This window comes from Aminobacter sp. HY435, from assembly GCF_027568395.1.
Taxonomy (GTDB): Bacteria; Pseudomonadota; Alphaproteobacteria; order Rhizobiales; family Rhizobiaceae; genus Aminobacter.
Map to the genome: position 1 here is coordinate 170,251 of NZ_JANKZL010000009.1, position 107,136 is coordinate 277,386.

Sequence of the window (107,136 nt, forward strand, 5' to 3'; positions counted from 1 at the left end):
AAAGGCCGTGAAAACAGCGGCCGATACGTTCCGTCCCAACCCGGATTTCGACTGTGCCAAGGCGATCACCCAGCTCGGCACCGGTGAGGCGCTCGTCTCCACGCTTGAAGCCAAGGGCGTGCCGTCGATGGTTCAGCGAACCTTGGTCCGCCCGCCGGCATCCAGGCTTGGACCGGTCACTCCGCAAGAGCGCCAGAAGCTGATCAACGAAAGCCCCGTCGCTGGACAATACGACAAGGCGGTCGACCGGGAATCGGCGTTTGAAATGCTGCAGAAAAAGGCAGCGCAGGCTCAACAGGCGCAACAGGAAGCCCAGCAGGCCAATACCGGCGGTGGCGGCGGCTGGACGATACCTGGATTCGGCAACGACAGCGGGTCGCAGACCTCAGGAAAGAGCGCCCCGCGACCGCGCGCCTCCAACCGCCAGTCGGTCTCGGAAGCGGCCATCAAGTCGGTGGTTCGGTCGGTCGGGTCGTCGCTCGGGCGTGAGCTGGTGCGCGGTATCCTCGGCAGCCTGAAGAAGGGCTTCTGAGGGGGCTTTTCAGTCCGCGGAATCAAGAACGGCGCGTCGAGGGACGCGCCGTTTTTTTGTTGTCGGAACGCTGCCTTGTCAGGCGGTGCCGAGGCTGCTGGTGACCAGGATCGGCGTCTTGCTCGGAACGCGATCGTAGAGATCGATGATGTCCTGGTTCATCAGGCGCACGCAGCCCGAAGAAACCGACTTGCCGATGGTCCACCATTCCGGCGATCCGTGGACGCGATAGAGCGTGTCCTCGTTGTTCTTGAAGATGTACAGCGCACGCGCCCCAAGCGGGTTGTTGAGGCCCGGCTGCATGCCGCCATTGCGGACGCTGTACTTCTCGAGTTCGGGCTGGCGGCCGATCATCTCGTCCGGCGGCGTCCACTTCGGCCACTTGCGCTTCCACTGGATGACGGCGCGGCCCGACCAGGCAAACCCAGCGCGGCCAAGGCCGACGCCATAGCGGATCGCTTCACCATTTTCCCTGACGAGGTAGAGGAAGTGGGTCGACGTATCGACGACCAGCGTTCCCGGGCGCTCGCCCGTTGGATCGGCAACGATCTGCCGCCGGAACTGTGCCGGAACCTTCTTGATCGGAATGCCGGGAACTTCGTAGCCCTCGTCGAGGACCGAAGCGTACATGCTGGCATAATCCTGGCCGAAGCCGGGGTCGACGCTGACCGGCGGCGGGGTGAGGCCGGGAGGCGCGTCGATGATGCGCGACCCTCCGCCGACAGTGCTGCAGGCCGACAATGCGGCGGTTGCAGCGCCAGCAGCTGCGAGGTTCAGGAATCCGCGACGGCTAAGGTGGCGGGACGAATCTATGGGAATGGGCATGATGGCGGGTCTAGATTTCCAATTCGAAATAAATGGTGAATGCGAAGGTAAAGGCGTTGGCCCCTGTAACGCTGCGATGGATAGGCCGTTCCAAATCAGGCCTGAGGGAGGATAAAGCATGGCGAAGCTGTGACGGGCCAATCACTGTTGCGTCAGGGGCACAGTGCCGTAGGGGGAGGGTCAGCCGTGGACGAGCAGACCTTCGAGTGAAGGCAGGATCAGCGCCGGCGGCAGATCCTTGTATTCGTCCGGTTGTCCGCTGCGATTGATCCAGACGGTACGGCAGCCGAACCTTGTGGCGCCCGCGATGTCCCAGCGGTTGGACGACTGGAACGAGATTGCGTCCGGGTAGAGCCGCCAGCTGCTGGCGACGAGGTCGTAGACCGATTGGTCGGTCTTGAAGCGGCGGACGCTGTCGACGGAGAATATCTCGTCGACGATGAGGTCGAGGCCGGCGGAACGGACCGCCGCCTCCAGCATCGCCGGCGAGCCGTTCGACAGGATGGCGAGCCGTGCGCCGTTGTCCTTGAGTCCGCGCAGCACGGCAGGTACTTCGGGATAGCAGTCGAGCCGCCAGTAGGCGTCGAGCAGCTTGCTGCGCATGGCCGGATCGGCGGACGGCACCTTCAGGAACGCGAAATCCAGCGCCTGCTCGGTGAGCTGCCAGAAGTCGACATAGGCGCCCATCAATGTCCGGACCCAGGAATATTCGAGCTGCTTGGCGCGCCAGATCTCCGACAGCAGCTGACCTTCGGGTCCGATATCCGCAGCATGGCGGCGCACGGCGGCATGGACGTCGAAGAGAGTGCCGTAGGCATCGAATATGTAGGCGGAGTGGCGCATGATCGTTGTTTTCCAACGGCTTGCGGCATAGTGCAAGCAGAACTGCCGGCTGGCTCCAACATTTCGCGGTCGTGCCGGTTGACGCAGCCACGGCAAAGCCTTTCCATGGCGCATCAATGGAGATGACGGAGCCCTTCCCATGACGCTCGCGGCGGCAGCACAATCTGCGACCTGGACCTATGTCGACGGCGATTGGTACGAGGGCAATGTCGCTCTCATTGGACCGCGCAGCCACGCCATGTGGCTGGCCTCGACCGTATTCGATGGCGCGCGATGGTTCGAAGGGGTTGCGCCGGACCTCGAGGCGCATTCGCGCCGGGTGAATGCGTCGGCCATTGCGCTTGGCCTCAAGCCGACGATGAGCCCGGAGCATATCGTGGGGCTGACCTGGGACGGTCTCAAGAAATTCGACGGCAAGACGGCGGTCTATATCCGCCCGATGTATTGGGCCGAGCATGGCGGTTACATGGGCGTTCCCGCCGATCCCGCCTCGACGCGCTTCTGCCTGTGCCTGTACGAATCGCCGATGCTTCCGCCGACCGGGTTTTCGATCGGCCTGTCGCCGTTCCGCAGGCCGAGCCTCGAGACGATGCCGACGAACGCCAAGGCAGGCTGTCTCTATCCGAACAACGGTCGCGCCATCCTCGAAGCCAAGATGCGCGGCTTTGACAATGCGCTGGTCCTGGACATGCTCGGCAATGTCGCCGAGACCGGGTCGTCGAACATTTTCCTCGCCAAGAACGGCCAAGTCTACACACCTGCCGCCAACGGGACGTTCCTGTCGGGAATCACGCGCAGCCGTACCGTGTCGCTGCTTGCCGAGGCCGGGATGACCGTCATCGAAAAGACCTTGTCGGTGCGCGAATTCCTCGAAGCCGATGAAATTTTCACCACAGGCAACCATTCCAAGGTGGTGCCCGTTACCCGTATCGAAGAGCGAATTCTCCAGCCCGGACCCGTAGCAAAAAAGTCGCGCGAGCTATATTGGGAGTGGGCGCATTCGGCGGCCCAGGCCTGAGTGCAGCAACGGAAGAAACGCGTCTCTTATTTGTTGTCACACGCTGACAACTACCTATCTGTAGACGGCATAGTCATGCCGCGAATTGCCAGCAAGGGAGTATGATCCATGGCTTTTGAATTGCCCGAATTGCCCTACGCCTATGAGGCGCTGCAGCCCTTCATGTCGAAGGAGACGCTCGAGTTCCACCACGACAAGCATCACAAGGCATACGTCGACAACGGCAACAAGCTGGCTGTCGAAGCCGGCATGGAAAACCTGTCGCTGGAAGAAGTCGTCAAGCAGTCGTTTGGCAAGCATGCCGGCCTCTTCAACAACGCTGCCCAGCACTACAACCACGTCCATTTCTGGAAGTGGATGAAGCAGGGCGGCGGCGGCAACAAGCTGCCTGCAGCCCTGCAGAAGGCGATCGATTCCGATCTCGGCGGCTACGACAAGTTCAAGGCCGACTTCATCGCCGCCGGCACCACCCAGTTCGGCTCGGGCTGGGCCTGGCTCTCCGTCAAGAACGGCAAGCTCGAGATTTCGAAGACGCCGAACGGCGAAAACCCGCTGGTGCACGGCGCGACCCCGATCCTTGGCGTCGACGTCTGGGAGCATTCATACTATATCGACTATCGCAACGCCCGCCCAAAATACCTCGAAGCGTTCGTCGACAGCCTGATCAACTGGGATTATGTGCTCGAGCGTTACGAAAACGCTTGAGGCATTCGCCTGGTACACTTCGCATGTACTTGTGGAAGTGAGCGAAAACCCCGGCTCGGCCGGGGTTTTTTGTTTCGAATGGAGCAGTACCAAGGAAGCGCCGAACTCACGCAAGCGTGAAGAGAATTTCGGGACGAATTCGGCCAGTTTGGCCGTTGCCCCCAAGGCAGCTGTTGCAATCCGGAGAGGAACCTATGAAGAAACTCGTGTTTGCCGTTACGGCGCTGGCGCTCATTAGCACCACAGCGTTCGCCGACGTCATCGCCGACCGCCAGGCGGTCATGAAGGCAAACGCCAAGGAAGTTGGCGTACTCGTCAAGATGGTCAAGGGCGAGAACCCGTTCGACGCCGCGGCCGTCCTGGCTGCGTTGACCGCGCTCAACGACAATGTCCAGAAAATCGATGTCGCGGCGTCCTTCCCCGCCGGAAGCGACAAGGGCGACACCACCGCTTCGCCGAAGATCTGGGAAGACCCGGCCACGTTCCAGGCCGAGGTCGACAAGTTCAAGAAGGTCACGGCCGATGCTGTCGCAGCGCCGGCACAAGACCTCGACGCGCTGAAGGCTCAGGTCGGCACCATCGGCCAGACCTGCGCCAGCTGTCACGAGACCTTCAGGGTCAAGAAGGGCTAACCCCTTTCGAATGGCCGCATTCAAGAAAATAGTCGTTGCGGCTCTGGTGCTTGGTGGCGCTGGGGCCGTCGCGTTGTGGTGGCTGACGATGCCACAGCGCCTCAGCGAGGCCGAAATAGCCGCGCTGGGCACTGGCGACGCAACGCGCGGCCAGCGCATCTTCGACGCCGGCGGCTGCGCTTCCTGTCATGCCCAACCCAAGGCCGAAGGCGATGCGCGGCTGCAACTGGCTGGAGGTGTCGAGCTCAAGACACCGTTCGGCACCTTCGTAGCGCCCAACATCTCATCCGACCCGACAGATGGGATAGGGGCGTGGTCGCTGGCCGATTTTGCCAATGCGATGAAGAATGGCGCTTCTCCAGCGGGGGAGCACCTCTATCCTGCCTTCCCCTATGCCTCCTACGCCAGGATGCAGCCGCAGGATGTCGCCGACCTTTATGCCTTCATGAAGACGCTGCCGCCTGTTGTGGGCCGCGCGAAGGAGCATTCATTGAGCTTTCCGTTCAATGTCCGTCGCGGCATTGGCCTGTGGAAGCTGGTGCATCTGAGCGACCAGCCGGTCGTTGCCTTTGCCGAGGGCACGCCTGAAAAGGTGCTGCAGGGGCGCAATCTGGTTGAAGGCGCAGGCCATTGCGGCGAATGCCATACGCCACGCGGCTTCGATGGCGGCGCGCTCACCGGCCAGTGGCTGGCCGGGGCAGTCGCTGCCGAAGGCGAGGGCGTGGTCCCGAACATTTCGCCCGAGGGCAAGGGTATCGCCGGCTGGTCCGAAGGCGACATCGTCGGCTATCTCGAAACCGGCTTCACGCCGGAGTTCGATTCGGTCGGTGGCACCATGGCCGAAGTGCAAAAGAACATGGCGCGGCTGACCGCCGCGGACCGCGAAGCAATTGCGGCCTATCTGAAGGTTATCCCCGGGCACCCCAACGGGTTCCCCGCGCAGGCGGCCAAGCCTGGCGGTTGAAGGCTGCCGGCGGCTGAACTGCCGCCGGCTCGCCTTGATCGCTACGCCCGCCCGACGACCTTCAGGGCAAAAGCATAGTTGAAGGCTACCTCCTCCAGGCGGGAGAACCGGCCCGAAGCGCCTGCGTGTCCCGAATCCATGTTGATCTTGAACAGCACCGGGCTGTTGCCCGTCTTGCGTTCACGCAGGCGCGCTGCCCATTTCGCCGGCTCCCAGTAGGTGACGCGCGGGTCGGTCAGGCCAGCAACCGCGAGAATCGGCGGGTAGTCGAGTGCGGCAACATTGTCGTATGGCGAGTAGGCGGCGATGGTCTTGTAGTCGTCTTCCGAAGCGATGGGATTGCCCCATTCGGGCCATTCCGGCGGTGTCAGCGGCAAGGTGTCGTCGAGCATCGTGGTCAGCACGTCGACGAACGGAACTTCCGCGATGATGCCGGCGAAGGCTTCGGGAGCCATGTTGGCTATGGCGCCCATCAGCATGCCGCCGGCCGAACCGCCTTGCGCGACGATGTTTTCGTGCGAGGTGTAGCGCTCGGCGACCAGGTGGTGCGCGCAGGCGATGAAGTCGGTGAAGGTGTTTTGCTTGGCCGCGCGCTTGCCGTCGTCGTACCAGGCGTAGCCCTTGTCCTTGCCGCCGCGGATATGGGCGATGGCATAGACGAAGCCGCGGTCGACCAGCGACAGGCAATTGGTGTTGAAAGATGCCGGGATGGTCATGCCATACGAGCCATAACCATAGAGCAGGCAAGGCGCGGTGCCGTCGAGCGGGGTATCGCGGTGGTACAGGAGCGAGATCGGCACCAGTTCGCCATCGGGGGCAGGGGCCATCAGGCGGCGGGTGACGTAGTCGTCAGCGTTGTGGCCTGACGGCACTTCCTGCGTCTTGAGCAGGGTGCGTTCGCGCGTGCGCATGTTGTAGTCGAACAACTGCGACGGCGTGGTCATCGAAGAGTAGCTGAAGCGCATGACGTCGGTGTCGTATTCATACGATCCCGACAGTCCGAGCGAGAACGCCTCCTCGGGGAAGGTGATGTGATGTTCGGCGCCGGTGGCGCGTTCGTGCACGACGATGCGCGGCAGGCCTTCCTTGCGTTCGAGCCGCACCATGAAATCCTTGAAGCCGATGACCGACAGGATCAGACGGCCGGGCTCATGGGCGACGAGTTCCTGCCAGTTGGCGCGCACCGGATTGCTCGCCAGCGCGGTCATGATCTTGAAGTCCTTGGCGCCGTCGGCATTGGTCAGGACGAAGAAGATGTCGCCGCCTTCCTCGAGATCGTATTGCAGCCCGGTTTCCCTGACCGCGACGAGCCTGGGCTCGGCCAGCGGGTCGGTCGCCGGGAAAATGCGGTATTCCGACGTTTCGTGATCGCTGATCGAGACGATGATCCAGTCGTTGTTACGCGTGCCGCCGACATTCATGAAGAAACCCGGGTCGGTCTCCTCGTAGATCAGGCGGTCGGCCGCGGGGGCCGTGCCGAGCGCGTGATAAAACACCTTCGAGGGACGGTGGTTGGGGTCGAGCCGCGTGTAGAAGAAGCCGGCATTTGCGGCATCCCATACGCCTGAGCCGCCGGTGTCACCAACGACGTCGGCAAGCTCGTCACCGGTCGAAAGGTCGCGGACGCGCAGCGTGTAGAATTCCGAACCCTTGTCGTCGAAGCCCCAGATCAGGTGCTGGTGATTGGACGAATGGTCGAGGCCGCCGAGGCGGAAATAGGCGTGGCCGTCGGCCTCCTTGTCACCATCGAGGATGATTTCTTCGGGGCCGCCCGCGCTCGGGATGCGGAAATAGCGCGGCTGCTCGCCGCCCTTCTTGAACGAGGAGCCGTAAGCGAAGGGGCCATCCTTCATCGGAACCGAGGAATCGTCTTCCTTGATGCGGCCCTTCATTTCACCAAACAGCGTCTTGCGCAGTTCGGACGTGTCGGCCATCAGCTCGGACTGATAGCCGTTTTCAGCTTCGAGATGGCTGCGGATGGCAGGATCAAGCAGGCTTGGATCCCTGAACACTTCTTGCCAGTTGTCGGCGCGCAGCCAGGCATATTCATCGACCCGGGTGATGCCGTGCCGGGTGTCGTAAACGGGCCGGCGCTCCGTCGAGGGCGCAGCAATGTCGGCGAAGATGGCGGGTCTGGTCATTGGGTCTCGCATGGGCTGAATCTTGAACGCCGAATGAACACGCCGATCAGGGCGGGTTCAAGGGCCGAGTTGCATAAGTTCGTCATCCTGCAGACTGACCGTTCCCGGAGAGGAAAGATGACACAGTTCTCAACGTTGGCAGCCGCGCTCGCGATATCGTCGACCGGCGTGTTTTCCGCCGTTCAATCCCACGCCAGCGCTTTTGTCGGATGGCAGGTCGCCAACGTGCCTTGGGGCGATACGCTGAACATTCGCAAGTATCCTTCCAATGGTTCGCAGAAGCAGGCGGCCTATCCGAATGGCACTGTGCTGCAGATGACCGGCAAATGTACCGGAGGCGTCGATCTGTTCGACATCGAACATCAGCCCGAGTGGAAGCAGGAGCGGCGTGTCCGCTATCGCTGGTGCCAGGTCTGGCATGACCCGGCCCAGAACGGCCACTTCGTCACCGGATGGGTCTACGGCAAGTACATCACGCCGTATTGATCGCCGTTTTGGCGTTGCAAACCCTGCGTCAGCGAGAGTCGTTGACAAGGTCGGTTCTGGCTTGCCCCTCGGCGGCGCGGCGTCTATGCCCTTGTCAAACAACGTGAGCACGCAAAGAGGGCCCGCCGCTGACCTTCCTCATTCTCATGCTGCCGTTCGCCGGAGCTTTGCTGGCTCCTCTCCTGGTTCGCATGATGAAACACAATGCCGGGTGGCTGCTGGCAGCTATTCCGCTGGCCGTCTTTCTGCATTTCGCCGGAATGATCGCATCCGTCAGCACTGGAAACGCGGTTTCCGGTGGGTTTGACTGGGCGCCTAGTCTTGGCCTGCACTATCAGTGGTTTCTCGACGGTCTGTCGCTGACTTTTGCCCTTCTCATTTCCGGCATCGGCACGCTTATCGTCGTCTATTCGGGCGGATACCTGAAGGGACATCCCCATCAGGGACGTTTTTTCTCGTTCATTCTGCTGTTCATGGGCGCGATGCTGGGGCTGGTTGTCTCGGACTCTTTCCTGATGCTGTTTGTCTATTGGGAGCTGACCTCGATCACCTCGTTCCTGCTGATCGGGTTCGACCATTCGCGCGAGGCTTCCCGTCGCGCGGCGTTGCAGGCCTTGCTGGTGACCGGGATAGGCGGGCTGTCACTGCTCGCCGGGCTGCTGGTGATTTCCCAGGCGACCGGCATCGACCACCTCTCGACGCTGCTCGGCGCGGGCGATGTCTTGCGCCAGAGCCCGCTCTACCTCGCGGCGCTTTTGCTCGTGCTGGGCGGCGCCTTCACCAAGTCGGCGCAGTTCCCGTTTCATTTCTGGCTGCCCAACGCCATGGAGGCGCCGACGCCGGTTTCCGCCTACCTGCACTCGGCGACCATGGTGAAGGCCGGCGTCTACCTGGTGATGCGGCTCAATCCGGCGATGGGCGACACCGTGGCGTGGGAGACGATCCTGCCTCTGTTTGGCGGCGCGACGCTGGCCGTCGGAGCGCTTCTGGCCATTCGCCAGACCGACCTCAAGCAGATGCTCGCCTACACGACTGTTGCCTCGCTCGGGCTGCTGGTGATGCTGACGGGGCTCGGCTCGGACAAGGCGGTCGAAGCGGCGGTGCTCTATCTGGTGGCGCACTCGTTGTTCAAGGGCGCGCTGTTCATGGTCGCCGGCCTGATCGACCATGAGAGTGGCACCCGCGACATCACCATGCTCAGCGGTTTGCGCAAGGCGATGCCGGTCACCTTTGCGGCAGCGATGCTCGCGGCGTGCTCGATGGGCGGATTGCCGTTGTTCTTCGGCTTCCTGGCCAAGGAGGAAATCTATGCCGCGCTCGGCTCGCCGCATGGCTGGCAGGCGCTTTTGCTGTTGGTCGCAATCTGCGCCAATGCACTGATGTTCGCCATCGGCTTTTCCGTGGCGCTGAGGCCGTTTGTCGGCGTAGCGACAAAGACACCGAAGGCCGCGCATGAAGGCCCACTCTCCCTATGGCTCGGGCCGGCGATCCTCGGCGCAGCAGGGCTCGTTGCGGCGCTGGCCTATCCGGTGACCCACCTGTACTTCTCTTCGCCCGCGGCGAGTGCAGTCGCCGGCAAGCCGGTCGATGTGCACATCCCGGTGATCCCCCATGTCAGCCTGCCGCTGCTGCTCTCGGCGCTGACCGTGGCGCTCGGCATCGCCGCGTATCTTGGCCTCGACCGGCTGCGGGGCATGATGGCCAACGTGCTGGGCGCCATCGGCTGGGGGCCGGACAAGGGTTTCGACCAGGTCTTGCGCGGCCTGCTGCGCTTTTCGACCGGGCTGACGCGGATCATCCATTGCGGCCGGCTCGACGTCTACATGACCGTAACGTTCATCGCTCTGGCGGTGTCGCTGCTGCTGCCGATGGCGCTGTTCGGCGAGTTGCCGTCGATGCCTGCGGTGCCTGACTTCCGGTTCTATGAATGGGCCGTGCTGGCGATCGCCGTGATTGGCGTTGTGGCCGTGGTGCGGGCCCGCAGCCGCCTGGCGGCAATCGTGTCGCTGGGCATCCAGGGCTTTGCAGTCGCCTTGCTTTACATGCTGTTCGGCGCGCCCGACCTGTCGTTCACCCAGTTCATGGTCGAAACGCTTTCGGTGGTGATCCTGGCGCTGGTGATGACGCGCCTGCGGCTAGCCCCCACCGATCACCGGCCGCTGGTTCAGAAGCTGCTTGACGCCACGGTTGCCAGCGCCTGCGGCGTTGCCTTGGCGCTGCTGCTGCTCAAGGTGACCCAGATGCCGTTCGACGATCGGCTGTCGCAGTTCTTCAATACATATTCCAAGACCATCGCGCATGGCCGCAACGTCGTGAATGTCATCATCGTCGATTTCCGCGGTCTCGACACGCTTGGCGAAATCGCCGTGGTGATGATCACCGGCCTCGCCATCCTGGCGCTGGTTCGCATACGTCCGAAGAATCCGGTGTCCGGCGCAAAAGTCGCGGAGGAGGCGTAGCATGCAGACGCTGATATTCCGGACCGCTGCTCCTTTGCTGACCGGGCTGATGCTGTTGTTTTCGGTGTTCGTGCTGCTGCGCGGGCACAACGAGCCCGGCGGCGGCTTTACCGGCGGGCTGATCGCGGCCTCGGCCTTTGCCATCCTCGGCATAGCGTTTGGCGTGCCGGCGGTGCGGCGGGCGCTCTATTTCCATCCGATGGCGATCTCCGGCTTCGGCCTTTTCATCGCGGCGCTCGCCGGCCTGCCGTCGCTCGATCTTGGGATGCCCTTCCTGACCGGCCTGTGGGCTGCGCCGAGCCTGTTTGGCATGACTGTCGATCTGTCGACCGTCATGGTCTTCGATGTCGGCGTCTATCTCGTCGTGGTGGGATCCATCACCTCGATCGCGCTCGCGCTTGAAGACAGGGAGCACGATTGATGGAACCTGCCTTTGCCGTACTTGTTGGCCTGTTCTTTGCCGGCGGCATATACCTGATGCTGTCGCGCCACATCATCCGCATCCTGCTTGGCGTCGTGTTGTTCGGCAATGCGGTCAACCTGCTGATCTTTACCAATGGCCGCATCCTCAGGGAGGTCCCGCCGGTCATCGGCGAGGGGTTGGACATGCCCGTCGGGCTGGTCGCCAACCCGCTGCCGCAGGCGCTGATCCTGACGGCGATCGTCATTTCGTTTTCGTTCTTCGCCTTCCTGCTGGTTCTCGCCTATCGCGCCTATCAGGAGATCGGCACGGACGACACCGACGGCATGCGCATCGCCGAACCCGTCGACGACGGCCTGCCGCCGATGGGGTACTGACGATGGCGGCGACTGATGTGATGGTCGACAAGACGGCGGCCATGATTGCCGCCCCGGTTACGGCAGCGGACTGGCTGGTGATCGCGCCGGTGCTGCTGCCGATCATGTTCGGCGCGCTGCTGGTGATGATCCGGCACAGCATCCGCTGGCACGCCCTGATCGCACTGGGTGTGCTGGCGGCGATGATAGGGGCAAACGTCCTGCTGCTGATGCGAGTGCTGGAGGTCGGCCCCGTCTCAATGACGATGGGAAGCTGGCTGCCGCCTTTCGGCATCTCGTTCACCGTCGATGCGCTTGGCGCCGCGTTTTCGCTGACCGCTTCTGTCGTGGCGCTGCTATGCTGCGCGTCGTCGGTTCGCGATATCGATGCCGCCGGCCGGAGATATGGCTTCTATCCGTTCCTGCTGTTGATGATGGCCGGCGTCAGCGGTGCATTCCTGACCGGCGACATGTTCAATCTGTATGTCTGGTTCGAGGTCTTCCTGATCTCGTCCTTCGGCCTGCTGATCCTGGGATCAGAGAAGCCGCAGATCGACGGCGCGACCAAATATGCCGTTCTCAATCTTGTCGGCACGACGCTGTTCCTGATTGCCACGGGCTACCTCTATGGCACCTTCGGCACGCTCAACATGGCCGACCTCGCCGTGAAGGCCGGGCAGATGGGTGAAGTTGCCCCGCTGATGACATTGGCGTCGCTGTATTTGCTGGCGTTTGGCATGAAGGCCGCGGCGTTCCCGGTCAATTTCTGGTTGCCGGCCTCCTATCACACGCCGCCGGTCATCACCGGTGCGCTGTTCGGCGGACTGCTGACCAAGGTTGGCGTCTATGCCCTGTTGCGCACGCTGGTGATGATCTTCGCTGTCGAACGGGCGGTGCTTTCGGGTGTGATCGGCTGGGTGGCGGTGGCGACGATGCTGGTCGGCGCGCTCGGCGCGCTGGCGCAATCCGACATCCGCCGCATATCGGGTTTCCTGGTCATTTCAGGCGTCGGTATCATGCTGGCCGGCATTGCGCTGGGCAGCGTCGGCGGACTGTCCGGGGCGATCTTCTATGCGTTGCATTCAATGCTGGCGTTGTCGGCCCTTTATCTGCTGGGCGGGCTGATGCGCCAGAAGGGCGGCAGTTTCTCGCTGCATACACTCTCGGGGCTGTATCTTGCCAGCCCGCTGATGACTGCGCTTGCCTTCATCATCGCGCTTGCCGTCGCCGGTCTGCCGCTCGGCTCCGGCCTGTGGCCGAAGGTCATGCTGGTGCGGGCGTCGCTCGAAGCCGGCGCCTGGCCGCTGGCGCTGGCGATCCTGGCGAGCGGTTTTCTCGCGACCATCGCGCTGGGCCGGGTGTTCATCCTCGCGTTCTGGCGCAACGGCATAGCGGGCCAGCCGAGGCTCGAAGCAGGCAAGGTTTCGTTGACCGGGTATGGAGCGGTCTCGGTTTTGGTCATTGCGATCCTGGCGATGGGATTGGCGCCCGAGCCGTTCATCCGCGTTACGACCGCGGCGGCAACCGGATTGCTCGACAGCTCGGCCTATGTGCATGCGGTGTTTCCTGCGGGAGGCGTGCAATGATTCCGTTTCGCAACGAACTGCTGCTGACCCTGGTGTGGGTCGCGATCTCGGGTAGCTACACGCTGCCGAACATCGTTTTCGGCTTCGCCATAGGCTGGGTGGTGCTGTTCATCGTGCGCGACCAGCTGCAGTCGGCCAGGGTGGTGATCCGCCCCTGGGCGACGTTTCTCCTGGCGTTGCTGTTCGTCAAGGAACTCGTGCTGTCATCGGTCCGGGTTGCTCGCCTTGTTCTGTCCCCACGCCTGGACATCAAGCCTGGCATCTTTGCCTATCCGCTGCGGGTGGAGCGCGATTTCGAGATCACCTTGCTCGCCAACCTGATCACGCTGACGCCGGGAACACTGTCGGTCGATGTTTCCGATGACCGGCGCACGCTGTTTGTGCATGGCATGGATTGCTCCGATCCGGATCAGGCACGCGCGGACATTCGCCAGGGCTTCGAGAGGATGATCATGGAGGCGTTCCGATGATGTCTGGGGCCGCGTTCCTGAACATGAGCGCGATATTCGCGCTTGGCTTACTTAGTGTTTCCTTTCTTCTTGTCGTCTATCGCGTGCTGAAAGGACCGACATTGCCTGATCGCATACTGGCGCTCGACATGCTCGTCGCCGTTGCCATCGGATTTATCGCCGTGCTTGGCATCAAGTCCGGCTTCACGCTCTATGTCGACGTCGCCATAGCACTTGGCCTTGTCGGGTTCCTCGCAACGGTCGCATTCGCGCGCTTTGTCTTGAGCGGCGGTGTCGATGCGAAGAATGACGAGGCTGAGGAGGAGAGGCCGTGATGGGAGATATTGGGTCATACCTCGCAGGTATATTGATTGTGGTTGGGGCGTTGTTTGCTCTGACCGCATCAATTGGGATCATACGCCTTCCGGATGTGTATACGCGCATGCATGCGGCGTCGAAGGCCGGAACGCTGGGTTCCTGCCTGATGCTGATTGGACTAGCGGTCTACATTGGCGAAGCGGCGACGACCGTTCGCGCGCTGGCTGGCGTGTTGTTCTTTTTGTTGACGGCCCCAATTGCGGCTCATTTGCTTGCAAAAGCCGCATATTCGGCGGGTTATCGGATGTGGCAGGGCTCCGTCAGCGACGATCTTGCTGAAACAGTTCAAGCGTCAAAGAAGAACCGCCAGGCCGAGCCATAACGTTCGCAATGCCCTTCCGGGACAACTATTGACGTTGTGTGACTTGATCTCAATCAAAGGCCAGGGCGTATCAAAAAGGTTCATTTGTTAGAGAAATGAAGAGATGATTGTTCTTGGTTTCGCAAAGAATAGTGAATTGACTTGATAACGCTCTGGGGTCATTAAAGTGACTAAGCGCGAGTCGTAATGGCAGTTTACGATACAAGAACGCGTCGTATCCCGGTCGCAGCATCGGGCAAAAAACATCCAGTCACATTGGGGCCTGAAACATATGGATACTTCCGAAACACCTCACGCAAATAGCGATGCGCTGATCGAGCTGACCGCCGATGTGGTTGCAGCTTATGTCAGCAACAATCCGGTTCCGGTTGGAGAGCTTCCCGCACTGATCGCCGACGTCCACGCCGCCCTCGGCCGCGTCGGCAATGTCTCCGAAGCGCCCCCCGCCGACAAGCAGAAGCCGGCCGTCAATCCCAAGCGGTCGGTGCATGACGACTTCATCATCTGTCTCGAAGATGGGAAGAAGTTCAAATCACTCAAGCGTCACCTGATGACCCACTACAACATGACCCCCGATCAGTATCGGGAGAAGTGGGGCCTCGACGCCAGCTATCCGATGGTGGCGCCGAACTATGCTGCGGCACGTTCCCAACTCGCCAAGAAGATGGGTCTCGGCCGCAAGCGCAAGGGCAAGTAAGCCTTTGAGCGATAGTCAGCTAGCGGCGTCCTCGGACGCCGTTTTGCTTTTCGGCTGACGCCGGCGAGGCCGCAGCGCCAGGCGCGCGGGCTCGTCCGGGAATACGCCCCTTAAGCGGTCGCGCACCTGCTTCAGCGCGATGTGGCGATTGAGGTCATAGCTCCAGTGGCGGTTAATGCCGCGCAATCGCTCACGCTCGATGGCCCGTTCCAGACGCTTGAGCAAGGCCATGGTTGCTTCGGAACCGCAGCCCAAGGCGTCGTCGAGTTCGATGCCGCAGCACAGTTGCAAGGCAGCTCTTTGCCGGGCATCTGTGAGTTCGGCGCGTTTTTCTTGTCTGAATGCAGCAATTTCCCTCGATAGATCCCGCATCGCTTCCCTGCATGGCCACTGTCTGATCGGGCGATCTTGAGGCCGGATTGGAGGGTGGGGATAAACAGCGATCGAATTTCTTTGCGGTGAAATAATTATTCCAATGATTACAGCGACTTGAGCTCGCAGCGTTTGCTGGGGTGTTCATTTTTTGTTCACACCCTTCGCGCTCACCGATATAAGAACTTATTCCTATTTATGGAGGGGTGAGTTTGGTGGGATCTAGCTCGGCACTATTGACGCGGCGGCAGTACGAGGCCCGCGAAGCAGCCGCGACGGACGATCAGCCGGCGTCCGACCTTGTCGCAGCGAAGCGGCGAGACGAAGTCGTCGAGCGATGCGACGCCATGATCGACCTGATGGCCGCGCTGTTTGGCGTGCCTGGCAAGGAACTGCGCCGCGTCGGGCGCACGAGCAATGACATCAGCCGCCTTCGCCAGATATCGATGTATGTCGCCCATGTCGTCTTTCGCTTCAGCATGGCCGAGGTGGGGCGTGGCTTCGGCCGTGACCGCACGACAGTTCTCTATGCCTGCCATACTGTCGAAGACCTGCGCGACGACGCCGAGTTCGATCGCATCGTGGCGCTGGCCGAGCGCGTGGTGATTGCCGCCTTTCGTGACCGGATGGAGCGCTGATATGGCGGGCGACGAGAAGGAACGCGCTCGCGCGCTGAGGCTTCTGGCAAAAGGTGGAGCCGATGTGAGCCCGGCCGCTGTCGCAGGCAAGCTGGTGCTCGCCAACGACAGGGGCGAACGAGTTGCCGTGGGCGCCGACCTCGTGGCGGCGATCGCGAAGGAAGGCCTTGTGGCCAGGTGCGGCGCCAAATTGCAATTGACCGCCACCGGCCACGCCAAGGTCCGGCGCGATAGTGGCCAGGACGACCCGTTCCAGGCCCAGCACCGGGAGATCGGGGCGATCGTGATTGACCTTGAGCAGGGAATGCATGTGGCGTCAGTGAACCTGTCGGAATCGCCGCTGGGCCAACTGGCAAGACGCAAGACCAAGGCCGGCGCGACCTATCTGAGCGCCCGAGAATTCAATGCGGGAGAGCGCCTTCGCTCGGACTATGCACGCGGTCAGATCATGCCCCGCCTGGGCGCCAACTGGGTGGCCAGCATTGCCTCGGGAAAACGCGGCGGTGGAAGCGGCGGGGCCGTGGAACTGACCGATGCAGCGCTCGCAGCCCGGCAGCGGGTAGACAACGCGATCGACGCCGTGGGACCGGAACTGGCAGGCGTCCTGATCGATGTGTGCTGCTTCCTCAAGGGGCTGGAGCTTGTCGAAGCGGAACGCGGCTGGCCGATGCGCTCGGCAAAGGTCGTGCTGAAATCGGCGCTTGGCGTTCTCGCCCGCCACTACGAGCCGGCTGGCGGGCCAAAAACCGCCCGCAGGTTCGTTCATTGGGGGGCCGACGACTACCGGCCGAAGCTGGGATGAGCCGTTAGCTCTACGCCAGTTGGCGCGAGGCAGCCTCGGCGTCGCGCTTGATGCGCTTCACCATCGAACGCAGGCCGTTGGCGCGTTGCGGCGAAAGATGCTCGTTGAGACCCAGCTCCCTGAGGGTTGCTTCGACGTCTATGCCGACAATCGCGCTCGCGCGATGGCCGGAAAACAGTGCCAGCATGATCGCGACAAGGCCGCGCACGATGTGCGCGTCGGAGTAGCCGTCGAAGCGGATGACGGGATCGGCGCCTTCGCCGACATGGGTGATCAGCCAGACCTGGCTGACGCAGCCCTGGACCTTGTTGGCGTCGGTCTGTGCGCTCTCCGGGAACGCAGGTAGCGCCTCGCCAAGGTCAATCACGTAGCGGTAGCGGTCCTCCCACTCTTCAAGGAAGGAGAAGTCGTCGCGGATGGTATCGATCGAGGTCGTCATTGTGGCTTGGATATAGTGCCCGGACGGCTGGCCGTCACGAAAAAAGAAGTCGCGGCGCGAGAACAGTTCGGGATCCTTGCGTCGCACTGCCGAGGTGTGGCGCGGCGGAGGATCGGCTCAGTTGGCGGGAGCAGGGGCGGGCGTGGGGATGGGAGCGGTCTCCAGAGCCGGCATGTCGTCCGATGCCGGCACGCTGCCGGTCTGCGTTGCCGTATCCGGCTGGCCGAACTGCTGGTCCAGTACCTCATAGGCAAAGCGAGCGCTTTCGCGCGCCCTTTCGCCGATCGTCTGCATCGCGGCCTTGCCGGTCTCGCAGACCTCGGGCTTGCGTTCGCAAATGCCGGCGATGTCGCCGACGGCCTCGCGCGCGGCAAACAGGGCCTGCAGCGGGCTGACGCGGCTCTCGCCGTCGGGACCGGTTCCCAAGGGCAGCAGAAGCAGGACGAGCGAGAACCAGAACGCGGTTCTAATGAGAAAGCCCATAGGTAGCCTCGTGTGGTCTGACGAACAGATTGACGACTGCCCATCTCTCAGGTGCCTGGCCGACAATCGCATCAACCAGCAAGGAGCCGTTGCCGCAACAGGTGGCATTTTGCCCTGCCGTTTCACCAATTCGTAACGGATGGACTTTTGGCCAAGACCGCTATTTGCAGGCAATCTTGCACGTGACTCGTAAGCAATTGATTTAGATTGCGAAAGCACAGGGCATTCGACGGCTTGCGCGTTTGCCGGTGATTCTGAAGCGCAAGTCGGCAAATAACCCTCCATTTACCATGGCGAGAACTGTTCTCGATTGTTGGCCTTGCCGCACCAATATTCGCCTTGTGACTGGGTTCGGATCGGCTGGCCCTTATTCCTTCATTAAAGGCTCGGTGCGAGGTTGGACCTCAATCTTGCAAGAGCCGCCCAGCGGTCCACGAAAGAGTGCGTAGCGTTGAGTTTTGTCATGACCAGATACGGCGAGTTTTCCGGCGCGATGGCCGGCGGCTGCGACCGGTTGGTCCATCCCTCGGTTTCCGATGCCGAACGCCCGCGCCAGCGGCGCCTCGTCGGCCTGCTTCTTGCCGCGCCGTTTCTCCTGGCTGGCGCTGGCGTGGTTCTGGTATCCGCCAATCTCGGCGCGGCTTCCACCTTTGCCGTGATTTTCGCCGCATTCAGCCTGAGCTGGCTCGCAGCGTTGCTGATCGCGGCATCCGGCAAAGCGCCGCTCGTCGCAAGTTCGGCGCTTGTCGCCGGCGCTGGCGCGATCGCCGCCATCGTTGCCGCGGCAGGTGGACTGACATCTCCGGCAGCGCTTTTGCTCGCCGCATTGCCGTTTGAGGCCTATTGGGTCTGGCGCACGCGTTCGGCGATTCTCGCCGGCGCAGCGGCTGCCATCGTTGCGCTGCTGCTTCAGCCAATTCTCGGCTCGCTGCCCTTTGCCGCCGGTGCCGCGGCCTCGGCATGGCAATGGCTTCTGCCGCTCGCATGGGCGGCCGCCGTCGCCGCCCGCGCCCTGAAGTTTGCCGGGCAGTCAGAATCCGAAAACATCAACGTTCCTGCGGGCGCGCTTGAAGATCTGCTTGAGGCGGTCGTGCTGCGCATTGCCCGCAATGGCGACGTTGTCGACGTGTCCGAACAGTCGCGCTCGATGCTGCGGCTCCAGCCCGAGTTCCTGCTCGGCACGGCATTCTTCGACCGCATCCATGTTGCCGATCGGGTCGGCTATCTCTGCGCGCTTGCCGACATGCGCGATGGGGCGAGCTTGCGCCATGCCGAGCTCCGGCTACGCCTGCCGAGGCAGAGCGAAGGCGAGGCCGGCGACAACTTCCATCCTTTCGCGCTCGAATTCATGAGGGCGGAAGGCCAGTCGTTCGTGGCGCTTGTGCGCGACAATGCAACGGTTGCGGACCTGCGCCAGGAACTCGCGAAGGCCGCCGATGCGGTCAAGGGCGCAGAACTGGCGAAGAGCAATTTCCTGGCGGCTGTCAGCCATGAGCTCCGCACGCCGCTGAACGCCATCATCGGCTTCTCCGACATGCTGCTGCACGAGATGTTCGGCCCGTTTGCCGAGCCGCGACAGAAGGAATATGTAGGCATCGTCCGCGAGTCGGGCCAGCATCTGCTCGACGTCGTGAACTCGATCCTCGACGTCTCCAAGATCGAATCGGGCTGCTACGCCATCAATCCGGAGCCGTTCAGGTTCCGCGAGGCGGTCGACATGTGCGCTTCCATGATGGCGCTGCAAGCGGAGGCGAAGGCGCACAAGGTTTCGGTCGAGATCGCCGCGGGCGTCGGCGAGGTCAAGGCGGACCGTCGCGCAGTGCAGCAGATCCTGATCAACCTGCTTTCCAACGCGGTCAAGTTCACTCCTGATGGCGGCAGGGTCGACGTTGGCGCAAAGCGCCTCGGCTCGCGCCTGCACTTCTGGGTGTCCGACACTGGCATCGGCGTTGCCGAAGAGGATTTGTCTCGTCTGGGCACGCCCTTCATGCAGGTGCAGAACGACTACACCCGCCGTTTTGAAGGCACGGGCCTAGGACTGTCGCTGGTCAAGGGATTGGTCGCGTTGCACGACGGCACGATGTCGATCGAAAGCGCGCCGGGCGAGGGCACGACAGTTACCATCAGCCTGCCGGTCGAAGGGCCGGCGCTGCGCCCCGAGCCGACGAGAGGCGAGTTGATGCGCCTGCCGGCGGGCAAGGCCAAGGAGGTGCGCGATGGCTCGCTCCGCAAGGCAGGCTAAGCAGGTCATTGAAGAACGCAGCCGTTTCCAGGACGGCGCAGTCGCGCTTGGCGGAATGATCGCGCGCAATCCGGTTCTGGTCGGCGGTTCGACGGCCTTCCTCGTGGCGCTGTTCTACGTCTCGGCCAATGCGTTGTGGTATCAGCCATACGCCCACAAGAGCGCGTTCTTCCAGACGCGGGAGGCTGTCGAGTTTCCCGACATGGACGTGAACGAGCCAGAGACGACGATCAAGATCGAGCGGCCGCAGGCGGAGGTCGTTCCGCCGCAGGGCGATCCTGAGATCGAGCAGGTGCAGAGCATCCTGAGAGATCTCAACTTCTACACCGGCGCGGTCGACGGGCTGGACGGTCCCAACACGCGCGGCGCCATCGAGGCCTATCAGCGCAAGGTCGGTCTGATCCCGACAGGCGAAGTCGACGAAGCCTTGCTCGAGCAACTGGGCGCGGCTGAGACGACGGCCGGGATTGCGCCACGGCCGACGCCGCGCGCGCAGGCCTTGGCCGCCCCGCAAGCGCGGCCCGAGGCAGCGCCGACGCCGATGCCGGCACGCGTGGCGACAGCACCCGCCGTCGACATGTCGGCCAGGATCATGAAGATCCAGGCCGGGCTGAAGGCGTTCGGAAACGATGGCATCGAGATCGACGGTGTTATTGGCGCGCGGACGAAATCGGCGATCCGGGAATTCCAGGCGCTGTTCGGCCTGCCCGAGACTGGCGAGCCCGATGCGGCCGTCCATGCCAAGATGCGCGAGATCGGCCTCACCAACTGAACCTTGGCTTACGGCAATTGGCCTGTGCGGAGCGGACAGCTATAGAGACCTGATTGAAACTGCGGTCAGGTCAGGCAGATGCGCGTTACCACGGATTTCTGGGTCTCTGCCCTGCTGCGCAGGGTGTTCGGCGAGGGTGGCTTCGGCGCGATCCTGAGCAAGGGGGCGTCTGAGGCCGGCGCTGTATTCGTGCTGACCCGGGACCGCTTCGGCAGCACCGACCTCTACGGGCCGGCGCCACAGACGAGCTACGACACCGCCAAACCCGACGAGCGCCAGTTCAGCCTGCTGGAAAGCGGCGTCGACGGCGAGACGGTCGACAAGCGACTCGAGCGTGAACGACGGTTCGACCCCGACATATGGGTGGTTGAAATCGAGCCGGGCAAAACCGAGATCAAGGAATTGCTGGCGCTGTCGGCGTCTTGAAGGCGCCGATCAACCGGCGTTGAGCCGGGCGCCGTTGGCGCGGATCCGTGCCCCGACCGATGCCGCTTTCCAGTCCCTGACCCGGTCGAGCGCGACATCGCGATGCAGGACGCGATAGCGCTCAAGGAACAGCCTGATCGATTCGGCATGGGCAAACTGGCCTGGGAACGTCGCCGAGGTTAGCAGGAACGCCTGCTCTTCTGGCAGGTCCAGCGCTCTAAGGGCATCTATCAGCGACGAATAGCCCGACTTCTCGGTGATGGCGCGCGCCGTCGGGAAGTCGATGTCGAGCGCGTCGGCGAGAGCGGTCTGGAAGAACGTGTTGTTGCCGGTCAGGGCGGTTGTCTTCAGGCGTTGATAGGCGCCGGCACGCGGCGTCGCTTCACCGGCGGGGAGAGCAGGGCTGCTCGGCGCGTTGGGAGCCATCATCGAACGCAGCCTGCGGCGGATGTTGTCGGCCAGTTCGCCCGGTGCGAGACCGCTGTCGGCGATCGTGCCCGGAACTGCCTCCGGGGCTGCCGGCATGGCGACGGATGGTGAGAGCTGGGCGTCGCCATCGGGATGAACCAGGCGCGGGCGTTCAAGGATTCGGATCAAGTCCGCGATCGCCGGATTGAGGTTGGGCCGGCGCAAGATCGCGCGTGCGTGCGGCAGGCCGTGGCGACCGATCAGGGCAATGAGGGCGACATCGGACAGCACCGGCGAGCGGATGAGCAGCGGGGCCGCGATATCGACGCTCTCGTCGCAGAGACGGCGAACGAGGCCGAGCGGCGCGTACTCGCTCTCCGACAACGCAGCCGCCACGAAGCGGCGCGCCTCGACAGACACATTGTCGAACAGCGGTAAGGTGAGGTCTTCGAGCTGGGTGATCTCGCGGCGCGAAGGACGCGGCAGGGCGCAAAAGGCGGACACCGCCGCCCGGAAAAGCCGCTCGGGCTTTCCGGTTTCGCGCCTGATTGCGATTTGCCTGAAGTCCGATGCTGACACGGTACGCCTGACACTACTCGATACTGCTGCGGAGACGATCCGGCACTGCAACTGCGTACCGGAGCTCCGAAGATGAACATAAACTTAGCCGCGATTTGTTAGCGGACTGTTAACTCTCTGCTGGCCTTATCAAGACGGAGGCGTTGCGTGCTTACTCCGGTCAAACCGAGAGGGAAATCGCATACCATGGGCAGCGTAGTGTCATTCATGCCGCGCCGGGCGAGCGCCCGCAGGTCGCCACGCACAGCGGAAACGCCGGCATCCATCATCATATTTCCGGGCGTGCGTTACGAACGCCCCAGCGCGCAGACAGGCGGCCGCGAACGCGCCGACGTCCCACGGCGCAACGAGCCGTTGCCCAAGCATTGATGCCCCGCAGGGGGCTTATTGCGTGTCGCAGTTGATGCCGTCGAGGAAGCGCGAGATCGTCGGCCGCCAGCTGTCGTCGGGGACAAACGCACGGACGACCACGATGCCTTCGTCGATCGGCGTTTCGACGAAGATCGACTTTTCGAACTCTGTCGGCAGTTCCTTGCGCAGTTCGATCATTTGCGCCGGGGTCAAGACGACGAAATCGAGATTGCCGTCGGTCGCGGTGCGATCGTTGAAGCTGTAGATGTTCTGCCCGCTGCGGTCATAGACCGACGCCGACCAGTAGGGAACCTTGCCGGCATTGTCGATGCGGACGACACCGTCCGCCAGATCGAAGCGGCAGGCTGCATCGTAGAAGGATGGGTCGAGCGACTTGACCACTGGCGCGCCGCCGACGTCCTGGTCCAGACGCACCACCTTGTTGGGGCCGGCGACCATGGCGAGGCGCGACCAGGCGTCGCGTTCGGAGAAGTTGGGCACTAGCAGCAGTATGACGATGTGGGCGATGCCCAGACCGACAAGGGCAATCGCCAGGGCATGAAACAGCCTACGCATTGCACTGGCCCCTGACGATGCGCGGCATCTGGATGTCCGACAGGCCGGTGCTGCTGGCAATCGGCGTGTCGTAGAGCGTCAGCACCAGGTTCATCTCGCCCACGCCGGATACGGCCAGCCAGTTGCCCGGCACGGCCTGTGCGCCGACGGCAATTTCGATGGTGTTGTCGGGCTGCCGCAGGACTTCGAGCGAGTGCAGGGCGGGGTCGCGGCGCGTCGCCGGCTTGAGGGCGTTCTGCGCCTTGTCGGAGGCGTAGAGCGTCCAGAATCTTGCGACGGGAAGCGAACCGTCGATGAGATAGGTGCATTCGCGCCGGAGATTGGCGCCGTCGGCATCGCGCTCGGCGACGAAGGCGAGGCCCTCGGCGCGGCCAAGCGCGAGAATGCCATCGCGCGCAACGCGGGCCTTGGAATAGGGGTCGGCTTCAGGGGTCCCGATATCAGGAAATGCCGTCCACGAGCCAACTGAAACGGCGCCAATGCCTTCCTGCCTGTCAAGCACCATCCGAACGCTCGCGGCACCACCGCCGATGGCGATGGCAAGCGCGAGACCGATGAGGAGCGATTGTTTCAGCATGACCTGCCGCACGATGGAGCTGACGGAGGAATATCCTGCCAATCAAGACGAACGCAAGCCAGCGAAGCTTGCTGCAGGCGGCGACGCGCTGGCTGGAATGCCGTTGCCAAGATCACAGCGCCGATAGCGTCTTGGGCTCGGCGGGCGGTTCTATCGCCGGTGCGTTGTGGAACACATCGGCAATTTCGCGCAGCGTGCGGGTGGTGGTGCTTGAGAGCACTGGCGGGCGGTCGGGCGCATCTGCGGCGGCCTGCTCGGCACCGTTTTTCGCGGCCTCTTCCGCCTTGGCGATGGCCGCCGGGTCGACGAACGGGTTCTGGATGCCGGGGATCGGCTTCAGGTCGATATTCTGGTGCGCGTAGGCCATGAAGCGCTGCCACACCATCGCCGGCAGCGAACCGCCAGTCATGTTGTTGGTGGTCGAGAAGTCGTCGTTTCCGAGCCAGACGGCGGCGGTGTAGTTGCCGGTGTAGCCGATGTACCAGGCGTCGCGATAGGACTGGGTGGTGCCGGTCTTGCCCGCGGAGCGGACATTGGCGAGCGCGGCCCTACGCGCCGTGCCGACCTCGGGGATCTGCACCATGATCGAATTCATCGAGGCCACCGCCTGCTCGGACAGGACGCGATGCGGCGGCGGCGCGTCTCGGGTGTAATCGTAGACGATCTTGCCCGAATGCGTTGTCAACTGGGTGATGCCGTGACGGGTGCCAACAATGCCGTCTTGAGCCAGCACGCTGTAGCCGGTAGCCTGGTCCATGACGGTGAGCCCGGAGGTCCCGAGCACCATGGTCTTGTGCGAGCTGACCGGCGATTCCACGCCCATCGCCTCGGCCATCGCCTTGATCGGCGGGATCGACAGATGGTCCTTGGCGAGGCGCACCGGAACCGTGTTGATCGACTTGATCAGCGCCGTCGACAGGGTCATCCGGCCGGAATAGCCGCGGGTATAGTTCTTCGGCGACCATGCGCCCCAGCTGATCGGCCCATCGGAGATGACCGATTCCGGGGTGAAGCCGTGTTCCATCGCCGTGGCGTAGACATAGGGCTTGAAGGACGAGCCGGTCTGGCGCTGGGCGCGGGTCGCGCGGTTGAACTGGCTGGCGCCGTAGTCGCGGCCGCCGACGATGGCCCGCACCGCACCGTTGGTCTCGATGACGACGACCGCGCCTTCGCTGACGTGATACTCCTTGCCGAACTGGCGAAGGTGGAACTCGACCGACTCCTCGGCCGCGTTCTGGATGTTCATGTCTATGGTGGTGCGTGCGACCAGCGAATGGACGCCGGACTTGGCGGCGATCTTCTTGACCTCGTCGAACGCCCAATCGAGGAAGTAGTCCGGGCTCTTGCGGTCGCCGCGGTCGACGATGTCGGCCGGATGCAGGCGCGCCGAAAGCACCTGGCCCTCGGTCATGAAGCCCGCCTGCACCAGATTGGTGAGCACCACGTTGGCGCGGGCGCGGGCGGCCGGCAGGTTGATGTGAGGAGCGTATTTGGTCGGCGCCTTGAACAGGCCCGCGAGCATCGCCGCCTCGGGCAGGTTGAGATCCTTGACCTGCTTGCCGAAGTAGAAGTCCGCCGCCGCCGCGATGCCGAACGTGCCGCCCCCCATGTAGGCGCGATCGAGGTAGAGCTGCAGGATTTCCTTCTTGGAGAGATTGGATTCCAGCCACAGGGACAGGAAGGCTTCCTTGACCTTGCGCTCGACGGTGCGCTCGTTGGTGAGGAACAGATTCTTGGCGAGCTGCTGGGTCAGGCTCGAGCCGCCCTGGACGACCGAGTTGGCGCGCATGTTTTCCGACATGGCGCGGATCAGGCCGAGGAAATCGATACCGTAGTGCTCGAAGAAGCGACGGTCCTCCGTCGCCAGAACTGCCTTGATGACGTGATCCGGCATTTCGTCGACTGGTACGGAATCGCGCTGGATAATGCCGCGCTGCCCGATCTCGTTGCCATAGCGGTCGAGGAAGGTGACGGCGAAGTCATCCTGATTGCGCCAGTCGCCGCCGGTTTCCTGGAACGCAGGCATCGCCAGCGCAAGCATGACCACGGAGCCTCCCGCAGCCATGGTGAAACCTTCGCTCAGGATTTCGATGACACCACGCCGCCAGCCTTTGACGCGGAAGCGGCGAAAGAAGATCGTGGCGTTTTCCCAGAACTCCTGGGCCTTGAAACGCAGCTCGTAAAGAGTCGAGTCGAGCCATGCATCGATCGCCAGAAGTCCGGCGGCCAAACGGCCTCTTTTCTTACGGGGTTCGACTGGGCTTTCCATTCGCAATGGGTCCGGCGCGTGACTGCAGCTTATACCAAAACACTTATGCTGGCGAATTCCGGGTGCGCGTCCCCGGCCCAAGGCCGACTTGTCCCCGATTTTCGCGGTCGCCACAAGGGGGCGGACGACGTGTCCCGGGTAAATGGAAAATCACGACGAAATAGGAATTTATTCTTGACACCGTTACGGCGGCGGTGTAGTGTCTCGATATCGTCGAAGAATTGCGACCGCAGGGCACGGCCCGCCGCCGCATTTGGGCGAAACTCCTTACAAATCCACAGTCGAGGTGGTCGTTGGTGGCGCAGGCTGAAGAACGCTGGCGTGCGGTGCGTGCGCTTTACGAAGGCGCGCCGGCGGATGCGGGCACGCTGTCCCGGGTGAGCGGCTGGAAGGAAGCAACGATACGCAGGCGCATCGAACGGCATGGCTGGATAGCCGGGACCGATGGGGTTGTCGATGAACGGCTCGTCCGGCTGGCCGACTCGCTCGTTGGCCAGGTCGAGACCCTGCGCGCGGAAAGTGCAGGCGCGCTCGACAAGGCGCAGATCGAGATGGTCGGCCTCGTCGTAAGGACGGTGGAAAAGATCACGGAACTGATGCGGGGCGGGGAGGTAGCGAAAGTGAGCCAGACGAACCGAGATGCAGAAATGGCCGATGTGCTTGCAAGGATCGATCGACGCATCGTCGAACTCGCACGGAGCTACGCCCGGGTGCTGGGCACGGCAGAACATAACCGATCGTGAAGGACGCCTGATCGCCGGGGAATGGTTGCAAAGCGCGCGCATCGAACAATATCTGCTTGAGGCGCGGCCGGCGACCTGGCTGGTGATAGGAGGACGTGGCGCGGGCAAGACGCGGCTGGGCGCCGAGTGGGTGAATTCGCTGGTGAGGGGCTTTTCACCTTTCGCCGACAGGGCGCATTCGCCGATTGCCCTGGTCGGTGAAACGTTGGCCGATGTACGCGAGGTGATGATCGACGGCCCCTCGGGGATCGTCACCATTTCGCGCCACGACCGGCCACGCTTTGAAGCGAGCCGCCGCAGGCTGGTGTGGAACAGCGGGGCCGTGGCGCAGATTTTCTCATCCGAGGATCCCGAAAGCCTGCGCGGGCCGCAATTCCAGGCAGCGTGGTGCGACGAACTGGCGAAATGGAAACATGCCGAAAGCTGTTTCGACATGCTGCAGTTTGGCCTGCGGCTGGGCGACAGGCCCCGCCAGCTCATCACCACCACGCCTCGTCCATTGCCGATACTCAAGCGACTTCTCGCCGATCCCGCGGTCATGGTGACGCGCATGCGTTCGGACGACAACAGCGCCAACCTGGCGCCAGGGTTTCTCAACGCCGTTCGCAATCGCTACGGCCGCACTGTACTGGGTCGCCAGGAACTGGACGGCGAACTGGTCGAGGATCGCGAGGACGCGCTGTGGTCGCGCGACATGCTTGCGGCCGCGACTGTCGCCGAAGCTGCGGATCTGCGCCGGATCGTTGTCGCTGTCGATCCGCCTGCCGGTTCGCGCAAGACATCCGACGCCTGCGGCATCGTTGCCGTCGGGCTGGATGGCGCGGGCAGGGCCGTGGTGTTGGCCGACGCCACCGTTCGTGCGGCAAGACCGCAGGATTGGGCCGGTGCGGCTGTCAGGCTGTTTCATCGGCTCGCGGCCGACAGCATCGTTGCCGAGGTCAACCAGGGCGGCGACATGGTGACGGCGGTCATCCGAACGGTCGATGCCGCGGTGCCGGTCAAGCCTGTGCGCGCACGGCGTTCCAAGTGGCTTCGCGCCGAACCCGTGGCGGCGCTCTATCAACAGGGCAAGGTCGTGCATGCCGGTAACTTTCCGGAACTTGAAGACGAGATGTGCGACTTTGGCGCGAACGGACTGTCGAACGGCCGTTCTCCCGACCGCGTCGACGCGCTGGTCTGGGCCGTGACCGAATTGATGCCGGACTGGTCGACCGAACCGCGAATCCGCGATTTTCTCTGAACAGGATACGATATGGCTGTGAATTGGCCCTGGTTCCGCTGGACCGGGAGGGGAAGCACCGTGCCCGAGCGCAAGAGCGATGGCGCTATCGGCTTTGTCGCGCTGCATGCCCAGGGCGAAGCGCGCTGGACCCGACGGGACTATGCCGCGCTGGCGCGCGAGGGGTTCATGCGCAATCCGATCGTGCATCGCTCGGTGCGGCTGATCTCGGAGACGGCCGCGGCGATACCCTGGCTGCTCTACGACGGCGTGACCGAACTCGCCGAGCATCCCCTCTTGAAATTGCTCGACCGGCCGAACGAGCGGCAGGCGGGCGCCGGTTTCATGGAAGCGCTCTACGGGCATCTGCTGCTGTCGGGTAACGCCTATGTCGAACTGGTGTCCGCCCAGGGTGGCGCTCGCGAGATGCACTTGCTGCGGCCCGACCGGGTGACGATTGCGAGCGACGGGTCTGGGTGGCCCGTTGCGCTGGACCATCGCGAAGGCGCGCAGCGCCGTCATATCGAACTCGGCCTGTCCGGCAACGGCGGGGCGGCGCACCTGGCACTGTTTCATCCTCTTGACGATCACTACGGCTTTGCGCCGCTGGAGGCGGCGCTGATCGCGCTCGATACGCACAATGCGGCCGGACGCTGGAACAAGGCGTTGCTCGACAATTCGGCGAGGCCTTCGGGTGCCCTGGTTTATGCGCCCAAGGACGGGGGCAATCTGAGCGACGAGCAGTTCGACCGGCTCAAGGCCGAGCTGGAGGAAGGCTATTCCGGCTCGACCCGCGCCGGACGGCCCCTGCTGCTCGAAGGCGGGCTGGACTGGAAGGCGATGGGCCTGACGCCGAAGGACATGGACTTCATCGAGGCCAAGCACTCGGCGAGTCGGGACATCGCGCTGGCTTTCGGAGTTCCGCCGATGCTGCTCGGCATTCCCGGGGACAACACCTATTCCAACTACCAAGAAGCGAACCGGGCCTTCTATCGCCTGACCGTTCTGCCCCTGGTGGCGCGGACAGCGAAGGAGCTGTCGGCCTGGCTGACGCCGGCGTTCGGCGACGGCCTGCGGCTCTGGTACGACGCCGACCAGGTCGAGGGCCTGGCCGGAGAGCGCGATGCGCTGTGGACCAGGCTCGGAGCGGCTTCGTTCCTGAGCGAAGACGAGAAGCGCGAGGCGGTCGGCTATCCGCCGCACCGCTGAACAATTCCACGATGGGACCAAAACCATGACGGACATGTCCGATCCGGGCTGGCTCTGGCTGGCCAAGGGCGGGGGAGCCATCGCCGGATCGGCGATCTCACTCGCCTATATCCTGCCGCATGGCCGCCGCGAGGCCGCGGTGCGCTTTGCCGTCGGCGTCGTCTGCGGCCTGGTGTTCGGGGGCACGGTCGGCCTCAAGATATCGGTCGAACTCGGCATCGAACGGCTGATCAGCCCGGCCGAGATGACGATGATGGGAGCCGCAGCCGCCAGCCTCTGCGCCTGGTGGGGGCTCGGCTTCGTCATGCGGGCGCTGGAAGGCAATCGCCTCGGCCGATGGATCCTGGAAAAGAAGAACGGGAAGGGCGCCTAGGATGAGCCAAGCGGCTGCTGCGTACTGCGAGCGCAAGTTCGTCGACCTGGTTCTCGACGAGGTTGCCGGGGACGGCTCCTTCTCAGGCTACGCCAGCCTGTTCGGGCAGCTCGATCTCGGCAAGGATATCGTCGAGCGCGGGGCATTTGCCAAGTCGCTGCGAACGCGGGGCGCGGCAGGCATCCGCATGCTTTTCCAGCATGATCCCAACCAGCCGATCGGCCGTTGGGCCGAGCTCAAGGAGGACGCGCGCGGCCTGTTCGTGCGCGGCAGGCTGGCCAAGGATGTAGGCCGTGCCCGAGACGTGCACAACCTGCTGCGCGGCGGCGCGCTGGATGGCCTGTCGATCGGCTTTCGCGCGGTGAGAGCGCGGAAGGATCACGCAACCGGCGTGCGCCATATCCTGGAAGCCGACCTTTGGGAGATTTCCATCGTCACGTTCCCGATGCTGCCGCAAGCGCGTATCGACACGGTCAAGGGGCGCGGGCGATTGCCCACGACCCGGCAATTCGAAGGCTGGCTTACGCGGGATGCGGGGCTGACCAGAACCGACGCCCGGACGGTAATCGCCGAGGGCTTTTCCAGCCTTGTGCGCAAGCGGGACGCCGCATGGGGAACGCAAGCCGGCCTTGCCGAATGCATCCGCGAGGCCACACGCATGATCAAGCAAAAAGGAAGCAGCGCATGACCACATTGCACGCGCCGCGCCCGCCTGAAACCAAGGCGGCCGGCGACACGCTCGACCTGAAGGATGCCTTCGGCGAGTTCATGACCACTTTCGAAGCCTTCAAGGACAGCAACGACGAGCGGCTGGCGCAGCTTGAGGGCAGGTTCGGCGCCGACGTGGTGACCTCGGAGCAGGTCGATCGCATCTCCCGCGCCCTCGATGAGCAGAAACGCCTCCTCGACGGCCTGTCGCTGAAGCGGGTGCGCCCGACGCTTGGACGCGACGGAGCGCGGACCGGACCGAGCGAGCACAAGGACGCGTTCGACGTCTACATGCGCAGCGGCGACGACCGGCAGCTGCGCGCCCTCGATACGAAGGCGATGTCGTACGGTTCCGGCCAGGACGGCGGCTACCTGGTGCCGAGCGAAACCGAGACCGAGATTGGCCGCCGCCTGTCGGTATTCTCGCCGATCCGCTCGATCGCGTCCGTCCGGCAGGTTTCGGCGGCCGTGCTGAAGAAGCCGTTCACGGTCACCGGCCCGGCCGTCGGCTGGGTTGCCGAAACCGCCACCCGGCCGCAGACGGCGTCGCCTGTCCTGGCCGAACTGCAGTTTCCGACCATGGAGCTCTACGCTATGCCAGCGGCGACGGCATCGCTTCTCGAAGACAGCGTCGTCGACCTCGACCAGTGGATCGCCTCCGAGGTCGAAGCCGCGTTTGCCGAGCAGGAGGGAATGGCCTTCGTCAACGGCAGCGGCGTCAACAAACCCAAGGGCTTTCTCGACTACAACAAGGTTGCCGAAGCGAGTTGGGCCTGGGGCGATATCGGCTACCTCGTGACGGGCGTTTCGGGGGCACTGCCAGCGTCGAGCCCGTCGGATATCCTGGTGGACACCGTGTATGCGTTGAAGGCCGGATACCGGCAGAACGCCAACTGGGTCATGAACCGCAAGACCCAGGCGACGATCCGCAAGCTCAAGGACGCTGACGGCAACTATCTGTGGCAGCCGCCTTCGGCACTTGGCCAGCGCGCGATGCTGATGGGCTTCCCGCTGGTCGAGGCCGAGGACATGCCCGACGGGGCCGCCAACTCGACGCCGATCGCCTTCGGCGACTTCGCACGCGGCTATCTGGTCGTCGACCGGACGGGCGTGCGGGTGCTGCGCGACCCGTATTCGGCCAAGCCTTACGTGCTGTTCTACACGACCAAGCGCGTCGGCGGCGGCGTTCAGGACTTCAGCGCCATCAAGCTGCTCAAATACGGCACGGCCTGAGCCACGCGGCGATCTCGCCAGTTGGCATGTGCCGTGGCGGCTCCGGTCCCTCCCAGCTGGGGCCGCCATTTCATCCCAGATACAGAGGTCATCAATGACGTTGATCAGGACAGTCGCGCCTGCGGTCGAGCCGGTGACGCTTGTCGACGCCAAGGCGCACCTGCGCGTCACGCACAGCAGCGAGGACGCGTTGATAGGCGGCCTTGTCGTGGCTGCGCGCGAGGACGTAGAACGCTGCACCGGTGTGGCATTGATCGACCAGAGCTGGCGCCTGGTGCTGGATCGCTGGCCGACCGACAACCGCGTTGCCTTGCTGCGGCATCCCGTGCGTGAAGTGCTTTCGGTGACCACGTATGACAGTGAGGGTTCCGCGTCGCTCGTCGATCCGCAGCACTATCTGTTCGACAGCCTGTCGCGACCGGCGCGGCTGCATTTCGACAGGACGCCGGACCGGCTGCGCACGATGAAAGGCATAGAGGTCGACTTCCGCGCCGGCTTCGGCGAGGCGGGCACCGATGTTCCCGATCTGCTGAAGCGCGCGGTGCTGCTGCTTGTCGCGCACTGGTACGAGTTCCGGACAAGTTTCGGGCCGGCGGATCAGCCGGTGTCGTATCCGGCCGCCTACGACCGCCTGCTTTCAGGCTACAGGGCGATGAGGCTGTGATGCGCGTGAGTTTCATCGACCCAGGCGCGCTGCGCAGCGAATTCGCCCTCGAGCAGTGCGTGACCACGCCGGATGATTTCGGCGCGCAGAGCGAGAGCTGGGTCGAGGTGGCGACGCTGTTTGCCCATGTCGAGCCGATTGCCGCGCAAAGCATTTTCGGCGCCGGACAGACGATTGAGACTGCAACCCACCGCGTCACCACACGGTGGCGGACAGGGCTTGCGAGCGGGATGCGGCTCAGGCGGAACCTGCGGGTGCTGGACATCATTACTGTCCACGACCCAGATGAAACCCGCCGCTATCTCGTGTGCGGCGTGAAGGAGGTCGGCGCTTGAACGTGACCATGAGACTGACGCGCGACGGAATGTTGCGCGCGCTGCGCTGGCGAGCGCACGAACTGGCAGAGGACGCCGAACAAGGCTACCTTGGCGAGGCGTCGAGCGAACGCCGGGCGGCTTCCTCCGCCATGCGCGACGGGGCAGAAGCAGGGAGGAAACCGAGCGATGACCGCCCCGGCAGCTGAATTGCAAAAGGCGGTGTTTGCGGCGCTGTGTGGCGATCCGTCGCTCGTTGCGATGCTTGGCGGGCCAAAGATACATGACCAGGCGCCGGCCAATGTTGTCTTTCCCTATCTGACCTTCGGCAGAACCAGCGTCTACGACTGGAGCACCGACACCGAAAGCGGGACCGAGCAGCTGTTTTCGATCCATGTCTGGTCGAAGGCACAAGGCAAGCGCGAAACGCTGGAGATCATGGAAGCCGTTCGCGTGCTGCTCGACGACGCCAGGCTCGATCTCGGCTCCCAGCATCTGGTCAGCATGCGGCTGGAGTTTTCCGAAGCGCGCTTCGACGACCGGCTGACCGTCCATCATGGCGTGCTGCGCTTTCGTGCGGTGACCGAACCGGTGGCCTGACGGCCGCGCCACGAGATTTTCTCAAGCAAATCCAGGAGACCATGAATGGTCGCACAGAAGGGCAAGGACCTTCTGCTCAAGATCGATAGCAACGGTCTGGGCAGCTTTGTGACGGTCGCGGGCCTGCGCTCCAAGCGCATCGCCTTCAACAGCGAGACGGTCGACGTCACAGACGCGGATTCGGTCGGACGCTGGCGCGAACTGCTCGCCGGCAGCGGCATCCAGCGCGCCTCCATAAGCGGGTCCGGCATCTTCAAGGACCAGTCGTCGGATGCGCGTATCCGGACATGCTTCTTTGGCGGCGACATCGTCCGCTGGCAGCTCGCGGTTCCGGACTTCGGCATTGTCGAGGCGCCATTCCAGATCACGGCGCTGGAATACACCGGCAATCACGATGGCGAGATGACGTTCGAGGTGGCGCTGGAATCCGCCGGCGTCGTCGGCTTCTCGGTGACGCCATGAGCGCCAATCGCCGCCGCGGCGAGGTTGCCGCCGAACTGGACGGCAAGCATTACCGTCTATGCCTGACACTCGGCGCTCTGGCCGAGCTCGAGGCAAGCTATGCCGCAGACGATCTCTCGGCACTTGTCGAAAGGTTTTCGAGCGGACGGCTTGCCGCTTCCGACATGATCAGGATCATCGGCGCCGGTTTGCGCGGGGCCGGGCAGGACCTGCCGGACCAGGCTGTGGCCGCGATGCAGGCGCAAGGTGGAGTGGCGGGGTTTGCCGCCATCGTTTCGGATTTGCTGACGGTGACCTTTGGCGCGGTGCCGGCGACCGGGGACGCACAAAACCCTTAGACGCCGCGGCGGGCAATGGCGCGGAGTTTCCCTGGGACCATGCCATGGCCGCGGGGTTCGGCCTGCTGCGGCTGTCGCCCGCCTCGTTCTGGGCGATGACGCCACGCGAACTGGAGCGCGCGATGAGCGTGCTTTCGCAGGGGCGAGGGAACGCGCCGCTGCGCGTACAACTGGAGACATTGATGGCAGCCTTTCCGGACAATCGGGAGCCAAATCATGGCTGAAGGGGTCAAGATCGAGATTTCCGCCGATACAGCTCCGTTCCAGAATGCGCTGAAGTCCCTCGAGCGACTGTCGGACAGTTTCGGCGCCCAGCTGACCGGGGCGATGAAAAGTGCGGTGGTCAGCGGCCGCGAGCTAGACGACGTGCTCAGGCGGATCGGATTGAACCTTGCCGGCATGGCGCTCGAGCAGGGGCTGAAGCCTCTGCAGTCGCTGGCGGGATCGATGTTCTCGGGACTGCTCAACGGGCTGCAGAACATCCTGCCTTTCGCCAAGGGCGGAGTGACGGGGGGCGTTGTGCCATTCGCCTCGGGCGGTGTCGTCTCTTCGCCAACCTATTTTCCTGCTGGCAGGAACATCGGCCTGATGGGCGAGGCGGGAGCGGAAGCGATCCTGCCGCTGCGTCGATCCGCCGACGGCAGTCTCGGCGTTTTGGCGCCGGGAGGCGGCGGGGCGGTGAATGTCGTCTTCAACGTTACTGCCCAGGACGCGGCTTCGTTCCGCAAGTCCGAGGCGCAGATAACAGGCATGCTGGCGCGCGCGGTGTCGCGCGGCGCACGAACATTCTGAAGGGGGAGCCATGTCGGAATTGGCAAGTTTCCACGACGAGGTCTTTCCGCTGGCGGTGTCGTTTGGCGCGACAGGCGGGCCGGAGCGCCGCAACGAGATCGTGTCCCTGATCTCGGGCCGCGAAAAGCGCAACTTGCGCCTGTCGCAGTCGCGTCATCACTACGACGCGGGCACCGGGGTCAAGTCACTTGACGATCTGCACGACGTGCTGTCGTTTTTCGAGGCGCGCCGGGGGACGCTGCACGCCTTCAGGTTTCGCGATCCCTTCGACATGAAGTCGTGCCGGCCCGGAGGCGCACCAACACCGCTCGACCAGCCGTTGGGGACCGGAGACGGCATCAAGACGCGATTTGCCCTGACCAAGACCTATGGTGCTGGGGCGGACGCCTACCTGCGCCCGATCACCAAGCCGATCACCGCCAGCATCCGCATTGCAGTGGCCGGCGTGGAGCGGCTTTCGCCAGCCGACTTCTCATTCGACGAAGCGACCGGCGAGGTGGTCCTTGCCGGAGGTGCGCCTGGTGCCGGGGCGCTGGTCACGGCCGGTTTCGAATTTCACGTGCCGGTACGGTTCGACATCGAGCGCCTGTCCCTGAGCATGACCGGGTTCAAGGCAGGGCAGATACCATCGATCCCCCTGGTGGAGGTGCTGCCATGACGCTGCCGCCAGCATTGGCCGATCACCTCGGCCAGGCCGTGACCAGTGTTTGCCATTGCTGGCGCTTGACCAGGACGGATGGCCAGGTCAGCGGATATACCGACCATGACCGTACGATCACGCTCGAAGGCCTGGCTTTCCTGCCGGAAACCGGGCTCAGCGCCAGCGAGGCGCGCAGTTCGCTCGGCCTTGCCGTCGATACTGTCGATGTCGAGGGCGCGCTGAGTGCCGACAGCATTCGCGACGTCGACATCGCAGAGGGGCTGTACGACAACGCAACGGTTGAGACCTTTCTGGTCAACTGGCGGTCGCCGGAGCAATTTGTACTGCTGCGGACGGCGACCATTGGCAAGATCACGCGCAGCGACCAGCGGTTCGTAGCCGAACTCGAAAGCCCGTCGCATGCGCTGGATCAGCCGCGCGGCCGCTATGTAGTCCGCGCCTGCGATGCCGAGCTCGGCGACCAGCGCTGCGGCGTGGCGCTGGACACACCGCAATTGTCAGGCAGCGGAACAGTGACGGCCTACCTGTTGCCAGACATGGTCAAGGTGACAGGCTTGAACGCATTTGCGCCGGCGTGGTTTGCACATGGTACGCTGACCTGGACTGCCGGCGCGCGCGCCGGGCGCAGCGAAAGGCTCGTCGATCACCGCCGCGAGGGATCATATGCGATCCTCGCATTGGCGGCGCGCGATGGTCCAGCCGTCGCCGCTGGCGACACTTTTGTCGTTCGCGCCGGTTGCGACAAGGCGTTTGCCACCTGCAAGGCAAAGTTTGGCAACGCTTTGAACTTTCGCGGATTTCCCCATCTCCCCGGCAATGACGCAGGTTATTCGTATGTGGCGGAAGGCGGCGTTTTCGACGGACGGCCGATCGTGCCGTGAAGGGCGTGTCGCCAGTACGACCTGCCGCGTCGGCAGTGGTGCGCGAAGCGATGGAGTGGGTTGGCACCCCCTATCGCCACCAAGGCTGCCGAAAGCGGCTTGCCTGCGACTGTCTCGGACTGGTGCTCGGCATTTGGCGCGAGCTCTACGGTTCGGACTTGCCGTCTCCGGGGCCATATGCACCGGACTGGGCCGAAGCGACGGGCGAGGAGCGCCTGCTGGACGGGCTGGGCGGCCAACTGGTGGCCAAACCAGCGGCGGACATGGCGCCTGGCGACGTGATCGTCTTTCGCTGGCGGCCACATCTGCCGGCAAAGCACGCAGGCATACTGACGGACGGCGATTCTTTCGTGCATGCCTATCAGGGGAATGGCGTGACGCTGACGCACCTGGTTCCGCAGTGGCGGCGGCGCATCGCTGCGGCCTTCGCATTCCCTGACATTCCACAAAACCGCTGATGCCGGAGACCGCCCATGGCGACGATATTGCTGCAGGCTGCGGGCGCGTTTCTGGGCGGTATGCTCGGCCCGATAGGGACGGCGATCGGGACAGCGGCAGGGGCACTGGCCGGCTATGTCGTCGACCGTGCGCTGATCGACAGTACCAGGCGTATCGAGGGGCCGCGCCTGACTGGCGCACGGCCTTTCACTGCCGAGGAAGGGGCGCCGTTGCCGCGCATCTATGGTACGGCGCGCGTCGGCGGCACTTTGATCTGGGCGACGCGGTTTCAGGAAACGAGCCACACCAGCCGCCAGGGCAAGCTCGGCCCAAAGGTGACCGAATACGCATATTATGCAAATGTCGCCTTTGCTCTTTGTGAAGCCGAGATCGGCGGCATTCGCCGCGTCTGGGCCGATGGGCGCGAGGTCGATCTCGAGACCGTTGAACTGCGCGTTCATCGCGGTGGCGAGAACCAGCCGGTCGACCCGCTGATTGCGGCCAAGCAGGGCGCAGGCAACGCACCAGCCTATCGTGGCGTCGCCTATGTGGTGATCGAAAATCTCGACATCGCTGCCTATGGCAACCGCATTCCGCAGATGCAGTTCGAGGTGATGCGGCCCGTCGGCGCGCTGCATGGCAAGATCCGGGCGGTCTCGCTGATCCCCGGCGCCACCGAATACGGCCTCTCGACAAGCCTGGTCCGCCGCCAGATACGACCGGGCGAGAGCGAGGCGATCAACCGTCATGTGCTGTTTGCGGGCACCGATATCGCGGCCTCGCTCGACGAGCTGCAGGCGATGTGTCCCAATCTGGAGAACATCGCTCTGGTCGTGGCCTGGTTCGGCACGGATCTGCGGGCAGGCGATTGCCGTCTCAAGCCTGGCGTGACCAGTGCTTCGACCGGTGGGCTGTCGAGCCCCTGGCAGGTGTCCGGCGTGGCCCGGTCCAGCGCGATGGTCGTTTCGACACATGATGGCGGACCGGCCTATGGCGGCACGGCGTCCGACCGATCGGTGAAGGAAGCAATCGCCGAGATCAAGGCGCGCGGCCTGAAGGTGACGCTTTATCCTTTCGTCATGATGGACATAGCCGAAGAGAACGGCCTGCCCGACCCCTATGGCCAACCTACCCAGCCGGGCTATCCCTGGCGTGGGCGCATCACCTGCGCGCCGGCGCCATCGCTCGCCGGCACGGCCGATCGCACGACGGCGGCGCGCAGCCAGGTGGCGGCATTCTGCGGGACGGCGCTCAGGACGCAGTTTGCCGGCACGGGCGACACGGTCATCTTTTCAGGAGGCCCCGCAGATTGGGGCTACAGACGCTTCATCCTGCACTATGCCCACCTCGCCAATGCGGCGGGCGGCGTCGATGCTTTCATGCTCGGGTCGGAACTGCGCGGCCTGACGACGCTGCGCGACGCCGCCAACGCCTTTCCGTTCGTCGAGCAACTGTGCGCGCTCGCCGCCGATGCACGTGCAACGCTGGGACCGGGCTGCCGCATCACATACGGCGCAGACTGGAGCGAATACTTCGGCCATCACCCTGACGATGGCAGCGACGACGTCTACTTCCACCTCGACGACCTATGGGCGCATCCGGCTATCGATGCGATCGGCATCGACAACTACATGCCGCTCTCCGACTGGCGGGACAGCGACTACGCCGGCGGCAATCCGGACGGCTTTGCCGGTCCCTACGATATCCGGGGATTGAAGGCCTCCGTCGCCGGCGGCGAGGGGTTCGACTGGTACTATGCCGACTTCGAGGCGAGGGCCGGGCGTATGCGCAGCCCGATTGCCGACAGCTCCTACGGAAAGCCTTGGGTGTTTCGCTACAAGGACCTGGTCGGTTGGTGGAGCAATCCGCATTTCAACCGGCCTGCCGGCGTGCAGGACGCAACTCCCACTGCCTGGGTTCCCGCCAGCAAGCCGGTCTGGTTCACCGAAATGGGCTGCCCCGCCGTCGACAAGGGGCCGAACCAGCCGAACGTGTTCCCTGACACGAAGTCGGCTGAGGATGCCGTGCCCCATTTTTCCAACGGGGGACGCTCGGATATGGCGCAATGTCGGCTGCTGGAAGCTCATGCCGATTATTGGGATCCGACGTCGCCAGGGTTCGACGCGGCACATAATCCTGTCTCCGTTGTCTATGGCGGGCGCATGGTCGATGTCGCGCGGAGCTATGTCTGGGCTTGGGATGCGCGGCCATATCCGGCGTTTCCACTGCTGTCCAAGACATGGTCGGACAATCCCGGCTGGCACCGCGGGCATTGGTTGAACGGTCGCTTCAGCGGCGTTGCAGTCGCGGACCTCATCAACGCTATCCTGACCGACCATGGGCTACCTCGGGGCGAGGTGGCTGGCGTCGAGGGAACGGTCAGCGGCTATGTCATTGCCGATCCTTCTTCCGCCCGTGCGGCCATCGAGCCGCTGATTGACCTGTTTGGACTTTGCGCTGCCCAGCAAGCTGAGGGGCTTGTCTTCAGGAAGGCGACAGCCTCGGCGCATCAGTCCCTCGAACTGGACGAGTTGGCTGTCGAGGGCGAAGGCCCTGCCGTAGAAACCGTTCGGATGCCCGACCATGAGCTGCCGGGCGAGGTGGTTATCGGCTTTCGCGATCCCCATGCCGACTACCAGGCCGCCGCGGTCAAAAGCGTGCGGATGGATGCAGCCAGCAAGCGCCAGCATGGCATTTCTTTCCCCGGCATGCTCGATGCCGGCCAGGCGCGAATGTTGGCGGACGACTGGATGCGGCGGACCTGGCAGGAACGCGAGCGCGTGACCTTTGCCCTTGCCGAGCCGCGGGCCGACGTCATGCCCGGCGCCATCGTCAAGCTTCCGGCTACCGGCAGCGGCTCCGAGTTCATCGTCGCCGAGGTCGAGCAGGGGGTGTTGCGCAAGGTTGTCGCGCGCCAGACGGCACGGATGTTGCCAACGCCTTGGCAATCGACCAATCCTGGCATCGAGCCGACAATTTCCATTGTCGCCGGACAGCCGCATGTCGTGTTCCTCGATCTGCCGATGATGGGCGGCGCGGTCCCGAACGAACAATTCCGCGTCGCGGCGACCCAGAAGCCCTGGCGCAGCCAGGCGCTGTACGTTTCGCCCGAGGACACCGGCTTTGCCTTGCGTGGCACGATCCGGCGCCGCGCTGACATGGGCGTGCTCGTCGCGGCGCTTGGACCTTCGGTCGAGGGACGGATCGATCGCGCCAGCGAGGTAACCGTACGGCTTTACGAGGGCGATCTCGCAAGTGTGAGCCGGATGCAGCTGCTGAACGGCGCCAATCTCGCTGCCATCCGCTCGGTCGCGGGCGCGTGGGAGATTCTCCAGTTTGAAAGTGCGACGGAGATTTCACCCGACATCTGGCAATTGAGGAACCTTCTGCGCGGGCAATTCGGCACGGGCGACGCGATGGCGGCTGGGGCAGGAATAGGCGCGGATTTCGTGGTGCTCGATCAGGCTGCGGTGCCATCCGGCATATTGGCGGCTGAGGCTGGACTTCAGCTCAACTGGCGGGTCGGACCGCTAAGCTCTGACTTTTCAAGCGCCAACTTTGCCGCGCATCAGGAAATCGGCGGAATGCGAGCGCTGACGCCTCTCTCGCCTGTTCATCTGCATGCGGCAAGGACTGTCGCGGGAGACCTCTCGCTGTCATGGATCAGACGCGGGCGCATCGACGCGGACAGCTGGGAGGCGAGCGAAATTCCGCTCGGCGAGGGTCGTGAAGAGTACCGCGTCGATATCGCTTCCACTGGCGGCGCGATCGTGCGCACGGCGACGGTTTCCACGCCTGCCTGGGCCTATGCGGCTGCCGAAATGGCCGCCGACTTCGTGACGCCTCCCACCGAAATCATGGCCACCGTTCGTCAGCTCAGCCTCGCTGCGGGATGGGGACTGCCGGCAACGCTGCGCGTCGCGCTTGTTTGACCACCGTGTTTTCTGACCAAAGGGGAATGATCATGACAAGTTTGAAACCTTGGTACATGTCGCGCACCATCTGGGCGTCGATTGTGACGATGGTTCTCGGCATGGCCGGGCTTGCCGGCATGCCGGTCGGCGGTGTCGACAGCGGGGCCTTGACTGACACGATATTGCAGGCGGTGACAGCCTTGTCCGGTCTTGTCGCCATCTTCGGTCGCCTAAGTGCCAGCGAACGGATCGGCAGCAAGTAGCGCCCTTGCATGCCGGGCAATTACATGAACTCATTGTTCATTCCACGTTCAGCACTGTTGTATTAGATATCCCGGCATGAAAACGCTTCGCTCCATTTTCCGGCCTGCCATGACCGCGCTTTGCGCTGTCGGCCTGTTTGCGGTGTCGGCGCAGGTCTCGTCTGCGCGGGCTGAAGGGTCGGGCGCGTATGTTGTGGCGGCGGCGGATTGCTATTCGATCGGGCAGCAGGTGGCCGACCAGCATGGCGGCACCCTGGCGCGCGCTTCCGAATCCAGTCAGGGCGGACAGTCGGTCTGCGTCATCGTGGTTTTGGTCCCGGGCAAGGACGGCCAGCGCCCGCGCCGTGTCGAGGTCGTGGTTCCAGCCAGTTAGCGCGGATTTCGCCGCCGGGCGGAATCGCCTATATCTGCTCAATCTTTCACGGGTCGCCGGACAACATGCGAATACTCGTCGTCGAAGATGACAAGGATCTGAACCGCCAGATTTCCGAGGCGCTGACCGATGCCGGCTACGTCGTCGACAAGGCGTTCGACGGCGAGGAAGGCCACTATCTCGGCGATTCCGAACCCTATGATGCGGTGGTGCTGGACATTGGCCTGCCGCAGATGGATGGCATCAGCGTGGTCGAGCGCTGGCGCCGCGAAGGCCGGAAGATGCCGGTGCTGATGCTGACGGCACGCGACCGCTGGAGCGACAAGGTCGCCGGTATCGACGCGGGCGCAGACGACTACGTGACCAAGCCTTTCCACATCGAAGAAGTGCTGGCGCGGGTGCGGGCCCTGATCCGCCGCGCCGCTGGGCACGCCTCGTCGGAACTGTCCTGCGGCCCTGTGCGGCTGGACACCAAGGCGTCGAAGGCTGATGTCAACGGCGTGCCGCTGAAGCTTACCTCGCACGAGTTCCGCCTGCTCGCCTATCTCATGCACCACATGGGCGAGGTGGTCTCCCGCACCGAATTGGTCGAGCATCTCTACGATCAGGATTTCGACCGCGATTCCAACACCATCGAGGTGTTCGTCGGGCGCCTTCGCAAGAAGATGGGCATCGACATGATCGAAACCGTCCGCGGTATGGGATACCGCATGCGCGAGCCGGAGGCTTAAGCGGAAAAGTTCGGCAAACGACTGGGACGCTGGAAGCGGTATGTGCTGAGCCTCGGCCCGCGCTCGCTGGCCTTCCGCGTCATTGCATTCTCCACCATCTGGGCGGTTCTCGCCTTTGCGCTGATCTTTACTGTGATCAGCTCGCTGTATCGGCAGACCAGCGAACGCGGCTTCGACAGCCTGTTGTCGGCGCATCTTTTCAATCTCATCGGATCGGTCGGCGTCTCCGACAGCGGAACGCTGACCGGCGGTCCGGACCTCGGCGACCTCAGGTTTTCCGAGCCAGAATCAGGCTGGTATTGGTCGGTCGAGCCGGTGTCGAAAGGCCTTGTCGGGCAGCTGCGATCGTCGTCCATGACCGAGCCGATCGCCTCGCCGAGCGCAGAGGCGGTTCCGTTCGACGTGGCGTTCCAGCGCCACTACCGTACGGAGGGCATCGGCGGCGAGGAGCTCGAAGTCTTCGAGAGCGAGTTCGTCCTTGATTCGCAGAACCGCATCGCGCGCTTCCGGGTGATGGGCAATCGCTCCGAACTGGAGGCTGAAATCAGCGGGTTCGAATGGCGCCTGTTCACCTACCTGTCGCTGTTCGGTTTCGGCATGATTGCGATCAACGCCATCGCCATCCTGCTCGGGCTGCAGCCGCTGGCGCGGGTGCGCAACGCGCTTGCCATGGTCCGCGAGGGCACGGCCCAGCGGCTCACCGGGCGCTTCCCGGCGGAAATCCAACCACTGGCCAACGAAACCAACGCCCTGATCGAGAACAACCGCCGCATTGTCGAGCGCTCCCGCACCCAGGTCGGCAACCTCGCCCATTCGCTCAAGACGCCGTTGGCCGTCATGCTCAACGAAGGACGGGCGCTTGGCGGCCCCAAGGGGCAGCTGATCGCCGACCATGCCGCAGCGATGCAGCAGCAGATCGACCACTATCTGCAGCGGGCGCGCATTGCCGCGCAGCGCGAGAGCGTGGTCTACCGCACGCCGGTGGCGCCACTGCTGCAGCGCATGGTCAGGGTCATGGATAAGCTGTCGCGCGGCACCAAGATCTCCCTCAGCCTGCCGGATCAAGAGGTGGTGTTTGCCGGTGAAAAGGAAGACCTCGAGGAAATCGTCGGCAATCTGCTCGAAAACGCAATGAAATGGGCGCACAGTGCAGCCAGGGTTTCTGTCGAGACAGGCGTGGCCGAGGCGGAAGAGCCGCCGCGCTTTTCGATCCTGATCGAGGATGACGGGCCGGGAATTCCCGAGGATCAGGCGCGCGAAGCGATCAGGCGCGGCACGCGCCTTGACGAGACCAAGCCCGGCACGGGATTGGGCCTCGCCATCGTTGCCGACCTGGTCAAGGAGTATGGCGGCGGGCTGCGTTTGGAGCGCTCGGCCATGGGCGGCTTGAAGGCCGTCGTGGAACTGCGCGGCGTGCAATAAGAACGGCTGGCCGAATCGGCCCCATTTCGGCCAAAGATGATGATTAACGCGGCGCCAAGCCCTTGTAAGTGGACGCAAATTCGGGACCGCTGATGAGCATGAGACTTCGGTTGGCACTGGTTGCCGGATTGGCTGCCGTTTCGGGCTGCACGACCTCTGGTCTGAGCAGCGGCGGCGGTGGCTTGTTGCCTGTTTCGGGCGGAGGCGACGCAGGAGCGTCGAGCGGCAAGGTTGCGGCTCGCATCATCGACAGCATGGAGGGCGGCCTGGTCGGCGGATCGGTCGGCAACGGCCTGAGCGATGGCGACCGGCGCAAGGCGCTGGAGGCCGAGTACAGGGCGCTGGAATACGGTCAGGGTGGCCAAGCCGTCGCCTGGAAAGGTGAGGGGCGTTCCGGCGAGGTCGTGGCCGCACAGCCTTACCGAGTCGGTTCGCAGGACTGCCGCCAGTATTCGCAGACCGTGTTCACCACCGGAACGCCGCTTGTCGCGCGCGGCACTGCTTGCCGCAATGCCGATGGAAGCTGGACGCCGCTGACATAGATGTGATCAGGTGGCGCGGTTTCGTCTGCCTGTTCGTCAATAAGCCGCAGTCGCCGGATGTTGGCAGTGGAGTGGCCGGCGGCTATTGAGTTGGTCATGCTGTTCTGGGTCATAGCCGCCGTTCTGACGCTTGGCGCAAGCCTCGCCGTTTTGCTGCCGTTCACGCGACCGGCCGAGGGCGATGCTGACAAGAGTCACGACCTCGAAGTTTATCGTGACCAGTTGTCCGAACTCGATCGGGACGCTGCCCGAGGGCTGATTTCTGCGCCGGATGCCGAGCAGGCTCGCGCCGAGATCGGCAGGCGCATCATCCGTCTCGATGCCGAAACGGCCACAGGTTCAAGAAACGCGTCGGCCTCTGTCTCGCGGATCGTCGGCGTGGCGGCAGTGCTTGCCGTGCCTGTCATCAGCTGGAGCATCTACACAGCCATCGGGTCGCCCAGCCTGCCGTCGCAGCCCCTGAGCGCGCGCCTTGCGGAAAATCCCGCCAACAGCTCTGTCGATGATCTGGTCGGACGCGCCGAAGGGCATCTGATCGCCAATCCGTCCGACGGCCGCGGCTGGGACGTGCTGGCGCCTGTCTACATGCGCATGGGGCGTTCGGAAGATTCGGTGACGGCATACCGCAACGCCATCCGCCTCCTCGGCTCGACCGCCGCAAGGCAGGCCGGACTGGGAGAGGCGATCGGGGGTGCGTCCGGTGGTATCATCACCGAAGACGCGAGCAAGGCGTTCGAAGAGGCGCTGAAGCTCGATCCGGCCAATCCCAAGGCCCGCTATTTCCTGGCCCTGGCGCTGGCCCAGGAAGGCAAGGTGGCGGAAGCCGCCAGCGCATGGCGCCAGATGACCGCCGAATTGCCTGCGGACTCGCCATGGCGAGCCGTGGTCGACCAGTCCGTGGCGCAGGCCGAGGGACAGTCGGCTCCTCCAGCAGCCGGCGCCGCGCCGGGTGCTGTTGCGGGCGCGGCCACCGGGCCCAACCAGGAACAGATCGACGCTGCCGCGTCCATGTCTTCGGGCGACCGGACGGCTATGATCGAAGGCATGGTCGCAACGCTTGACGAGAAACTGCGCGAAAATCCGCGCGATCCGGAAGGATGGCAGCGGCTGGTGCGTTCCTATGTCGTGCTTGGCAAGACCGAACAGGCGCAAGAAGCGCTCGGGCGCGCCTATGCAGTGCTTGGCCGCGACAGCGATGACGGCAAGAAATTGTCCGAATTCGCTGCTTCGCTTGGCCTGAAAGTGACGGAGTAGCTCATGACGCGCAAGCAAAAGCGGTTGTCGGTGATCGCTGGCGCGCTGGCCTTCCTCGGCGCCGCGACCGCACTGACATTCTATGCGCTCGGCCAGAAGGCCTCCTATTTCTACATGCCGGCGGACCTGCAGGCAGCCGTCTTGCAGCCGGGGCAACGTATCCGGTTGGGCGGCCTCGTCGCGGCGGGCAGTATCGTTCGCGGGCAGGGGACAGAGGTGGCGTTCGGCGTGACCGATTCCGACAAGACCATCGAGGTGCGCTACACCGGAATTCTGCCGGACCTGTTCAGGGAAGGTCAGGGCGTCATCACCGAAGGCAGCTTCGGGCCTGACGGCACCTTTGTCGCCGACAGCGTGCTTGCCAAGCACGATGAAACCTACATGCCGAAGGAAGTTGCCGACAGCCTGAAGGAAAAGGGTGTCTGGCAGGAAGAGGCCACGCAATGAACTGCGAGCGCTGCTGAGATGGTCGAGATTGGTCACTTCGCGCTTATTCTGGCGCTCGCGCTGTCGTTTGTGCAGTCGCTTGTGCCGCTCTATGGCGCGCACAAGGGCGACGCGAGGCTGATGGCCATAGGCGGCCCTGTCGCCGTTACCGGATTTGCCCTGATCCTGCTTTCTTTCGTCGTGTTGATGATCGCCTATGCGGTTTCGGATTTCTCCCTCGCCAACGTCTGGGAAAACTCCCATTCGCTGAAGCCGATGCTCTACAAGATCACCGGGGTCTGGGGAAACCACGAAGGCTCGATGCTGCTCTGGGTGTTGATCCTGACCTTCTTCGGCGCACTGGTCGCGGCGTTTGGCGGCAATCTGCCGGCGACGCTCCGCGCCAATGTGCTCGCCGTGCAGGGCTGGATCGGCACCGCCTTCCTGCTTTTCATCCTGATCACCTCTAACCCGTTCGCCAGGCTTTCGCCGGCGCCGATCGAAGGCAGGGATCTCAATCCGATCCTCCAGGACATCGGCCTCGCGATTCATCCGCCCTTGCTCTATCTCGGCTATGTCGGTTTCTCCGTCTGCTTCTCCTTTGCAGTGGCGGCGCTGATCGAAGGCCGCATCGACGCGGCTTGGGCGCGCTGGGTGCGGCCGTGGACCCTGGCTGCCTGGGTGTTCCTGACCGGCGGCATCGCCATGGGCTCCTACTGGGCCTACTACGAGCTCGGGTGGGGCGGCTTCTGGTTCTGGGATCCGGTCGAGAACGCCTCCTTCATGCCTTGGCTGGCCGGTACGGCGCTGTTGCATTCGGCCATCGTGATGGAGAAACGTTCGGCCCTGAAGATCTGGACGCTGCTGCTGGCGATCCTGACCTTCTCGCTGTCCCTGCTCGGCACATTCCTCGTCCGCTCGGGCGTGCTGACTTCCGTCCATGCCTTTGCCAGCGACCCGAGCCGCGGTGTCTTCATCCTGTGCATCCTGACGCTGTTCATCGGCGGCTCGCTGGCGCTGTTTGCGCTGCGCGCATCGTCGTTGAGCGCGGGCGGCATCTTCCATCCGATTTCGCGCGAAGGCGCGCTCGTCCTGAACAACCTGTTCCTCACCACCGCGACCGCGACGGTGCTGATCGGCACGCTCTACCCGCTGCTGGTGGAAGGCCTTTTCGGCGAGAAGATCTCGGTCGGCGAGCCCTTCTTCAACCTTACCTTCGGCCCGCTTATGATCCCGCTTCTGGCCGTCGTGCCGTTCGGGCCGCTGCTTGCCTGGAAACGCGGCGACCTGGCCGCTGTTGCGCAGCGGCTGATGTTCGCGTTCGGCGGCGCGTTGCTCGTTGCGCTGGTCACTGGCTTCTTCATCGATGGTGCTTCGGTCTTTGCCGCCCTCGGCGCAGGCCTGGCGGCCTGGCTGGTCCTCGGTGCGCTGACCGACCTGGCGTTGAAATCCGGTATCGGCAATGTCGCACCCAGGATTGCGCTGCGCCGCTTCATCGGACTGCCGCGCTCTGTCTTCGGTACGGCGCTGGCGCATCTCGGCCTTGGCCTGACGCTCGCCGGCATCGTCGGTGTGGTGTCCTTTCAGAGCGAGGCGATCCTGGTGATGAAGCCGGGCCAGGTGCTGCAGATCGGCGGTCACGACTTGCGCTTCGATGGGCTACGCCCGGTGCGCGGGCCGAACTACACCGAAGACCAGGGTCATTTCTCACTGCTCGGTGTTGCGGGCCAGCCCATTGGCGAGCTCTTCTCGTCCAAGCGCTTCTATCCCGTTCGCCAGATGCCGACGACCGAGGCGGGAATCAGGACGATGGGCTTCTCGCAGCTCTACGTCTCGCTGGGCGACGAGACGGCCGACGGTTCGGTTGTCGTGCGCGTCTGGTGGAAGCCGCTCGTTACCCTGATCTGGGGCGGTGCGCTGGTGATGATGGTAGGCGGCTTTGTTTCGCTGCTCGACCGGCGCCTCAGGGTCGGCGCGCCGACCAGGCGAAAGACGATTGAGGCGAAGCCTGTGGCGGTGGCCCAATGAAGCGGATCCTGCCAGCCATCGCCGGCATCTGGGTTGCGCTGACTTTTGCCGGCACGGCCTTCGCCGTGAAGCCCAGCGAGATGCTGGCCGACCCGAAGCTCGAGGCGCGCGCGCGAGTTCTATCCGAAGAACTGCGCTGCATGGTCTGCCAGAATCAGTCGATCGACGATTCCGACGCCGAGCTCGCCGGCGACCTGCGTGTGCTGCTGCGTGAACGTCTGCTCGCCGGCGATACCGACGAGCAGGTCATGGACTACATCGTTTCGCGCTACGGCGAATTCGTCCTGCTTAAGCCGCAGTTCAACCTGCGCAACTCGTTGCTCTGGGGCACGCCCGTGCTGATCCTGCTCGGCGGGGCGGTGTTCGTGTTCGCGTCGGCGCGCTCGCGGCGCAGGCAGCCGACGGAAGCGTTGTCAAAGGACGAACAGCAGGCGCTCGACGCGATCCTGCGCAAGGACGCCTGAGACGCCCCTGCCAACATTACGAAAGTTTCATCCACCGGAAATGGTGTCGTAATGTGAACCTCCCTATCTCTTGATCCATCGAATGCATCCAATTCAAGAGGATCAAAGAGCAATGAACAGCGTCCAGTCTACCACTTCGCGTTCGCGCAAGCGCTTCATGGCCACCGCCGCATCCGTCGCACTTGCCGGTGCGATTGGATTGGGCGCCGTGGCTGGCGGTGCCGCCCCGGTCTATGCCGATGCGGTGCGTGTCGAAGCTCCCCAGACCCCCGGCTTCGGCGACGTTGTCGAGCACGTCTCGCCGGCTGTTGTCAGCGTCCAGGTCAAGGCCAAGATTGCTGCGGTTTCGGACGACGGTTCCGCGTCGCCATTCTCCGGCCAGGACTTCGACAACCTGCCCGACAATCACCCGCTGAAGCGGTTCTTCCGCCAGTTCGGCGGCCCGGATGGCGAGCAGAATGGTGATCAGGGCGGTCAGCGCTTCAAGCGCCAGAACCCGGCCAACCAGAAGCCGCGTCCGGTTTCGCAGGGCTCCGGCTTCTTCATCTCCGAAGACGGCTACCTGGTCACCAACAACCACGTCGTCGAGGGCGGCAGCGCCTACACGATCGTCACCGACGATGGTGCCGAATACGACGCCAAGATGATCGGCACCGATCCCCGCACTGACCTGGCCGTGCTCAAGGTCGATGCCGACAAGAAGTTCACCTATGTCGATTTCGCTGACGACTCCAAGGTCCGCGTCGGCGACTGGGTGGTTGCCGTCGGCAATCCGTTCGGTCTCGGCGGCACCGTCACCGCCGGCATCGTTTCCGCTCGCGGCCGTGACATCGGTGCAGGCCCCTACGACGATTTCATCCAGATCGATGCGGCCGTGAACCGCGGCAACTCGGGTGGTCCGGCTTTCAACCTCAACGGTGAAGTGGTCGGCATCAACACCGCGATCTTCTCGCCCTCGGGCGGCAATGTCGGCATCGCCTTCGCCATTCCCGCCTCGACCGCCAAGCAGGTTGTCGCGGATCTGATGAAGGACGGCTCCGTCCAGCGCGGCTGGCTCGGTGTCGAAATCCAGCCGGTGACCAAGGACATCGCCGAATCGCTCGGTCTGACCAGCGAGAAGGGTGCGATCGTTGCTGGCGCCCAGGATGAGACCCCGGCCAAGAAGGCAGGCATCACCGCCGGTGACATCATCACTGCCGTCGATGGCAAGGAAGTCGCCTCGCCGAAGGAACTGTCGCGCCTCATCGCCGGCATCGCGCCAGGCAAGTCGGTCGACATCACCGTCTGGCGGGATGGCAAGTCGCAGGACATGAAGGTGACGCTTGGCGATCTGCCTGGCTCCGACAAGCAGGCCTCGGCCGACCAGTCGCAGCAGTCGACGGAGCCGTCGTCGCTGGCCGACCTCGGACTGACCGTGACCCGCGCTGAAGACGGCAAGGGTCTCGTCGTCACCGATGTCGACCCGTCGAGCGACGCGGCAGACCGTGGTATCCAGGCTGGCGACGTCATCACGTCCGTGAACTCGGTCGCCATCACCAGCGCGGCCGATGTCGGCAAGGCGCTGAAGCAGGCCGAGAAGGCCGGCCGCAAGGCTGTGCTGCTCCAGGTCAGCCGCGACAACTCGAACCGCTTCGTCGCGCTGCCCGTCAACCAGGGCTGACAAGGCCCGGACTATCTCTCATCGCGCGGCTGCAATCACCCCCGTAGCCGTTGCGATGACAGGACTTGGCGCCGGATAGTTTGTCACTCATCGTTTCCGGCTCCAGCGGCAGCGGGTTCCCTAACCACCCGCTGCCGCCTTTTTTGTTTCGGGAGCACAATGACATGACCGCTCTGCTGCCTCACAAAATCGCGTATAACGGCGACATGAAGATTCTCGTCATCGAAGATGATCGCGAGGCTGCGGACTATCTGCAGAAGGCTCTCGCGGAAGCCGGGCATACAGTGCATGTCGCCGGCGATGGCGATTCCGGTTTTGCACTTGCCGATGCTGGCGAATACGACGTCATGGTCGTCGATCGCATGTTGCCCCGACGCGATGGACTTTCGGTCATCGCCGGCTTGCGCTCGCGCGGCAACACCACTCCCGTCCTGATCCTTTCGGCGCTTGGCGAAGTCGACGACCGCGTCACCGGCCTCCGCGCCGGCGGCGACGACTACCTGACCAAACCCTATGCCTTTTCGGAACTTCTCGCCCGCGTCGAGGTCCTGAACCGCCGCGCGCCGGCCCGCGAATCCGAGACCGTCTATCGCGTTGGCGACCTCGAGCTCGACCGGCTCTCCCACTCCGTCCGCCGCGCATCGCAGGAAATCACGCTGCAGCCGCGCGAATTCCGTCTGCTCGAATACCTGATGCGCCACGCCGGCCAGGTGGTGACCCGCACGATGCTGCTGGAAAACGTCTGGGACTACCATTTCGACCCCCAGACCAACGTCATCGACGTTCATGTCTCGCGTCTGCGGAGCAAGATCGAAAAGGGCTTCGAGAAGCCCATCCTGCACACCATCAGGGGTGCCGGCTATATGCTCAAGGCGGGCTGATGGCGCTGCGCCTGCCCGCCATCATGAAAACGACGGCAGCGCGTCTTTCGGCGCTCTACCTGCTTTTGTTCATGCTCTGCGCCATCCTGCTGGTCTTCTACATGACGTCGCTGTCGGCCCGCATGCTGATGGCCCAGACCCAGGACACCATCAACGAGGAAGTGCTCGGACTTGCCACCGGCTATCAGCGCGGCGGCATTCCCGTGCTGGTCCGCGTCGTCTCGCAGCGCTCGCGGCAGCCCGGCGCCAACCTCTACCTGCTGGCCGATCCCAACGGCCAGATCTTGTCGGGCAACGTCCAGAGCATCCAACCGGGCGTTCTGCAGCGCGAGGGCTGGACTGCGCAACCATTTTCCTACGAGCGCTACGGCGAGGTCCTCAGGGCCGGGCAGGGTGTTGGCGGCGAACAGACCGAGGCCGTGGCGCCCATCGAAGTAGGTCACAACGCCATAGCGGTCGTGCTGCGGTTGCCAAACCAGATGATCCTGCTCGTCGGCCGCGACCTTGGCGAGCCGGAGCGCTTCCGCGATGTCATCCAGCGTTCGCTGATGCTGGCGCTCGGCATGATGGCCTTTGGCGGTTTCCTGATCTGGTACTTCGTAGGGCGCCGGGCGCTGCGTCGCATCGACAGCGTTTCCGAAGCCAGCGCCCGCATCATGGGCGGCGACCTGAGCGGGCGGCTGCCGGTCAGCGGCGCCGGCGACGAGTTCGACCGCCTGTCGGAAAACCTCAACACCATGCTGACCCGTATCGCCCACCTCAACGACGGGCTGAAACAGGTCTCGGACAACATCGCCCATGACCTCAAGACGCCGCTGACACGCCTGCGCAACCGCGCCGAGGCAGCTCTTGCCGGCGACAAGACCTCGGCCGACTATCGGGAGGTTCTGGACGGCACGATTGCGGAATCCGATCAGCTGATCCGCACCTTCAACGCCATCCTGATGATCTCGCGCCTCGAGGCCGGCTATTCCGCCGAGGCGCTGGCCAAGGTCGATCTCGGGACGGTGGTGCGTGACGTTATCGAGCTTTACGAGCCGGTCGCCGAGGAGCTTGGCGTCACGCTCAATGCGCCCGAGAGCGAAACCTTCCATGTCAGCGGCAATCGAGAACTGATCGCCCAGGCACTATCCAACATCGTCGACAACGCCATCAAATATTCGACCGACGCCACCGACAAGCCTCGCGTTTGCGTCACCTTGGAGCGCGGCGGGGGCGAGCTACGCCTTGTCGTCGCCGACAACGGCCAGGGCATTGCCGACGAGGGCGACCGCAAGCGGGCCACCGAGCGTTTCGTGCGGCTGGAAAAGAGCCGGTCACAGCCTGGCTCGGGTCTGGGGCTCAGTCTGGCCAAGGCGGTGATGACTTTTCACGGCGGACGGCTTGAACTGCTGCCCGGCAATCCGGGATTATCGGTCCTGATGGGATTTCCCGCTTCGAAGGACGAATAGGTGACAAGCATGGCGGCCAAGAAGCCCTCGACCCAATTGCGCCTGGAGTTGAAGGCCGACGTCAAGCCGCTCGACGCCGAGCGGGCTGGCCGAGAGTTGGCGGAATTCGCAGCCACTGCGGACGATGCGGGGTTGGATCGCCTGGCAGGTTTTCTTCGCGCGGCTGGCGCAACGCAGGAGTTCCTCGCCGCCGTTTTCGATCTCTCCGTCTTCATGCGCGACAGCGCCCGGCGTCAGCCGGAAATGCTCGACCGGCTCTTCGATGTGTCCGTTGCCGAACGGCTCGCTGCCATCGGCGTGGTGATCGCAGCGTTGCCGCGCGATCCGGAGGTCACCGAAGCGAATCTGATGGCGCGCCTGCGCCGGCTGAAATCCGAGGGGCATTTCCTGGTCGCCTTGGCGGATTTGTCGGGCGAGGCCGATGCCGCGCAAAGCGTGCGCCGCATGAGCGATCTCGCCGATCTCTGCACCAGCGCGGCCATCGAGTTCCTGCTCCGGGACGCCAACCAGCAAGGCAAGCTGAAGCTACCAGATGCGGACCATCCGACCGTCGGCTCGGGATGGATCATCCTTGGCATGGGCAAGCTCGGCGCCCATGAGCTGAACTTCTCCTCCGATATCGACCTGGTGGTGTTCTTTGATCCGGAGGCGTCGGCGATCATCGATCCGATGGAGGCGACCGAGCTGTTTGCGCGCCTCACCCGGCGGCTCGTGCGCATCATGCAGGACCGCACCGAGCACGGTTATGTCTTCCGCACCGACCTGCGCCTGCGTCCCGATCCGGGTTCGACGCCGCTTGCCATCTCGGTGCCGGCCGCCTTGCACTATTACGAAAGCCGCGGCCAGAACTGGGAGCGCGCGGCGATGATCAAGGCACGCCCCGTCGCCGGCGACATCGCAGCCGGAGAGGCCTTCCTGAAGGAACTCCAGCCTTACGTCTGGCGCAAATACATGGACTACGCGGCGATCGCCGACGTCCATTCGATCAAGCGCCAAATCCACGCCCACAAGGGGCACGGCGAAGTCGCGGTGAAGGGCCACAACGTCAAGCTCGGGCGGGGCGGTATCCGCGAGATCGAGTTCTTCGTCCAGACCCAGCAGCTGATCGCCGGCGGGCGCTTTCCCGAATTGCGCGGGCGCGCCACGGTTCCGATGCTTGCCCAGCTCGCCGAGCGCGGCTGGATCACGGCCGATGCGCGCGATGCGCTGGAGCGCCAATACTGGTTCCTGCGCCGGGTCGAGCACGCCATCCAGATGGTCGCCGACGAACAGACGCACACCTTGCCCGAGGATGATGAGGGCATCGAGCGCATCGCCCACATGCTCGGCATGGCCGATGCCGAAACCTTTTCCAAGGCGTTTCGTGCTTCGTTGCAGGAGGTCGAACGGCATTACGCCGCGCTGTTCGAAGCAGCCCCCGAGCTGTCGTCGGGCGTCGGCAATCTCGTCTTCACCGGCGATGTCGATGACCCCGACACGTTGCACACATTGCACAATCTGGGCTTCCAGCGGCCCTCCGACATCTGCCGGGTCATCCGCTCGTGGCACTTCGGCCGCTACCGGGCGACGCAATCGGCGGAGGCGAGGGAGCGGCTGACCGAGCTGACGCCGGCGTTGCTCGAAGCCTTCGGCAAGACGCGCCGCGCCGACGAGGCGCTGATGCGTTTCGACGAGTTCCTGGCGGGACTTCCCGCCGGCATACAGCTGTTTTCACTGCTCCAGTCCAATCCCGCCCTGCTCAAGCTGCTGGCGACCATCATGGGCGCTGCGCCGCGGCTTGCAGGCATCATCACGCGCCGGCCGCATGTCTTCGACGGCCTGCTTGATCCCGCCCTCCTGTCCGAATTGCCCGATCGCGCCTATCTGGCTGCCCGCCTTTCGGCGTTTCTCGAAAGCACGCGCCTCTACGAGGAGGTGCTCGATCGCCTGCGCATCTTCGCTGCCGAACAGAAGTTCCTGATCGGCGTTCGCCTGCTCGCCGGCGCCATTGATGCCTCGCGCGCCGGCAAGGCATTCTCCGATCTTGCAGATCTGACCGTAGGTGCCGCGCTCGATGCGGTCGAAGCCGAGTTCGCCGTTCGCCATGGCAAGATATCAGGCGGCCGCGTGGCGATCCTTGGCATGGGCAAGCTCGGCAGCCGCGAACTGACGGCCGGCTCCGACGTCGATCTCATCCTGCTCTACGACCACGACGAGCAGGCCGAGGAGTCCGACGGCGACAAGCCGCTGGCGCCGTCGCATTATTATGCCCGCATGACCCAGCGCCTGATCGCCGCGGTTTCCGCGCCGACCGCTGAAGGCGTGCTCTACGAGCTCGACCTAAGGCTGCGCCCCTCCGGCAACAAGGGGCCGGTCGCCACCCACATCTCGTCTTTCCGCAAGTATCAGCGCGACGAGGCCTGGACGTGGGAGCACATGGCGCTGACACGCTCGCGCCCGATCGCCGGCGCGGCGTCGCTCTGCGCCGACGTCGAGGCGGAAGTGGCTGACATCGTCGCGCTGCCGCGCGACGCTGCCAAAGTGGCGGCCGAGGCGCGCGACATGCGCCAGATGATCGAGGACGAGAAGCCGCCGCAGGACCTGTGGGACATAAAGCTCGTGCCGGGCGGCTTGATCGACCTCGAGTTCATCGCCCAGGTGGCGGTGCTGACCGGCAAGATCGAGGGGCTGGGACATACGACGAGCACCGCCGAAAACCTGCACCGGCTGGCGCCAGGCTTCGCCGATGCGCAGGTTCGCGAGGACCTGGTCGATGCCTACGGTCTTTATGCGGCGATCACACAGATGACGAGATTGTGCCTAACTGGCGCCTTCGAGCGGAACGATGTTCCACCAGGGCTTTCGGATCTGCTGCTCGCGGCAACCGACTTGCCCGATTTCGGCGTGCTTGAAGCACATCTCAGGGAAACGTCGCAGCAGGTTCGAAGCGATTTCGACAAGTTGCTTCGTGCAAAGCGCAAGTAGGGCGGTGGGACGTCCATGCCAAGCCGACGATGAAACTTAAAGGCGCCAGGCGGTTCGTCCGTTGAAATCTGGATCAGGTCGCCTCAGGCGGCCTTTTTCATCGGGCGGCTGACCCTGCGGACCGGGATGCGCACCGCAACGATGGTGCCTATCCCTTCGGTCGACCTGATCTTCAGCGCCCCGCCATGCAACTCAGCCAGAGAGCGCGAGATGGCGAGGCCAAGGCCCGAGCCTTCGTGGTTCTTGGAGAACTGGTTCTGCACCTGCTCGAACGGCCGGCCGAGCTTGTTGAGCGCGGTCTTCGGGATGCCGCAGCCATTGTCTTCGATGCTCAGCGTCATCGCGCCGGAGGCGTTGCGCGCGCGCACCGAAATGCGGCCGCCGTGTCCGGTGAATTTTACCGCGTTGGACAGGAGATTGATGACGATCTGCTTGATCGCCCGGCGATCGGCGAACAGCGTCATCGAATCCGCGATCTGCGTCTCGACGGTGATCTGCTTCTGCGCCGCCTGCAACGAGATCACGCGAACCGTCTCGCGGATGAGCGGGCAAAGGTCGATTTCCTCGCGATCCATCGAGAACTGGCCGGCCTCGATCTTCGACATGTCGAGGATGTCGTTGATGACCCCGAGCAGATACTTGCCGCTGGAATTGATGTCGCGGGCGTATTCCTCGTAGCGCGGCGAGCCCAATGGCCCGAACAGCCGGCCTTCCATCAACTCCGAGAAGCCGATGACCGCGTTCAGCGGCGTGCGCAGTTCGTGCGACATGTTGGCGAGGAATTCCGACTTGGCGCGGTTGGCGGCTTCGGCGCGTTCGGTTTCCTTCATGTATTTGCGGTTGAGTTCGGCCATCTCGCGCGCGCGCTCTTCCTCGGTGCGGCGGGCAAGGCTTAGGTCGTGGATCGTCGCCATCAGCCGACGCTCGCTTTCCATCAGCTTGTCCTGGTGCTGCTTGATCTGGGTGATGTCGGAGCCCACCGACACAATGCCGCCATCGCGCGTCCTGAGCTCGTTGACCTGAAGCCAGCGGCCGTCGGAAAGCTGGCGCTCGTAGGTGGCGCCGGCGCGCGGACCGTTGGCGTTGGCAAGCCGGCGCTCGGAAGCAAACGCCATCATGCGCTCTTCCAGATCCTGGCGCGCGGTGCCGGGCAGGACGTCGCGGTCGTTCAGGCCGTTGTCGTGCTGGTACTTCGAATTGCACATCACCAGCCGATCGTTGGCATCCCACAGCACGAAGGACTCGGTGATGTTTTCGATCGCCGTGCGCAGCCGCAGGTCGGCGGCTTCCGAGCGCAGCGCAAGATGCCGCTGCTCGGTGATGTCCACGGCAATGCCGGTCATCTGGATTTCGGGCGCTTCGGGGTCGATGACCTGGGCGCGGGCGCGCATCCAGACCCAGCGGCCGTCGGCATGGCGCATGCGAAACACCCGATCGATATGATCGACCTCGCGCGCCACCACCTGGTTCGCCATCTCGAACAGGTCGCCGTCGTCGGGGTGGATGATACGGGCCACTTCGCCGAAGGACAGCATTCCCTCGCAGGACTCGTAACCCAAAAGCTCGTACATCGAGCGCGACCAGTACATCTTGCCTCGCACCATGTCCCAGTCCCACAGCCCGCACTTGCCGCGCACCAACGCCAGGTCGATGCGCTCATGCGCTTCAAGATAGATCTGGTCGGCGGCCTGGGCGCGCGCCGCCTGGCTGAAATAGGCAAACAGGATGATGATCAGGATGCCGGCCGTCATCACGAACAGCGCAACGTTCAGTGACACGGTCTTGCGCCATTCGGCGAACACCGCGTCCTGCGGCACCATCGCTGCCGCCGCGGCGCGCTTGCCCTCGGCCAGGCTGACCGCGGCGAACCAGTCCTGACCGCCGATCCGGACACTGATGACGCCGGCGCGGTCGCCGAACATGAACAGCGGCTGGCCGCCGGAGACAATGGCGTCGAGCGCCTGGCCCTGCCAGCCCGTCGACTGAGGGGTTACGGCGATGATGCGAAAATTCTGGTCGGTCAGGGCAATGACATGGCTGCGGCTCAGCATGCCTTGCTGGCTCGAACGCTCGAGAAGGTCGTGCCCGGCGGTCGCGAGCGGCACTTCGTTGGTGGTGTCGACCATCAACGAATTGACCATTTCGCCCGCGGCAAGCGACAGGATCGCCTTGGCGTTGCGCTCGACGTCGTCGCGCATGGACATCAGCGACAGGAAGCGCGTGCCGGCGACGACGATCAGGAAGATCATGATAAGCGTCGGGATCGACCGGCGCAGGATCGGTTCGGCGGCGAGCAGGCGGTTGTAGGCGGGTTCGGCGATAAGACGTGCATTGCCGGCCAAGCTGGCGCCACGCGCCGGCTTGCGTCGGACAACAGCAGTCTCATCGGGCGCGCCCCACGCGTCCGCCTTGGCCATATTGGCTCCCCGCAAATCCCATCTTGAGTTGACTGATCCGGCAACACCGCACTTCCGAATCGGTACTAAAGAATCAAAGCTGATTCCCCTTGTCCAGTGGGCGAGGCGAAAAAGATTAAAGTTGTCCTAAAATCGTAGCCGAAAAGCTGAGGCGTTTCGCCCGAACCAAAACGGCGGCCGCGATGGTCGCAAGCCGCCGTGCCGTGGAAGTCGGTACTTGTCGCTCAGGCAAGTGTGCGATCGATGATGTCGCGCAGGTCGGCGGAAAGCCCGTCCTTGGCCTGTATCGAAACCAGTGCCGCACGCGCCTTGGCCTGCCGCTTCGGTTCGAGCGAACGCCACGAGCGCATCGCGGTCGCCAGGCGCGCCGCCACCTGCGGGTTGCGCTTTTCGACGGCCAGCACGGTCTCGGCGAAGAAGGCGTAGCCGGCCCCGTCGGCACGATGGAAGCCGGTCTGGTTGGCGCTGGCGAAGCCGCCGATCAGCGAACGGACGCGATTGGGATTGGCGATCGAAAAGGCCGGATGTTCCATCAGCGCCCTGACCGCATCGACGGCGCTTGCGCCGGGCGCGGTCGCCTGGATCATGAACCATTTGTCCATGACCAAGGGATCGCTGCGATAGCGCTTGTCGAATTCGGCCAGTGCTTTCTTCGTTTCTTCGGACCCGCCATGCCTGTGGGCCAGGATGGCAAGTGCGGCTGCCCGGTCGGTCATGTTGGTGGCCGTGGCAAAGTGCTCGGCCGCCCGCTTTTCGCCGCCTGGCAGGATCGCCAGATAGTCGAGCAGCGTATTGCGCAAGGCACGCCTGCCTGCGCTGGCGGCGTCGGGCGAGAACGCGCCGTTGCTGCGCAGCCCCTCGTAGAGCTGCGAGAAGATTTCGCCATTGGCCGCTGCGATCGCGCGCGCCAGTGCTTCGCGCCCGGCATGGATCGCGTCGGGATCGATGTTCTTGCCGATTTCGCGGGCAATGTCGGCTTCGCCCGGCAAGGTCAGGGCCAGCGCCCGGAATGCGTGTTCGAGGCCATCGGTGCCGGCGATGCGCCCGGCCAGCGTGACCAGTCCCGGGCTGAATGTCTGCTGCTTGCCGCCGAGGCTGCTCTTGAACGCTGCAATCGTCGCGTCGGTCAGCAGCGTGTTGAACGCCTGCCAGCGCGAGAACGGATCGCTGTCGTGCGAGGCGAGGAACATCAGGTCATCGGGGCGCTGCTCGACGGTCAGCGTCACCGGCGCCGAGAAGCCGCGATTGAGCGACAGCACCGGCCGCTCGGCGATGCCCGAGAAGGTCACCACGTGCTTGCGCTTGCGGACATGGATCACGCCGTTGTCGACGGTGGCCCCTTCCACAGCGGCATAGGCCATGTCCTTGCCGTCGGCGCCGACCAGACCGAAGGCGAGGGGAATGTGCATCAGCCGCTTGCGGCTTTCCGAGGGCGTCGGCGGCACCGATTGCTCGATCTCGATGGTGAATTCGCCGCTGCCAGAGTTGTGCGACGTTGACACGCTGAGGTTCGGCGTTCCGGCCTGATGGTACCACAGCGCGAACTGCGACAGATCCTTGCCCGACACGTCCTCGAACACCTTGAGGAAGTCTTCGATGGTCGCCGCGTCTCCATCGTGGCGCTCGAAATAGAGGTCCATGCCCCCGCGGAACAGCTCGGCGCCGAGCACGGTGCGGATCATCCGCACCACTTCCGAGCCCTTCTCGTAGACGGTTGCCGTGTAGAAGTTGTTGATCTCGCGATAGCGGCGCGGGCGGACCGGGTGTGCAAGCGGCCCCTGGTCCTCCGGGAACTGGTGCGCGCGCAGCGTGCGCACCTCGGCGATGCGCTTGACCGGCCGCGAGCGTTCGTCGGCCGAGAACTCGTGGTCGCGGAAAACCGTCAGCCCTTCCTTGAGGCAGAGCTGGAACCAGTCGCGGCAAGTGATTCTGTTGCCTGTCCAATTGTGGAAGTACTCATGCGCGATGATCGCCTCGATATTGGCGAAGTCGCCGTCGGTCGCGGTCTCCTCATCGGCAAGCACGTACTTGTCGTTGAAGATGTTGAGGCCCTTGTTCTCCATCGCCCCCATGTTGAAGTCGGACACGGCGACGATGTTGAATACGTCAAGATCGTATTCACAGCCGAACACGTCCTCGTCCCACTTCATGGAGCGGCGCAGGGCGTCCATGGCGTAGCCCGCCTGGTTCTCCTTGCCGTGTTCGACATAGATACCGAGTTCCACGTCCTTGCCGGAAGCGGTGACGAAGCGGTCCTTGATGCAGCCGAGGTCGCCGGCGACCAGCGCAAACAGGTAGGACGGCTTGGGGAAGGGGTCGTGCCAGACGGCGTAGTGCCAGCCTTGGCCGAGGTCGCCATGCTCGACCGGGTTGCCGTTCGAGAGCAGAAGCGGCGCCTCGGCGCGCTCGGCCTCGATGCGTACGGTGTAGACGGACAGGATGTCCGGCCGGTCAAGGAAATAGGTGATGCGGCGGAAGCCCTCGGCCTCGCACTGGGTGCAATAGACCTTGCTGGAGCGATAGAGCCCCATCAGCGCCTCGTTGCGCGATGGCGCAAGCTCGGTCTCGATCAGCAAGGTAAAGCGGCCCGACGCCGGCGGGTTGTGAATCACCAGACTGTCGGGCGTCGCCTCGAAGGCGTCCTCCGGCAGCTGTGCGCCGTCGATCTCGATGCGGCGCAGTTGCAGCCCGTCGCCGTCCAGCTCGAGACGGACCGGCTTGTCGACATCGGCGCGCCGCTCGATCGCCAGCTTGGCCACCACCCTGGTGCTGTCCTGGCCCAGCCGGAAATCGAGTTCCGTCCTGGGTATCAGGTAGTCGCTCGGCCGGTAGTCCTCGAGACGAAATACCTGTCCAGTATCAGTGCGCATGCAAATGGCCTTCCTGTCGAATTCCGAACGCTGGTTCCACGCTGGTAGAATAAATATGCGGCCGCTGCTCTTTACACGAAACGTCCCCTCGGCAAAACTGCTCGCGACCGCACATTGCTGCGCTCCCTTCACCAATCCTCACGAGGCAGATATGACAATCGTCACGCCGAAATTCGGAATGGGCGCGTCCGTCCTGCGCGTCGAGGACGGCGCTTTCATCACCGGTCGTGGCCGCTATACCGACGACATCGCTCCCGCCTCGTTGCTGCATGGCTATGTGCTGCGCTCGCCGGTGGCCAATGCCAGGTTCACTGTCGGCCCCGTCGATGCGGCGCGCGAAGCGCCGGGCGTTCGTCTGGTGCTACTGGCCGGCGATATCGCCCATCTTGGCGATCTCAAGTCGACGGTCATGCAGAAGCAGCCCGATGGCACCCGTGCACCGACCCGCGACATCCCGATTCTGTGCCACGAAAGCGTGCATTATGTCGGCGACGCGGTGGCCTTCATCGTTGCCGATAGCCGCGCCTTGGCGCAGGACGCTGCCGAACTGATCGAAGTCGAGTATGCGGATGATGCGGCTGCAGCCGGAACGGCTGCAGCGCTCGAAGCGGATGCGCCGCTGGTTTGGCCCGAGCTCGGCACCAACAAGGCCTTCGTCTACCAACTCGGCGACGGCGCCAGGACCGACAAGGCTTTTGCTGCTGCCGCGCATGTCACCCGCGTCGAGTTCGTCAACAACCGGCTGATCTGCAACTACATGGAGCCGCGCTCCGCCATTGGCGAATGGCGCGACGACGAGGACCGCTTCGTACTGACCACCGGCTCGCAGGGCGTGCATTCGATGCGCAACGCGCTGGCCGGGCAAGTATTTGGCATTGCTCCGGAAAAGCTGCGCGTCATTACCCCCGATGTCGGCGGCGGATTCGGCACCAAGGCCTTTGCCTATCGCGAGCACGCGCTGGTTCTGGAGGCCGCCAGGCGGCTGGGGCAGCCGGTCAAATGGGCCAGCGACCGCACCGAGCATTTCCTGACCGATGCGCAAGGGCGCGACAACGTCGTTTCGGCCGAGATGGCGATGGACAAGGACGGCCGGTTCCTCGGCCTGCGCGTCGACCTGCTGTCCAACGTCGGCGCCTACATTTCGCAATACGGTCCCATCATCGCCCATATTGGCGCCAGCATGTCGACCGGTGTCTACGATATCCAGGCGCTCGACGTGAAGATCACTGGCGTCTACACCAACACCTGCCCGGTCGATGCCTATCGCGGCGCGGGGCGGCCCGAGGCTGCGCTGCTGGTCGAGAAGCTGGCGGACGCCTGCGCCCGCGATCTCGGCCTCGAGGCCGGCGAAATACGCCGCCGCAACTTCATCCGCCCCGAGCAGTTCCCCTACCGCACCCAGACCGGCCGGCTCTATGATGTCGGCGAGTTCGAAGCGCATATGGACCTGTCGATGGAGCGCGCCGGCTGGGCGAGCTTCCCCGATCGGCTCGCCGAGGCGCGCTCCCGCGGCAAGATCCGTGGCATCGGCATGGCGACCTACATCGAGGCCTGCGCCTTTGCCGGTTCCGAGCCGGCGCGCGTCGAGCTCAATGCCGACGGCACCGTGTCGGTCTTTATCGGCACACAGTCGAACGGCCAAGGCCATGCCACTGCCTACGCGCAGTTCGTCTCCGAAAAGCTCAATCTCGACATCGAAAGCATCAGCGTTCATCAGGGCGACACCGACCAGCTTGCCAAGGGCGGCGGCACCGGTGGCTCGCGCTCCATCCCGCTCGGCGGCGTTTCGGCCTCGCGCGCTGGCGCTGCCCTTGCCGACAAGCTGAGGAAGCTCGCCGCCGACGAGCTGGAGGCCGCCGCGGCCGACATAGAGCTCGCCAATGGCGAGGCGCGCATCGTCGGAACCGACCGTGCAATCGACTTCGCAGCACTTCACGCGGCAGCGAAGAATCCCGATGATCTCAAGGCGTTGGGCGAATTCGTTCAGGACGAGGCCACCTATCCGAATGGGACGCATATCTGTGAGGTCGAGATCGATCCCGATACCGGCGCCACCGAGGTGATCGCCTACACCATCGTCGACGACTTTGGCGCCACCGTGAACCCGGTCCTGCTCGCCGGACAGGTTCATGGCGGCGTCGTCCAGGGCATCGGCCAGGCGCTGTCGGAAGAGGCTGTCTATGGCGATGACGGACAATTGCTGACTGCAAGCTTCATGGACTACGCCATGCCGCGCGCCGACACGGTGCCATCCTTCCATTTCGAGACGCGCAACGTGCCTTCGACCACCAACGCGATGGGCATGAAGGGCGCGGGCGAGGCTGGCACCATCGGTGCTACGCCTGCGGCGCTCAACGCGGTGACGGACGCGCTGCACCGCGCCTACGGCATCGGCCACATCGAAATGCCGGCAACCCCGTCACGTGTCTGGAACGCTATCAAGGCGGCCCGGCACAAGTGAAGCAGCAGCTAAGCCCGGTCGGCTCGTCGCCGCTCACTGGAATTGCGCTCAAGGTCATTTCGGTTGCGATTTTTGTCGGCATGTCGACGGCCATCAAGCTGACCGGCGAGGTGCCGGCCGGACAGATCGTCTTCTATCGCTCCTTCTTCGCCATCTTTCCGATCCTGGTCTTCCTGGCCTGGCGAGGCGAACTGCGCACCGCCGTCGTCACCGAGCGGCCGTTCGGCCACATCATGCGCGGACTGGCCGGCGTCACCGCCATGGGCTTCGGCTTCTATGCGCTGACGCAACTGCCGCTGCCCGAGGCGATTACGCTGAACTATGCCCAGCCGCTGCTGGTCGTCGTCTTCAGCGCCATCTTCCTCGGCGAAAACGTGCGCGCCTACCGCTGGACGGCGGTCGCCATCGGCCTCATCGGCGTTCTCATCGTGTCGTGGCCCAACCTGACGCTGTTCACCTCGCCGGAGGGCGTCGGCGACAAGGCCGCAATGGGTGCGGTGGCTGCATTCGCCGGGGCGGCGCTGTCGGCCATCGCCATGCTGCTCGTGCGCAACCTTGTCCACACCGAGCGCACGGCGACCATCGTGCTGTGGTTCTCACTCACCGCAAGCGTGATGGCGCTGTTCAGCATCCCCTTCGGCTGGCAGTCGCTCAGTTGGGGGCAAACCGTGCTGCTGGTTTCCGGCGGGTTTTGCGGCGGCATCGCCCAGCTGTTCATGACCGAGGCCTACCGCCATGCCGAAGCCTCGACCGTCGCGCCCTTCGAATACACCTCCTTGCTCCTTGGCATCGTCGTCGGCTATTTCGTCTTCGGCGACCTGCCGACCCTGTATACCTTGGTCGGCGGAGTCATCGTCGTTTGCGCCGGTATCTTCATCATCTGGCGCGAACGTCGTCTCGGTATCGAGCGCCAGGCGATGAAGACAGCTTCGACGCCGCAATAGGCGCGATAATCAATCGTGGAGCCTGCCCGCTCCCTTCAATTTCAAACGGACCGGAGTCCGTCGAATGGCACGTCAGTCTGAAATCTCCGATGCGATCGACGTGGTCATCCCATGGGTTGACGGCAACGATCCCGATCAGCAGGCGAGTCTGGCGCGCTACTGGCCCCGGCTTCCGTGGCTGCAGCCGCCTGCCTGTCGCTTCCGCGAGAATGGCGAACTGCGCTATTCGCTGCGGTCGATACATCGAAACCTGCCGTGGGTACGAACCATCCATCTCGTCACCAACGGCCAGGTGCCGCCATGGTTGGATGTCGACCATCCCGGCATCAATCTGATCACTCACGAAGCGTTTTTCGCCGATCCATCAAGCCTGCCGACGTTCAGTTCGAGCGCCATCGAAGCCAACCTGTTGCGCATCGGCCGCGTTGGCGTCTCCAACCGTTTCCTGCTGTTCAACGACGATTTCTTCGTCGGGCAGCCGGTGCCGCGGGAAGAATTCGTCGCTGCGGATGGCGCATCGCGACTCCACGCCCTTGCGTGTCGCCTGCCGCGCCTGCGAATGCGTGGCGATCGCTACCAGCACGTTCTTGGCTTCAACAATCTTTTGCTTAGTCTCAGTCTGCGTCGCCGGCACTGGGCTTATCCTGCCCACGTTCCCTTGCTCATGGACCTTCGAGATCTGGCCTGGCTGGATGACAAATATGCATTCTGGCTGCGCCGCACCGCCCGGCACCGCTTTCGCTACCGCACCGATGCGTTGGCTCGTGTCCTCTACATCAACGCCGTTGCCGAACGCGATCGCGATCGACCCGACGGAGCGCGATTGGCGCCGCTGGCCGAAGAGCACGTCATCCCCGTGCGCGACAGCGATGAGTTCAGTCGGTCGCTCGAACGTCTTGTCGACCAGCCGCCCAGGTTCTTTTGCCTCAATGACGAGATCGACGACGACGATCGCGCCAGCGTCCGGGCGGCGGAGATGCAGGCGGCGCTTGAGGCGATTTTCCCCGCGCCGGCCCCCTTTGAAACCGATTGCCTCGGCATGATGCAAGCCGTGCCGGCGCGCGTTACTGCTTTGTCAGGCTCCTGAGCCGGACCGCCGTTTCTTCGTCGGCTGGAAAAAACGACTCGATGGCAAGCTCAGAAAGCGCAACGTCCAGAGGCGTGCCGAACACGGTGATCGTGCTGATGAACGACAGAATCGCGTCGCCCATGCGCAGCCGCAGCGGATGGACGATTGCCAGCGCATCCGCCTGGATGGCGCGGCCAACGCGCGGCCCGTCCGGATAGGCAAGCAGTTCCTGCTCAAGCGCCTTGAGCTTCGGATCGCCGGCAGTGTCGTTCTGGTGCTTCAGCCTCTCGATCAAATGCGCACGCCATTCGTGCAGGTTTACGATGTGCGGCGCCAGACCTTTGGGGTGGAGGCTCAGCCTCAGCACGTTTACCGGCGACTTCAGCAGCGAAGTCTCTTCGACACCTGAAAGCATCGGTCCCAGCGCCGCATTGCCCTCGATCAGATTCCAGTGCCGGTCGACCGCGATTGCCGGATAGGGTTCATGGCCTTTCAGCACCATGCGGACCGCTTCCATGGCGGGCGTGAGCGAAGGGTGGTCCAGCGGCCGTTCGCTGAAGCTCGGGGCATAACCTGCCGCCAGCAGCATCTGGTTGCGCTGCCGCAACGGGATCGACAGTTGCTTGGCCAGGTGCAGCACCATGTCGCGCGAGGGCTGGGACCGCCCGCTCTCTATGAAACTCAGGTGGCGTTGCGAGATTTCCGCTTCTATCGCGAGGTCGAGCTGGCTCATGCGCCGCCTGGTTCGCCATTCGCGGATCTGGGTGCCGATGCTGTTTTCTGCGGTGCGACCTGTGCTCATGTCGTCAATCTAGGCGCAACTGATCTTCATTCCTATTACCTCTCGCGTAGTCGCCTTGGTGCAGTCGCGATGCGATTGGTGCTGGCAGGAAGGCGGCATCGGCTCGCCTCCACAACTCGAAAGGTACACCACCATGTCCGTTTTCGTCACGCCCTTCCTGCGCAACGCTCTTCGCGCCGACGCCGTCGTCAGCGGTGCCGCCGGCCTGCTCATGATCGCCGGCGCGCCGCTTCTGTCGCCGCTGCTCGGTCTGTCCGAGCGCTTGCTGTTTTGGGCCGGGATCGCGCTCGTGCCGTTCGTTGCCATGCTGTTGCTGGTGGCCCGCCGCGCCACTGTGTCGAAGCTGGTTGTCATCGACCTCATCGCCATCAATGCCTTGTGGGCAGCGGCCAGCTTCGGCCTGCTGGTGTCGGGCGCGGTTGGGCCCAATCTTCTCGGAATAGCCTTCGTGGTGGGGCAGGCGTTGACCGTCGTGGTGTTCGCCGAACTGCAGTTCATCGGCCTGCGGCGCGCCGGGGCCGGTGGCGCTGCCTGATTGGTGCCCCTAAAGCGAACCCAGTTCGCGCAGCTTCGCCTTGACCTCGAGGAAATCCCGCCATGCAAGCTTCTTATGGGCGGGATTTCTGAGCAGATATGCCGGGTGCAGCGTCGGCATGACGGGAATGACCGTGCCGTCTGCCGTCGTATGGCTTTTCCAGGTTCCGCGCAGGCGCAGGATGCCGTCGGGCGAGCCGGTCAGCAGATTGGCCGAAGGTCCGCCGAGCGACACAATTACCTTGGGTCGGGAGAGGGCGATCTGGCGTTCGATGAATGGACGGCAGATCTCCGTCTCATGCGGGGTCGGCGTGCGGTTGCCCGGCGGCCGCCAGGGGATGACGTTGGCGAGGTAGGCCGACCTGCGGTCAAGCCCGATGGCGGCGAGGATGCGGTCGAGCAACTGGCCCGAGCGCCCGACAAACGGCAGCCCTTCCAGGTCTTCGTCGCGCCCCGGCGCTTCGCCGATCAGCATCAGGTCGGCATCCGGGTTGCCGTCGGCGAACACCAAGCTCTTGGCCGTGGCCTTGAGATTGCAGCCCTCGAAGGCGTCCATGATCTGTTTGAGCTCGTCGAGCGAGGCCGCTTTCGTCGCCAACTCGCGTGCGGCGGCGGCCTGGGCCTCGTCCGGCACTGCGGCCGCCATGGTCGGGCGCGGCGGCGCTGCCCTATCGTTCCGCCCGGCTTCGGCCGCTGCTCGTCCGGCATCCCCCGGCATGGCGCGAGACGCCTCCGCTGGGACAGGAGCCGCCCGCTGTGCACTTTCGGCAAACCTGTCGATCGGCTCGTCTTCAAGCGCATCGTCGACGCCTGCCGCCGCATAGAAGGCGAGCAGATCGCGTAGATCCGGACGTTCATTTCCCGAAAGTGAGGCCATGCCGCAGTTTCGGCTTTGCGGCGACGATTTGCAAGTTCAGGACGAGGGGATGCGCGGGTCCTGCACCACATAAAAGCGCCAGCGCGGGGTATAGTCGGTGACAAGGAAGCTGAATGTCGCGGTTCTGCCCGGATCGACCTTGCCGTCGGTATAGCGCAGCCGGTCATAGGGTTCGAAGTCGCGGCTGTATTGGGCAAAGCTGTCGGACGCGATGTTGACGTTGTCGGTGCGCCGCTGGTCGAACGACAGCCCGTCGCCGAAAACGCTCGCCTTGCCCTGTATTTCCTGCAACTCGAACTCGAACTCGACCCATGCCTGGCCGCTGTTGTTGAGCGGCTCGACACGCATGAACAGGATTCCGTTGGCGTAGAGGCCGGTGTTGTCGAAAGGCCGGATCGGGCGCGTGGTCCTGATGGTCAGCGTCACCGGCGACGACGACTCGAGCTCCTGCTGGATAACGATCGGATCATCTTTGGTGCCGGTTCCCGATACGCCGGTGATGCGGAAGCCGCCAAGCTCGTCCGAGAAGGAATAGGCGCCGGCATTCCACAGCTTTTGATCGGCGCCGGTTTCCTGTGAGCGGCCTTCGCCGCCGAACAATGTCGCAATGAGAAGGGAGGCCCCGGCCAGAAAATGGCTTGTGGAGCCAGCATGCTTCAGTCCGGTCCTGCAAGGCACATATTGGCGCATGAAGAATCAATGGACGAAAAGGCTGATGAAGATCACCTGACGTCGACACTACGGGGCATGGCAAACGACCGTGAAGTGAAATCTTTTGACCTTTACGTTAACGTAAGATATTTCATGGCGCATATCTGGGGACGTAGTTCGAATAGCCGATGTGCGGATCGGTCTCGTTTGACGTTTCGCAACTATGCGCTATGCAGCGCGTAGCCAATACGATGCCCTTGGGACAGGGTCAGCCAACGCGGAGGGATTGATGAGCGAAGTTGAACGCGAGAGCATGGAATTCGACGTCGTCATCGTCGGCGCGGGTCCGGCGGGTCTGGCAGCGGCGATCCGGCTCAAGCAGGTCAATCCCGAGCTTTCGGTCGTCGTCCTGGAAAAGGGCGGCGAGGTCGGCGCGCATATCCTCTCCGGCGCAGTGGTTGATCCGATCGGCATTGACCGCCTGCTGCCCGACTGGCGCAAGGAAGACGACCATCCGTTCAAGACGCCCGTCACCGACGATCATTTCCTGATCCTCGGGCCGGCCGGCTCCGTCAAGCTGCCCAACTTCGCCATGCCGCCGCTGATGAGCAATCATGGCAATTACATCGTCTCGCTCGGCAATGTCTGCCGCTGGCTGGCGACCAAGGCCGAAGCGCTCGGCGTCGAGATCTATCCCGGCTTTGCCGCCGCCGGCCTGCTCTACAACGACGAGGGTGCTGTCACCGGCGTCGTCACCGGCGACATGGGCGTCGAACGCGACGGCTCGCATGGTCCGGCCTTCGCGCCCGGCATGGCACTGATGGGCAAGTACGTTTTGATCGGCGAGGGCGCGCGCGGTTCGCTCGCCAAGCAACTGATCGCAAAGTATGACCTGGGCGCCGGCAAGGAGCCGCAGAAATTCGGCATCGGCCTCAAGGAGCTGTGGCAGGTCGCGCCAGAAAAGCACAAGCCGGGCCTCGTCCAGCACTCCTTCGGCTGGCCGCTCGATTTCAAGACTGGTGGCGGTTCGTTCCTCTACCATCTCGAAGACAACATGGTTGCAGTCGGCTTCGTCGTCCACCTCAACTACAAGAACCCCTATCTCGCGCCCTTCGAGGAGTTCCAGCGCTTCAAGACGCATCCGGCGATCCGCGACACCTTCGAGGGTGGCAAGCGTCTGTCCTATGGCGCCCGCGCCATCACCGAGGGCGGCTATCAGTCGGTGCCGAAGCTGTCGTTCCCCGGCGGCGTGCTGATGGGCTGCTCGGCCGGCTTGGTCAACGTTCCGCGCATCAAGGGGTCGCATAACGCTATTCTGTCGGGCATGCTCGCTGCCGAACATGTTGCCGACGCCATTGCCGCCGGCCGCGCCAATGACGAGCTGGCGTCCTACGAAGCCGCGTGGCGCTCGACCGACATCGGCAAGGACCTCAAGAAGGTTCGCAACGTCAAGCCGTTGTGGTCGCGTTTCGGCACGCTGCTCGGCGTAGGTCTCGGCGGGCTCGACATGTGGCTCAACACGCTGTTCGGCATGTCGCCCTTCGGCACGCTCAAGCACGGCAAGACCGACGCCCAGTCGCTCGAGCCGGCGTCGAAGCACAAGAAGATCGACTATCCCAAGCCCGATGGCGTTTTGACCTTCGATCGTCTGTCGTCGGTGTTCCTGTCCAACACCAATCACGAGGAGGACCAGCCGGTCCACCTCCAGGTCAGGGACATGGACCTGCAGAAGCGCTCGGAATACGAAGTCTTCGCCGGACCTTCGAGCCGCTACTGTCCGGCCGGCGTCTACGAGTGGGTCGACAAGGACGGCAACTCCATCGCCGGCGAGCCCGGCCATGCCGACGCCAGGTTCGTCATCAACGCGCAGAACTGCGTCCACTGCAAGACCTGCGACATCAAGGACCCGAACCAGAACATCAACTGGGTTCCGCCGCAGGGCGGGGAAGGGCCTGTCTATCCCAACATGTGATCCGGCGTTTGGCGCCAGGATGTGATCGCGAAGCCCGGAAGTCGTGAAGCCTTCCGGGCTTTTGTCATTCAGCCGCGCGGCGATTTCGGTTCGCGCCTTCGACAAGTCGAGGAGTGGTCAGGCGATTGGAGGAGCGACCTCAGGCGGTCAACCGTTCGGTGCGGCGGAAGTCCGGAGCTCGACGGTCTGGCTCTCGCTGTCTTCCGTATGGCTGCCGGCGTCGCGGAACGAGAACTCAACCAGCAGCGGGCGATGATCCGATCCGGCGTCGTCGCCCATTGTCACCGAATGCACCGTCACGTCGCCCTTGGCCATCACATGGTCGATGGTCAGGCCGGCGAAGCGCATGAAGTCGGGCAGCTTGAAGGTCAGCCAGGTGCGGCCTGCGGCCGGCAGCAGCGTCAGGCCGCCGGCGTTCGCCACACGCCTGACGGTGTTGCTCCATGGTGTGGCGTTGAAGTCGCCGCCGAGAAGCGCGTTTGAGCCCAGCGATGCGAATTTGCCGGTCAGCTCGCCAACCTGCCGCGATTGTTCGAACGGCCAGGGCCAGCCGAGATGCAGCGCCGCCACATCGCTGACGCGGCCGCCGAAATCGACGCTGGCAATCGCCAGCGCGCCGCTCCCGATGCAGTGCGGCTTGGTTCCTTCCGCAAAGGGTCGACGCGACAGGATCGCCACGCCGAAAACCCCGTTCGGATAGTCGCACAGGACACGGTATGGATAGCGGGCGAACAGCGGTTGCAGCTTGCCCGCCCACATCTCCGAAACCTCTTCCAGCGTGATAACGTCAGGCTGGACCCGGCCGACGAGCTGCAGCACCTTTTCAGGGTATGCGTTGTCGTAGCGAAGGTTCATCTGCAGCATTTTATAGACGGGCCGGGCGTCGGCGCGCGGCTCGAAGGCGGCATGCACCGGGCCGATGCCGGCAATGGTCAGCGCGCTCGATGTCGTGGAAAGCGCTGCCAGGCCGAACACCAGCGCGGACATCGCCTGCCAGCGAAACGACGTCAGCAAGAGCGGCAGCGCCACAAGCATCATCAGCACGGCGAGGTGCACCCTGAAATGGGCGAATGAATCGAGGGCCGGATGCCAGGCGCCGAAGAACCCGGCGACCAGCGGAATGGACAAGAGCATCATCGCCAGAAAGCAGGCGACAGTGCCGAAGCTTTGGAATGTCGACGTCGTCATGGTCGCTTCTTGTGGCCAGAAATGCGGCCCATTGATGATAATGGCCGCATCCTGCGCGCTATTGGAACGCCGTCTCCGAGAAGCTGCGCAGCTTGCGCGAATGCAGTCGTTCGTTGGGCATTTCGGCGAGCTTCTCCATGGCGCGGATGCCGATGGTCAGATGCTGCGCCACCTGCCGCTTGTAGAACTCGGTCGCCATGCCGGGCAGCTTGAGCTCGCCATGCAGCGGCTTGTCTGAAACGCACAGCAGCGTGCCGTAAGGAACGCGGAAGCGGAAGCCGTTGGCGGCGATCGTCGCGGATTCCATGTCGAGGGCAATCGCGCGCGACTGCGACAGTCTCTGCACCGGCCCGCGCTGGTCGCGCAGTTCCCAGTTGCGGTTGTCGATGGTCGCCACGGTGCCGGTGCGCATGATGCGCTTGAGATCGTAGCCGGACAGCCCGGTCACTTCGGCCACCGCCTCCTGCAGGGCCACCTGCACTTCGGCCAGCGGCGGGATCGGCACCCATACCGGCAGGTCGTCGTCGAGCACGTGGTCCTCGCGCACATAGGCATGCGCCAGAACGTAATCACCGAGCGCCTGGGTGTTGCGCAGGCCGGCGCAATGGCCAAGCATCAGCCAGGCGTGCGGCCTCAGCACGGCGATGTGGTCGGTGATCGTCTTGGCGTTTGAGGGGCCGACGCCGATATTGACCATCGTGATACCGGCATGGCCTGGCTTCTTGAGGTGGTAGGCGGGCATCTGCGGCAGGCGCCCCGGAGGAGTGCCTTCCGAAGGGGCGGTCGCTCCGGCCTTGGTCGTCACCCCGCCCGGCTCGACGAACTCGCTGTAGCCTTCGCCGCCCTTGGCCATCAGCTCGCGAGCCAGCACGACGAACTCGTCGATGTAGAACTGATAGTTGGTGAACAGCACGAAGTTCTGGAAGTGCTGCGGCGTTGTCGCCGTGTAGTGCGACAGCCGGTGCAGCGAGTAGTCGATGCGCTGCGCCGTGAAAGGCGCGAGCGGCCTGGCTTCGCCCGGCATGATCTCGAACGTGCCGTTGGCGATGTGGTCGTCGGTCCCGTCGAGGTCGGGCACGTCGAAGAGGTCGCGGATCGGTCGCTGGATGCGATCGGCCACCGCGCCGTCGACATGAGTGCCCTCCAGGAAGGCGAAATGCAGTGGGATCGGCGTCGACGACTCCGAGACAGTTACCGGCACGCCGTGATTGCGCATGATCAGCTTCAACTGCTCGATCAGGTAGCTTTCGAACAGGTCGGGCCGCGTGATCGTGGTGGTGAAATTGCCGGGGGTCGGCATGTGGCCGTAGGCCTGGCGCGAGTCAACCTGGGAGTAGGACGACGTCACGATGCTGACTTCGGGATAGCAGGCGCGGAACCGCCTGGCGGGTGTGCCCTGCGCCAGCGACGCGAAGGCGTCGCGCAGGAAGGCCGTGTTGCGGTCGTAGAGCTGCTTCAGCGCGTCGACGGCCTGTGCCGCGTCGGTGAAACTCTGCCGCGGAAACGGCTCGGGCGTGATGATGGAGTCGATGGGTTCTGGGTAGATTCGCTTTTCCATGACCCATTATAGAGATCAATTGTGACGCTTGGGAGGGGGCTCTTTTGGGCCACCTCGCGGGCTGTCAGCTGCGCTGCAGGCTGACCAGCAGCACGAAGCCCACGCCGCTCTTGCGCGCCGCCGGCGCCTCGATCACCGAGCCCTGGTCGCCGCGCAGCTGGGGCACAGCCAGCACCGGGGCGGCCAGGACCATGAGGATCACGAGCGCCCGGGGCAGGAGCCGGAGCATGTTGACGATGCGGGTTGCGGAGCGGGTCATTGGCGTTTTCTTTTCGATCTGGAAAGGAGTGATCTCTTCGTTCGTCTATTTGCGGAGTGGCGGTTTGCAGGTCAGGCCTTCTTCGAACACGCAGGGCACGACGTTGCCGATGCCCCAGGAGCGGGCGGGCCGGCTGAATTCCGCGACCAGCGTCGCAAAGGCGATGCCAAACAGGGCGCTGAGCAGGCAGACGATGGTGAACCGGCGAGCGAGCATTTGTGTCTTCCCCTTCGATGGAGCGGAATATGCAACGTCGCGACTGAACGGCGTCTGAGACCTCCGTTCATCTTCGGTTCAAATTTATTGACAAGGCGCTGGTGCCGTTGAGGGTTGCGTTTGCCATGCCCACGCATATCTCCAGAGCAGTGCATCAACGGAGATTGCGGAATGACCACCCAGACATTGCCGATCGAGCTTTATTACTGGCCCACGCCGAACGGCTGGAAAATCTCGATCATGCTGGAGGAACTTGGCGTTCCCTACACCGTCAAATACGTCAATATCGGCAAGGGCGAGCAGTTCGAGCCGTCATTCCTGAAGATCGCGCCAAACAACAGGATGCCGGCAATTGTCGACCCCGAAGGCCCGACCGCCGATGGCGGATGGGGTGGCGAGCCGATCTCGATATTCGAGTCCGGCGCGATCCTGCAGTATCTCGGCCGCAAGTTCGGCAAGCTTTATGCGGCGGACGAGCGCGGCCGCGCCGAGGTCGATCAGTGGCTGTTCTGGCAGGTGGGCGGTCTCGGGCCGATGGCCGGCCAGGCCCATCACTTCCGGCAGTACGCGCCGGAGACGAACACCTATGGCATCGACCGCTATACCAATGAGGTCAACCGCCTCTATGGTGTCATGAACAAGCGGCTGGCCGATCGCGAATTCCTCGCCGGCGGCTATTCGATTGCCGACATAGCTTCGCTGGGCTGGATCAAGCCGCACAAGAACCAGGGCCAGGATCTCGAAGATTTCCACCATCTGAAGCGCTGGTACGAGACGCTTCTGGCCCGCCCGGCGGTCATTGCCGGGCTCGCTGTCGGCGAAGAGCGCCGCCGCAGCATCGTCGACGACAAGGACGCGCAAAAGGTGCTGTTCGGTCAGCGCGCGAGGGCGTGAAGGAGCGGATAGCAAATTGTGAGTAGAGAATAGGGAGGCCGCGCTCACTTGGCCCTGCCTGCTCCTATCCCCTGCTCACCAGTCGCTATTTGCTCCGTCTTACAGCTTCGACCAGTTCTGGCTCTTGCAGATCAGGCCGCCGAGCACGCAGCCCTTCATTTTGAGGTTCGAGCCGGCAACGCTGGCCTTGCCGGTATATGTCTTGTCGCTGGCCGGGTCGGTGATCTTGCCCGAATAGGCGTTCGCGCCATCGGCGTTGAACGTGCCGATCCGCTTGCCGGCGTGCTTGCCGTCGGTAAGCGTGATGCAGAAGCCGCTGCCGCATGATGCGATCGCTGCGGTCGAACCGGATTCCGTCTTCCAGTTGCCTTCGATCGGGTCGGCATATGCCGCGCCGGCCAGCATCAGGGTGGCCGCCACGGCCATGCTCATCTTGCGAAACATTGAAGTCCTCCCGGTTGGTGACACGCCCAGGCGTCTCCCCGCCTGACGTTTACGCAAACGTAAGCGTAATGCAGCCCTCGGCAAAACAAAAGCGGTGTCGCTGCGGAAGGTGAAGGCATTTTTTGGCGGCGCTGGCGCTGCTTTTCGGCCGGCAAGTTCATCGTCTCGGGTGCTGAAACGCGAGGCGTGGTTATCAAAGACTTGCGGTCCACAACGTGCATTTTCATCGCATTTTCTCGAAATCCCCGACGCCGCAAGGCTTCCTATCCTTAACGAAATCCGAGCTTTACCCTTTGTTTTGACTTTGTTTTCCTGCGGTTAAGCAAGCCGCTTAACGGCGGATTCAAGGCTCGGCGGCATCTTCGGAAGCATCGAAAGAGCAGCCCCCGGCACGAAACGGAGACGGCTCTCGGGAGACGGACAGGGGACAAGAAAATGGCACGTTTCGAAATCTTTGAAGCCGGCTTCGGCGCGATGGGAACCACCGCTCAGGCCGACATTCTGCTGGAACTGGGCATGATGTACGCTACCGGCCGCGACTGCGAGATCGACGTTGTCGCCGCGCACAAGTGGTTCAACATTGCGGCCATCAAGGGCTCCGCCCGCGCCGCAGAGCTGCGCTCGGAGCTGTCGGTGACGATGTCCAAGGGCGATATCGCCAGGGCGCTGCGCGAAGCACGCGAGTGGATGACGATGCACTAGGTGCAGCCGCGGAAACCTGAACGGTTTCGGCAAAGGACATCCTCCATACGAGAGTTCTTCGGGGGAAGAGCGGAGACGCCGCAATGGCGGCTCCCAACAACAAGAGCGCGACGGCTTGAAGGACGGGCAAGGCGCGCCACCGAACAGACAGGGCAGGCGAACGTGACGGGGCCGCAGATGCTCCGCACGGCTCTCCACGAAAAAGTCGCGACCGGTCACAACAAGACCGGCGCGGCTTTTTTCGTTGTTTGCGCCTGCCGGTTGTCGCTGCGGGCGGCATTGCCGCATCATTGCCTGCTCGTAACCTTGCAGGCACAATGCCTTGCTGCCCATGCGCCAAGACTTTTGAAGGCGAGGGTGGAAGGTTTTCGGCAAGTTGCACGTGCGGCGCGAATCCGGCATGGCGGAGCGTCCAATGGAGGGAAAAGATGCATCTTAAACGTTCAATCGGCGCGCTTCTGGCGCTGTCGCTCAGCGCCGGCGTGGCATTCGCCGACGACATCACCATCGCCGTCGTCGGCCCGATGACCGGCCAGCTCGCCAATATCGGCGACCAGTTCAAGCAGGGTGCCGAGGCTGCGGCCAAGGCGATCAACGAAAAAGGCGGCGTTGACGGCCGCATGATCAAGCTTTCGATCGAAGACGACGTCTGCGATCCCAAGCAGGCGGTTTCCGTTGCCAACCGCATTGTCGCCAACGGCATCAATTTCATCGATGGCCACGCCTGCTCGGGTTCGAGCATTCCGGCTTCCGCCGTCTACGCGGAGAGTGGCGCGGTGATGATGTCGCCGGCTTCCTCCAACCCGGTCCTGACCGATGATGCCGCCGCCAAGGGCTGGCCGACGATCATGCGCCTCTACACGCGCGACGATGCACAGGGCGCCTTCATCGGTCCGTGGATCGCCAAGCAGTACGCCGGCAAGAACGTCGTCATCCTGCACGACAAGAGCGCCTATGGTCAGGGCGTCGCCGACGCCGTCAGGAAGACCATGAACGACGCAGGCCTCAAGGAGATCCTCTATGAAGGCCTGAACGCCGGCGAGAAGGACTATTCCGCGCTCGTCACCAAGCTCAAGGAGCTCAAGGCTGACGTCGTCTATTTCGGCGGCTACCATCCCGAGGCCGGCCTGATGTTGCGCCAGTCGGCCGAGCAGGGCTTCAAGTATCAGCTCATCATGCCCGACTCGATCGCTTCGCCCGAATTCTGGCAGATCGCCGGCCCCGCTGGTGAAGGCACGATGTTCGTGTTCCCGTCCGACCCGCAGGCCAAGCCTGAAGCCAAGGAAGCCGTCGAGAAGATCAAGGCTGGCGGCTTCGTGCCGGAAGGCTTCACGCTGTTCTCCTACGCCACCATCCAGGCATTTGCCGAAGGCATCAAGCGCGCCGGTTCGGATGATCCGGCAAAGGTTGCCGCCGCCCTCAAGGACGGCCAGCCGATCAGCACCGTCGTTGGCGACGTCGTCTTCGACGAGAAGGGCGATCTCAAGAACGCCAGCTACGACATCAACCAGTGGCACGACGGCAAGTACGCGCCGATCAAGCAGTAATCTGGGTCACATCGAGTTTTCAATGGCCGGGCATGTCCCGGCCATTGTCGTTTTGGCAAGGTTGGCGCAGACTACGGGCATTCGCACACTGAAGCTGAACAAAGGTCCGTTCCGGCGGAGTGTGAGAGTCATTTGAGGGAGGAATTAAGCTATGAGCCTGCGTATCAATGACACCGCGCCCGATTTCAAGGCCGACACCACCGAAGGCCCGATCAGCTTTCACGACTGGATCGGCGATGGCTATGCGGTGCTGTTTTCCCATCCGAAGGACTTCACGCCGGTGTGCACCACCGAGCTCGGCTACATGGCCGGCATGAAGGCCGATTTTGCCAAGCGCAATGCCAAGATGATCGGCATTTCGGTCGATCCCGTCGAAAACCACCACAAGTGGAAGGCCGACATCGAAAAGCTGTCCGGCAACAAGGTCGACTACCCGATGATCGGCGATCCGAACCTCGCCGTCGCAAAACTCTACGACATGCTGCCCGCCAGCGCCGGCGACAGCTCGGAAGGGCGCACGCCCGCCGACAACGCCACCGTGCGGTCGGTGTTCGTCATCGGCCCGGACAAGAAGGTCAAGCTGACCCTGACCTATCCGATGTCGACCGGTCGCAACTTCGACGAGATCCTGCGCGCGCTGGATTCGATCCAGCTGACCGCCAAGTATCAGGTGGCAACGCCGGTGCAGTGGAAGCAGGGTGACGACGTCATCGTCACCGCCGCTGTCTCCGACGAAGACGCCATCAAGCGCTTTGGCTCGTTCGAGCGTGTGCTGCCCTATCTGCGCAAGACCAAGCAGCCGAGCTGACGGGAAGACCACCGCTCACGACAAAGCCGCGCCGTTGGCGCGGCTTTGTGTGTCAGCTCATGCCGACATAGCGGCCCGGGCGATGATTGATCGCAATGATCAGGTTGAGCACCGCAGCGCCCACGACCGACAGCGCAACCTTGTCGAGATCGATGTAGAACGCAGACACGACAAGGATGGTCAGGTCGACGGCGAGTTGGAAGTAGCCGGCGCGAATGCCGTAATTGTCCTGCAGATAGAGCGCCAGGATGTTGAAGCCGCCAAGCCCGGCGCGGTGGCGGAACAGAACCAGCAGTCCCATGCCCATCAGTCCGCCACCGGCAATGGCCGCATACAGCGGGTTGAGAAGCCCGATGCCGATCCAGTCCGGCGTCAGCCGCGACAACACCGAAATCAGCGCCACTGCCGCAAACGTCCTGATGGCGAAGGGCCAGCCCATGCGCTTCACCGCGAGATAATAGAACGGCAGGTTGATGACGAAGAACACCGCGCCGAAGCCGTAGCCGGTGACATACTGGATCAACAGCGCCAGTCCGGCCGAGCTTCCGGTGATCAGTCCGGCATGGGTGTAGAGCACCAGGCCCAGCGCTACGAACATGGTGCCTGTCAGCAGCGCCAGCACGTCTTCATAGAGCCCGTGCGGTACTGAATCGCTGTTGGTGTCGGTCACGGCTACGCCTGTCATGATTTGCTGCGGTGCAGCATTAGTACGTCCGCCGGACAAGCGAAACCGCTATTCGGCCGGATCTGCCATGCGAAAATCGCAATACTTCGGCTTCTATTCCTCGAAGCGCACCAGCACCGTCCCGTCGGTAACCTGCGCACCCTCGTTGGCGATGTCCTGGATCACACCGTCATGGGTCGCGGTGATGGTATGCTCCATCTTCATCGCTTCGAGCACCAGCAGCGGCTGGCCCTTGGTCACCTTGTCGCCCTTGGCGGCGCGCACCAGCTTGACCAGGCCCGGCATCGGCGCGCGCATGCTCGACGTGCCTTCGCCGATCTCGGCGGCACGGGCGAAGGGATCGCTGATGGCGAAGTCGAACGAGCGGCCGTTTTCGAACACCGTGACGTGACCCGGCCATGCCGCGACGATAGCAGTCGCATCGCTCGCGCCCGCTGCAAGCACGAAGGCCTCGCCGCCTTCCGGCCTGACGTCGAAACGTCCGTCTGGCCGCGCCGTGATGTGAGCGACGATATCGGCGCCGCCAAATGACAGCGTCGCCCGCCGCGCCAGCGGGTTGAAATGGGCGTAGCCGGTGAGGCCCGACCAGGGATCGTCCGAAGGGGTTGGTGCCAGCGCGCCGGTAGCCGCCAGGGCGGCCAGCGCGATCGCCCGGCTGCTCGGTGGCGCGGTGACGGTCAGTTCGTCCTGCTTGCGCCCGATCAGGCCGGTGTCGACATCGCCCGAAGCGAAGTCGACGTCACGGGCAAGGGCTGCCAGGAACGCTGCATTGGTCGTCGACCCCGCCACTTCGGTGCGTGTGACCGCATCGGCCAGGGCTTCGAGTGCGGTGGCGCGGTTCGGCCCGTGCGTCACCACCTTGGCGATCATCGGGTCGTAGAACGGCGAGATCGCATCGCCCTGGCGCACGCCGGTTTCAACACGGATTTCGGTGCCCGGCGCGGCTTCGCTCGGGAAGCTGAGGTGATGCATCGTACCGATCGCCGGCAGGAAGCCCTTGGCAGGGTCCTCGGCGTAGAGACGTGCTTCGAAGGCGTGGCCATCGAGCTCGATGCCGTCCTGCGCCAGTGGCAATTCCTCGCCAGCGGCAACACGCAACTGCCACTCGACCAGATCGACGCCGGTCACCATCTCGGTCACGGGATGCTCGACCTGCAGGCGTGTGTTCATTTCCATGAACCAGAACCGGTCCGGTTTCAGCCCATCCGAGGCGTCGACGATGAACTCGATCGTGCCCGCTCCGGAATATTTGATCGCCTTGGCGGCCTTCACCGCTGCCCCGGTCATCGCCGCCCGCAATTCGGCCGTCATGCCGGGGGCAGGGGCTTCCTCGATCACCTTCTGATGGCGGCGTTGTGCCGAGCAGTCGCGCTCGAACAGGTGCACGGCATTGCCAAAATTGTCGCCGAACACCTGCACTTCGATATGGCGCGGCTTGTCGACATATTTTTCGACCAGCACGCGGTCGTCGCCGAAGGCCGCCTTTGCCTCGCGCCGCGCGCCCGACAGCGCGTCGGCGAAGTCGTCGGGATGGTCGACCCGGCGCATGCCCTTGCCGCCGCCGCCGGCGCGCGCCTTGATCAGCACGGGGTAGCCGATCTCGCGCGCCTTGCTGGCGAGGATGACAATTTCCTGCGCCTCGCCGTGATAGCCGGGAACGACGGGCACGCCGGCCTTTTCCATCAGTCTCTTGGCCGCGTCCTTGAGGCCCATGGCGCGTATCGAAGCCGCCGACGGGCCGATGAAGACAAGGCCGGCCTCTGTCACCTGGTCGACGAAATCGGGGTTTTCCGACAGGAAGCCGTAGCCTGGATGGATGGCTTCCGCACCCGTCGCCTTGGCGGCAGCGATGATGACGTCGCCGCGCAGATAGCTCTCTGCGACCGGCGAGCCGCCGATGTGCACGGCTTCGTCGGCCGTGGCGACATGCAGGGCGCGTGCGTCCGCGTCCGAGTAGACGGCTACCGTCTTCACGCCCATCTGGCGGGCGGTGCGAATCACGCGGCAGGCGATTTCGCCCCTGTTGGCGATGAGGATCTTCGAGAACATTGCTTGATCCCCCATCACATCCTGAACACGCCGAACTTGGTGTCGGCGACAGGCGCGTTGAGCGCTGCCGACAGGCTCAGTGCCAGCACCTCGCGCGTCTTGGCCGGGTCGATGATGCCGTCGTCCCAAAGCCGCGCCGACGAATAGAGCGGGTGCCCCTCGCGCTCGTATTTCTCGAGGATCGGGGCGCGGAATTCGGCCTCTTCCTCCTTCGACCAGCTGCCGCCCTTGCGCTCGATGCCCTCGCGCTTGACCATGGCGAGCACGGTTGCTGCCTGTTCGCCGCCCATCACCGAGATGCGGGCGTTCGGCCACATCCACAGGAAACGCGGCGAATAGGCCCGCCCACACATGCCGTAATTGCCGGCACCAAACGAGCCGCCGATGATGATGGTCACCTTCGGCACCTGCGCTGTCGCCACCGCCGTCACCAGCTTGGCGCCGTCCTTGGCGATGCCGCCGGCCTCGTATTTCGCCCCCACCATGAAGCCGGTGATGTTCTGCAGGAAGACCAGCGGGATCTTGCGTTGGCAGCACAGCTCGATGAAATGCGCGCCCTTCAGCGCGCTCTCGGAAAACAGCACGCCATTGTTGGCGATGATGCCGACCGGCATGCCGTGGATATGGGCAAAGCCGGTGACCAGCGTGGTGCCGTAGTTCTGCTTGAACTCGTCGAACTCGGAGCCGTCGACAACGCGCGCGATCACCTCGCGCACATCGTAAGGCTGGCGCAGGTCCGCGGGGATGACGCCATAGACCTCTTCCGGCGCATGAACAGGCGGAATCGATTTCTTGAGGACGAGCCCGATGTCCTTCTTCCGATTCAGGTTTTTGACGATGCGCCGGACGATCGCCAAAGCGTGTTCGTCGTCGACAGCATAGTGGTCGGCGACACCGGAGACGCGCGTGTGCAGGTCCGCTCCGCCGAGTTCCTCGGCGCTCACGTCCTCGCCGGTCGCCGCCTTCACCAGTGGTGGGCCGGCCAGGAAGATGGTCGCCTGGTTGCGCACCATGACCGTCTCGTCCGACATCGCCGGCACGTAGGCACCGCCTGCCGTGCACGAGCCCATGACGCAGGCGATCTGTGGAATGCAGGCAGCGCTCATGTTGGCCTGGTTGAAGAAGATGCGGCCGAAATGGTCGCGGTCGGGAAAGACCTCGTCCTGGTTGGGCAGGTTCGCCCCGCCGGAGTCGACGAGATAGATGCAGGGCAGATTGTTCTGCAGTGCGATCTCCTGCGCCCTGAGGTGCTTCTTCACCGTCAGCGGATAATAGGTCCCGCCTTTCACCGTGGCGTCATTGACCACAACCATGACCTCGGTGCCCTCGACGCGGCCGATGCCGGCGATCACGCCGGCGGAAGCGATGTCGCCGCCATAGAGCCCCCAGGCCGCGAACTGGCCGACCTCGAGGAAGGGCGAGCCGGCGTCGAGCAGCTGCGCCAGCCTTTCACGCGGCAAAAGCTTGCCGCGCGAGGTATGCCGCTTGCGCGCATCCTCCGAACCGCCGCGCTCCACATGCTGTGCCTTCTCCTTGATGTCGGCCACCAGCGTTCGCAGCCGCGCGGCATTGGCCTTGAAGCTTTCGGAGGAGGGGGAGAGCTGGGAATGGAGCGTCGGCATTTTTCCTCTTGGAGTGATACCCATGCGCAGTCGCGCCCAAGGCGCGAAGCAGTCATGGTGGTGACGAATCTAACGCACTAGCCTCGTAAATTTGGCGAAGTCCAGCATCGTCTGGCCCTAACGTATGACCTCTATCCTGCAGCCGACGTCGAGGTCGGCCCATTTCCTGTCAGCGGTGACAGCCGTTCGTTCCGTCAGTATCGCCAGCGCCAGGCAGGCGCGGTCGCCCAGCGACAGGCCCTTGTGTTTGGTGTCGGCGCGCAGCTTGCCTGCAAGCCTTGCAAGCTCATGGTCGAATGGCATCACGTCGAGATTGAGTCCGTCGCAACGCCGTTCGGCGAGTTCGGGCGCCAGGCCCTTGTCGATCTGCTTGGCGACGATCTCGGTGACATTCACGGCTGACACCATGCTCGTCGTGAAAAGCCCGTGCACCTGGTCGCCGCCGGGCTCCTTGAACAGGAAGGCAAGCACGGCCGAACTGTCGAGCACCGTCATTCCTCGCCCCACATCGCGCGGCGCTCGGCCAGGAATTCGTCGACCACGCTTTCGCCGGGCTTCTTGTACTTCGACACTTCATCCTGGATACGCCGCAGGTTCTCTTGATACGAAACGAGGTGCAGCACCCCGTCTTCCACATGGGCGAGGATGTCGTCGCCGGGTTTGATGCCCATTTCCTCGCGCATGGCAGCGGGAATGACGATGCGGCCGCCATCGCCCACGCGCAGGCGCTCGAACTTCGGCGGCTTGCGCAGCAACTCTTCCCTGATCCTGGAGCTATATGGCTTCTGCGGCTCCTCGGCGAAGCCTTCGGGTGTCTCTGGCTCAGTCATGGCATGAACCTCGATCTGTGGCAGAAAGTGAAATTATGCCATGGAAGGTGAGATGCGGCAAATGAGCGTCGTCACACGCTTTCCGCCATGATCTCGCGGCCGATCAGCCAGCGCCGGATTTCGCTGGTGCCGGCGCCGATCTCGTAGAGTTTTGCGTCGCGCAGCAGCCGCCCGGTCGGGTAGTCGTTGATGTAGCCGTTGCCGCCGAGCAGTTGCAGCGCATCGAGCGCCATCTGCGTTGCCTTCTCCGCCGCAAACAGCACGCAGCCGGCGGCGTCCTTGCGCGACGTCTGGCCTCGGTCGCAGGCGGCGGCCACCGCATAGACATAGGCGCGAGCGGCATTCATCGTCGAATACATGTCGGCGAGCTTGCCCTGCACCAGCTGGAACTCGCCGATCGGCTGGCCGAACTGCTTGCGGTCATGCACGTAGGGCACCGCCACATCCATGCACGCCGCCATGATGCCGATCGGCCCGCCGGCCAGCACCACGCGCTCGTAGTCGAGGCCGGACATAAGCACTTCGACGCCGCGGCCCTCCTCATGTAGCACGTTCTCGAACGGCACCTCGACGTTGTCGAACACCAGTTCGCCGGTGTTCGAGCCGCGCATGCCGAGCTTGTCGAGCTTCTGCGCCACCGAAAAACCCTTCATCGTCTTTTCGATGATGAAGGCGGTGATGCCACGCGATTTGCGGTCGGGATCGGTCTTGGCATAGACCACCAGCGTGTCAGCGTCTGGCCCGTTGGTGATCCACATCTTCGAGCCGTTGAGCACATAGACATCGTTGCGCTTCTCGGCCCGCAAACGCAACGACACGACGTCGGAGCCGGAGCCGCTTTCCGACATGGCCAGCGCGCCGACATTTTCGCCCGAGCACAGCTTGGGCAAGTACTGCGCCTTCTGCTCCGGCGTGCCCCAGCGCTTGATCTGGTTGACGCACAGGTTCGAGTGCGCGCCATAGGACAGGCCGACAGAGGCCGAGGCGCGGGAGATTTCCTCGACCGCGACGACATGGGCGACATAGCCCATTTCCGAGCCGCCATACTCGCCTTCGGCGGTGATGCCGAGCAGGCCGAGGGCACCGAGTTCCTGCCACAGATGGGCTGGGAATTCGTTCGAGCGGTCGATGTCTGCGGCGATCGGCGCGATGCGCTCCTGGGCGAAGCGCCTGACCATCTCGCGCAGGCTGTCTATGTCCTCACCGAGCCCGAAGTTCAGCGTCTTGTCGTACATGCCGGTCCTCCGCATTGGTCTTGGCGCCGGTCAGGCGCATCGTCATGGCAAGGTAAGTCGTGGTCACTTCATCGACCGACAGCCTCTCATCGGGACGAAACCAGACGATGACACCCGTGATCATCTGGATGATCGCCATCGCCGTCAGGCCGGTGTCGTCGACCTCCAGCACGCCAGCGTCCGCGCCATCGCGCAGGATGGTCCTGAGCTCCTTTTCGTAGGCCGTGCGGAGCTTGAGGATGCTGGTCAGATTATCGCGCGAAAGGCTGCGCAATTCCATGTTCGAGACATGGGTGGCGTGTCGGCGCTCGACGTGGAAACGGATGTGGTTGGCGACAAAGCTGGTCAGCCGCGCCACCGGATCGTCATTATCAGGGCGGGCGCTTTCCCAGGTGGCGGCCAGCTCTTCCATGTGCTCGCGCATCAGCGTGTGGAGCAGGTCTTCCTTGGTCGGGAAATAGCGGTACAGCGCCGCCGCTTGGACGCCGACTTCCGCCGCTAATTGGCGCATCGTCACGGCCTCATAGCCATGGCGTGCGATCAACTGCACGGCTGCGTCGCGCATCGCCGCTTCCGTCTTTTCGCCGTCCGAACCCGCCGTTCGCGCCATTCAGCCATTCCTCCCGAATGGCCGAATTAATAAAACGAACGTTTAATTAATTCAAGGGGCGCGAATTGCGATCCGTGGATGGCCACAGATCTGCGTCAATCGCTGCGGAAGGCACGGCTGGCCTGGTCGGTCAGCGGCTTGAACAGATAGGACAGAACGGTCCTGTCGGTGGTCTTGAGGAACACCTCGGCCGGCATGCCCGGCTTGAGCTCCGGCGAGCCGGCTTGTTCGAGGCTCTTCGCAGACAGGGTTATGCGCACGGCATAATAGGACAGCCCGGCCTTCTGGTCCTCGATCATGTCAGGCGAAACCCGGTCGACCGTGCCTTCCACTTCCGGCGTCGTTTGCTGGTTGAAGGCCGACAGTCTGAGCGTGGCAGGTTGGTCGATGCGCACCTGGTCGATGTCCTGTGGCGCGACGCGGGCCTCGACGACAAGTGCGTCTTCCGTCGGCACGATCTGCATGATCGCTTCGCCGGGAGTGACCACGCCGCCGACGGTATGGATCGCCAGCTGGTGGACGCGGCCGGCCTGTGGCGCGCGGATGTCGATCTGCTTCAGCGACTGCTGGGCGGCGACCAGCCGTTCCCTCAGTTCTCCGGCCTTTGCGTCGATCTCGCGCAGCTCGGCCGCCACCTGGCTGCGCATGTCCTGGTCGATCTGGATGATGGCGAGCTCTGTCTCGCTGATCCGGCCACGCGTCTGGGCAGCGGCTGCGGTCAGCTGGCCGTCCTCGCCGTCGAGCTGGGCCTGCGCCCGTTGGCGGTCAGCCAGGCGGGAGAGGGGGACGAGCTTCTTCTTCCACAGCGCTTCGACACTCTCCAGCTCGACCTTGATGAGTTCGATCTCCTGCCGCTTGCTCTTCTGCTGGGCCTCGAGGCCGGCAATTTCCTGGCCGAACTGGGCCACCCGTTCGCGCAACTGCGAAACCTGCCCGTTGCGCGCCTGTCGCCTGAGGGCAAACAGCTTGTTCTCGCCTTCGATCAGCTGGGCGACGGCCGGATCGGACGCGCGCGCCGTCAATTCCCCAGGGTAGGCAACCGTATCCACGCCGTCGCGCTCGGCCAACAACCGGGCGCGTCGCGCCATCAGCTCGTCCAGGCCGTTGTCGACGATGGCGAGATTGGCCTTGGCGACGGTGTCGTCCAGCCGTACCAGCACCTCGCCAGCCGAAACGACGCTGCCATTGTGCACGTTGAGCACACCGACCACGCCGCCCTGCGGATGCTGGACTGCCTTGACGTTGGAATCGACAACAAGATGGCCTGCCGCAACCACCGCACCCGACAGGCTGCTTGTCCCTGCCCACAGGCCAAGCCCGCCGACCAGTGCCAGCGCGGCAACGCCACCCAGCCGGACGTTTCGCCTGATGGCATGGCGCAGCCGTTCCTGTTGCGGCGATGCGCCTTCGATCGGCTTGGCGCCTCTGTCGAGCAGCGCAAGTGCCTGTGTTCTCACCGAAGCCGCAAGATCCCGTGCTGTCTTCAGCCGGTCTGCCGCAGAATGGTTTGCTATCAGTGTCATCGTCAGCCCGCCGTTCCGACCGCGTGCAGCGGCACTGGCACAGGTTGCAGCGCCTGCCGGGCGATCTCGCTCTTCAGGCCGAACGCCTGCTGCCTGCCGCCGCCGAGGACCAGCAAATGGTCGAGGGCGGCGAGCGCGCTCGGCCGGTGCGCCACCACGATGACGATGCCGCCGCGCGCCTTGATGCGCTCGATGGCCAGGGTCAGCGCCTGATCGCCCGCTGCGTCGAGGTTGGAATTGGGTTCGTCGAGAACGACAAGGAACGGATCGCGGTAGAGCGCACGGGCCAGCGCCACGCGCTGGCGCTGCCCGGCGGAAAGGGCCGCACCGCTTTCGCCGATCTCGGTCTGGTAGCCCTCAGGCAAGCGCAGGATCATGTCATGCACGCCAGCGGCCTTTGCGGCGGCGATGATCGTCTCCGCCGGCGCGTCATGCTCGAAGCGCGAGATGTTCTGGCCCACGGTCCCGGCGAACAGCTCGACATCCTGCGGCAGGTAGCCGATGTGGCGGCCGAGCGATTGCGCCGGCCATTGCTCGAGCGCTGCCCCGTCAAGCCTGATCTTGCCGCGCGTCAGCGGCCATACCCCGACGAGCGCGCGCGCCAGCGAGGATTTGCCCGAGCCGCTCGGCCCGATCACGCCCATTCCGGAACCGGCCCGCAGCGACAGCTCGACGTCCTGCACCACCAGGCGCCGGCCGCCGGGCGCAACGACGCTGACACCCTCTACGGCCAATTCCGCAGCAGGCGGCGGAAGCTCCATTGCGCCTTGCTCGGCCGGCATCGCGGCGAACAGATCGTCGAGACGGCGCCAGCTCTGGCGCGCATTGAGGAAGCTTTTCCAATGCGCGATGGCGAGTTCGATCGGCGCCAGCGCGCGCGACGTGAGGATCGAGCTGGCAATGATGATGCCAGGCGTCGCCTGCTGGTAGATGACAAGATAGGCGCCGAGCGCCAGCACCATCGATTGCAGCATCATGCGCAGGATACGCGACACCGCGCCGAAGCCGCTTGTCAGGTCGCTGGCGCGCTCCTGGGCCTGGCGGAAATCGCTGTTCGCCTCGTTCCAGCGCTGCGTCAGGCGGTCGGCCATGCCCATGGCCGCAAGCACCTCGGCATTGCGTGCCCCCGCTTGCGCGATGGCGCTGCGCTTGGTGCTGAAGCCCGACATCGCCTTGGTCGGGCCACGCACAAGGCGGTCGGTTGCAACGGTCAGCACGACAAGCAGCATCGCGCCGGCAAGCGCAGCCACGCCGATCCACGGGTGGAAAAGGAAACAGATGCCGACATAGAGCGGCACCCAGGGCAGATCGAACAATGCGGCGGGGCCGGCGCCGGACAGGAAGCCGCTGACCTGATCTAGATCGCGCAGCGCCTGCAGCCCTTCGCCCCTGTCGCGCGTGCGCAACGGCAGGCGAACGATGCAGCTGAAGACCCGGTTGCTGATGGTTTCGTCGATGCCGGCGCCGATTCTGGTCAGCACCCGCGCGCGAACAGCTTCGAGCACACCCTGGAAGGCATAGAGCACCGCCACCAGAATGATCAGCGCTACCAGGGTAGGCACGCTGCGGCTCGGCAGCACGCGGTCATAGACCTGCAGCATGAACAACGAACCGGACAGCATCAGGATGTTGATCAGGCCGCTGAAGCCGGCAACGGCGACGAATGCGCCTCTGAAGGAACCGAGCGCATCACGCAACTCCGAGCCGTTCGTCCGGTTTTTGTCGTTCGCAAGCGGATAAGTCAGGGCTTGTTCTCCCGTGGCAGCCGCAGGGCTGCGATGCGGCAGGCCTCGTCATGACGAGGCCTGCCTTTTCGAGTCGCGAGTAGGGTCAGGCGACGAGGTCGGCGTTTTGATGGCCCGAATGGGCGGCCATCTGCGCCAGGATCTTGGCGACCGCCGCCTGTGCGGCATCCCCGGCATCCGCAACGACGTGGCCGTCCGCGGGCAGGTGCGCCTGCAACGCTGCGACTACCTGGTCGACGGCTTGCTGGACGTGCCCGCCATCGACGATGTCGTTGACATGGTCGGCGTTCACATGCGCCGCCACCTTCGAGCTGAAGTTGAAGTGGTCGCCGTCGAGCGTCACCGACTTCTTGGCAGCAGTCTCGGTGGCGCCAGCCACATCACGGGCGCCGCGCGTGCCTTGGTCCTGGCTGACATGGTCCATCTTCTTGAAGAAGTCGGCAAGCCAGTTGTTTGCGGGGTTGCCGCCGGTGCTGTTGTTGCCGGCGCTGCCGGTGTCGGTGTTGTCGGCAACGTCGACCGGCTTGGTTGGCGTCGTCGGTGCGACCGTGCCTGTATCATCGGCGGAGGCCGTGGCCGCGAGCGTGCCCGATTTCATCACCGGGTCGATCAGGTCCTTCTTGATGTTCTTGGTGCCGATCGTCGCCGTCTGCGTCGACGTCGCGATGTTGGCGCCAGAAAACGTGATCGTGTAGGTGCCGGGCTTCAGCGCCAGGTCGTAGCCACCGGCGGCGGTCGTCGTGGTCTTGAACGTCTGGCCGGCGGCGTTCTTGGCAGTCACCGTGACCGCGCCAAGCCCTTCGCCCGGATCGTAGAAACGGTCGCCATCCTTGTCGTCGAAGGCAACGCCGGTCAGGAACAGGTCGGTTCCCGTCTTGGCGAAGTTTTCGGTGACAAAGGCGCTCGAACGGCCCTTGTAGTCGCCGACCTCGAAGCCAAGCCCGACTTCGCGGAAGTTCGGGTTGAGGATGTTCGCCCGGTGACCCGAGGAATTCATCAGGTTGGTGTGAAGCAGCTTCACTTCGTCGGCATAGCCGGTCGGCGCGCGGGTGGTTGCCCAGGCGATGTTCTCGCCGGTCGCCCAGGAGCCGCTGAGCGTGTAGCCGGCCGCCTTCATGCGCGTCGTCGGCGATGTGCCGCCGGAACCGGTGTGTGAAAAGACATCCGCCGAGAGCATCCACCTGTCATGATTTTCGGCGGCTTCGCTAAGGTCGTTGTCGAATGCCAGAGGCTGGGCGCCTGTCTTGGCGCGCTCCGCGTTGATGAGCTCGAGCAAATACTGCTCGTTGGCGCTGTGCTGAGGCATAGGGTCTCCCCGATTGGTTCTTGATTGCTGTTGAACCCCCAATGTCCCCGTCCGCCCGACATCCGGCCTAGGCACGAACTGTGTTGATGATGCGGCGTTGAAATGAATAAATTAGGATATACGCATATATGTTCGCGCAGCCGTACGCCGCGCGAACCAGGAAACTATCGACGGTTGAAGATTTCGAATCCGGTCAGCCGCCGCGCGCCGCGGCAATGGCCTTCGGAAGCTCTTCGGCGAAGATGTCGATCTCCTGATCGAGACCGACGCTTACCCTGATGCAGCGGTCGAGCACCGGCGCCATCGGCTTGCGAATGAAGACATCGCGCTCAAGCATGTTGCGCATCACGGCAAGGGCAAAGCCGGCATCGCCGCCGCAGTCGATGGTGACGAAGTTGGTCGCCGACGGCAGGGGCTTGAGGCCGTTTTCGGTCGCGATCCTGGCGATCCGCTTGCGCCCGGCGTCGACCCTGGCGACCACCTCGGCGAGGTAGGCCTGGTCGGCGAGCGCCTCTTCGCCGGCGATCTGTGCCATGCGGCTGACGCCGTAGTGGTTGCGCACCTTCTCGAAGCTGGCGATCACCTCGGCGTCGCCGAAGGCATAGCCGCAGCGGATGCCGGCAAGTCCGTATGCCTTGGAGAAGGTGCGCATGCGCACGAGGTTGGGGCGCGATATGTCGACAGGCGGCAGCGCCGAGGCGGGTGCGGTCTCGCCGTAGGCTTCGTCAAGCACCAGCATGGTCGTTTCGGGCAAAGCTTCGGCGAAGCGCATCACCTCTTCCGCCTCCCACCAACTGCCCATCGGATTGTCGGGGTTGGACAGATAGACGATCGGCGCGTTCTCGCGCTTTGCCGCGTCGAGCAATCCTTGCAGGTCTTCCTTGTCGTTTCGGAACGGTACAGTCACCAGCCGCGCGCCGACGCTGGCGACATGGAAATTGAACGTCGGGTATGCGCCAAGCGAGGTCACGACCGGTGTCGCTTCGGTCGCATACATGCGGACGACGAGATTGAGCAGGCCGTCGATGCCTTCGCCGACCACGACGTTGTCCGAAGCGATGCCAAGATGGCGCGCCAATGCGGCCTTCAGGTCATGATTGTCGGGATCGCAGTATTTCCACATCTCGCCCGCGACTTGCTGCATGCGCGCAATCACTTTGGGGGAGGGGCCGAAAGAGCTCTCATTCGCACCGATCCTGGCCCGAAACGGCTTGCCGCGATCGCGCTCCTGCGCCTCCGGTCCGACGAAGGGCACGGTAACGGGCAAGGCGCCAATGACTGGAGTGAGAAGCGGGCGATTTGTCATGACCAGGCTCGTGATATCGACGGAGGCTCCCACCGAGGAAGCGTTGTTGGCTGGCATAGCGCATCGGCCGGAAAATCGGAATCGAATTCCGGCCTGCAATGCCAGGCATCAGGGCCAACCGTCTTTTCCGTGCCGTATCGGCGCATGGCGTTGTGAACGCGACATACGGCGCAGCATGTGGTCGCTCGAAGGTGCGGCCGCCCGCGAGATCAACCTTCGGGCGCGCGGATTGACGCCGTCATGTCGCGCGCGCGAACGCGCCGGATATGTCTCCTGAGCTAATGCCGCTCAAGCACCACCACGCAGCGGTCGAGGTCGTTGGTCGCAAGATGCGCGTAGCGCATGGTCATCGACAGCGTCTGGTGGCCGAGCCACATTTGCACGCGACGGATGTCGATGCCGCCCTGGACAAGGCGCGATGCGCAGGTGTGGCGCAGGATGTGCGGCACCACCTGATCGTCCGTGCCCAGCCCAACTTCGGCCTTGGCCTCGTTCCAGATCGCCCGGAACTGCGGTTGCGTCAGTGTGGCGAACGGGCCTTTCGGCCGCGGTCCGCGCTCGGCGGGCCACTTTGCCGCTTCCTTGGCGCGGACTGTCAGCGGAATGGTGCGGCTGCGCCCGGATTTGGTGATCCAGAAGCTGACGCGGGTTTCCTGCAGATCGTTCCAGATCAGCCCGAGCGCTTCGCCGAGGCGGCAGCCGGTATCGACCAGAAACACCGAAAGACGGTAGGCGTCTTCACTTTTGGCCTTGATGGCCGCAAAAAGCCTGTCCTCTTCCTCATGCTCGAGAAAGCGGATTCGTCCCGCCCGCTCTTTCTGGCGGCGGAACTCGGGCAGGCTGTGTATGTCTCCCATCTTGTAGGCCTTGCGTAACAATTTGCTCAATGCGGCCATCTTTCGATTGATGGTCGCGTTGCTGTTACCGCGCTGGCGCAGGGAGCCTATCAGGCCGTCGAGTGCCTCCTGGGAGAATGCGCTGAAGCGTTCGCCTAGAAGAATCTCGTCGATCTCACCGAGGAAGGAGCTGACGTTGTATTTGTGTTTCCCGTCATCCCACAGAATGTCCTTATAGGACGCAAAAAGTTCTAGAACCCTGAATGACTTTACTTCTTTAAGATTATTGAAATTGTAAGTTACCTTGCAATTCGTCAACAGGGCGGCTGAATGATGGCCGCTCAAAATCTGATCCTTTGAAATGGTTTTTTTCATAAGGTGTCGGGCAGACCACTATTGACGAGAGCGCCTTAAGCTAGCGCCGGTCATGGTGTCCGACAAGGTGACGGTCTAAAATTTCGATTCACGGGCGGCCGGGCAGACGGCAATATCGTCCCTGTAGCGCGGTGCCTTTTTCCTGCAGCGTCCTTCTTTTCTCCTCTGTCTGGTGCGATTCCCCGGCATTCGCCGGTAAAAAAACAGCCCGGGCATCTTGCGAAACCCGGGCTGCCTTATGCTTACGACGTCAGCCTGTTAGAAGGAGGCGTCGAGGCGGAGGAAGCCGTTGAACGAGCCGTCCGAGTAGCTGTCGCCGTCTTCGTAGTTGACTGCGAGCTTGGCATCGAGGTTCTCGACGATCTGGTAGTCGACAACCGCGCCGATTGCCCAATCATTGAAGCCGAGTTCGGTGTAGGTCGGGGTGGTGATGACGCCCGGTGCAATGCCGCCAACGTGACGATCTGCAAAGTACTGACCACCGAAGCCGACCGAAAGCTTCTCGTTAGCCTGGTACTTCAGGTAGCCGCCGACCGACCACTCGTAGCCGTCGTACTGCGAGTTGTAGCTCCAGTAGGTCGGGCCCGACTCGTAGCCAGCAAGCAGCTCGAGGGTGATGGCGTCGGTAGCCTTGATCTTGGCGATGGCCTTGAGAGCCACTTCCGAGTAGGCGTCGTCATAAGCTGCGAACAGGTCGACCGAACCCCAACCCTGGGCGATCGACACCTTGCCGACGACCAGCGGGATGTAGTCGAAGTTGTTCGACTCTTCTTCCAGCGAAGCCGACACCGAGATGCCGTTGCCGGCGTCGAAGGTGTAGCGGATCTGGTTGATGCGGTCGCCGCCGCCGGAGTCGAACTCGCCCGACAGGTCGCCGTCGAACAGCGTGTCGGTGTGACCGACGAGCAGGCCGCCGAGTTCGAAGTAGGCGTGACGCAGAGCGGTGCCATCTTCGCCGTTCAGGCCGGTCCAGATAGCATTGTCCTGATCGCCAACCCAGCCGCCGTTATCACCAACGCTAGCCTGGAACTCGATATAGCGACGGAACGTGCCGTATTCGGTTTCCGAACGGGCGTCGAACTTCAGACGAGCAAGGGCGGTCTTGTTCCAGCCGTTGTCGTTGTCGTTCCAACCGATTTCGTAACGAACCAGGCCGCCGATCTTGAGGCAGGTCTCGGTGCCGGGGATGTAGTAGAAGCCTGCGCCGTAAACGTCGCAGATGCGGACGTATTCCATGGGCTCCGGCTCAGCGACGACGACAGCGTCGGCCGCACGAGCGCCGGAGACTGCGAGCAGAGCCGCAGCGGAGCCGAGAAGAAGGCTCTTAATGTTCATTTTCTGACCTCCAGTCAAAAGTTTCAAAAGAGGGTCTGGGTATTTTTTGCTGAAGGACAGCGTTCCCTGCCCCATCCCCGTTTGAAAAAGATGCGCACCGCGCTCCCTCTTCGACCCCGACATTACCGATGAGCCGGCGCGGTTCAACAACCAACATGCTGCGGGACCGCCCCGCCGAGCGCGATCGGGTATCGATGTTGCACAAATGACACGATTTGATACCCCCCATAAAGAAGTCATTAAGAAATCGACCGCCCAGCGCGGCCTTTCCAGGCGCAATCGCAGTGCGCAGCTGCCGCACGGATATAGAATCGCCGTGAAAGGACGACGGTTCATGCGTCGTCATCGCCGACGATTCGACCCGTCGAAATGCGAAAGCGTTCTTTTTATAGGGATACACGCAAAGGCTTATTGATTGTGCCGCGCCTTTTCTTTATCCAGCGGCGCAACGGAGAGGTGGCCGAGTGGTCGAAGGCGCTCCCCTGCTAAGGGAGTAGAGGTCAAAAGCTTCTCGTGGGTTCGAATCCCATCCTCTCCGCCAGCCTCAGGCTACCATCTTCCCAGAACCCCATAGATTTATAACGATTTCAATCGCTTGGGCCGCCCTTGGTGGCGCCGCCCCGCTGCTTTTGGCTGCACATTTCGATTTTCAGTCGCGATTCTGACTGGAGGTCAGAAAATGAACATTAAGAGCCTTCTTCTCGGCTCCGCTGCGGCTCTGCTCGCAGTCTCCGGCGCTCGTGCGGCCGACGCTGTCGTCGTCGCTGAGCCGGAGCCCATGGAATACGTCCGTATCTGCGACGTTTACGGCGCAGGCTTCTACTACATTCCCGGCACCGAGACCTGCTTGAAGGTTGGCGGCCTGGTTCGTTACCAGATCGACTGGCGCGATGATGATGACGGCTGGAAGAAGACCGCAGCCGCTCGTCTGAAGCTCGACGCGCGTTCGGAAACCGAATACGGCACGTTCCGTCGCTATATCGAACTGCACTTCCAGAACCAGGGCTTGAAGGAATACTACAACCCTGAGCTGGACGAGTATTTCCTCGCGGACTCGACTTCGTCCTGGATCCGTTATGCCTACTTCGAACTCGGCGGCCTGATGGTCGGTCGTAACGACACCCTGTTCGACGGTGGCATCTACGGCGAGTTCGACGAAGGCGGTGGCGATTTCATCAATCAGATCCGTTACACCTTCGACGCTGGCAACGGCATTGCGATCAGCGCATCGCTCGAAGAAGCCGACTACAACTACGACTACACCCCGAACGTCGCCGGCAAGATCTCGGTCGCTCAGGGCTGGGGTGGTGTTGACCTGTTCGCAGCTTACGATGCGACTGCTGAAGAGTACGCTCTCAAGGCAATCGCCACGTTCAAGGCATCGGACGCTGTCAGCCTGCAGGCTATCGCAAGCTACAATTCCGGCCTGAGCTTCTACTCGATCGGCTACGAATGGTCGCTCGGCGCCTCGGTCGAATACAAGGCTACCGACAAGCTGACGCTGACGGCAGGCGGCCAGTATTTCGGCGACGACCTTGTCCTGGGCGGCAACGACTGGACCATCGGTGCAGTGGCTGACTACGAGATCGTCGAGAACCTGAACGCCAAGCTGGCGCTCAACTACGACGACGGCGAAAACTACGCCGACGGCGTGTTCTCGGGCTTCCTGCGTCTCGACGCTTCGTTCTAATCGGCTCACCAGCTGATTTAGGAAAAACCCGGCGGGCAACCGCCGGGTTTTTTCGTTGCCACGATGATGCCCTGGATGTTGCCGGACGCCTCGGCAAAAGCTGGGCGCTGCAAGCGCAGTCGGCGACAATCGCAGAATTGGCGCGGAAGGTTGGGCGTCGACCTCGTTTCAGGCGGGAAGGGCGCCGGCCTGCTCCAGAAATCGCGCAATCTTTTCAGGCAATTCGCCGGTTTCCAGAAATGGTGCATGCCCTTGGCCGGCGACCGTGATTGCCTCGAGCGCCGGATGGCGTTCGGCCATCCTCCCAAGCGTTTCTTCTGACAGCAGTCGTGAGTTCGCGCCGCGGATCGCGAGCATCGGAACCGCAGCGAGGAGATCGAACTGCGGCCACAAGTCGGGCAGCGGCTGCGTCAGATCCATCGCCAGCACGGTGTTGATCAGCGCCGGATCATGGTCGGCGACCGGGACGCCGTTTTCGCTGCGGTAGATCGCGCGGACAAAACGCGACCAGTCGGCCGGCTGCAGCGCCGGAAATGCGTCGCCGTGAACTGATCTCTGCATCGCCACCGCCTCGTCGAAATCCTTCGGCCGCTGCGCATTCGCCAGATATGACCGAATCTGCTCCAGACCGGCAACCTCGATGACGGGACCTATGTCGTTCAGCACCACGGCCTTGATCAGGGCAGGGCGCATCGCTGCGAGCACGTGGATGATCAGGCCACCCCGCGATGTGCCGATGAAGGCTGCCTCGGAGATGCCCAGCGCCCCAAGGCCCGTGACGATGTCGTTTGCTTCGACACCGACATTATAGTTATGCCAGTTGGAATCGGAAGCCGATCGCCCGCGGCCGCGATAGTCGAAGCAGATGATTCTGCGCGGGTCCGCAGCGCTGTAAGCGAGATGAAGTGCAAGCTCGTGAAAATCGCGGGCGTTGCGGCTGAGCCCTGGCAGGCACACGACCGGAACAGAATTGGCCGCGCCTTGGCCGTAGATCCGGGCGTGAAGCGTGAGCCCGTCCTGTGACATATAGAAGAAGTCCGAAAAGCCGTCGTCCCCACCCATCGTCTACTCCCCGCGTCCGCATGCGCGGTCATAGCTACCGGGGCGGTCGCGCGGGGTCAAACGAAGAGGTCAGCGTCCATTCACCAGGTCGCCATTGATGTCGTAGCTGCCCGACAGCCGCATCTTGTAGACTTGGTAGTTCTCCATCACCCGCTGCACGTAGCTGCGCGTCTCGGCAAACGGGATGCGCTCGATCCAGTCGACGACGGTGTCGATGTCCTTGCCGCGCGGATCGCCGTAACGCTCGATCCATTGAGCCGCGCGCCGGGGGCCGGCATTGTAGCCGGCAAAGGTCAGGACATAGGAGCCGTTGAAGCGGCCAAGCTGTTCGCCGAGGAAAGTCGCGCCCAGTGTCGCGTTGTAGGCGGGGTCGGTGGTCAGCCGGTCCTTGGAGTAGGGCATTCCGGCTTTCTTCGCCAAATCCCTGGCGGTTCCCGGCATCAGCTGCAGCAGGCCGCGCGCCCCCGCGCCGGAAACGGCGGACACGTTGAATTCGCTTTCCTGCCGCGCGATGGCGTAGGCGAGCGCCTTGCCCGAGCCCGAGATATTGGCTGTAGCCGGAATGACGCCGATCGGATGCGACAGCGCGCCGACGTCGAGGCCGCGCTGGGCGGCGATCTTGCCGACACGCAGGGCCAGATAGTGATTGCCCTGTTTTTCAGCCATCACGGCGAGCAACGCCAGTTCGCCGGTGCTGTCCAGTTGGCCGGCAAGGTCGCGATAGAGCAATTCGGCGTAGCGCGCATATCCGGCCCCTTCGAGGCGCGTGATCGCGCTCACCGCCTCGCGTTGGCCAAAAGCCTGGCGGTCGAGCGCACTTGGAGTGGGGTAGGCGACATCAAGCGCCTTGCGGCCGATCCGTTCGGCTGCCAATTGGCCGTAGAAGGTCGTGCCGTAGCTTGCCGCCCGGGCGTAATAGTCTTTTGAGCTGCCGGGTCCGCCGGCTTCGGCGGCGCGGCCGAGCCAGTAATAGGCGCGCGACAATGAGATAGGGCTGCCGGCGATCTCGGCGATGCGGGCAAAATGGCCGGATGCTGTCTTCGGATCGTTGAGGCCGCGCAGCGCGTACCAGCCTGCGTGGAACTCCGCGTCGGCCGCATTGGCCGGGCTTTCGGCCGCGTGGGCGGCGACGATGCGATAGGCCGTCTGCATGTCGCCCTGATCCACCAGTTCGCGCGACAGGACGCGGCGTTCGGTCCACCAGGCGTCGGGATCGACAAGCGCGGCGCGGTCTTTCGGCGCCTTCAGCATCACGGCCGCCGCCGCGGTGTTCTTGTCTTGCCTGCGCAGAAGCCGGCTCTGGGCGAAGAAATAGCCGGCCGAACGCTGGTTGGCCGGCACCGCTTCGAGCAGGCGTGCCGCGTTCTTGTCGCCCTTGATGACGGCAGCCCAGGCATCGGCAAGCGGCTTGGCGCCGGCAAGGGCAGCCACGCGCTGGGCCGAGTTGACCCGGTCGGCATACAGCATCTTTTCCATGCGGAAGCGGTGGTCGGCTGCCGGCAGCAGCGTGCCGAATTCGGCGATGATCGCCGCCTCCTGCTGCGGGTCGAGCTTGTCGTTGCGCCAGAACGTGCCGAGCGTCGCCCGGGCCGCTTCGGCGTCGCCGAGTTCCAACTGCGCGCGCGCCAGCAGCACCGCGCCTTCGATCGTCTGCGGCTTGCTTCCCGAGAAGGCCGAAACGACGATTCGGGGCTCCGGGTTTTCCCGCGCCATGGCGCGTTCGCTGTTGCGCCGCAGCGTTACCAGGCCTGGCCAGGACGGCAGCGCCTGGGCTGCCGCGGCGATGTCGGCGCTCGGCACCTTGACGCCGCCATTGATGGCTATGGCCCACATCAGGATGTGGCGGTCGAGCGAAGTCGCGGGCAGGGCGTCGCGCACGGCGCGTGCCTGGTCGAGATCGCCGCTCGACAGCGCGTCGAGCCCGCTTTTCAGCTGGTCGATGGCGCCGAACGCCGCGCGAAATGCGTCACCCTTGCCGATCGAGGCAAAGGGAATGGCGGATGTTGCCTGCGGGTCGAGACCGCTGGCAGAGGCGGGCGCCAGGGCGATGAATGCGCCCAACAGCGCAATATGATGCGGCCTGGCAGCCGGAATGATCCTGGTCATTCCCTATCCTTGCGCTTTATGGTCAGCGGCGGTCTTTCGAGCCTGGGGTCATGTGGTGAAGAGAAGCCTAACGAAAGGTTATCGCGCTCGTTCGATTCGAAGCCATATAAGTCCCTCCCGCACTTGCTGCAAATTGGTGTCAAGACTATGGTGCGCGGCCCTGCTTTCGGCTAGAAAGCCGGCGACATCAAAAAGACCGCGAAACCGTAGGGTTCCCTGGAGTTGGACGACATGCTGAGAGGCTCATTCACCGCGCTCGTGACACCATTCGACAAGAATGGCCGTCTCGACGAGAAAGCCTTTCGCGAATTCGTCGAATGGCAGATATCCGAAGGTACGCAGGGCCTTGTTCCGGTCGGCACCACCGGCGAATCGCCGACGCTGAGCCATGACGAGCACCGCCAGGTGGTCGGCATTTGCGTCGACGTGGCGCGCGGCCGTGTCCCGGTCATTGCCGGTGCTGGCTCGAACAACACCGAAGAGGCCGTGGGCCTGGTCAAGTTTGCCGAAGACGTCGGCGCCGATGCCGTGCTGGTCGTCACGCCTTATTACAACAAGCCGACCCAGCGTGGCCTTTATGCGCATTTCGCGGCTGTTGCCCAGGCAACGACGCTGCCGGTCATCATCTACAACATTCCGCCGCGTTCGATTATCGACATGACGCCGGAGACGATGGGCCGGCTGGCGCATGACTTCAAGAACATCCGCGGCGTCAAGGATGCCACCGGCAAGGTCGAACGCGTTTCCGAGCAGCGCATCACCTGCGGCAAGGACTTCATCCAGCTCTCGGGCGAGGATGCTTCCGCGCTCGGTTTCAACGCCCATGGCGGCGTCGGCGCCATTTCGGTGACCTCGAACGTTGCGCCGCGCCTGTGCGCCGAGTTCCAGCACGCCAGCCTGTCGGGCGACAAGGACAAGGCGCTCGAGCTGCAGGATCGCCTGATGCCGCTGCACAAGGCGATCTTCATCGAGCCGGGTGCTTCGGGGGCGAAATACGCGCTGTCGCGGCTCGGCCGCATCCACAACGTGCTGCGTTCGCCGCTCGTCACGGTCGAGGCCGAGACGGCCGCCAGGATCGACGCGGCGATGAAGCACGCCGGCCTCATCGACTGAGCCGTCCGGGGTTGCGGAAGTCCGTCTCCGCGGCCATGTAAGGGCTCTTTGGATCGTATGTCCCTTGGAGGCTTGACGCTCCAGGATGAGGCAGTCACCCCGCTCCGCACCGAGCTTTTGCGCCCAGGCGCAAGGCTTGGAGTGTTCGCGGCAAACTCTCACCCTGAGATGCGCCCCCGGTTCTGCTTGGGGAGCCTCTAAGGACATACCAAACAGATAGCGATGCCATGAGCCAGGGCAAGAAGTCCGACCCCAACAACAAGATCGCCGCGGAAAACCGCAAGGCGCGCTTCAACTACGAGGTGCTCGACACGCTCGAGGCCGGCATGGTCTTGACCGGCACCGAGATCAAGTCGCTGCGCCTCGGCCAGGCCAATATCCAGGAATCCTACGCCTCTTTCGAGGGTGGCGAACTCTGGCTGATCAATTCCTACGTGCCCGAGTATCTCCAGGCCAACCGCTTCAATCACGAGACGCGCCGCAGACGCAAACTTCTGGTCAACAAGCGCGAGATGGCCAAGCTCGCCCAGAACATCGAGCGCGAGGGCATGACCTTGGTGCCGCTGAAGATCTACTTCAACGACCGCGGCATGGCCAAGATGCTGCTCGCCATCGCCCGCGGCAAGAAGCTGCACGACAAGCGCGAGAGCGAAAAGCAGCGCGACTGGAACCGCGAGAAGGGGCGCCTGCTCAAGGAGCGGGGCTGAGGTCTTCGGTCGCGTCGGTCCACTGCGATGGACCGACGCCTGGCCGGGCCCGGCTATCGCCGCAGGTATTCCGCTACGTCACGGAAAACATTGACGAACATCTCTTCCGTCAAGACGCCGGTATTGGTGTTGTAGCGCGAGCAGTGATAGCTCGAAAACACCGCGATATTGCCGACGTCGCACCGCCCGCCATGCTTGAACGGCACCGCGGCGACGCGCGCGCCGAGCGCCCGCACGGTCGACTGGTGGCCGATCGAACCGAGCGTCAAGATGGCCTTCAGATTGGCAAAGCGTGCGATGGTCGGCACCAGGAAGGTGCGGCAGGTATTGATTTCTGCGCCCACCGGCTTGTTGTCCGGCGGCACGCAACGCACGGCATTGGTAATCGCCGTGCCGATCAGCTCGAGGCTGTCATCCGGACGCGCCTCGAATTCGCCGCGCGCCATGCCGAAGCGCTTGAGCGTCGAGTAGAGCAATTCGCCGGCGTAGTCGCCGGTGAAGGGGCGTCCGGTGCGGTTGGCGCCGCGCACGCCGGGGGCGAGCCCGACGATCAGGAACTCCACGCTGTCTTCTCCTTCCGGGGGCAGGAAGGAGCGGACAGGTGCGTTGTGCCAGCCCGGTTCGCGCAGCCGCCAGCCGGCAATGAAATCATGCAGGCGCGGGCAAAGCGGACAATCCCTGTCGGGATCGACGGGTAGGGCAGGCGGCGAAGAGAGCATTTGCTAGATATCGTCCGTGGTCGGATCCACCGGGTCGGGCTTGCGGGCCGGCCGCTCGGAAGGCTCGCGGCCAATCTCGGCCTTGAGCGTCATCAGGTCGACGAAGTGGTCGGCCTGGCGGCGCAGGTCGTCGGAGATCATCGGCGGCTGCGAGGCCATGGTCGAGATCACCGAAACCTTGCGGCCGCGCCGCTGCAGCGCTTCGACCAGCGTGCGGAAATCGCCGTCTCCGGAGAAGATGACATAGTGGTCGACGACGTCAGCGAGTTCCAGGGCATCGACGGTAAGTTCGATGTCCATGTTGCCCTTGATCTTGCGCCGTCCGGTGGCGTCGGTGAACTCCTTGGCCGGCTTGGTGACGACCTTGAAGCCGTTGTAGTCGAGCCAGTCGATCAGCGGACGGATCGAGGAATACTCCTGGTCCTCGACCAGTGCAGTGTAATAATAGGCGCGCAGCAGATAGCCGCGCTTCTGGAAGCTGGAAAGCAGTTTGCGGTAGTCGATGTCGAAGCCGAGGGAGCGGGAGGTAGCGTAGAGATTAGCTCCGTCGATAAAAAGTGCGATTTTCTCGCGAGGATCAAACATAGGAAAATTTCCTTGTTGAAATAGGCTGACGCCAAATACGCTGAACCGAGCGCCCGTTCCCCCCAGATCAATGACTTACCCCACAGCGGCAAATATCGCTCGCGTTGAGTCATTCCAAGGGGGGACAGGGGCGGAGCAGTAAAATAATCGTTTGTGGACGGCTGTCCGGATTCCGACGCTTCACCGGCAAAGCAGGCTTCACGCTTGAATTCCACGGCCTTTCAGGCTAAGGCACGCGTCAGCTTTCCGTCAAATCCATGCATGAAAGGGGCACTTCATGGCCCGCGTAACCGTTGAAGACTGCATTGACAAGGTCGACAACCGCTTTGAGCTGGTGCTCCTCGCCGGCCACCGCGCCCGCCAGATCTCGCAGGGCGCGCAGATCACACTGCCGCGCGACAACGACAAGAACCCGGTCGTGGCGCTGCGCGAGATCGCCGACGAAATGCTTTCGCCCGACGATCTCAAGGAAGATCTGATCCACTCGCTGCAGAAGCACGTCGAAGTCGACGAGCCGGAGCCCGAGGCTCCCGAGGCGGCGGACCAGACCACCGCTTCCGCCATCGACGCGGACGAGCCGGAAGAGAACATCAACTTCGATCGCATGTCGGAAGAAGACCTTCTCGCTGGCATCGAGAGCCTCGTCGCTCCCGAAAAGAGCGACGACTACTAAGATCTGCCGTGATTTCCCCCTGCCGTTCACATGATGCGGCAGGGCGAAATGCTCAAAAAGGTCTCGCCCGGCGCGAAACTCGGGGCTTCGGCTCTTCCTCGCCGGCTGATCAGTGGCTATCTATGACATGCGTCGCAAGCCCTTGCGACGCATGATTCATTTCGAGTTCCGGGAAGCCGCCCATGATGCGTCAGTATGAGCTTGTCGAGCGCGTCCAGCGCTACAAGCCTGACGTCAACGAGGCGCTGCTCAACAAGGCCTATGTCTATGCCATGCAGAAGCATGGCCATCAGCGCCGCGCTTCGGGCGATCCCTATTTCTCGCACCCGCTGGAAGTGGCGGCGATCCTCACCGACATGCACCTCGACGAGGCGACGATTGCCGTTGCCCTGCTGCACGACACCATCGAGGACACCAGCGCGACGCGCGCCGAGATCGACGAACTGTTCGGCCCCGACATCGGCAGGCTGGTCGAGGGGCTGACCAAGCTGAAGAAGCTCGACCTCGTTTCCAAGAAGGCCGAGCAGGCGGAGAATTTGCGCAAGCTTCTGCTGGCGATTTCCGAGGACGTACGCGTGCTGCTGGTCAAGCTCGCCGACCGGCTGCACAACATGCGCACGCTGCATCATGTGCCCGAAAGCAAGCGCCTGCGCATCGCCGAGGAGACGATGGACATCTATGCGCCGCTGGCCGGCCGCATGGGCATGCAAGGCATGCGTGAGGAGCTCGAAGAGCTCGCTTTTCGCTACATCAATCCCGAGGCGTATCGTACCGTTACCGAGCGCCTGGCCGATTTGTTCGAGCGCAACAAGGGTGTCTTGACCGACATCGAGGATGCGCTGTCGCAGTTGTTCGACAAGTACGAGATCAAGGCGACGGTGACGAGCCGGCAGAAGAAGCCATGGTCGGTGTTCCGCAAGATGGAAACCAAGGCGCTGTCGTTCGAGCAGCTGTCCGATATCTTCGGTTTCCGCGTCGTCGTCGATGGCATCGAGGACTGTTATCGCGCGCTGGGCGCCATCCACACCACCTGGTCGATGGTGCCGGGGCGCTTCAAGGACTACATCTCGACGCCCAAGCAGAACGACTACCGTTCGATCCACACCACCATTGTCGGCCCCTCGCGACAGCGCATTGAGCTGCAGATACGCACCCGCGAGATGAACAAGATCGCCGAATACGGCGTCGCGGCGCATTCGATCTACAAGGACAATCTGCCCAAGACCAACGGCGCGGGCCATCAGATTTCCAAGGAAACCAACGCCTACGGTTGGCTGCGCCGAACCATCGAGCAACTGTCGGAGGGCGACAGCCCCGAGGATTTCCTCGAAAACACCAAGCTTGAGCTGTTCCAGGACCAGGTCTTCTGCTTCACGCCGAAGGGCACGCTGATCGCCCTGCCGCGTGGCGCCACCCCGATCGACTTCGCCTATGCGGTTCACACGGATGTCGGCGACACCTGCGTCGGCGCCAAGGTCAACGGTCGCGTCATGCCGTTGATGACCGAGCTCAAGAATGGCGACGAGGTCGAGATCATCCGCTCCAAGGCGCAGGTTCCGCCAGCTGCCTGGGAATCGATCGTCGTCACCGGCAAGGCGCGCTCGGCCATTCGCCGCGCCACCAAAAACGCCATCCGCAAGCAGTATTCGGGCCTTGGAACTCGTATCCTCGAGCGCGCCTTCGAACGTGCCGGCAAGAAGTTCACCAAGGAAGGGTTGAAGCCCGTGCTGCATCGCCTGGCGCGCAAGGACATCGAGGATGTGCTGGCGTCGGTCGGACGTGGCGAGCTGTCGTCCAACGACGTCGTCCGCGCTGTCTTCCCCGACTATAAGGAAGAGCGCGCCACGCCCGCCGCCTCCAAGCCGCGCGAGGAGGGGTGGTCGAAGATCCGCAACGCTGCCGGCATGCTGTTCCAGATTCCCGGCCGTTCCTCGACCCCGCCGCGCAAGGAAAGCAAGCGTTGGGGCCCGGCCGTGCCGATCCGTGGCGTCAGTGGCGACCTGCCGGTGCGTTTCGCGCCCGAAGGTGCCGTGCCGGGCGATCGTATCGTCGGCATCATGCAGCCGGGTTCGGGCATCACCATCTATCCGATCCAGTCGCCATCGCTGGTCGCGTTCGACGACCAGCCGGAGCGCTGGATCGACGTGCGCTGGGACCTCGACGAGGGTTCGAAGGAGCGTTTTCCGGCCCGGTTGACGGTGACGGCGATCAACGCGCCGGGGTCGCTCGCCGACATCGCCCAGGTGGTGGCCGCCAACGACGCCAACATTCATACGCTGTCGATGGTGCGCACCGCGCCAGATTTCACAGAAATGCTGCTCGATCTCGAAGTCTGGGATCTGAAGCACTTGAACCGGCTGATCTCCCAGCTCAAGGAAAACACCTCCGTCAGCGACGCCCGCCGCGTCAACGGCTAGGCAGACGGCTGGTTGGACGACAGGAAAGACCAAAGACATGCAGACGAGCGACGTTCTCGACATTTTCCGTTCGGCGGGCGCCGTGCTGGAAGGCCATTTCATCCTGACGTCAGGCCTGCGCAGCCCGGTTTTCCTGCAGAAGGCGCGCGTCTTCATGCATGCCGACAAGACCGAGACGTTGTGCAAGGCGCTGGCCGAAAAGATCCGCGCCGAGGTGAAGGGCGAGATCGACTACGTCGTCGGCCCGGCGATCGGTGGGCTTATCCCGGCCTATGAAACCTCCAGGCACCTCAAGGTCCCGGCGATCTGGGTCGAGCGCGAGCAGGGTACGTTCCGCCTGCGCCGTTTCGAACTGGAAAAGGGCGCCCGCGTCGTCATCGTCGAGGACATCGTCACCACTGGCCTGTCGATCCGCGAGACCATCGCCTGCCTCCGCGAACTTGGTGCCGAAGTGGTTGCCGCTGCCTGCATCATCGACCGTTCTGCGGGAAAGACCGACGTCGGCGTGCCGCTGATCGCGCTTGCCGAATATGAAGTGCCGGCCTATCCGGCCGACCAGCTGCCGCCGGAACTGGCGGCGATCCCGGCGATCAAGCCGGGCAGCCGGAACATCTGAGGTCCCTATGATCCTCGGCATCGGCAGCGACCTCATCGACATCAGACGTATCGAAAAGTCGATCGAGCGCCATGGCGAGCGTTTCATCAAGCGCATCTTCACCGCAGCCGAACAAGAGCGCGCCGAGGGCAGGCGAGGGCGTCTCGCCTCCTATGCCAAGCGCTTTGCGGCCAAGGAGGCATGTGCCAAGGCGCTCGGCTGCGGCATCGCCGAAGGCGTGTTCTGGACCGAGATGGGCGTGGTCAACAAGCCGGGCGGGCAGCCGACCATGGAACTGACCGGCGGCGCCGCGATGCGCCTGGCAAAGATCACGCCCCTGGGGCACTGCGCCGTCATACACCTGACCATCACCGATGATTTCCCGCTGGCGCAAGCCTTTGTGATCATCGAGGCGCTGTCCGTCGAAGAACCGCCACTATCTTAGGGTTTTGGCGGCGGCAGAGACATTGCCCCCAGGGCGGCGAGCCCTTATACCATCGCGACCTGAAATCGAGGACGACATGAGCGTGGCTGAAAAACAGAAGAAGTCTGGTGGGCTTGGCGAAACCGTCAGCGTCATCGTCCAGGCGCTGCTGCTCGCACTGGTGATCCGCACCCTGCTGTTCCAGCCGTTCTCGATCCCTTCCGGCTCGATGCGCCCGACGTTGCTTGAAGGCGACTATCTGTTCGTCACCAAGTGGGCCTATGGCTATTCGCGCTATTCGCTGCCCTTGTCGCCAAATCTGTTCTCCGGCCGTATCTTCGGCTCCGATCCGGAGCGCGGCGATGTCGTCGTCTTCAAGTTCCCGCCGAACCCCTCGCTCGACTACATCAAGCGCGTTGTCGGCCTGCCAGGCGACCGCATCCAGATGAAAGAAGGCGTGCTCTATATCAACGGCACCGCTGTCCCGCGCGAAAAGGTCGGCCAGATCGACAATCCCGATATCACCGAAGTCAGCGGCCCGGTCGACGTCTATCGCGAGACGCTGCCGAACGGTGTGTCCTATGACACGCTCGACCTGACACCGAACGGCATCGGCGACGACACGCGTGAGTTCGTCGTTCCCGAAGGCCATTTCTTCATGATGGGCGATAACCGCGACAACTCGACCGACAGCCGTTTCAACGTCGGCTTCGTGCCGGCCGAAAACCTCGTCGGCCGCGCCAACATCATCTTCTTCTCGATTGCCAATGGCGCCAGCCCGCTGGAGATCTGGAAGTGGCCGTCCGACATGCGCGCCTCGCGCCTGTTCAATTTCGTGCGCTAAGGTATGCCAGTAAAGCGGCTCACCGCCACGGAACTCGCCGATGCGCTGCAGCTTCGCACCGGCCATGTCTTTCGCGACCACAAGCGCCTTCAGCGCGCGCTGACGCATGGCAGCGCGCGCAGCGCCAATGCCGGCGTCGATTACGAACGCTTCGAGTTCCTCGGCGACCGCGTGCTCGGACTGGCCGTGGCCGACATGCTGCTCAGCAGCTTTCCCGAGGCGCCCGAAGGCGAGCTGTCGGTCAGGCTCAACGCGCTCGTCAACGCCGAGGCGCTGGCCCAGATCGCCGACGAGATCGGGCTTGCCGAACTGATCCGCGCCGGCTCCGAGGTGCGCAACCTCGCCGAACGCAAGCGCGTCAACCTGCGAGCGGATGCGCTGGAATCGCTTATCGCCGTCATCTATCTCGATGGCGGACTGGATGCGGCCAAGCGCTTCATCCACAAATACTGGAAGCCGCGCGCCCAGGCGGCAGGTGCTGCCCGCCGCGACCCCAAGACCGAGTTGCAGGAATGGGCGCACCAGGCGTCGTCCGCCGTGCCTGCCTACCAGATCGACAGCCGCACCGGCCCCGACCACGACCCCGTCTTTTCGGTAAGCGTGCGGGTCGGAGAGTTTTTGCCCGCCACCGGCACAGGCCGCTCGAAGCGTGAAGCCGAGCAGAATGCCGCCGCCACCCTTCTGGTGCGTGAGGGCGTATGGAAGAATGAGGAGACCGCATCGTGACCGATGCCCCTGAAACCGCAACGCCTGAAACGGCAGCCACCCGGTCGGGCTTCGTCGCCCTGCTCGGCGCGCCGAATGCCGGCAAGTCGACCTTGGTCAACCAACTGGTCGGCGCCAAGGTGTCGATCGTCACCCACAAGGTGCAGACGACGCGCGCCATCGTGCGCGGCATCGCCACCCACGACAATGCCCAGATCGTGTTTGTCGACACCCCCGGCATCTTCAAGCCGAAGCGCCGGCTGGACACGGCGATGGTCACCACCGCTTGGGGCGGGGCCAAGGACGCCGACATCATCCTGGTGCTGATCGACGCCGAGCGCGGCATTCGCGGCGACGCCGCGGCCATCCTCGAACGCCTCAAGGACGTGCGCCAGCCCAAGATGCTGATCCTCAACAAGGTCGACCGGGTCAAGCCGGAAGCGCTTCTGGCGTTGACCTCCGCCGCCAACGAACTGGTCGATTTCGAGCGCACCTTCATGGTCTCTGCGCTGACCGGTTCGGGCTGCAAGGATCTGCTCGATTTCCTGGCAAAGCGCCTGCCGCTGGGGCCGTGGTACTACCCCGAAGACCAGATCTCCGATTTGCCGATGCGCCAGCTCGCCGCCGAAATCACGCGCGAGAAGCTTTATCTGCGCCTGCATCAGGAACTGCCCTATTCGTCCCACGTCGAAACCGAGAAATGGGAAGAAAAGCCCGATGGCTCGGTGCGCATCGAGCAGGTCATCTATGTCGAGCGCGACAGCCAGAAAAAGATCGTGCTCGGCCACAAGGGCGAGACCATCCGCGCCATCGGCCAGGCCTCGCGCATGGAGATCGCCGGCATCCTCGAACAAAAGGTGCACCTGTTTTTGTTCGTGAAGGTGCGCGAGAACTGGGGCAATGACCCCGAGCGTTACCGCGAGATGGGCCTCGATTTCCCGCACTAGGTCGTGTGGACTCTTGGGATTCCCAAGGCTGAGCAAATCAGATTCAAGACTGTCTTTTGGAGGCAGTCATGGGAGCATTGGACCGTCTGATCCTTCGGGATGAGCAGTGGGAGCGGATTTCGC

At 63.6% G+C, this 107,136-nt stretch carries 106 protein-coding genes and 1 tRNA gene (1 of these 107 only partly in view); 70 read left to right on the forward strand and 37 right to left on the reverse strand.

Translation table 11 applies throughout. From position 1 onward, the window contains the following. A protein-coding gene (locus PCJ21_RS14905) for a helicase HerA-like C-terminal domain-containing protein (RefSeq protein ID WP_269932199.1) crosses the window boundary here: on the forward strand, positions 1–532 show its 3' portion. The gene continues 1,016 nt to the left of window position 1, outside the view; only the last 532 of its 1,548 coding nucleotides appear in the window; its start codon lies beyond the left edge, outside the window; the stop codon is at positions 530–532. A gap of 78 nt (positions 533–610) precedes the next feature. Here the strand turns inward: PCJ21_RS14905 and PCJ21_RS14910 are convergent, their stop codons facing one another. Next, complete coding sequence (locus PCJ21_RS14910) at positions 611–1,357, reverse strand: L,D-transpeptidase (protein WP_269932200.1); 747 nt, start codon at positions 1,355–1,357, stop codon at positions 611–613. Positions 1,358–1,537: 180 nt separating this feature from the next. Then, a complete protein-coding gene (locus tag PCJ21_RS14915; protein WP_269932201.1) occupies positions 1,538–2,200 on the reverse strand; it encodes a haloacid dehalogenase type II in 663 nt (220 codons plus the stop codon). A 139-nt stretch (positions 2,201–2,339) separates the two neighbouring features. Between PCJ21_RS14915 and PCJ21_RS14920 the strand changes: the two genes are divergently transcribed. The 4 genes from PCJ21_RS14920 (at position 2,340) to PCJ21_RS14935 (ending at position 5,519) form a co-directional block, all read left to right on the forward strand. After that, the gene (locus PCJ21_RS14920; RefSeq protein WP_269932202.1) at positions 2,340–3,218 is read left to right on the forward strand and encodes a branched-chain amino acid aminotransferase; all 879 of its coding nucleotides are present in this window, start codon (positions 2,340–2,342) and stop codon (positions 3,216–3,218) included. A 108-nt stretch (positions 3,219–3,326) separates the two neighbouring features. Then, positions 3,327–3,923, forward strand: coding sequence for a superoxide dismutase (locus PCJ21_RS14925; protein ID WP_269932203.1), 597 nt, complete (start codon positions 3,327–3,329; stop codon positions 3,921–3,923). Positions 3,924–4,117: 194 nt separating this feature from the next. Then, on the forward strand, positions 4,118–4,555 hold the full coding sequence (locus PCJ21_RS14930; protein WP_269932204.1) for a c-type cytochrome: 438 nt from the start codon (positions 4,118–4,120) through the stop codon (positions 4,553–4,555). A 10-nt stretch (positions 4,556–4,565) separates the two neighbouring features. Further along, on the forward strand, positions 4,566–5,519 hold the full coding sequence (locus PCJ21_RS14935) for a cytochrome c (RefSeq protein WP_269932205.1): 954 nt from the start codon (positions 4,566–4,568) through the stop codon (positions 5,517–5,519). Positions 5,520–5,560: 41 nt separating this feature from the next. Here PCJ21_RS14935 and PCJ21_RS14940 read toward each other — a convergent pair whose 3' ends face one another. Next, positions 5,561–7,660 carry a S9 family peptidase gene (locus tag PCJ21_RS14940; protein WP_269932206.1) on the reverse strand — a complete coding sequence of 700 codons (2,100 nt, stop codon included), beginning with the start codon at positions 7,658–7,660 and terminating at the stop codon, positions 5,561–5,563. A gap of 117 nt (positions 7,661–7,777) precedes the next feature. Here PCJ21_RS14940 and PCJ21_RS14945 point away from each other — a divergent pair, with 117 nt between their 5' ends. The 9 genes from PCJ21_RS14945 to PCJ21_RS14985 all read left to right on the forward strand — a co-directional run bounded on the left by PCJ21_RS14945 (position 7,778) and on the right by PCJ21_RS14985 (position 14,814). Next, positions 7,778–8,146, forward strand: coding sequence for an SH3 domain-containing protein (locus tag PCJ21_RS14945; protein ID WP_269932207.1), 369 nt, complete (start codon positions 7,778–7,780; stop codon positions 8,144–8,146). A 140-nt stretch (positions 8,147–8,286) separates the two neighbouring features. Next, positions 8,287–10,605: a putative monovalent cation/H+ antiporter subunit A gene (locus PCJ21_RS14950; protein ID WP_269932307.1), complete on the forward strand. Its 2,319-nt coding sequence runs from the start codon at positions 8,287–8,289 to the stop codon at positions 10,603–10,605. Between the two features lies 1 nt (position 10,606). Next, complete coding sequence (locus PCJ21_RS14955) at positions 10,607–11,026, forward strand: Na+/H+ antiporter subunit B (protein WP_269932208.1); 420 nt, start codon at positions 10,607–10,609, stop codon at positions 11,024–11,026. Next, the gene (locus PCJ21_RS14960; protein WP_269932209.1) at positions 11,026–11,403 is read left to right on the forward strand and encodes a Na+/H+ antiporter subunit C; all 378 of its coding nucleotides are present in this window, start codon (positions 11,026–11,028) and stop codon (positions 11,401–11,403) included. The genes PCJ21_RS14955 and PCJ21_RS14960 overlap by 1 nt, the downstream gene beginning before the upstream one ends. Before the next feature lie 2 nt (positions 11,404–11,405). Further along, positions 11,406–12,968, forward strand: coding sequence for a Na+/H+ antiporter subunit D (locus PCJ21_RS14965; protein WP_269932210.1), 1,563 nt, complete (start codon positions 11,406–11,408; stop codon positions 12,966–12,968). Continuing rightward, a complete protein-coding gene (locus PCJ21_RS14970) occupies positions 12,965–13,438 on the forward strand; it encodes a Na+/H+ antiporter subunit E (protein ID WP_269932211.1) in 474 nt (157 codons plus the stop codon). The genes PCJ21_RS14965 and PCJ21_RS14970 overlap by 4 nt, the downstream gene beginning before the upstream one ends. Next, on the forward strand, positions 13,435–13,752 hold the full coding sequence (locus tag PCJ21_RS14975) for a cation:proton antiporter (RefSeq protein WP_442866019.1): 318 nt from the start codon (positions 13,435–13,437) through the stop codon (positions 13,750–13,752). Before PCJ21_RS14970 ends, PCJ21_RS14975 begins: the two co-directional genes overlap by 4 nt. Beyond that, on the forward strand, positions 13,752–14,117 hold the full coding sequence (gene mnhG, locus PCJ21_RS14980) for a monovalent cation/H(+) antiporter subunit G (RefSeq protein ID WP_269932212.1): 366 nt from the start codon (positions 13,752–13,754) through the stop codon (positions 14,115–14,117). Before PCJ21_RS14975 ends, mnhG begins: the two co-directional genes overlap by 1 nt. A 271-nt stretch (positions 14,118–14,388) precedes the next feature. Next, positions 14,389–14,814: a MucR family transcriptional regulator gene (locus PCJ21_RS14985; RefSeq protein WP_269932213.1), complete on the forward strand. Its 426-nt coding sequence runs from the start codon at positions 14,389–14,391 to the stop codon at positions 14,812–14,814. Positions 14,815–14,829: 15 nt separating this feature from the next. Here the strand turns inward: PCJ21_RS14985 and PCJ21_RS14990 are convergent, their stop codons facing one another. Continuing rightward, positions 14,830–15,186, reverse strand: a complete 357-nt coding sequence (locus tag PCJ21_RS14990) for a cytoplasmic protein (protein ID WP_269932214.1) — start codon at positions 15,184–15,186, stop codon at positions 14,830–14,832. Between the two features lie 215 nt (positions 15,187–15,401). Here PCJ21_RS14990 and PCJ21_RS14995 point away from each other — a divergent pair, with 215 nt between their 5' ends. Both PCJ21_RS14995 and PCJ21_RS15000 read left to right on the forward strand, forming a co-directional pair. Beyond that, positions 15,402–15,824 carry a helix-turn-helix domain-containing protein gene (locus PCJ21_RS14995; protein WP_269932215.1) on the forward strand — a complete coding sequence of 141 codons (423 nt, stop codon included), beginning with the start codon at positions 15,402–15,404 and terminating at the stop codon, positions 15,822–15,824. A 1-nt stretch (position 15,825) separates the two neighbouring features. Next, positions 15,826–16,626, forward strand: a complete 801-nt coding sequence (locus PCJ21_RS15000; RefSeq protein WP_269932216.1) for a DUF6456 domain-containing protein — start codon at positions 15,826–15,828, stop codon at positions 16,624–16,626. Positions 16,627–16,636: 10 nt separating this feature from the next. Here PCJ21_RS15000 and PCJ21_RS15005 read toward each other — a convergent pair whose 3' ends face one another. Continuing rightward, a complete protein-coding gene (locus PCJ21_RS15005; protein ID WP_269932217.1) occupies positions 16,637–17,065 on the reverse strand; it encodes a SufE family protein in 429 nt (142 codons plus the stop codon). Between the two features lie 117 nt (positions 17,066–17,182). Further along, positions 17,183–17,548, reverse strand: coding sequence for a DUF5330 domain-containing protein (locus PCJ21_RS15010; RefSeq protein ID WP_269932218.1), 366 nt, complete (start codon positions 17,546–17,548; stop codon positions 17,183–17,185). Positions 17,549–18,011: 463 nt separating this feature from the next. On the opposite strand from PCJ21_RS15010, the gene PCJ21_RS15015 reads away from it, so the two are divergent. The 3 genes from PCJ21_RS15015 (at position 18,012) to PCJ21_RS15025 (ending at position 20,988) form a co-directional block, all read left to right on the forward strand. Beyond that, positions 18,012–19,790, forward strand: coding sequence for a PAS domain-containing sensor histidine kinase (locus PCJ21_RS15015; RefSeq protein ID WP_269932219.1), 1,779 nt, complete (start codon positions 18,012–18,014; stop codon positions 19,788–19,790). Continuing rightward, positions 19,765–20,562, forward strand: a complete 798-nt coding sequence (locus PCJ21_RS15020) for a peptidoglycan-binding domain-containing protein (RefSeq protein WP_269932220.1) — start codon at positions 19,765–19,767, stop codon at positions 20,560–20,562. Before PCJ21_RS15015 ends, PCJ21_RS15020 begins: the two co-directional genes overlap by 26 nt. 78 nt (positions 20,563–20,640) lie before the next feature. Continuing rightward, positions 20,641–20,988 (forward strand): DUF1491 family protein, encoded by a 348-nt coding sequence (locus tag PCJ21_RS15025; RefSeq protein ID WP_269932221.1) that lies wholly within the window; start codon positions 20,641–20,643, stop codon positions 20,986–20,988. A 9-nt stretch (positions 20,989–20,997) separates the two neighbouring features. On the opposite strand, the gene PCJ21_RS15030 is transcribed toward PCJ21_RS15025, so the two are convergent. From PCJ21_RS15030 to PCJ21_RS15045, 4 genes are all read right to left on the reverse strand, one after another. After that, positions 20,998–21,975, reverse strand: a complete 978-nt coding sequence (locus PCJ21_RS15030; RefSeq protein WP_269932222.1) for a hypothetical protein — start codon at positions 21,973–21,975, stop codon at positions 20,998–21,000. 384 nt (positions 21,976–22,359) lie between these two features. Beyond that, the gene (locus tag PCJ21_RS15035; RefSeq protein WP_269932223.1) at positions 22,360–22,902 is read right to left on the reverse strand and encodes a DUF1254 domain-containing protein; all 543 of its coding nucleotides are present in this window, start codon (positions 22,900–22,902) and stop codon (positions 22,360–22,362) included. Continuing rightward, positions 22,895–23,479 carry a DUF1214 domain-containing protein gene (locus tag PCJ21_RS15040; RefSeq protein WP_269932224.1) on the reverse strand — a complete coding sequence of 195 codons (585 nt, stop codon included), beginning with the start codon at positions 23,477–23,479 and terminating at the stop codon, positions 22,895–22,897. Before PCJ21_RS15040 ends, PCJ21_RS15035 begins: the two co-directional genes overlap by 8 nt. 112 nt (positions 23,480–23,591) lie before the next feature. Beyond that, positions 23,592–25,748 carry a transglycosylase domain-containing protein gene (locus PCJ21_RS15045; protein ID WP_269932225.1) on the reverse strand — a complete coding sequence of 719 codons (2,157 nt, stop codon included), beginning with the start codon at positions 25,746–25,748 and terminating at the stop codon, positions 23,592–23,594. A gap of 296 nt (positions 25,749–26,044) precedes the next feature. Between PCJ21_RS15045 and PCJ21_RS15050 the strand changes: the two genes are divergently transcribed. From PCJ21_RS15050 to PCJ21_RS15200, 31 genes are all read left to right on the forward strand, one after another. Beyond that, positions 26,045–26,491: a hypothetical protein gene (locus PCJ21_RS15050; protein ID WP_269932226.1), complete on the forward strand. Its 447-nt coding sequence runs from the start codon at positions 26,045–26,047 to the stop codon at positions 26,489–26,491. Between the two features lie 25 nt (positions 26,492–26,516). After that, a complete protein-coding gene (locus PCJ21_RS15055) occupies positions 26,517–27,731 on the forward strand; it encodes a DNA-packaging protein (RefSeq protein ID WP_269932227.1) in 1,215 nt (404 codons plus the stop codon). A gap of 12 nt (positions 27,732–27,743) precedes the next feature. Then, positions 27,744–28,919, forward strand: a complete 1,176-nt coding sequence (locus PCJ21_RS15060; RefSeq protein WP_269932228.1) for a phage portal protein — start codon at positions 27,744–27,746, stop codon at positions 28,917–28,919. Positions 28,920–28,944: 25 nt separating this feature from the next. After that, a complete protein-coding gene (locus tag PCJ21_RS15065) occupies positions 28,945–29,292 on the forward strand; it encodes a DUF6107 family protein (protein WP_269932229.1) in 348 nt (115 codons plus the stop codon). A gap of 1 nt (position 29,293) precedes the next feature. After that, positions 29,294–29,980, forward strand: a complete 687-nt coding sequence (locus PCJ21_RS15070) for an HK97 family phage prohead protease (RefSeq protein ID WP_269932230.1) — start codon at positions 29,294–29,296, stop codon at positions 29,978–29,980. Further along, positions 29,977–31,233: a phage major capsid protein gene (locus PCJ21_RS15075; RefSeq protein ID WP_269932231.1), complete on the forward strand. Its 1,257-nt coding sequence runs from the start codon at positions 29,977–29,979 to the stop codon at positions 31,231–31,233. The genes PCJ21_RS15070 and PCJ21_RS15075 overlap by 4 nt, the downstream gene beginning before the upstream one ends. Positions 31,234–31,327: 94 nt before the next feature. Beyond that, the gene (locus PCJ21_RS15080; RefSeq protein WP_269932232.1) at positions 31,328–31,897 is read left to right on the forward strand and encodes a head-tail connector protein; all 570 of its coding nucleotides are present in this window, start codon (positions 31,328–31,330) and stop codon (positions 31,895–31,897) included. Then, positions 31,897–32,232, forward strand: a complete 336-nt coding sequence (locus PCJ21_RS15085) for a phage head closure protein (protein WP_269932233.1) — start codon at positions 31,897–31,899, stop codon at positions 32,230–32,232. Before PCJ21_RS15080 ends, PCJ21_RS15085 begins: the two co-directional genes overlap by 1 nt. Then, positions 32,229–32,420, forward strand: coding sequence for a hypothetical protein (locus PCJ21_RS15090; RefSeq protein ID WP_269932234.1), 192 nt, complete (start codon positions 32,229–32,231; stop codon positions 32,418–32,420). The genes PCJ21_RS15085 and PCJ21_RS15090 overlap by 4 nt, the downstream gene beginning before the upstream one ends. Continuing rightward, on the forward strand, positions 32,401–32,811 hold the full coding sequence (locus tag PCJ21_RS15095) for a DUF3168 domain-containing protein (protein ID WP_269932235.1): 411 nt from the start codon (positions 32,401–32,403) through the stop codon (positions 32,809–32,811). The genes PCJ21_RS15090 and PCJ21_RS15095 overlap by 20 nt, the downstream gene beginning before the upstream one ends. A gap of 45 nt (positions 32,812–32,856) precedes the next feature. Then, a complete protein-coding gene (locus tag PCJ21_RS15100; RefSeq protein WP_269932236.1) occupies positions 32,857–33,273 on the forward strand; it encodes a phage major tail protein, TP901-1 family in 417 nt (138 codons plus the stop codon). Continuing rightward, positions 33,270–33,611 (forward strand): gene transfer agent family protein, encoded by a 342-nt coding sequence (locus PCJ21_RS15105; protein WP_269932237.1) that lies wholly within the window; start codon positions 33,270–33,272, stop codon positions 33,609–33,611. Before PCJ21_RS15100 ends, PCJ21_RS15105 begins: the two co-directional genes overlap by 4 nt. A gap of 44 nt (positions 33,612–33,655) precedes the next feature. Beyond that, the gene (locus PCJ21_RS15110) at positions 33,656–33,835 is read left to right on the forward strand and encodes a phage tail assembly chaperone (protein ID WP_442866020.1); all 180 of its coding nucleotides are present in this window, start codon (positions 33,656–33,658) and stop codon (positions 33,833–33,835) included. Beyond that, on the forward strand, positions 33,825–34,403 hold the full coding sequence (locus PCJ21_RS15115; protein WP_269932309.1) for a phage tail tape measure protein: 579 nt from the start codon (positions 33,825–33,827) through the stop codon (positions 34,401–34,403). Before PCJ21_RS15110 ends, PCJ21_RS15115 begins: the two co-directional genes overlap by 11 nt. 10 nt (positions 34,404–34,413) lie before the next feature. Next, a complete protein-coding gene (locus PCJ21_RS15120; RefSeq protein WP_269932238.1) occupies positions 34,414–35,061 on the forward strand; it encodes a DUF2460 domain-containing protein in 648 nt (215 codons plus the stop codon). After that, positions 35,058–35,945 carry a DUF2163 domain-containing protein gene (locus tag PCJ21_RS15125; protein WP_269932239.1) on the forward strand — a complete coding sequence of 296 codons (888 nt, stop codon included), beginning with the start codon at positions 35,058–35,060 and terminating at the stop codon, positions 35,943–35,945. The genes PCJ21_RS15120 and PCJ21_RS15125 overlap by 4 nt, the downstream gene beginning before the upstream one ends. Further along, complete coding sequence (locus PCJ21_RS15130) at positions 35,942–36,403, forward strand: NlpC/P60 family protein (protein WP_269932240.1); 462 nt, start codon at positions 35,942–35,944, stop codon at positions 36,401–36,403. Before PCJ21_RS15125 ends, PCJ21_RS15130 begins: the two co-directional genes overlap by 4 nt. A gap of 15 nt (positions 36,404–36,418) precedes the next feature. Further along, on the forward strand, positions 36,419–40,315 hold the full coding sequence (locus tag PCJ21_RS15135) for a baseplate multidomain protein megatron (RefSeq protein WP_269932241.1): 3,897 nt from the start codon (positions 36,419–36,421) through the stop codon (positions 40,313–40,315). 32 nt (positions 40,316–40,347) lie between these two features. Beyond that, positions 40,348–40,560: a hypothetical protein gene (locus tag PCJ21_RS15140; RefSeq protein WP_269932242.1), complete on the forward strand. Its 213-nt coding sequence runs from the start codon at positions 40,348–40,350 to the stop codon at positions 40,558–40,560. A gap of 76 nt (positions 40,561–40,636) precedes the next feature. After that, positions 40,637–40,933 (forward strand): hypothetical protein, encoded by a 297-nt coding sequence (locus PCJ21_RS15145; RefSeq protein WP_269932243.1) that lies wholly within the window; start codon positions 40,637–40,639, stop codon positions 40,931–40,933. Between the two features lie 65 nt (positions 40,934–40,998). Next, positions 40,999–41,664 carry a response regulator transcription factor gene (locus PCJ21_RS15150; RefSeq protein WP_269932244.1) on the forward strand — a complete coding sequence of 222 codons (666 nt, stop codon included), beginning with the start codon at positions 40,999–41,001 and terminating at the stop codon, positions 41,662–41,664. 45 nt (positions 41,665–41,709) lie between these two features. After that, positions 41,710–43,086, forward strand: coding sequence for an ATP-binding protein (locus PCJ21_RS15155; RefSeq protein WP_269932310.1), 1,377 nt, complete (start codon positions 41,710–41,712; stop codon positions 43,084–43,086). Positions 43,087–43,178: 92 nt separating this feature from the next. Next, entirely contained in the window at positions 43,179–43,628 is a 450-nt protein-coding gene (locus PCJ21_RS15160) for a hypothetical protein (protein ID WP_333474401.1), read from the forward strand. A 96-nt stretch (positions 43,629–43,724) separates the two neighbouring features. After that, positions 43,725–44,882 (forward strand): c-type cytochrome biogenesis protein CcmI, encoded by a 1,158-nt coding sequence (ccmI, locus tag PCJ21_RS15165; protein ID WP_269932245.1) that lies wholly within the window; start codon positions 43,725–43,727, stop codon positions 44,880–44,882. Positions 44,883–44,885: 3 nt separating this feature from the next. Continuing rightward, positions 44,886–45,329: a cytochrome c maturation protein CcmE gene (ccmE, locus tag PCJ21_RS15170; protein ID WP_269932246.1), complete on the forward strand. Its 444-nt coding sequence runs from the start codon at positions 44,886–44,888 to the stop codon at positions 45,327–45,329. Between the two features lie 18 nt (positions 45,330–45,347). Continuing rightward, entirely contained in the window at positions 45,348–47,336 is a 1,989-nt protein-coding gene (locus tag PCJ21_RS15175; protein ID WP_269932247.1) for a heme lyase CcmF/NrfE family subunit, read from the forward strand. After that, positions 47,333–47,800, forward strand: coding sequence for a cytochrome c-type biogenesis protein (locus PCJ21_RS15180; protein ID WP_269932248.1), 468 nt, complete (start codon positions 47,333–47,335; stop codon positions 47,798–47,800). The genes PCJ21_RS15175 and PCJ21_RS15180 overlap by 4 nt, the downstream gene beginning before the upstream one ends. 112 nt (positions 47,801–47,912) lie before the next feature. After that, entirely contained in the window at positions 47,913–49,460 is a 1,548-nt protein-coding gene (locus tag PCJ21_RS15185) for a Do family serine endopeptidase (RefSeq protein ID WP_269932249.1), read from the forward strand. 206 nt (positions 49,461–49,666) lie between these two features. Next, positions 49,667–50,341, forward strand: coding sequence for a response regulator transcription factor (locus PCJ21_RS15190; RefSeq protein WP_269932312.1), 675 nt, complete (start codon positions 49,667–49,669; stop codon positions 50,339–50,341). After that, entirely contained in the window at positions 50,341–51,792 is a 1,452-nt protein-coding gene (locus PCJ21_RS15195) for a sensor histidine kinase (RefSeq protein WP_269932250.1), read from the forward strand. The genes PCJ21_RS15190 and PCJ21_RS15195 overlap by 1 nt, the downstream gene beginning before the upstream one ends. A gap of 9 nt (positions 51,793–51,801) precedes the next feature. After that, complete coding sequence (locus PCJ21_RS15200) at positions 51,802–54,756, forward strand: bifunctional [glutamine synthetase] adenylyltransferase/[glutamine synthetase]-adenylyl-L-tyrosine phosphorylase (RefSeq protein ID WP_269932251.1); 2,955 nt, start codon at positions 51,802–51,804, stop codon at positions 54,754–54,756. A gap of 83 nt (positions 54,757–54,839) precedes the next feature. On the opposite strand, the gene PCJ21_RS15205 is transcribed toward PCJ21_RS15200, so the two are convergent. Beyond that, entirely contained in the window at positions 54,840–57,173 is a 2,334-nt protein-coding gene (locus tag PCJ21_RS15205) for a PAS domain-containing sensor histidine kinase (protein ID WP_269932252.1), read from the reverse strand. Between the two features lie 224 nt (positions 57,174–57,397). Further along, positions 57,398–60,043 carry an aminopeptidase N gene (gene pepN, locus PCJ21_RS15210; RefSeq protein ID WP_269932253.1) on the reverse strand — a complete coding sequence of 882 codons (2,646 nt, stop codon included), beginning with the start codon at positions 60,041–60,043 and terminating at the stop codon, positions 57,398–57,400. Positions 60,044–60,194: 151 nt separating this feature from the next. On the opposite strand from pepN, the gene PCJ21_RS15215 reads away from it, so the two are divergent. The 3 genes from PCJ21_RS15215 to PCJ21_RS15225 all read left to right on the forward strand — a co-directional run bounded on the left by PCJ21_RS15215 (position 60,195) and on the right by PCJ21_RS15225 (position 64,535). Continuing rightward, entirely contained in the window at positions 60,195–62,504 is a 2,310-nt protein-coding gene (locus tag PCJ21_RS15215) for a xanthine dehydrogenase family protein molybdopterin-binding subunit (protein ID WP_269932254.1), read from the forward strand. Continuing rightward, positions 62,501–63,448, forward strand: coding sequence for a DMT family transporter (locus PCJ21_RS15220; RefSeq protein ID WP_269932255.1), 948 nt, complete (start codon positions 62,501–62,503; stop codon positions 63,446–63,448). Before PCJ21_RS15215 ends, PCJ21_RS15220 begins: the two co-directional genes overlap by 4 nt. Before the next feature lie 64 nt (positions 63,449–63,512). Then, entirely contained in the window at positions 63,513–64,535 is a 1,023-nt protein-coding gene (locus PCJ21_RS15225) for a Stealth CR1 domain-containing protein (protein WP_269932256.1), read from the forward strand. On the opposite strand, the gene PCJ21_RS15230 is transcribed toward PCJ21_RS15225, so the two are convergent. Beyond that, complete coding sequence (locus tag PCJ21_RS15230; protein ID WP_269932257.1) at positions 64,513–65,319, reverse strand: helix-turn-helix domain-containing protein; 807 nt, start codon at positions 65,317–65,319, stop codon at positions 64,513–64,515. The genes PCJ21_RS15225 and PCJ21_RS15230 overlap by 23 nt on opposite strands. A 133-nt stretch (positions 65,320–65,452) precedes the next feature. On the opposite strand from PCJ21_RS15230, the gene PCJ21_RS15235 reads away from it, so the two are divergent. Next, positions 65,453–65,854, forward strand: coding sequence for a hypothetical protein (locus tag PCJ21_RS15235; protein ID WP_269932258.1), 402 nt, complete (start codon positions 65,453–65,455; stop codon positions 65,852–65,854). Positions 65,855–65,863: 9 nt separating this feature from the next. On the opposite strand, the gene PCJ21_RS15240 is transcribed toward PCJ21_RS15235, so the two are convergent. Further along, on the reverse strand, positions 65,864–66,730 hold the full coding sequence (locus PCJ21_RS15240) for a uracil-DNA glycosylase (RefSeq protein ID WP_269932259.1): 867 nt from the start codon (positions 66,728–66,730) through the stop codon (positions 65,864–65,866). Between the two features lie 36 nt (positions 66,731–66,766). Then, positions 66,767–67,420: a hypothetical protein gene (locus tag PCJ21_RS15245; RefSeq protein WP_442866021.1), complete on the reverse strand. Its 654-nt coding sequence runs from the start codon at positions 67,418–67,420 to the stop codon at positions 66,767–66,769. Between the two features lie 250 nt (positions 67,421–67,670). Between PCJ21_RS15245 and PCJ21_RS15250 the strand changes: the two genes are divergently transcribed. Further along, entirely contained in the window at positions 67,671–69,353 is a 1,683-nt protein-coding gene (locus PCJ21_RS15250; protein ID WP_269932261.1) for an electron transfer flavoprotein-ubiquinone oxidoreductase, read from the forward strand. Between the two features lie 147 nt (positions 69,354–69,500). On the opposite strand, the gene PCJ21_RS15255 is transcribed toward PCJ21_RS15250, so the two are convergent. From PCJ21_RS15255 to PCJ21_RS15270, 4 genes are all read right to left on the reverse strand, one after another. Further along, entirely contained in the window at positions 69,501–70,541 is a 1,041-nt protein-coding gene (locus PCJ21_RS15255; protein WP_269932262.1) for an endonuclease/exonuclease/phosphatase family protein, read from the reverse strand. Between the two features lie 58 nt (positions 70,542–70,599). Beyond that, the gene (locus PCJ21_RS15260) at positions 70,600–72,099 is read right to left on the reverse strand and encodes an AMP nucleosidase (RefSeq protein ID WP_269932263.1); all 1,500 of its coding nucleotides are present in this window, start codon (positions 72,097–72,099) and stop codon (positions 70,600–70,602) included. A 64-nt stretch (positions 72,100–72,163) separates the two neighbouring features. Continuing rightward, positions 72,164–72,358, reverse strand: coding sequence for a hypothetical protein (locus PCJ21_RS15265; RefSeq protein WP_269932264.1), 195 nt, complete (start codon positions 72,356–72,358; stop codon positions 72,164–72,166). A 45-nt stretch (positions 72,359–72,403) separates the two neighbouring features. Further along, positions 72,404–72,574, reverse strand: coding sequence for a hypothetical protein (locus tag PCJ21_RS15270; RefSeq protein WP_269932265.1), 171 nt, complete (start codon positions 72,572–72,574; stop codon positions 72,404–72,406). 171 nt (positions 72,575–72,745) lie between these two features. Here PCJ21_RS15270 and PCJ21_RS15275 point away from each other — a divergent pair, with 171 nt between their 5' ends. Beyond that, a complete protein-coding gene (locus PCJ21_RS15275) occupies positions 72,746–73,468 on the forward strand; it encodes a glutathione S-transferase family protein (RefSeq protein WP_269932266.1) in 723 nt (240 codons plus the stop codon). Positions 73,469–73,567: 99 nt separating this feature from the next. Here the strand turns inward: PCJ21_RS15275 and PCJ21_RS15280 are convergent, their stop codons facing one another. Beyond that, positions 73,568–73,912 carry a DUF2147 domain-containing protein gene (locus PCJ21_RS15280; protein ID WP_269932267.1) on the reverse strand — a complete coding sequence of 115 codons (345 nt, stop codon included), beginning with the start codon at positions 73,910–73,912 and terminating at the stop codon, positions 73,568–73,570. A gap of 435 nt (positions 73,913–74,347) precedes the next feature. On the opposite strand from PCJ21_RS15280, the gene PCJ21_RS15285 reads away from it, so the two are divergent. From PCJ21_RS15285 to PCJ21_RS15295, 3 genes are all read left to right on the forward strand, one after another. Further along, positions 74,348–74,614, forward strand: a complete 267-nt coding sequence (locus PCJ21_RS15285) for a sel1 repeat family protein (RefSeq protein WP_269932268.1) — start codon at positions 74,348–74,350, stop codon at positions 74,612–74,614. A 428-nt stretch (positions 74,615–75,042) separates the two neighbouring features. After that, on the forward strand, positions 75,043–76,161 hold the full coding sequence (locus PCJ21_RS15290; protein WP_269932269.1) for an ABC transporter substrate-binding protein: 1,119 nt from the start codon (positions 75,043–75,045) through the stop codon (positions 76,159–76,161). A gap of 151 nt (positions 76,162–76,312) precedes the next feature. Then, the gene (locus PCJ21_RS15295) at positions 76,313–76,969 is read left to right on the forward strand and encodes a peroxiredoxin (RefSeq protein WP_269932270.1); all 657 of its coding nucleotides are present in this window, start codon (positions 76,313–76,315) and stop codon (positions 76,967–76,969) included. 52 nt (positions 76,970–77,021) lie between these two features. On the opposite strand, the gene PCJ21_RS15300 is transcribed toward PCJ21_RS15295, so the two are convergent. The 13 genes from PCJ21_RS15300 to PCJ21_RS15360 all read right to left on the reverse strand — a co-directional run bounded on the left by PCJ21_RS15300 (position 77,022) and on the right by PCJ21_RS15360 (position 92,426). Next, positions 77,022–77,654 carry a YitT family protein gene (locus tag PCJ21_RS15300; RefSeq protein WP_269932271.1) on the reverse strand — a complete coding sequence of 211 codons (633 nt, stop codon included), beginning with the start codon at positions 77,652–77,654 and terminating at the stop codon, positions 77,022–77,024. Between the two features lie 93 nt (positions 77,655–77,747). Next, the gene (locus tag PCJ21_RS15305; RefSeq protein ID WP_269932272.1) at positions 77,748–79,703 is read right to left on the reverse strand and encodes an acetyl-CoA carboxylase biotin carboxylase subunit; all 1,956 of its coding nucleotides are present in this window, start codon (positions 79,701–79,703) and stop codon (positions 77,748–77,750) included. Between the two features lie 14 nt (positions 79,704–79,717). After that, positions 79,718–81,325: a carboxyl transferase domain-containing protein gene (locus tag PCJ21_RS15310; protein ID WP_269932273.1), complete on the reverse strand. Its 1,608-nt coding sequence runs from the start codon at positions 81,323–81,325 to the stop codon at positions 79,718–79,720. A gap of 117 nt (positions 81,326–81,442) precedes the next feature. Next, entirely contained in the window at positions 81,443–81,820 is a 378-nt protein-coding gene (locus PCJ21_RS15315) for a type II toxin-antitoxin system VapC family toxin (RefSeq protein ID WP_269932274.1), read from the reverse strand. Further along, entirely contained in the window at positions 81,817–82,155 is a 339-nt protein-coding gene (locus tag PCJ21_RS15320; protein ID WP_269932275.1) for an AbrB/MazE/SpoVT family DNA-binding domain-containing protein, read from the reverse strand. The genes PCJ21_RS15315 and PCJ21_RS15320 overlap by 4 nt, the downstream gene beginning before the upstream one ends. A 71-nt stretch (positions 82,156–82,226) precedes the next feature. Next, the gene (locus tag PCJ21_RS15325; protein ID WP_269932276.1) at positions 82,227–83,390 is read right to left on the reverse strand and encodes an isovaleryl-CoA dehydrogenase; all 1,164 of its coding nucleotides are present in this window, start codon (positions 83,388–83,390) and stop codon (positions 82,227–82,229) included. Next, the gene (locus PCJ21_RS15330) at positions 83,356–84,000 is read right to left on the reverse strand and encodes a TetR/AcrR family transcriptional regulator (protein WP_269932277.1); all 645 of its coding nucleotides are present in this window, start codon (positions 83,998–84,000) and stop codon (positions 83,356–83,358) included. The genes PCJ21_RS15325 and PCJ21_RS15330 overlap by 35 nt, the downstream gene beginning before the upstream one ends. Positions 84,001–84,095: 95 nt before the next feature. Next, positions 84,096–85,523, reverse strand: coding sequence for an HlyD family type I secretion periplasmic adaptor subunit (locus tag PCJ21_RS15335; protein ID WP_269932278.1), 1,428 nt, complete (start codon positions 85,521–85,523; stop codon positions 84,096–84,098). Between the two features lie 2 nt (positions 85,524–85,525). Then, positions 85,526–87,220 carry a type I secretion system permease/ATPase gene (locus tag PCJ21_RS15340; protein WP_269932279.1) on the reverse strand — a complete coding sequence of 565 codons (1,695 nt, stop codon included), beginning with the start codon at positions 87,218–87,220 and terminating at the stop codon, positions 85,526–85,528. A 133-nt stretch (positions 87,221–87,353) separates the two neighbouring features. Beyond that, complete coding sequence (locus tag PCJ21_RS15345) at positions 87,354–88,574, reverse strand: CAP domain-containing protein (RefSeq protein WP_269932280.1); 1,221 nt, start codon at positions 88,572–88,574, stop codon at positions 87,354–87,356. Between the two features lie 193 nt (positions 88,575–88,767). After that, on the reverse strand, positions 88,768–89,880 hold the full coding sequence (locus tag PCJ21_RS15350; RefSeq protein ID WP_269932281.1) for a pyridoxal phosphate-dependent aminotransferase: 1,113 nt from the start codon (positions 89,878–89,880) through the stop codon (positions 88,768–88,770). Between the two features lie 278 nt (positions 89,881–90,158). Continuing rightward, positions 90,159–91,091: a tyrosine-type recombinase/integrase gene (locus PCJ21_RS15355; protein WP_269932282.1), complete on the reverse strand. Its 933-nt coding sequence runs from the start codon at positions 91,089–91,091 to the stop codon at positions 90,159–90,161. 258 nt (positions 91,092–91,349) lie between these two features. Next, positions 91,350–92,426 (reverse strand): porin, encoded by a 1,077-nt coding sequence (locus PCJ21_RS15360; protein ID WP_269932283.1) that lies wholly within the window; start codon positions 92,424–92,426, stop codon positions 91,350–91,352. A 450-nt stretch (positions 92,427–92,876) separates the two neighbouring features. Between PCJ21_RS15360 and PCJ21_RS15365 the strand changes: the two genes are divergently transcribed. Next, positions 92,877–92,967: transfer RNA gene (locus PCJ21_RS15365), tRNA-Ser, on the forward strand. A 138-nt stretch (positions 92,968–93,105) separates the two neighbouring features. Then, complete coding sequence (locus PCJ21_RS15370) at positions 93,106–94,116, forward strand: porin (protein ID WP_269932284.1); 1,011 nt, start codon at positions 93,106–93,108, stop codon at positions 94,114–94,116. A gap of 168 nt (positions 94,117–94,284) precedes the next feature. Here the strand turns inward: PCJ21_RS15370 and PCJ21_RS15375 are convergent, their stop codons facing one another. Both PCJ21_RS15375 and PCJ21_RS15380 read right to left on the reverse strand, forming a co-directional pair. Then, positions 94,285–95,178, reverse strand: coding sequence for an alpha/beta fold hydrolase (locus tag PCJ21_RS15375; protein WP_269932285.1), 894 nt, complete (start codon positions 95,176–95,178; stop codon positions 94,285–94,287). Between the two features lie 69 nt (positions 95,179–95,247). Next, positions 95,248–97,284 carry a lytic transglycosylase domain-containing protein gene (locus PCJ21_RS15380; RefSeq protein WP_269932286.1) on the reverse strand — a complete coding sequence of 679 codons (2,037 nt, stop codon included), beginning with the start codon at positions 97,282–97,284 and terminating at the stop codon, positions 95,248–95,250. A 231-nt stretch (positions 97,285–97,515) separates the two neighbouring features. Here PCJ21_RS15380 and dapA point away from each other — a divergent pair, with 231 nt between their 5' ends. Together dapA and smpB are read left to right on the forward strand one after the other, a co-directional pair. Further along, entirely contained in the window at positions 97,516–98,397 is an 882-nt protein-coding gene (gene dapA, locus PCJ21_RS15385; RefSeq protein ID WP_269932287.1) for a 4-hydroxy-tetrahydrodipicolinate synthase, read from the forward strand. A gap of 227 nt (positions 98,398–98,624) precedes the next feature. Continuing rightward, on the forward strand, positions 98,625–99,104 hold the full coding sequence (gene smpB / locus PCJ21_RS15390) for an SsrA-binding protein SmpB (protein ID WP_269932288.1): 480 nt from the start codon (positions 98,625–98,627) through the stop codon (positions 99,102–99,104). A gap of 53 nt (positions 99,105–99,157) precedes the next feature. Here smpB and PCJ21_RS15395 read toward each other — a convergent pair whose 3' ends face one another. Both PCJ21_RS15395 and PCJ21_RS15400 read right to left on the reverse strand, forming a co-directional pair. Next, positions 99,158–99,823 carry a uracil-DNA glycosylase gene (locus PCJ21_RS15395; RefSeq protein WP_269932289.1) on the reverse strand — a complete coding sequence of 222 codons (666 nt, stop codon included), beginning with the start codon at positions 99,821–99,823 and terminating at the stop codon, positions 99,158–99,160. 3 nt (positions 99,824–99,826) lie between these two features. Then, the gene (locus tag PCJ21_RS15400) at positions 99,827–100,408 is read right to left on the reverse strand and encodes a LabA-like NYN domain-containing protein (protein WP_269932290.1); all 582 of its coding nucleotides are present in this window, start codon (positions 100,406–100,408) and stop codon (positions 99,827–99,829) included. 277 nt (positions 100,409–100,685) lie between these two features. On the opposite strand from PCJ21_RS15400, the gene rpoZ reads away from it, so the two are divergent. The 7 genes from rpoZ (at position 100,686) to era (ending at position 107,013) form a co-directional block, all read left to right on the forward strand. Next, positions 100,686–101,081 (forward strand): DNA-directed RNA polymerase subunit omega, encoded by a 396-nt coding sequence (gene rpoZ / locus PCJ21_RS15405; RefSeq protein WP_192317842.1) that lies wholly within the window; start codon positions 100,686–100,688, stop codon positions 101,079–101,081. 182 nt (positions 101,082–101,263) lie between these two features. After that, positions 101,264–103,498 (forward strand): RelA/SpoT family protein, encoded by a 2,235-nt coding sequence (locus PCJ21_RS15410; protein ID WP_269932291.1) that lies wholly within the window; start codon positions 101,264–101,266, stop codon positions 103,496–103,498. 37 nt (positions 103,499–103,535) lie between these two features. Further along, the gene (gene pyrE, locus PCJ21_RS15415; protein ID WP_269932292.1) at positions 103,536–104,114 is read left to right on the forward strand and encodes an orotate phosphoribosyltransferase; all 579 of its coding nucleotides are present in this window, start codon (positions 103,536–103,538) and stop codon (positions 104,112–104,114) included. A gap of 7 nt (positions 104,115–104,121) precedes the next feature. Then, positions 104,122–104,538 carry a holo-ACP synthase gene (gene acpS, locus PCJ21_RS15420; protein WP_269932293.1) on the forward strand — a complete coding sequence of 139 codons (417 nt, stop codon included), beginning with the start codon at positions 104,122–104,124 and terminating at the stop codon, positions 104,536–104,538. 76 nt (positions 104,539–104,614) lie between these two features. After that, positions 104,615–105,361 (forward strand): signal peptidase I, encoded by a 747-nt coding sequence (gene lepB, locus PCJ21_RS15425; protein ID WP_269932294.1) that lies wholly within the window; start codon positions 104,615–104,617, stop codon positions 105,359–105,361. A 3-nt stretch (positions 105,362–105,364) separates the two neighbouring features. Beyond that, on the forward strand, positions 105,365–106,087 hold the full coding sequence (gene rnc, locus PCJ21_RS15430; protein WP_269932295.1) for a ribonuclease III: 723 nt from the start codon (positions 105,365–105,367) through the stop codon (positions 106,085–106,087). Continuing rightward, positions 106,084–107,013 (forward strand): GTPase Era, encoded by a 930-nt coding sequence (era, locus tag PCJ21_RS15435; protein WP_269932296.1) that lies wholly within the window; start codon positions 106,084–106,086, stop codon positions 107,011–107,013. Before rnc ends, era begins: the two co-directional genes overlap by 4 nt. The last annotated feature ends 123 nt before the right edge of the window (positions 107,014–107,136 follow it).

What these genes read in the sequence shown, in the direction of transcription:
- PCJ21_RS15025 (WP_269932221.1), top strand. Translation starts at nt 20,641, where the DNA reads ATGCGCGTTACCACGGATTTCTGGGTCTCTGCCCTGCTGCGCAGGGTG.
- PCJ21_RS15230 (WP_269932257.1), bottom strand. Translation starts at nt 65,319, where the DNA reads ATGAGCACAGGTCGCACCGCAGAAAACAGCATCGGCACCCAGATCCGC.
- PCJ21_RS15195 (WP_269932250.1), top strand. Translation starts at nt 50,341, where the DNA reads ATGGCGCTGCGCCTGCCCGCCATCATGAAAACGACGGCAGCGCGTCTT.
- PCJ21_RS15315 (WP_269932274.1), bottom strand. Translation starts at nt 81,820, where the DNA reads ATGACGGTGCTCGACAGTTCGGCCGTGCTTGCCTTCCTGTTCAAGGAG.
- PCJ21_RS15060 (WP_269932228.1), top strand. Translation starts at nt 27,744, where the DNA reads ATGGCTGTGAATTGGCCCTGGTTCCGCTGGACCGGGAGGGGAAGCACC.
- PCJ21_RS15260 (WP_269932263.1), bottom strand. Translation starts at nt 72,099, where the DNA reads ATGGAAAAGCGAATCTACCCAGAACCCATCGACTCCATCATCACGCCC.
- smpB (WP_269932288.1), top strand. Translation starts at nt 98,625, where the DNA reads ATGAGCCAGGGCAAGAAGTCCGACCCCAACAACAAGATCGCCGCGGAA.
- PCJ21_RS15180 (WP_269932248.1), top strand. Translation starts at nt 47,333, where the DNA reads ATGAAGCGGATCCTGCCAGCCATCGCCGGCATCTGGGTTGCGCTGACT.
- PCJ21_RS15035 (WP_269932223.1), bottom strand. Translation starts at nt 22,902, where the DNA reads ATGCGTAGGCTGTTTCATGCCCTGGCGATTGCCCTTGTCGGTCTGGGC.
- PCJ21_RS15280 (WP_269932267.1), bottom strand. Translation starts at nt 73,912, where the DNA reads ATGTTTCGCAAGATGAGCATGGCCGTGGCGGCCACCCTGATGCTGGCC.
- PCJ21_RS14925 (WP_269932203.1), top strand. Translation starts at nt 3,327, where the DNA reads ATGGCTTTTGAATTGCCCGAATTGCCCTACGCCTATGAGGCGCTGCAG.
- PCJ21_RS15275 (WP_269932266.1), top strand. Translation starts at nt 72,746, where the DNA reads ATGACCACCCAGACATTGCCGATCGAGCTTTATTACTGGCCCACGCCG.
- PCJ21_RS15000 (WP_269932216.1), top strand. Translation starts at nt 15,826, where the DNA reads ATGGCGGGCGACGAGAAGGAACGCGCTCGCGCGCTGAGGCTTCTGGCA.
- PCJ21_RS15370 (WP_269932284.1), top strand. Translation starts at nt 93,106, where the DNA reads ATGAACATTAAGAGCCTTCTTCTCGGCTCCGCTGCGGCTCTGCTCGCA.
- PCJ21_RS15200 (WP_269932251.1), top strand. Translation starts at nt 51,802, where the DNA reads ATGGCGGCCAAGAAGCCCTCGACCCAATTGCGCCTGGAGTTGAAGGCC.
- PCJ21_RS14915 (WP_269932201.1), bottom strand. Translation starts at nt 2,200, where the DNA reads ATGCGCCACTCCGCCTACATATTCGATGCCTACGGCACTCTCTTCGAC.
- dapA (WP_269932287.1), top strand. Translation starts at nt 97,516, where the DNA reads ATGCTGAGAGGCTCATTCACCGCGCTCGTGACACCATTCGACAAGAAT.
- PCJ21_RS14920 (WP_269932202.1), top strand. Translation starts at nt 2,340, where the DNA reads ATGACGCTCGCGGCGGCAGCACAATCTGCGACCTGGACCTATGTCGAC.
- PCJ21_RS15300 (WP_269932271.1), bottom strand. Translation starts at nt 77,654, where the DNA reads ATGACAGGCGTAGCCGTGACCGACACCAACAGCGATTCAGTACCGCAC.
- PCJ21_RS15350 (WP_269932281.1), bottom strand. Translation starts at nt 89,880, where the DNA reads ATGACAAATCGCCCGCTTCTCACTCCAGTCATTGGCGCCTTGCCCGTT.
- pepN (WP_269932253.1), bottom strand. Translation starts at nt 60,043, where the DNA reads ATGCGCACTGATACTGGACAGGTATTTCGTCTCGAGGACTACCGGCCG.
- PCJ21_RS15325 (WP_269932276.1), bottom strand. Translation starts at nt 83,390, where the DNA reads ATGTACGACAAGACGCTGAACTTCGGGCTCGGTGAGGACATAGACAGC.
- PCJ21_RS15305 (WP_269932272.1), bottom strand. Translation starts at nt 79,703, where the DNA reads ATGTTCTCGAAGATCCTCATCGCCAACAGGGGCGAAATCGCCTGCCGC.
- PCJ21_RS15075 (WP_269932231.1), top strand. Translation starts at nt 29,977, where the DNA reads ATGACCACATTGCACGCGCCGCGCCCGCCTGAAACCAAGGCGGCCGGC.
- PCJ21_RS15145 (WP_269932243.1), top strand. Translation starts at nt 40,637, where the DNA reads ATGAAAACGCTTCGCTCCATTTTCCGGCCTGCCATGACCGCGCTTTGC.
- PCJ21_RS15270 (WP_269932265.1), bottom strand. Translation starts at nt 72,574, where the DNA reads ATGCTCGCTCGCCGGTTCACCATCGTCTGCCTGCTCAGCGCCCTGTTT.
- PCJ21_RS15310 (WP_269932273.1), bottom strand. Translation starts at nt 81,325, where the DNA reads ATGCCGACGCTCCATTCCCAGCTCTCCCCCTCCTCCGAAAGCTTCAAG.
- PCJ21_RS15320 (WP_269932275.1), bottom strand. Translation starts at nt 82,155, where the DNA reads ATGACTGAGCCAGAGACACCCGAAGGCTTCGCCGAGGAGCCGCAGAAG.
- PCJ21_RS15205 (WP_269932252.1), bottom strand. Translation starts at nt 57,173, where the DNA reads ATGGCCAAGGCGGACGCGTGGGGCGCGCCCGATGAGACTGCTGTTGTC.
- PCJ21_RS14970 (WP_269932211.1), top strand. Translation starts at nt 12,965, where the DNA reads ATGATTCCGTTTCGCAACGAACTGCTGCTGACCCTGGTGTGGGTCGCG.
- PCJ21_RS14985 (WP_269932213.1), top strand. Translation starts at nt 14,389, where the DNA reads ATGGATACTTCCGAAACACCTCACGCAAATAGCGATGCGCTGATCGAG.
- PCJ21_RS15240 (WP_269932259.1), bottom strand. Translation starts at nt 66,730, where the DNA reads ATGGCCTCACTTTCGGGAAATGAACGTCCGGATCTACGCGATCTGCTC.
- PCJ21_RS15100 (WP_269932236.1), top strand. Translation starts at nt 32,857, where the DNA reads ATGGTCGCACAGAAGGGCAAGGACCTTCTGCTCAAGATCGATAGCAAC.
- PCJ21_RS15005 (WP_269932217.1), bottom strand. Translation starts at nt 17,065, where the DNA reads ATGACGACCTCGATCGATACCATCCGCGACGACTTCTCCTTCCTTGAA.
- PCJ21_RS14940 (WP_269932206.1), bottom strand. Translation starts at nt 7,660, where the DNA reads ATGACCAGACCCGCCATCTTCGCCGACATTGCTGCGCCCTCGACGGAG.
- acpS (WP_269932293.1), top strand. Translation starts at nt 104,122, where the DNA reads ATGATCCTCGGCATCGGCAGCGACCTCATCGACATCAGACGTATCGAA.
- PCJ21_RS15085 (WP_269932233.1), top strand. Translation starts at nt 31,897, where the DNA reads ATGCGCGTGAGTTTCATCGACCCAGGCGCGCTGCGCAGCGAATTCGCC.
- PCJ21_RS15360 (WP_269932283.1), bottom strand. Translation starts at nt 92,426, where the DNA reads ATGAACATTAAGAGCCTTCTTCTCGGCTCCGCTGCGGCTCTGCTCGCA.
- PCJ21_RS14965 (WP_269932210.1), top strand. Translation starts at nt 11,406, where the DNA reads ATGGCGGCGACTGATGTGATGGTCGACAAGACGGCGGCCATGATTGCC.
- PCJ21_RS15285 (WP_269932268.1), top strand. Translation starts at nt 74,348, where the DNA reads ATGGCACGTTTCGAAATCTTTGAAGCCGGCTTCGGCGCGATGGGAACC.
- PCJ21_RS15140 (WP_269932242.1), top strand. Translation starts at nt 40,348, where the DNA reads ATGACAAGTTTGAAACCTTGGTACATGTCGCGCACCATCTGGGCGTCG.
- PCJ21_RS15330 (WP_269932277.1), bottom strand. Translation starts at nt 84,000, where the DNA reads ATGGCGCGAACGGCGGGTTCGGACGGCGAAAAGACGGAAGCGGCGATG.
- PCJ21_RS15065 (WP_269932229.1), top strand. Translation starts at nt 28,945, where the DNA reads ATGACGGACATGTCCGATCCGGGCTGGCTCTGGCTGGCCAAGGGCGGG.
- PCJ21_RS15120 (WP_269932238.1), top strand. Translation starts at nt 34,414, where the DNA reads ATGTCGGAATTGGCAAGTTTCCACGACGAGGTCTTTCCGCTGGCGGTG.
- PCJ21_RS15355 (WP_269932282.1), bottom strand. Translation starts at nt 91,091, where the DNA reads ATGAAAAAAACCATTTCAAAGGATCAGATTTTGAGCGGCCATCATTCA.
- PCJ21_RS14955 (WP_269932208.1), top strand. Translation starts at nt 10,607, where the DNA reads ATGCAGACGCTGATATTCCGGACCGCTGCTCCTTTGCTGACCGGGCTG.
- PCJ21_RS15255 (WP_269932262.1), bottom strand. Translation starts at nt 70,541, where the DNA reads ATGACGACGTCGACATTCCAAAGCTTCGGCACTGTCGCCTGCTTTCTG.
- PCJ21_RS15395 (WP_269932289.1), bottom strand. Translation starts at nt 99,823, where the DNA reads ATGCTCTCTTCGCCGCCTGCCCTACCCGTCGATCCCGACAGGGATTGT.
- PCJ21_RS15375 (WP_269932285.1), bottom strand. Translation starts at nt 95,178, where the DNA reads ATGGGTGGGGACGACGGCTTTTCGGACTTCTTCTATATGTCACAGGAC.
- PCJ21_RS14975 (WP_442866019.1), top strand. Translation starts at nt 13,435, where the DNA reads ATGATGTCTGGGGCCGCGTTCCTGAACATGAGCGCGATATTCGCGCTT.
- PCJ21_RS15250 (WP_269932261.1), top strand. Translation starts at nt 67,671, where the DNA reads ATGAGCGAAGTTGAACGCGAGAGCATGGAATTCGACGTCGTCATCGTC.
- PCJ21_RS15295 (WP_269932270.1), top strand. Translation starts at nt 76,313, where the DNA reads ATGAGCCTGCGTATCAATGACACCGCGCCCGATTTCAAGGCCGACACC.
- PCJ21_RS15080 (WP_269932232.1), top strand. Translation starts at nt 31,328, where the DNA reads ATGACGTTGATCAGGACAGTCGCGCCTGCGGTCGAGCCGGTGACGCTT.
- PCJ21_RS15045 (WP_269932225.1), bottom strand. Translation starts at nt 25,748, where the DNA reads ATGGAAAGCCCAGTCGAACCCCGTAAGAAAAGAGGCCGTTTGGCCGCC.
- PCJ21_RS14990 (WP_269932214.1), bottom strand. Translation starts at nt 15,186, where the DNA reads ATGCGGGATCTATCGAGGGAAATTGCTGCATTCAGACAAGAAAAACGC.
- PCJ21_RS15345 (WP_269932280.1), bottom strand. Translation starts at nt 88,574, where the DNA reads ATGCCTCAGCACAGCGCCAACGAGCAGTATTTGCTCGAGCTCATCAAC.
- PCJ21_RS15020 (WP_269932220.1), top strand. Translation starts at nt 19,765, where the DNA reads ATGGCTCGCTCCGCAAGGCAGGCTAAGCAGGTCATTGAAGAACGCAGC.
- PCJ21_RS15225 (WP_269932256.1), top strand. Translation starts at nt 63,513, where the DNA reads ATGGCACGTCAGTCTGAAATCTCCGATGCGATCGACGTGGTCATCCCA.
- PCJ21_RS15335 (WP_269932278.1), bottom strand. Translation starts at nt 85,523, where the DNA reads ATGACACTGATAGCAAACCATTCTGCGGCAGACCGGCTGAAGACAGCA.
- PCJ21_RS15235 (WP_269932258.1), top strand. Translation starts at nt 65,453, where the DNA reads ATGTCCGTTTTCGTCACGCCCTTCCTGCGCAACGCTCTTCGCGCCGAC.
- PCJ21_RS15125 (WP_269932239.1), top strand. Translation starts at nt 35,058, where the DNA reads ATGACGCTGCCGCCAGCATTGGCCGATCACCTCGGCCAGGCCGTGACC.
- lepB (WP_269932294.1), top strand. Translation starts at nt 104,615, where the DNA reads ATGAGCGTGGCTGAAAAACAGAAGAAGTCTGGTGGGCTTGGCGAAACC.
- PCJ21_RS14935 (WP_269932205.1), top strand. Translation starts at nt 4,566, where the DNA reads ATGGCCGCATTCAAGAAAATAGTCGTTGCGGCTCTGGTGCTTGGTGGC.
- PCJ21_RS15175 (WP_269932247.1), top strand. Translation starts at nt 45,348, where the DNA reads ATGGTCGAGATTGGTCACTTCGCGCTTATTCTGGCGCTCGCGCTGTCG.
- PCJ21_RS15185 (WP_269932249.1), top strand. Translation starts at nt 47,913, where the DNA reads ATGAACAGCGTCCAGTCTACCACTTCGCGTTCGCGCAAGCGCTTCATG.
- PCJ21_RS15150 (WP_269932244.1), top strand. Translation starts at nt 40,999, where the DNA reads ATGCGAATACTCGTCGTCGAAGATGACAAGGATCTGAACCGCCAGATT.
- PCJ21_RS15265 (WP_269932264.1), bottom strand. Translation starts at nt 72,358, where the DNA reads ATGACCCGCTCCGCAACCCGCATCGTCAACATGCTCCGGCTCCTGCCC.
- mnhG (WP_269932212.1), top strand. Translation starts at nt 13,752, where the DNA reads ATGGGAGATATTGGGTCATACCTCGCAGGTATATTGATTGTGGTTGGG.
- PCJ21_RS15105 (WP_269932237.1), top strand. Translation starts at nt 33,270, where the DNA reads ATGAGCGCCAATCGCCGCCGCGGCGAGGTTGCCGCCGAACTGGACGGC.
- PCJ21_RS14930 (WP_269932204.1), top strand. Translation starts at nt 4,118, where the DNA reads ATGAAGAAACTCGTGTTTGCCGTTACGGCGCTGGCGCTCATTAGCACC.
- PCJ21_RS15010 (WP_269932218.1), bottom strand. Translation starts at nt 17,548, where the DNA reads ATGGGCTTTCTCATTAGAACCGCGTTCTGGTTCTCGCTCGTCCTGCTT.
- PCJ21_RS14910 (WP_269932200.1), bottom strand. Translation starts at nt 1,357, where the DNA reads ATGCCCATTCCCATAGATTCGTCCCGCCACCTTAGCCGTCGCGGATTC.
- PCJ21_RS15190 (WP_269932312.1), top strand. Translation starts at nt 49,667, where the DNA reads ATGAAGATTCTCGTCATCGAAGATGATCGCGAGGCTGCGGACTATCTG.
- PCJ21_RS14960 (WP_269932209.1), top strand. Translation starts at nt 11,026, where the DNA reads ATGGAACCTGCCTTTGCCGTACTTGTTGGCCTGTTCTTTGCCGGCGGC.
- pyrE (WP_269932292.1), top strand. Translation starts at nt 103,536, where the DNA reads ATGCAGACGAGCGACGTTCTCGACATTTTCCGTTCGGCGGGCGCCGTG.
- PCJ21_RS15245 (WP_442866021.1), bottom strand. Translation starts at nt 67,420, where the DNA reads ATGCGCCAATATGTGCCTTGCAGGACCGGACTGAAGCATGCTGGCTCC.
- PCJ21_RS15400 (WP_269932290.1), bottom strand. Translation starts at nt 100,408, where the DNA reads ATGTTTGATCCTCGCGAGAAAATCGCACTTTTTATCGACGGAGCTAAT.
- PCJ21_RS15135 (WP_269932241.1), top strand. Translation starts at nt 36,419, where the DNA reads ATGGCGACGATATTGCTGCAGGCTGCGGGCGCGTTTCTGGGCGGTATG.
- ccmI (WP_269932245.1), top strand. Translation starts at nt 43,725, where the DNA reads ATGCTGTTCTGGGTCATAGCCGCCGTTCTGACGCTTGGCGCAAGCCTC.
- rpoZ (WP_192317842.1), top strand. Translation starts at nt 100,686, where the DNA reads ATGGCCCGCGTAACCGTTGAAGACTGCATTGACAAGGTCGACAACCGC.
- PCJ21_RS15015 (WP_269932219.1), top strand. Translation starts at nt 18,012, where the DNA reads ATGACCAGATACGGCGAGTTTTCCGGCGCGATGGCCGGCGGCTGCGAC.
- PCJ21_RS15290 (WP_269932269.1), top strand. Translation starts at nt 75,043, where the DNA reads ATGCATCTTAAACGTTCAATCGGCGCGCTTCTGGCGCTGTCGCTCAGC.
- PCJ21_RS15215 (WP_269932254.1), top strand. Translation starts at nt 60,195, where the DNA reads ATGACAATCGTCACGCCGAAATTCGGAATGGGCGCGTCCGTCCTGCGC.
- PCJ21_RS15110 (WP_442866020.1), top strand. Translation starts at nt 33,656, where the DNA reads ATGGCCGCGGGGTTCGGCCTGCTGCGGCTGTCGCCCGCCTCGTTCTGG.
- PCJ21_RS15410 (WP_269932291.1), top strand. Translation starts at nt 101,264, where the DNA reads ATGATGCGTCAGTATGAGCTTGTCGAGCGCGTCCAGCGCTACAAGCCT.
- PCJ21_RS14945 (WP_269932207.1), top strand. Translation starts at nt 7,778, where the DNA reads ATGACACAGTTCTCAACGTTGGCAGCCGCGCTCGCGATATCGTCGACC.
- ccmE (WP_269932246.1), top strand. Translation starts at nt 44,886, where the DNA reads ATGACGCGCAAGCAAAAGCGGTTGTCGGTGATCGCTGGCGCGCTGGCC.
- PCJ21_RS15040 (WP_269932224.1), bottom strand. Translation starts at nt 23,479, where the DNA reads ATGCTGAAACAATCGCTCCTCATCGGTCTCGCGCTTGCCATCGCCATC.
- rnc (WP_269932295.1), top strand. Translation starts at nt 105,365, where the DNA reads ATGCCAGTAAAGCGGCTCACCGCCACGGAACTCGCCGATGCGCTGCAG.
- PCJ21_RS15070 (WP_269932230.1), top strand. Translation starts at nt 29,294, where the DNA reads ATGAGCCAAGCGGCTGCTGCGTACTGCGAGCGCAAGTTCGTCGACCTG.
- PCJ21_RS15380 (WP_269932286.1), bottom strand. Translation starts at nt 97,284, where the DNA reads ATGACCAGGATCATTCCGGCTGCCAGGCCGCATCATATTGCGCTGTTG.
- PCJ21_RS15095 (WP_269932235.1), top strand. Translation starts at nt 32,401, where the DNA reads ATGACCGCCCCGGCAGCTGAATTGCAAAAGGCGGTGTTTGCGGCGCTG.
- PCJ21_RS15160 (WP_333474401.1), top strand. Translation starts at nt 43,179, where the DNA reads ATGAGCATGAGACTTCGGTTGGCACTGGTTGCCGGATTGGCTGCCGTT.